Annotated in this window: 96 protein-coding genes and 1 pseudogene (1 of these 97 only partly in view); 46 read left to right on the top strand and 51 right to left on the bottom strand. The window is 59.5% G+C overall.

Features of this window, described 5'->3' with window-relative positions; genetic code table 11:
* Positions 1-29 precede the first annotated feature (29 nt).
* Entirely contained in the window at positions 30-3,278 is a 3,249-nt protein-coding gene (locus tag AB4P97_RS00795; protein WP_042557795.1) for a response regulator, read from the top strand.
* 632 nt (positions 3,279-3,910) lie between these two features.
* Here the strand turns inward: AB4P97_RS00795 and AB4P97_RS00790 are convergent.
* Both AB4P97_RS00790 and purL read right to left on the bottom strand, forming a co-directional pair.
* A complete protein-coding gene (locus AB4P97_RS00790; protein ID WP_042557793.1) occupies positions 3,911-4,222 on the bottom strand; it encodes a YqfO family protein in 312 nt (103 codons plus the stop codon).
* A 5-nt stretch (positions 4,223-4,227) separates the two neighbouring features.
* Positions 4,228-8,124, bottom strand: coding sequence for a phosphoribosylformylglycinamidine synthase (gene purL, locus AB4P97_RS00785; protein ID WP_042557792.1), 3,897 nt, complete (start codon positions 8,122-8,124; stop codon positions 4,228-4,230).
* Between the two features lie 285 nt (positions 8,125-8,409).
* On the opposite strand from purL, the gene mltF reads away from it, so the two are divergent.
* Entirely contained in the window at positions 8,410-9,870 is a 1,461-nt protein-coding gene (mltF, locus tag AB4P97_RS00780) for a membrane-bound lytic murein transglycosylase MltF (protein ID WP_080895990.1), read from the top strand.
* Between the two features lie 128 nt (positions 9,871-9,998).
* On the opposite strand, the gene pdxJ is transcribed toward mltF, so the two are convergent.
* From pdxJ to lptF, 8 genes are all read right to left on the bottom strand, one after another.
* The gene (gene pdxJ / locus AB4P97_RS00775) at positions 9,999-10,742 is read right to left on the bottom strand and encodes a pyridoxine 5'-phosphate synthase (protein WP_042557791.1); all 744 of its coding nucleotides are present in this window, start codon (positions 10,740-10,742) and stop codon (positions 9,999-10,001) included.
* Between the two features lie 47 nt (positions 10,743-10,789).
* Positions 10,790-11,479 carry a DNA repair protein RecO gene (recO, locus tag AB4P97_RS00770; protein WP_042557790.1) on the bottom strand — a complete coding sequence of 230 codons (690 nt, stop codon included), beginning with the start codon at positions 11,477-11,479 and terminating at the stop codon, positions 10,790-10,792.
* A gap of 166 nt (positions 11,480-11,645) precedes the next feature.
* Complete coding sequence (gene era / locus AB4P97_RS00765; protein WP_042557789.1) at positions 11,646-12,548, bottom strand: GTPase Era; 903 nt, start codon at positions 12,546-12,548, stop codon at positions 11,646-11,648.
* Positions 12,541-13,230 carry a ribonuclease III gene (rnc, locus tag AB4P97_RS00760; RefSeq protein WP_042557788.1) on the bottom strand — a complete coding sequence of 230 codons (690 nt, stop codon included), beginning with the start codon at positions 13,228-13,230 and terminating at the stop codon, positions 12,541-12,543. Before rnc ends, era begins: the two co-directional genes overlap by 8 nt.
* A gap of 169 nt (positions 13,231-13,399) precedes the next feature.
* Positions 13,400-14,254 (bottom strand): signal peptidase I, encoded by an 855-nt coding sequence (gene lepB, locus AB4P97_RS00755; protein ID WP_042557787.1) that lies wholly within the window; start codon positions 14,252-14,254, stop codon positions 13,400-13,402.
* 5 nt (positions 14,255-14,259) lie between these two features.
* The gene (lepA, locus tag AB4P97_RS00750; RefSeq protein WP_042557786.1) at positions 14,260-16,059 is read right to left on the bottom strand and encodes a translation elongation factor 4; all 1,800 of its coding nucleotides are present in this window, start codon (positions 16,057-16,059) and stop codon (positions 14,260-14,262) included.
* Positions 16,060-16,231: 172 nt separating this feature from the next.
* The gene (gene lptG / locus AB4P97_RS00745) at positions 16,232-17,293 is read right to left on the bottom strand and encodes an LPS export ABC transporter permease LptG (RefSeq protein WP_042557785.1); all 1,062 of its coding nucleotides are present in this window, start codon (positions 17,291-17,293) and stop codon (positions 16,232-16,234) included.
* Positions 17,286-18,407, bottom strand: coding sequence for an LPS export ABC transporter permease LptF (gene lptF, locus AB4P97_RS00740; protein WP_042557784.1), 1,122 nt, complete (start codon positions 18,405-18,407; stop codon positions 17,286-17,288). Before lptF ends, lptG begins: the two co-directional genes overlap by 8 nt.
* A gap of 474 nt (positions 18,408-18,881) precedes the next feature.
* On the opposite strand from lptF, the gene AB4P97_RS00735 reads away from it, so the two are divergent.
* The 5 genes from AB4P97_RS00735 (at position 18,882) to rlmF (ending at position 25,411) form a co-directional block, all read left to right on the top strand.
* Positions 18,882-20,372 carry a leucyl aminopeptidase gene (locus AB4P97_RS00735; RefSeq protein WP_042557783.1) on the top strand — a complete coding sequence of 497 codons (1,491 nt, stop codon included), beginning with the start codon at positions 18,882-18,884 and terminating at the stop codon, positions 20,370-20,372.
* A 57-nt stretch (positions 20,373-20,429) separates the two neighbouring features.
* On the top strand, positions 20,430-20,858 hold the full coding sequence (locus AB4P97_RS00730) for a DNA polymerase III subunit chi (RefSeq protein ID WP_042557782.1): 429 nt from the start codon (positions 20,430-20,432) through the stop codon (positions 20,856-20,858).
* Positions 20,859-20,866: 8 nt separating this feature from the next.
* A complete protein-coding gene (locus tag AB4P97_RS00725; protein ID WP_047299840.1) occupies positions 20,867-21,262 on the top strand; it encodes a hypothetical protein in 396 nt (131 codons plus the stop codon).
* Between the two features lie 126 nt (positions 21,263-21,388).
* Entirely contained in the window at positions 21,389-24,235 is a 2,847-nt protein-coding gene (locus AB4P97_RS00720) for a valine--tRNA ligase (RefSeq protein ID WP_042557780.1), read from the top strand.
* Positions 24,236-24,391: 156 nt separating this feature from the next.
* Positions 24,392-25,411: a 23S rRNA (adenine(1618)-N(6))-methyltransferase RlmF gene (gene rlmF / locus AB4P97_RS00715; RefSeq protein WP_047299839.1), complete on the top strand. Its 1,020-nt coding sequence runs from the start codon at positions 24,392-24,394 to the stop codon at positions 25,409-25,411.
* A 189-nt stretch (positions 25,412-25,600) separates the two neighbouring features.
* Here rlmF and AB4P97_RS00710 read toward each other — a convergent pair whose 3' ends face one another.
* Entirely contained in the window at positions 25,601-25,882 is a 282-nt protein-coding gene (locus AB4P97_RS00710) for an HU family DNA-binding protein (protein WP_003221909.1), read from the bottom strand.
* 395 nt (positions 25,883-26,277) lie between these two features.
* Between AB4P97_RS00710 and yejK the strand changes: the two genes are divergently transcribed.
* Positions 26,278-27,282, top strand: a complete 1,005-nt coding sequence (gene yejK, locus AB4P97_RS00705) for a nucleoid-associated protein YejK (protein WP_042557778.1) — start codon at positions 26,278-26,280, stop codon at positions 27,280-27,282.
* Positions 27,282-27,632 (top strand): glutaredoxin family protein, encoded by a 351-nt coding sequence (locus AB4P97_RS00700; protein WP_008083649.1) that lies wholly within the window; start codon positions 27,282-27,284, stop codon positions 27,630-27,632. The genes yejK and AB4P97_RS00700 overlap by 1 nt, the downstream gene beginning before the upstream one ends.
* 51 nt (positions 27,633-27,683) lie before the next feature.
* On the opposite strand, the gene AB4P97_RS00695 is transcribed toward AB4P97_RS00700, so the two are convergent.
* The 5 genes from AB4P97_RS00695 to AB4P97_RS00675 form a co-directional block, all read right to left on the bottom strand.
* Positions 27,684-28,619, bottom strand: a complete 936-nt coding sequence (locus AB4P97_RS00695) for a glutathione S-transferase family protein (protein WP_042557777.1) — start codon at positions 28,617-28,619, stop codon at positions 27,684-27,686.
* Positions 28,620-28,703: 84 nt separating this feature from the next.
* Positions 28,704-29,006 carry a GIY-YIG nuclease family protein gene (locus AB4P97_RS00690; protein WP_042557776.1) on the bottom strand — a complete coding sequence of 101 codons (303 nt, stop codon included), beginning with the start codon at positions 29,004-29,006 and terminating at the stop codon, positions 28,704-28,706.
* A gap of 39 nt (positions 29,007-29,045) precedes the next feature.
* Positions 29,046-29,516: a nuclear transport factor 2 family protein gene (locus AB4P97_RS00685; protein WP_042557775.1), complete on the bottom strand. Its 471-nt coding sequence runs from the start codon at positions 29,514-29,516 to the stop codon at positions 29,046-29,048.
* A gap of 156 nt (positions 29,517-29,672) precedes the next feature.
* A complete protein-coding gene (locus tag AB4P97_RS00680; RefSeq protein WP_200610974.1) occupies positions 29,673-30,977 on the bottom strand; it encodes a CynX/NimT family MFS transporter in 1,305 nt (434 codons plus the stop codon).
* Entirely contained in the window at positions 30,967-31,626 is a 660-nt protein-coding gene (locus AB4P97_RS00675; protein ID WP_115146337.1) for a FadR/GntR family transcriptional regulator, read from the bottom strand. Before AB4P97_RS00675 ends, AB4P97_RS00680 begins: the two co-directional genes overlap by 11 nt.
* A 165-nt stretch (positions 31,627-31,791) precedes the next feature.
* On the opposite strand from AB4P97_RS00675, the gene AB4P97_RS00670 reads away from it, so the two are divergent.
* Positions 31,792-32,103, top strand: coding sequence for a type II toxin-antitoxin system MqsR family toxin (locus AB4P97_RS00670; RefSeq protein WP_115146336.1), 312 nt, complete (start codon positions 31,792-31,794; stop codon positions 32,101-32,103).
* Complete coding sequence (locus AB4P97_RS00665; protein ID WP_261737176.1) at positions 32,100-32,591, top strand: type II toxin-antitoxin system MqsA family antitoxin; 492 nt, start codon at positions 32,100-32,102, stop codon at positions 32,589-32,591. The genes AB4P97_RS00670 and AB4P97_RS00665 overlap by 4 nt, the downstream gene beginning before the upstream one ends.
* Before the next feature lie 53 nt (positions 32,592-32,644).
* Here AB4P97_RS00665 and AB4P97_RS00660 read toward each other — a convergent pair whose 3' ends face one another.
* The 4 genes from AB4P97_RS00660 to AB4P97_RS00645 all read right to left on the bottom strand — a co-directional run bounded on the left by AB4P97_RS00660 (position 32,645) and on the right by AB4P97_RS00645 (position 36,807).
* On the bottom strand, positions 32,645-33,409 hold the full coding sequence (locus tag AB4P97_RS00660) for an amino acid ABC transporter ATP-binding protein (RefSeq protein ID WP_007905492.1): 765 nt from the start codon (positions 33,407-33,409) through the stop codon (positions 32,645-32,647).
* A 10-nt stretch (positions 33,410-33,419) separates the two neighbouring features.
* Positions 33,420-34,517 (bottom strand): amino acid ABC transporter permease, encoded by a 1,098-nt coding sequence (locus AB4P97_RS00655; protein WP_047299835.1) that lies wholly within the window; start codon positions 34,515-34,517, stop codon positions 33,420-33,422.
* Between the two features lie 10 nt (positions 34,518-34,527).
* On the bottom strand, positions 34,528-35,709 hold the full coding sequence (locus tag AB4P97_RS00650; protein ID WP_042557769.1) for an amino acid ABC transporter permease: 1,182 nt from the start codon (positions 35,707-35,709) through the stop codon (positions 34,528-34,530).
* A gap of 66 nt (positions 35,710-35,775) precedes the next feature.
* On the bottom strand, positions 35,776-36,807 hold the full coding sequence (locus AB4P97_RS00645; RefSeq protein WP_042557768.1) for an amino acid ABC transporter substrate-binding protein: 1,032 nt from the start codon (positions 36,805-36,807) through the stop codon (positions 35,776-35,778).
* 468 nt (positions 36,808-37,275) lie between these two features.
* Here AB4P97_RS00645 and AB4P97_RS00640 point away from each other — a divergent pair, with 468 nt between their 5' ends.
* The 5 genes from AB4P97_RS00640 (at position 37,276) to AB4P97_RS00620 (ending at position 42,585) form a co-directional block, all read left to right on the top strand.
* A complete protein-coding gene (locus tag AB4P97_RS00640) occupies positions 37,276-37,932 on the top strand; it encodes an alpha/beta hydrolase (RefSeq protein WP_395601951.1) in 657 nt (218 codons plus the stop codon).
* Between the two features lie 96 nt (positions 37,933-38,028).
* Complete coding sequence (gene rhlB / locus AB4P97_RS00635; protein ID WP_395601950.1) at positions 38,029-39,507, top strand: ATP-dependent RNA helicase RhlB; 1,479 nt, start codon at positions 38,029-38,031, stop codon at positions 39,505-39,507.
* Positions 39,508-39,647: 140 nt separating this feature from the next.
* A complete protein-coding gene (locus tag AB4P97_RS00630; protein ID WP_395601949.1) occupies positions 39,648-40,592 on the top strand; it encodes an ornithine cyclodeaminase family protein in 945 nt (314 codons plus the stop codon).
* A 146-nt stretch (positions 40,593-40,738) separates the two neighbouring features.
* Positions 40,739-41,866: an FAD-binding oxidoreductase gene (locus AB4P97_RS00625; RefSeq protein ID WP_047299832.1), complete on the top strand. Its 1,128-nt coding sequence runs from the start codon at positions 40,739-40,741 to the stop codon at positions 41,864-41,866.
* 92 nt (positions 41,867-41,958) lie between these two features.
* Positions 41,959-42,585, top strand: coding sequence for a transcriptional regulator (locus AB4P97_RS00620; RefSeq protein ID WP_150597492.1), 627 nt, complete (start codon positions 41,959-41,961; stop codon positions 42,583-42,585).
* Between the two features lie 122 nt (positions 42,586-42,707).
* Here AB4P97_RS00620 and AB4P97_RS00615 read toward each other — a convergent pair whose 3' ends face one another.
* The 6 genes from AB4P97_RS00615 to AB4P97_RS00590 form a co-directional block, all read right to left on the bottom strand.
* On the bottom strand, positions 42,708-43,484 hold the full coding sequence (locus AB4P97_RS00615; protein WP_047299830.1) for an ABC transporter substrate-binding protein: 777 nt from the start codon (positions 43,482-43,484) through the stop codon (positions 42,708-42,710).
* A gap of 300 nt (positions 43,485-43,784) precedes the next feature.
* Positions 43,785-44,237, bottom strand: coding sequence for a molybdopterin synthase catalytic subunit MoaE (moaE, locus tag AB4P97_RS00610; RefSeq protein ID WP_395601948.1), 453 nt, complete (start codon positions 44,235-44,237; stop codon positions 43,785-43,787).
* 3 nt (positions 44,238-44,240) lie between these two features.
* Positions 44,241-44,483 (bottom strand): molybdopterin converting factor subunit 1, encoded by a 243-nt coding sequence (gene moaD / locus AB4P97_RS00605; RefSeq protein ID WP_042557761.1) that lies wholly within the window; start codon positions 44,481-44,483, stop codon positions 44,241-44,243.
* Complete coding sequence (moaC, locus tag AB4P97_RS00600; protein WP_042557760.1) at positions 44,480-44,953, bottom strand: cyclic pyranopterin monophosphate synthase MoaC; 474 nt, start codon at positions 44,951-44,953, stop codon at positions 44,480-44,482. Before moaC ends, moaD begins: the two co-directional genes overlap by 4 nt.
* 175 nt (positions 44,954-45,128) lie before the next feature.
* Positions 45,129-46,520: a PhoH family protein gene (locus AB4P97_RS00595; RefSeq protein WP_042557759.1), complete on the bottom strand. Its 1,392-nt coding sequence runs from the start codon at positions 46,518-46,520 to the stop codon at positions 45,129-45,131.
* 349 nt (positions 46,521-46,869) lie between these two features.
* Positions 46,870-47,994 (bottom strand): polysaccharide deacetylase family protein, encoded by a 1,125-nt coding sequence (locus AB4P97_RS00590; RefSeq protein WP_115146329.1) that lies wholly within the window; start codon positions 47,992-47,994, stop codon positions 46,870-46,872.
* Between the two features lie 265 nt (positions 47,995-48,259).
* Between AB4P97_RS00590 and yaaA the strand changes: the two genes are divergently transcribed.
* From yaaA to AB4P97_RS00525, 13 genes are all read left to right on the top strand, one after another.
* Complete coding sequence (gene yaaA, locus AB4P97_RS00585; protein ID WP_042557757.1) at positions 48,260-49,039, top strand: peroxide stress protein YaaA; 780 nt, start codon at positions 48,260-48,262, stop codon at positions 49,037-49,039.
* An 809-nt stretch (positions 49,040-49,848) separates the two neighbouring features.
* Positions 49,849-51,165 (top strand): nucleotide sugar dehydrogenase, encoded by a 1,317-nt coding sequence (locus AB4P97_RS00580; RefSeq protein ID WP_042557756.1) that lies wholly within the window; start codon positions 49,849-49,851, stop codon positions 51,163-51,165.
* A 98-nt stretch (positions 51,166-51,263) separates the two neighbouring features.
* Positions 51,264-52,748, top strand: coding sequence for a mannuronan synthase (gene alg8, locus AB4P97_RS00575; protein ID WP_390896409.1), 1,485 nt, complete (start codon positions 51,264-51,266; stop codon positions 52,746-52,748).
* A 35-nt stretch (positions 52,749-52,783) separates the two neighbouring features.
* The gene (locus AB4P97_RS00570; protein WP_042557754.1) at positions 52,784-53,953 is read left to right on the top strand and encodes an alginate biosynthesis protein Alg44; all 1,170 of its coding nucleotides are present in this window, start codon (positions 52,784-52,786) and stop codon (positions 53,951-53,953) included.
* A gap of 15 nt (positions 53,954-53,968) precedes the next feature.
* Complete coding sequence (algK, locus tag AB4P97_RS00565) at positions 53,969-55,471, top strand: alginate biosynthesis TPR repeat lipoprotein AlgK (protein ID WP_395601947.1); 1,503 nt, start codon at positions 53,969-53,971, stop codon at positions 55,469-55,471.
* The gene (locus AB4P97_RS00560) at positions 55,468-56,955 is read left to right on the top strand and encodes an alginate export family protein (RefSeq protein WP_395601946.1); all 1,488 of its coding nucleotides are present in this window, start codon (positions 55,468-55,470) and stop codon (positions 56,953-56,955) included. The genes algK and AB4P97_RS00560 overlap by 4 nt, the downstream gene beginning before the upstream one ends.
* Before the next feature lie 26 nt (positions 56,956-56,981).
* Entirely contained in the window at positions 56,982-58,553 is a 1,572-nt protein-coding gene (gene algG, locus AB4P97_RS00555; protein ID WP_042557752.1) for a mannuronan 5-epimerase AlgG, read from the top strand.
* Positions 58,554-58,563: 10 nt separating this feature from the next.
* On the top strand, positions 58,564-60,024 hold the full coding sequence (locus AB4P97_RS00550) for an alginate O-acetyltransferase (RefSeq protein WP_042557751.1): 1,461 nt from the start codon (positions 58,564-58,566) through the stop codon (positions 60,022-60,024).
* Between the two features lie 8 nt (positions 60,025-60,032).
* Positions 60,033-61,157: a mannuronate-specific alginate lyase gene (locus AB4P97_RS00545; protein ID WP_395601945.1), complete on the top strand. Its 1,125-nt coding sequence runs from the start codon at positions 60,033-60,035 to the stop codon at positions 61,155-61,157.
* Positions 61,158-61,371: 214 nt separating this feature from the next.
* Positions 61,372-62,937 carry an MBOAT family protein gene (locus tag AB4P97_RS00540; RefSeq protein WP_042557749.1) on the top strand — a complete coding sequence of 522 codons (1,566 nt, stop codon included), beginning with the start codon at positions 61,372-61,374 and terminating at the stop codon, positions 62,935-62,937.
* A gap of 10 nt (positions 62,938-62,947) precedes the next feature.
* The gene (locus tag AB4P97_RS00535) at positions 62,948-64,123 is read left to right on the top strand and encodes an alginate O-acetyltransferase (protein ID WP_042557748.1); all 1,176 of its coding nucleotides are present in this window, start codon (positions 62,948-62,950) and stop codon (positions 64,121-64,123) included.
* Positions 64,124-64,137: 14 nt separating this feature from the next.
* On the top strand, positions 64,138-64,794 hold the full coding sequence (locus AB4P97_RS00530) for an alginate O-acetyltransferase AlgF (RefSeq protein WP_042557747.1): 657 nt from the start codon (positions 64,138-64,140) through the stop codon (positions 64,792-64,794).
* A 102-nt stretch (positions 64,795-64,896) separates the two neighbouring features.
* Complete coding sequence (locus AB4P97_RS00525; RefSeq protein ID WP_042557746.1) at positions 64,897-66,348, top strand: mannose-1-phosphate guanylyltransferase/mannose-6-phosphate isomerase; 1,452 nt, start codon at positions 64,897-64,899, stop codon at positions 66,346-66,348.
* A gap of 83 nt (positions 66,349-66,431) precedes the next feature.
* Here the strand turns inward: AB4P97_RS00525 and AB4P97_RS00520 are convergent, their stop codons facing one another.
* Complete coding sequence (locus tag AB4P97_RS00520; RefSeq protein WP_395601944.1) at positions 66,432-69,254, bottom strand: RHS repeat domain-containing protein; 2,823 nt, start codon at positions 69,252-69,254, stop codon at positions 66,432-66,434.
* A 182-nt stretch (positions 69,255-69,436) separates the two neighbouring features.
* On the opposite strand from AB4P97_RS00520, the gene AB4P97_RS00515 reads away from it, so the two are divergent.
* Complete coding sequence (locus AB4P97_RS00515) at positions 69,437-69,901, top strand: hypothetical protein (RefSeq protein WP_047299822.1); 465 nt, start codon at positions 69,437-69,439, stop codon at positions 69,899-69,901.
* Positions 69,902-69,937: 36 nt separating this feature from the next.
* Positions 69,938-70,762: an SDR family oxidoreductase gene (locus AB4P97_RS00510; protein WP_115146322.1), complete on the top strand. Its 825-nt coding sequence runs from the start codon at positions 69,938-69,940 to the stop codon at positions 70,760-70,762.
* 26 nt (positions 70,763-70,788) lie between these two features.
* On the opposite strand, the gene AB4P97_RS00505 is transcribed toward AB4P97_RS00510, so the two are convergent.
* Complete coding sequence (locus AB4P97_RS00505) at positions 70,789-71,670, bottom strand: LysR family transcriptional regulator (protein ID WP_042557743.1); 882 nt, start codon at positions 71,668-71,670, stop codon at positions 70,789-70,791.
* Positions 71,671-71,779: 109 nt separating this feature from the next.
* On the opposite strand from AB4P97_RS00505, the gene AB4P97_RS00500 reads away from it, so the two are divergent.
* Positions 71,780-73,150 (top strand): MFS transporter, encoded by a 1,371-nt coding sequence (locus AB4P97_RS00500; protein WP_395601943.1) that lies wholly within the window; start codon positions 71,780-71,782, stop codon positions 73,148-73,150.
* A complete protein-coding gene (locus AB4P97_RS00495) occupies positions 73,147-73,545 on the top strand; it encodes a nuclear transport factor 2 family protein (RefSeq protein WP_395601942.1) in 399 nt (132 codons plus the stop codon). The genes AB4P97_RS00500 and AB4P97_RS00495 overlap by 4 nt, the downstream gene beginning before the upstream one ends.
* 143 nt (positions 73,546-73,688) lie before the next feature.
* Here AB4P97_RS00495 and AB4P97_RS00490 read toward each other — a convergent pair whose 3' ends face one another.
* The 4 genes from AB4P97_RS00490 to AB4P97_RS00475 form a co-directional block, all read right to left on the bottom strand.
* Positions 73,689-74,555, bottom strand: coding sequence for an efflux RND transporter periplasmic adaptor subunit (locus AB4P97_RS00490; RefSeq protein ID WP_395601941.1), 867 nt, complete (start codon positions 74,553-74,555; stop codon positions 73,689-73,691).
* A 10-nt stretch (positions 74,556-74,565) separates the two neighbouring features.
* Positions 74,566-74,766, bottom strand: coding sequence for a DUF1656 domain-containing protein (locus AB4P97_RS00485; protein ID WP_042557739.1), 201 nt, complete (start codon positions 74,764-74,766; stop codon positions 74,566-74,568).
* Positions 74,756-76,948: an FUSC family protein gene (locus AB4P97_RS00480; protein WP_395601940.1), complete on the bottom strand. Its 2,193-nt coding sequence runs from the start codon at positions 76,946-76,948 to the stop codon at positions 74,756-74,758. Before AB4P97_RS00480 ends, AB4P97_RS00485 begins: the two co-directional genes overlap by 11 nt.
* Before the next feature lie 141 nt (positions 76,949-77,089).
* Complete coding sequence (locus AB4P97_RS00475) at positions 77,090-78,589, bottom strand: efflux transporter outer membrane subunit (protein WP_395601939.1); 1,500 nt, start codon at positions 78,587-78,589, stop codon at positions 77,090-77,092.
* A 292-nt stretch (positions 78,590-78,881) separates the two neighbouring features.
* On the opposite strand from AB4P97_RS00475, the gene AB4P97_RS00470 reads away from it, so the two are divergent.
* The 3 genes from AB4P97_RS00470 to AB4P97_RS00460 all read left to right on the top strand — a co-directional run bounded on the left by AB4P97_RS00470 (position 78,882) and on the right by AB4P97_RS00460 (position 82,740).
* The gene (locus AB4P97_RS00470; protein ID WP_042557736.1) at positions 78,882-79,850 is read left to right on the top strand and encodes a LysR family transcriptional regulator; all 969 of its coding nucleotides are present in this window, start codon (positions 78,882-78,884) and stop codon (positions 79,848-79,850) included.
* 411 nt (positions 79,851-80,261) lie between these two features.
* Positions 80,262-80,636, top strand: coding sequence for a DUF6124 family protein (locus AB4P97_RS00465; RefSeq protein WP_395601938.1), 375 nt, complete (start codon positions 80,262-80,264; stop codon positions 80,634-80,636).
* 1,129 nt (positions 80,637-81,765) lie between these two features.
* Positions 81,766-82,740, top strand: coding sequence for a D-glycerate dehydrogenase (locus tag AB4P97_RS00460; RefSeq protein ID WP_042557734.1), 975 nt, complete (start codon positions 81,766-81,768; stop codon positions 82,738-82,740).
* A 114-nt stretch (positions 82,741-82,854) separates the two neighbouring features.
* Here AB4P97_RS00460 and AB4P97_RS00455 read toward each other — a convergent pair whose 3' ends face one another.
* Complete coding sequence (locus AB4P97_RS00455; RefSeq protein ID WP_042557733.1) at positions 82,855-83,757, bottom strand: DMT family transporter; 903 nt, start codon at positions 83,755-83,757, stop codon at positions 82,855-82,857.
* 139 nt (positions 83,758-83,896) lie between these two features.
* On the opposite strand from AB4P97_RS00455, the gene AB4P97_RS00450 reads away from it, so the two are divergent.
* The gene (locus AB4P97_RS00450) at positions 83,897-84,772 is read left to right on the top strand and encodes a helix-turn-helix domain-containing protein (protein WP_395601937.1); all 876 of its coding nucleotides are present in this window, start codon (positions 83,897-83,899) and stop codon (positions 84,770-84,772) included.
* Between the two features lie 143 nt (positions 84,773-84,915).
* Here the strand turns inward: AB4P97_RS00450 and AB4P97_RS00445 are convergent, their stop codons facing one another.
* From AB4P97_RS00445 to AB4P97_RS00420, 6 genes are all read right to left on the bottom strand, one after another.
* Positions 84,916-87,345: a TonB-dependent siderophore receptor gene (locus AB4P97_RS00445; protein ID WP_395601936.1), complete on the bottom strand. Its 2,430-nt coding sequence runs from the start codon at positions 87,343-87,345 to the stop codon at positions 84,916-84,918.
* Positions 87,346-87,559: 214 nt separating this feature from the next.
* The gene (locus tag AB4P97_RS00440) at positions 87,560-88,549 is read right to left on the bottom strand and encodes a FecR family protein (protein WP_395601935.1); all 990 of its coding nucleotides are present in this window, start codon (positions 88,547-88,549) and stop codon (positions 87,560-87,562) included.
* Positions 88,546-89,112: an RNA polymerase sigma factor gene (locus AB4P97_RS00435; protein WP_395601934.1), complete on the bottom strand. Its 567-nt coding sequence runs from the start codon at positions 89,110-89,112 to the stop codon at positions 88,546-88,548. The genes AB4P97_RS00440 and AB4P97_RS00435 overlap by 4 nt, the downstream gene beginning before the upstream one ends.
* A 1-nt stretch (position 89,113) precedes the next feature.
* Positions 89,114-89,440, bottom strand: coding sequence for a DUF3325 domain-containing protein (locus AB4P97_RS00430; RefSeq protein WP_395601933.1), 327 nt, complete (start codon positions 89,438-89,440; stop codon positions 89,114-89,116).
* Entirely contained in the window at positions 89,440-91,026 is a 1,587-nt protein-coding gene (locus AB4P97_RS00425; RefSeq protein ID WP_395601932.1) for a PepSY-associated TM helix domain-containing protein, read from the bottom strand. Before AB4P97_RS00425 ends, AB4P97_RS00430 begins: the two co-directional genes overlap by 1 nt.
* Complete coding sequence (locus tag AB4P97_RS00420; protein ID WP_042557726.1) at positions 91,023-91,328, bottom strand: DUF3649 domain-containing protein; 306 nt, start codon at positions 91,326-91,328, stop codon at positions 91,023-91,025. The genes AB4P97_RS00425 and AB4P97_RS00420 overlap by 4 nt, the downstream gene beginning before the upstream one ends.
* Positions 91,329-91,519: 191 nt before the next feature.
* Between AB4P97_RS00420 and AB4P97_RS00415 the strand changes: the two genes are divergently transcribed.
* From AB4P97_RS00415 to fecA, 3 genes are all read left to right on the top strand, one after another.
* The gene (locus AB4P97_RS00415) at positions 91,520-92,008 is read left to right on the top strand and encodes a sigma-70 family RNA polymerase sigma factor (protein ID WP_200611074.1); all 489 of its coding nucleotides are present in this window, start codon (positions 91,520-91,522) and stop codon (positions 92,006-92,008) included.
* On the top strand, positions 92,005-92,937 hold the full coding sequence (locus AB4P97_RS00410; protein ID WP_395601931.1) for a DUF4880 domain-containing protein: 933 nt from the start codon (positions 92,005-92,007) through the stop codon (positions 92,935-92,937). The genes AB4P97_RS00415 and AB4P97_RS00410 overlap by 4 nt, the downstream gene beginning before the upstream one ends.
* A gap of 176 nt (positions 92,938-93,113) precedes the next feature.
* A complete protein-coding gene (fecA, locus tag AB4P97_RS00405; RefSeq protein WP_395601930.1) occupies positions 93,114-95,447 on the top strand; it encodes a TonB-dependent Fe(3+) dicitrate receptor FecA in 2,334 nt (777 codons plus the stop codon).
* 288 nt (positions 95,448-95,735) lie between these two features.
* Here fecA and AB4P97_RS00400 read toward each other — a convergent pair whose 3' ends face one another.
* Both AB4P97_RS00400 and AB4P97_RS00395 read right to left on the bottom strand, forming a co-directional pair.
* Entirely contained in the window at positions 95,736-96,140 is a 405-nt protein-coding gene (locus AB4P97_RS00400) for an HPF/RaiA family ribosome-associated protein (RefSeq protein WP_047299805.1), read from the bottom strand.
* Positions 96,141-96,340: 200 nt separating this feature from the next.
* A complete protein-coding gene (locus AB4P97_RS00395; RefSeq protein ID WP_042557721.1) occupies positions 96,341-97,288 on the bottom strand; it encodes a LysR substrate-binding domain-containing protein in 948 nt (315 codons plus the stop codon).
* Positions 97,289-97,423: 135 nt separating this feature from the next.
* Here AB4P97_RS00395 and AB4P97_RS00390 point away from each other — a divergent pair, with 135 nt between their 5' ends.
* The 3 genes from AB4P97_RS00390 to AB4P97_RS00380 are packed head-to-tail and all read left to right on the top strand — an operon-like array spanning position 97,424 to position 99,444.
* Positions 97,424-98,800 (top strand): L-serine ammonia-lyase, encoded by a 1,377-nt coding sequence (locus AB4P97_RS00390; RefSeq protein ID WP_042557720.1) that lies wholly within the window; start codon positions 97,424-97,426, stop codon positions 98,798-98,800.
* Positions 98,801-98,849: 49 nt separating this feature from the next.
* Positions 98,850-99,083 carry a hypothetical protein gene (locus tag AB4P97_RS00385; protein ID WP_395601929.1) on the top strand — a complete coding sequence of 78 codons (234 nt, stop codon included), beginning with the start codon at positions 98,850-98,852 and terminating at the stop codon, positions 99,081-99,083.
* Between the two features lie 43 nt (positions 99,084-99,126).
* Positions 99,127-99,444 (top strand): DUF3509 domain-containing protein, encoded by a 318-nt coding sequence (locus AB4P97_RS00380; protein ID WP_042557719.1) that lies wholly within the window; start codon positions 99,127-99,129, stop codon positions 99,442-99,444.
* On the opposite strand, the gene AB4P97_RS00375 is transcribed toward AB4P97_RS00380, so the two are convergent.
* On the bottom strand, positions 99,441-99,941 hold the full coding sequence (locus tag AB4P97_RS00375) for a phosphate-starvation-inducible protein PsiE (protein ID WP_042557718.1): 501 nt from the start codon (positions 99,939-99,941) through the stop codon (positions 99,441-99,443). The genes AB4P97_RS00380 and AB4P97_RS00375 overlap by 4 nt on opposite strands.
* A 326-nt stretch (positions 99,942-100,267) precedes the next feature.
* Between AB4P97_RS00375 and AB4P97_RS00370 the strand changes: the two are divergent.
* Positions 100,268-100,522, top strand: a pseudogene (locus AB4P97_RS00370) (YebG family protein); the annotation flags it as partial.
* 145 nt (positions 100,523-100,667) lie between these two features.
* Here the strand turns inward: AB4P97_RS00370 and AB4P97_RS00365 are convergent.
* Positions 100,668-101,687, bottom strand: coding sequence for a Leu/Phe/Val dehydrogenase (locus AB4P97_RS00365; protein WP_395601928.1), 1,020 nt, complete (start codon positions 101,685-101,687; stop codon positions 100,668-100,670).
* A gap of 185 nt (positions 101,688-101,872) precedes the next feature.
* Here AB4P97_RS00365 and AB4P97_RS00360 point away from each other — a divergent pair, with 185 nt between their 5' ends.
* Positions 101,873-102,676 (top strand): SirB1 family protein, encoded by an 804-nt coding sequence (locus tag AB4P97_RS00360; protein WP_395601927.1) that lies wholly within the window; start codon positions 101,873-101,875, stop codon positions 102,674-102,676.
* Positions 102,677-102,777: 101 nt separating this feature from the next.
* On the opposite strand, the gene AB4P97_RS00355 is transcribed toward AB4P97_RS00360, so the two are convergent.
* The 4 genes from AB4P97_RS00355 to hmgA all read right to left on the bottom strand — a co-directional run bounded on the left by AB4P97_RS00355 (position 102,778) and on the right by hmgA (position 107,541).
* Complete coding sequence (locus tag AB4P97_RS00355) at positions 102,778-104,133, bottom strand: MFS transporter (RefSeq protein WP_395601926.1); 1,356 nt, start codon at positions 104,131-104,133, stop codon at positions 102,778-102,780.
* A gap of 147 nt (positions 104,134-104,280) precedes the next feature.
* Positions 104,281-104,916 (bottom strand): maleylacetoacetate isomerase, encoded by a 636-nt coding sequence (maiA, locus tag AB4P97_RS00350; protein WP_042557713.1) that lies wholly within the window; start codon positions 104,914-104,916, stop codon positions 104,281-104,283.
* 12 nt (positions 104,917-104,928) lie between these two features.
* Positions 104,929-106,233, bottom strand: coding sequence for a fumarylacetoacetase (fahA, locus tag AB4P97_RS00345; protein ID WP_395601925.1), 1,305 nt, complete (start codon positions 106,231-106,233; stop codon positions 104,929-104,931).
* 3 nt (positions 106,234-106,236) lie between these two features.
* The gene (hmgA, locus tag AB4P97_RS00340) at positions 106,237-107,541 is read right to left on the bottom strand and encodes a homogentisate 1,2-dioxygenase (protein ID WP_395601924.1); all 1,305 of its coding nucleotides are present in this window, start codon (positions 107,539-107,541) and stop codon (positions 106,237-106,239) included.
* A gap of 163 nt (positions 107,542-107,704) precedes the next feature.
* Here hmgA and AB4P97_RS00335 point away from each other — a divergent pair, with 163 nt between their 5' ends.
* Positions 107,705-108,484 (top strand): IclR family transcriptional regulator, encoded by a 780-nt coding sequence (locus AB4P97_RS00335; protein WP_047299800.1) that lies wholly within the window; start codon positions 107,705-107,707, stop codon positions 108,482-108,484.
* 105 nt (positions 108,485-108,589) lie between these two features.
* Here AB4P97_RS00335 and AB4P97_RS00330 read toward each other — a convergent pair whose 3' ends face one another.
* The 4 genes from AB4P97_RS00330 to AB4P97_RS00315 all read right to left on the bottom strand — a co-directional run.
* A complete protein-coding gene (locus AB4P97_RS00330; RefSeq protein WP_395601923.1) occupies positions 108,590-111,145 on the bottom strand; it encodes a LuxR C-terminal-related transcriptional regulator in 2,556 nt (851 codons plus the stop codon).
* A gap of 139 nt (positions 111,146-111,284) precedes the next feature.
* Positions 111,285-112,652, bottom strand: a complete 1,368-nt coding sequence (locus AB4P97_RS00325; RefSeq protein WP_395601922.1) for a DUF1329 domain-containing protein — start codon at positions 112,650-112,652, stop codon at positions 111,285-111,287.
* Between the two features lie 23 nt (positions 112,653-112,675).
* Positions 112,676-114,469: a DUF1302 domain-containing protein gene (locus tag AB4P97_RS00320; protein ID WP_047299797.1), complete on the bottom strand. Its 1,794-nt coding sequence runs from the start codon at positions 114,467-114,469 to the stop codon at positions 112,676-112,678.
* A 525-nt stretch (positions 114,470-114,994) separates the two neighbouring features.
* Positions 114,995-115,343, bottom strand: partial view of an SDR family oxidoreductase gene (locus AB4P97_RS00315; protein WP_008084967.1) — the end only. The gene runs 563 nt beyond the window's last position; only the last 349 of its 912 coding nucleotides appear in the window; the start codon falls outside the window, past its right edge — the gene reads right to left on this strand; the stop codon is at positions 114,995-114,997.

The following is a 115,343-nucleotide window of genomic DNA, read 5'->3' as shown; positions in this document are numbered from 1 at the left end:
GTCTGTAAAGCTCTCGATAGGCACCTTCCATGAAGCAAGCAAAAGTACGCCTCGGTGCATTGGCACTGAGCTCACTCAGACTCAATAAACTGTTGTTCCTGCTGACCGGGCTGGCCCTGTTGCTGGTAAGCATGAGTTTTTGGGCGGTTAACCGGGTGTTGAAAGAAGAGAGTGAGAAAACCGATTTTCACTTTGCGCGGTTGATGGAAAGCATTCAGGAGCATGAAGCTTTTTTGCGCACTGCCGCAGAGAGCTATGGCCAAGGCGGTAAGAACCTGCTGCCGGATAGCAAACCGAGTTCACATATCGAGTTGATGAGCCAAGCCGATGAACGCCTGTTTCAGAACAGCGACACGGCCAAATCACTGCCTTTTACGGTCAGCCAGAGAGACAAGTTCACCTCTGATCAAATGACGGGGGTCTACTCGTTTGGCGTTCAACTGACCGATCTTTTTGCCGCGTACTGGTCCGAATCCTATTACGCAGCGCCGCAAGTGTTTGTGTTTTCACCAACGGCCCAGTTCACCATTGCAGTGCCTGGAATTCAGGGGGCGCGGCAGCTTCCACTGCTGCAGAAAGATAATTTCTTCGATATCACCAAACGCCTGTATGACCAACTGATACCCCAAAGCCGGATGCTTGAGAACCAGCAATTACTATGGATGCGAGCCCCGGCGGGACTCATCCAAAAACGTAAATATATTGTGGGGGCTATCGGTGTTGACCTCTCACATCGCTTCCTGCCTGCGCCTGAGGATGATGACTCAGTCATACTGACCGCCCTATTGGATGTCAGCGATATCAATGATCTTGAGCGGTTATTGATGCGCTCCAGCAACAGTCGCCTGACGTTGATATCGCCTGCTGGTGATGTATTGCTTGGCAACGATCAGGATGTACAGGAGCTGCCTTTTGGGTTGAGCTTTGAGCCCGACGGTTTGCACTTCAAGTTGAGTTCGGGCGGGGCGGCCCCCTGGATCGGCTTATATACCATCAGCTACCAGAAGTTTTTTGGTTACGCCAAGTGGCCGTTGTCAGGCGCTGCAATTCTGGTCTTGCTGTTCGGGATCCTTGGTTGGTATCTGAACCGCTGGTATCGCTTGCGGATTATTGAGCCTGCTCAACGCTCCAGTCAGTCACTGGCTGAAAGTGAAGAGTTCAATCGAGTCATGCTCGACAATGCACCCGTCGGGCTGTGTGTGGTACTGCGCGATACGAGGGCCGTGTTGCTGGAAAATCAGCGTGCACAGCAATGGCAGGGCACACCTGAACTGATTGCCCTCTTGAGGCGCAATTATGCGAACCTCGAACCGGGTGAGGTTCAACTTGAGGTTGCCGGTCGTTATCTCCAGGTCTGTTTTGCCTTCACCCGTTATCAGGGCAGAGACGTCGTTCTGTGCGGTTTTAACGACATCACTCGGCATGTAGACGATGCCAATATGATGGAACAGGCACGGCGTTCTGCCGATGAGGCCAGCAAAGCCAAAACCCTGTTTCTGGCCACCATGAGCCATGAAATTCGCACACCTTTGTACGGCGTGCTCGGCAACCTTGAGTTGCTTGAAAGAACCCCTCTTAGTGACCGTCAGCACGAATACCTGAACACGATCCAGCGTTCATCGGCCGTGTTGTTTCAACTTATCAGCGATGTATTGGATGTATCCAAGATCGAGTCCGGGCAAATGGCGGTCGAACCCAAAACGTTCAGTCCTCTGGATTTGTTTGAAGACGTCGTACGCAGCTATGCCGCAGCGGCAAGCAATAAAGGCCTGAAGATATTTGCCTGTGCGGACGCATCCTTACCGCCTCTGTTGTGCGGCGATGCTGTGCGAATCCGGCAAATCATTAACAACCTGCTGAGTAACGCGATCAAGTTTACTGACTTCGGTCGTGTGGTCCTCAGGCTGAAAGTGACGGACATCGAAGACGACCATGTGTCGCTGCAGTGGCAGGTTTCCGACACCGGAGTCGGGATCAGCGATCAGCAGTTGCCCCTCCTGTTCAAGCCTTTTTCTCAAGTGGGAGGAAGCGAGCGCTCTGGCGGTGCTGGTTTGGGTTTGTCTATCTGCGCTCGACTGAGTGAAATGATGGGCGCTAACTTGCGCGTGGTCAGCGAGCCCGGGTTGGGCAGCAGCTTCTCACTCCATATACGTTTGCCCGTGGTTAAAGGCACGTTGTCCAACTGTGCGGACATTGATCTTCATGGGGTGAGTCTCTATGTGCGAGCGCCGCTCAAGGATCTAGGGCAGAGCCTGATCGAATGGCTCAGCCTTTGGGGCGCAAGGGCTCAGACTTTGCCGGCGGCAGGCTATGAAGACAGCAATGCCGTATTACTGGACGTCGAGCCGGATCCACTGACGGCAGCGCCATGGTCAGGTGTGAGCGTCGTTGCAAAGGGAACTGCGACGAGTCATCCGAAAAAAACGGTGTACGGCTGGGAGGTCAACGCTTATGACATCCGCGCTATTGCCAGAACCCTGATGCAATTGGCGCAAGGCGCCGCCCCTGAGCTGTGTTTCAAGGTCTCTCAGCCTGCTGAAGAACTGGATTTGAATGTGTTGGTTGCAGAAGACAACCCCGTTAACCGCGAGATTCTCAAGGAACAACTTGAGGCACTTGGTGCTCGGGTTACCTTGGCTGAGGATGGCGAACAAGCCTTGCAGCGCTGGCAGGAGTCTGCATTTGATCTTGTTATCACCGACGTCAACATGCCCAAGCTCAATGGTTATCAGCTCACTCAACGCTTGCGCCATCTGGACCCGGACGTGCCGATTATTGGTGTAACCGCCAATGCCCTGCGTGAAGAGGGAGAACATTGTCTCGCGGTCGGGATGAATGCATGGTTGGTCAAACCCTTGAACCTCAAGACACTGCTTCAGACCTTGTCAGATTTTACCCGGCAACCTGCGCCCGTTGCTCCGCAGGCAGTCGAGGAAGATGCACCCGATCTACAAACTGATGATCTTGAGGGCTGGATGACGCTATCGCCAGCCATGCACCGTTTGTTTGTCGCAACCATGCAAGAAGACCTGATGCAGGCCGAACTGGCCATGCAAGCGTCTGACAACTCAAAACTGGTTAGCCATTTGCATCGGATAAACGGATCGTTGGCCACGGTAGGTGCGCAGGATTTAGCGGCGGCGTGCAGTATTTGTGAAGTCACATTGCTGCATGAGCGCTTGAATCCAGAGTCTGCCCGCGCGTTAGAAGGGCTGTTCAAGCGCTTACACAGTGCCGTGCTCAGAATGGTCGAGGGTGAGTTGTATCCAAAAAGCTAATCGCAGTGGGGACTGACCGAGGCGTCTGGATGAACTACGCCGACAGGACATACTCAGCCGCACTCCGATTTTGAAAAGCCCACAAATCGGCCCCCTCTCCCTCGGAAGAGGGCTGGCGTGAGGGGCAGCCCCAACACAGAACAAAAGCCGATCGCATGCTCTTCCACCACTCAACAGGATGAGCGCAAGCTCGGCTGCCGCTCTGATCTTGATCCACCGGCCCCGTCGGCAGGCTTCGTTCCGGGATTGATCCGGGGGTGGGAGCGCAGCGACCGTTTGGTGAAGCCAAACACATCGAGAGGAGGTGCAGCGCAGCAAACCGGAGACGATGCGCCCGGATCAATCCCGGAACGAAGGAACCCCGAGCCCCAGCGAGTGGGCCGAACGTTGGGGCAAGCGTTTTTTGCTTACTTTTTTAGGCGCTTGTAAAAAAGTGAGTCGCCGTAAGGGCGAAACCGCCAGCCGCAGCACCCGAAGAAACGGATATTCACACAACCAGCCAAAGCATGGTCGCCTATAAGGGCGCCATCGCTGGCAAGCTCCCACAGCGAAATGAAGTCGCCCTTCAAATCGCAGGCAACAAAAAACCCGCAGACAATCACTCATCTGCGGGTTTCCTGTTCAAGCGGCTATCAGAAATCTTCCAGCCGCCATACCTCATAAGCCGGTGTCTCGTACGGATGGCTGAGCTTCAACGCCGCCACAACAGCAACGATCAACTCATCCGCCACCACAAGCTCAACCTTCCATTCCTCAACCTGCTCGACCTGCCCCGCCTCACCAATGAACGGCTGACTGCCGTCCAAAGGCCGAAACTGACCAGACCCGAGCACCTGCCAGGCACAGTGGTCATAGTCACCGATCCGCCCACCACCGGCAGCGAACACAGCCCCTTTGACCACCTCGACATGACTGTCAGGAACGAAAAACGCCAGCTTGTACACAGGCCTCAGTTCACCCACACGCGAGCATTACGGAACATACGCATCCAAGGTGCGTCTTCATTCCAGTCTTCCGAACGCCACGAGTTCTGCACTGCGCGGAACACACGTTCCGGGTGCGGCATCATGATCGTCACACGGCCATCACGGCTGGTGAGACCGGTAATCCCGCGCGGCGAACCGTTCGGGTTGGCCGGATACGATTCAGTGACCTTGCCGTGGTTGTCGACGAAACGCATCGCCACGCAACCGGACAGATCGGCTTCCAGCAGTGCTTCTTCGCTGGAGAACTCGGCGTGACCTTCACCGTGAGCGATGGCGATCGGCATACGCGAACCGGCCATGCCTTGCAGGAAGATCGAGTTCGACTCCTGAACCTGCACCATCGCCACACGCGCTTCGAACTGCTCGGAGCGGTTGCGCACGAAGTGCGGCCAGAACTCGCTGCCCGGAATCAGCTCGTGGAGGTTGGACATCATCTGGCAACCGTTGCACACGCCGAGGGTGAAGCTGTCGTTGCGCTCGAAGAAACCCTGGAACGCATCGCGGGCGCGGCTGTTGAACAGTGCCGACTTGGCCCAGCCCTCACCGGCGCCGAGTACGTCGCCGTAGGAGAAACCGCCGCAAGCCACCAGGCCTTTGAACTCGTTCAGGTCGACACGGCCGGCCAGAATGTCGCTCATGTGCACGTCGATCGCGTTGAAACCGGCGCGGTCGAACGCGGCGGCCATTTCCACCTGACCGTTGACGCCCTGCTCACGCAGCACGGCAACCTGTGGGCGGATGCCTTTCTTGATGTAAGGCGCGGCGATGTCCTGATTGACGTCGTAGCTCAGCTTGACGCTCAGGCCCGGGTTGTCTTCTTCCAGCAGCACGTCGAACTCTTGTTCGGCGCAGTCGGCGTTGTCGCGCAGACGCTGGATCTGGTAGCTGGTCTCAGCCCAGGTACGTTGCAGCAAACGACGCTGGCCTTCGAACACGGTGTCACCGTTGAAGGTGATATTGATCTGGCCGTTGTTCATTGGCTGACCGATCACCGACACGCAGTCGCCCAGACCGGCAGCGCTGAACTGCGCGAGGATGTCTGGCGTGGCGTCCTGACGAACCTGGATCACGGCACCCAGTTCTTCGTTGAACAGGATCGCGGCGATGTCAGCCGAGGTTTCAGCCAGACCATCAAGGTTCAGGCTCAGACCGCAGTGACCGGCGAAGGCCATTTCCACGACGCTGGTCAGCAGACCACCGTCGGAACGGTCGTGGTAAGCCAGCAGGTGACCGTCGGCGTTGAGGCCCTGGATCACCGCGAAGAAAGCTTTGAGATCTTCAGCATCATCGACGTCCGGCGCTTGCGAACCGAGTTTGCCGTGCACCTGAGCGAGGATCGAGGCACCCATGCGGTTCTGACCGCGACCGAGGTCGATCAGGATCAGGTCGGTGGTGCCCTTGTCCATGCGCAGTTCCGGGGTCAGGGTCTGACGAATGTCAGCCACTGGCGCGAAACCGGTCACGATCAACGACATTGGCGAGGTCACGGTTTTTTCTTCACCGTTGTCATTCCAGCGCGTGGCCATGGACATCGAGTCCTTGCCCACCGGAATGGTGATGCCCAGCTCAGGGCACAGTTCCATGCCGACCGCTTTCACGGTGTCGTACAGACGTGCGTCTTCACCCGGGTGGCCGGCGGCGGACATCCAGTTCGCCGACAGTTTGATGTCGGAGATCTTGTTGATGCGCGAGGCGGCAATGTTGGTCAGGGTTTCACCGATGGCCATGCGGCCCGACGCCGGAGCGTCCAGCAGAGCCAGCGGAGTGCGCTCGCCCATCGCCATCGCTTCACCGGTGTACACGTCGAAACTGGTGGCGGTAACGGCAACGTCGGCCACCGGAACCTGCCATGGGCCGACCATTTGGTCACGAGCAACGAGGCCGGTGATGGTGCGGTCGCCGATGGTGATCAGGAAGCTCTTGCTCGCAACAGCCGGGTGATGCAGAACGCGCTCGATGCTTTCGGTGATGTCGAGATTCGACGGATCGAAGTCATCACCCAACTCGGCTTCACGAACAACCGAACGGTGCATGCGCGGGGCTTTGCCCAGCAACACTTCCAGTGGCATGTCCACCGGGTTGTTGCCGAAGTGGCTGTCGGTGACGGTCAGTTGCGGTTCGGCGGTGGCTTCACCAACGACGGCAAACGGGCAACGCTCACGTTCGCAAATCGCCTGGAAGCGCGCGAAGTCTTCAGGGCCGACGGCCAGCACGTAGCGTTCCTGGGATTCGTTACTCCAGATTTCGTGCGGGGCCATGCCCGGCTCGTCGTTTGGAATGTTGCGCAGTTCGAAACGGCCACCGCGCTCGCCATCGTTGACCAGTTCCGGGAAGGCGTTGGACAGACCGCCCGCGCCGACGTCGTGGATGAAGCTGATAGGGTTCTTGTCACCCAATTGCCAGCAACGGTCGATCACTTCCTGGCAGCGACGCTCCATCTCAGGGTTTTCACGCTGTACGGAAGCGAAGTCCAGATCCGCCGAGCTTGTGCCGGTGGCCATGGAGGAAGCCGCGCCGCCGCCCAGACCGATCAACATCGCCGGGCCGCCGAGCACGATCAGCTTGGAGCCAACGACGATTTCGCCTTTCTTGACGTGTTCTTCGCGAATGTTACCCATACCGCCGGCCAGCATGATCGGCTTGTGGTAACCGCGAACTTCGTCACCGTGCGGCGTGGTAATCGATTGTTCGAAGGTACGGAAGTAACCCGTCAGGGCCGGACGACCGAATTCGTTGTTGAACGCGGCGCCACCGAGCGGGCCTTCGATCATGATGTCGAGGGCAGTAACGATGCGCTCAGGCTTGCCGTACGGCACTTCCCACGGCTGTTCGAAGCCCGGGATCTGCAGGTTGGATACGGTGAAACCGGTGAGGCCAGCCTTTGGCTTGGCGCCACGACCGGTTGCGCCTTCGTCACGGATCTCGCCGCCAGAACCGGTGGATGCGCCCGGGAACGGGGCAATCGCGGTCGGGTGGTTGTGGGTTTCAACCTTCATCAGGATGTGCACCGGCTCCTGCACCGCGCCGTACTGGCGGGTTTCAGGGTTCGGGAAGAAACGGCCGGCAACGTTGCCGACGATCACCGAGGCGTTGTCCTTATAAGCCGACAGAACGCCTTCGCTGTGCATCACGTAGGTGTTCTTGATCATGCCGAACAGGCTTTTTTCCTGGTTTTCACCATCAATATCCCAACTGGCGTTGAAGATCTTGTGGCGGCAATGCTCGGAGTTGGCTTGGGCGAACATCATCAGTTCGATGTCGTGCGGGTTGCGCTTCAAACCGTTGAAGGCGTTGACCAGATAGTCGATTTCGTCTTCAGCCAGGGCCAGGCCCAGTTCGGTGTTGGCCTTTTCCAGCGCGGCGCGACCGCCGCCGAGGATGTCGATCGCCGTCAGCGGCTTCGGCTCGGCGTGGCTGAACAGACCGGCTGCCTGCTCAAGGTTGCCGAGGACGATTTGCGTCATGCGGTCATGCAATACATCAGCAATCTGCTGCGCTTGGGCGTCGCTGAACTGACCGGCAACGTAGAACGCGATGCCGCGCTCCAGACGCTGGATCTTGCTCAGGCCGCAGTTGCGGGCAATGTCGCTGGCCTTGCTCGACCATGGCGAGATGGTACCGAACCGCGGCAACACCAGGAACAGACGGCCGGTCGGCTCTTGAACCGGAACACTTGGACCGTACTTCAGAAGGCGCGCAAGCACCTGCTGTTCGTCGCCGGTCAGGACGCCGGTAACTTCGGCGAAGTGAGCGAATTCAGCATATAAGCCACTGACAGCCGAAACTTTCTGGCTCAGTTGCTCAAGGAGTTTGCTGTGGCGAAAGGCAGAAAGGGCAGGAGCGCCGCGCAGGATCAACATCTTCGGGACAGCCTCGGGAAGGGGTGTGCTTTGAGGCCGTGCATTCTAGCCTAAACCGCCCTCAACATCACCCGAAACGCTACGCACGGTTGCACTCGGGTGTCGATCTGTGTTTCTGCCTCGAGAGTCAAATTTACGGGGCAAGTGAACAACGTTAATTTTTACTGTAACAAAATGCCCTTCACGCCCGTTTCTGCGGGGTTTCGGCTGGTTTTGTGATCTCTAGCAGAGTCGCCCTGCACTGTCGAGATATGGCGCCCGCAGTCCTTTGCGTATACTGCGCAAATGTTTTTCCCAACGGCTTTGCGTCCGCGGTACGCCAAATGGCTGATCGCAACCGGACTCTTCCTGATGCTCGGCGGCTGTGTTGATAAACCCAACACACTCGAGCGCGTAAAGGAGGATGGCGTGCTGCGGGTGGTTACCCGAAACAGCCCCGCCACCTACTTCCAGGATCGCAGTGGTGAAACCGGCTTCGAATACGAGCTGGTGAAGCGCTTTGCCGACGATTTGGGTGTCGAACTGAAAATCGAGACCGCCGACAATCTTGACGACCTCTTCAACCAGATCGGCAAACCCAACGGGCCGGTACTGGCGGCTGCCGGTCTGGTCAGCAGCGACCAGCGCAAGCAGCAGGTGCGATTCTCCCACTCCTACCTCGAAGTCACTCCGCAGATCATCTATCGCAACGGCCAGTCGCGGCCGACCGACGCCGCGGATCTGGTCGGCAAGAAGATCATGGTGCTCAAGGGCAGCACCCACGCCGAGCAACTGGCCGAGCTGAAACAGAAATTTCCCGGCATCGAATACGAAGAGTCCGACGCTGTCGAGGTGGTCGACCTGTTGCGCATGGTCGATGAAGGCCAGATCGACCTGACGTTGGTCGACTCCAACGAAGTGGCGATGAATCAGGTGTATTTCACCAACATCCGCGTGGCCTTCGACCTTGGCGACGCGCGCAGCCAGAGTTGGGCTGTAGGCCCGGGCGAAGACAACAGCCTGCTCAACGAGATCAACAACTATCTGGACAAGGTGCAAAAGAACGGCACCCTGCAGCGCTTGAAAGACCGCTACTACGGCCACGTTGACGTGCTCGGTTACATGGGCGCCACCACGTTTGCCCAGCACTTGCAGCAGCGCCTGCCGAAATACGAACAACACTTCAAGAACTACGCGAAGAAAGAGAAAGTCGACTGGCGCCTGCTCGCGGCCGTCGGTTATCAGGAATCGCTATGGCAACCGACGGTCACCTCGAAAACCGGCGTGCGCGGCTTGATGATGCTGACCCAGAACACTGCTCAGGCGATGGGTGTATCCAACCGCCTCGATCCGAAGCAGAGCATCATGGGCGGCGCCAAGTACCTGGCTTATATGAAGGATCAGCTTGATGACTCGATCAAGGAGCCGGATCGCACCTGGTTTGCACTGGCGGCGTACAACGTCGGCAGCGGTCATCTGGATGACGCGCGCAAACTGACGGCCAAGGAAGGTCTGAATCCGGACAAGTGGCTGGACGTAAAGAAAATCCTGCCACGTCTGTCCCAGAAGCAGTGGTACAGCAAAACCCGCTACGGCTATGCCCGAGGCGGCGAGCCCGTGCATTTCGTGGCGAACATCCGTCGTTACTACGACATCCTGACCTGGGTGACCCAACCGCAGCTTGAGGGTGATCAAGTGGCCGAGGGCAACCTGCATGTGCCGGCGATCGACAAGTCCAAGCCTGCGCAAGAACCTGCCCCACTTTAAAAAACACCCCAAAAACAAATGTGGGAGCGAGCCTGCTCGCGAAGGCGTCGTGTCAGTCGATATCATCTTTGACTGATACACCGCTTTCGCGAGCAGGCTCGCTCCCACAGGTGGGGTTGCGTTGCCGCTTAGTGTTTGGCAGCCGCCAGAATCAGCGCTTTCATCTCAGCCACTGCAGACTTGAAACCCACGAACAACGCATGCGCCACCAGCGCATGGCCGATGTTCAATTCGTTGATGCCCTTGATTGCCGCCACCGCTTCAACGTTGTGGTAGTGCAGACCGTGACCGGCATTGACGATCAGCCCCTGCGCCAGACCAAACGCCACACCGTCCGCTACACGCTTCAACTCTTCAGCGATTTGCGTTGGGGTTTCAGCGTCGGCATAGCGTCCGGTGTGCAGTTCAATCGCCGGTGCGCCAACACGTTTGGACGCAGCAATCTGACGCTCGTCGGCGTCGATGAACAGCGACACTTCGCTGCCGATTTTCGACAGACGCTCAACCGCTGCCTTGATCCGCGCTTCCTGCCCCGCTACGTCAAGACCGCCTTCAGTGGTCAGTTCCTGACGGGTTTCCGGTACCAGGCAGATGTGCGCCGGGCGAATAAGCTCGGCGAACACCATCATTTCTTCGGTGACGCCCATTTCGAAGTTCATGCGGGTTTGCAGCACATCCTTGAGCAGCAGCACATCGCGTTCTTGAATGTGGCGGCGGTCTTCACGCAGGTGCACGGTGATGCCGTCGGCGCCCGCCTCTTCAGCGTCCAGCGCAGCCTTGACCGGATCCGGATAGCGCGTGCCACGGGCCTGACGCAGGGTGGCGACGTGGTCGATGTTCACGCCAAGAAGAATGCGATTGCTGGTGGTCACGGATGCGCTCCTGAATTGAGAGATTCGGCGCACAGCATACGGTGAGATCAGGGCTTGCGAAACAGTTCGCGACTGACGAGGGGGCGGCCGCCCAAGTGAACGGCCAATGCCTGACGCATCAAACGCTTGGCAGCGGACAATGCACCGGGGGCCGACCAATCGGCTTCAGCCATGGCCAGCAGTTCGGTGCCATTGAACAGCCCCGGTTGCAACAGATAGACGCGCTCAAGCCCTGCATCCACTTGCAGGCGATAAAGTCCGTCCGGCGCGACAGGTTCGCCGTGAACATCAGTGCTCATGGAAAACCCGTAGCCAAGATCATCCAACAATCGCCACTCGAAGGAGCGCAGCAAGGGTTCCAGCGGTCGACCTTCAGCCAAGGCCGACAGCGTGGCGGCGTAGTGATCGAATACTGCCGGATGCGGATCTTCGGCGGGCAGCAAGCGAATCAACAGTTCGTTGAGATAGAGGCCACTGAACAGTGCCTCGCCGACCATCCAGGTCGCGGTTCCGGCACTCTCCATGCGCCCGACGTTCTTCAGTTCACCCTTGCCGCGAAACTCCACTTCCAGCGGCACGAATGGCCGCGCCAGTGTCCCGGCCTTGCCCCGCGCACTGCGCAACACCGCCCGCAGCCGACCTTGCGGCGTGAGGAAGTCCACCAAAGCGCTGGTTTCGCGGTAGGCGCGTGAGTGGAGGACGTAGGCGGGTTGGGCGGGAGGTGGGCTTTGCGACATTGAGTTCTCGATGAAGAAACGCAGTTTTACACACAACCCAAAACCACTGTGGGAGCGAGCCTGCTCGCGAAAGCGGAGTGACAGTCAACATCAATGCTGAATGTTACATCCTCTTCGCGAGCAGGCTCGCTCCCACAGTGAGTATCGGTGTTCTTGAAATCAGTGCTTACAGGTCGCCGTAACCCAGCGAACGCAATGCACGCTCGTCGTCGGACCAGCCGCCCTTCACCTTGACCCACAGGTTGAGCATGATCTTGGAGTCGAACAGCAGCTCCATGTCCTTGCGCGCTTCGGTGCCAATGCGTTTGATGCGCTCGCCCTTGTCGCCGATGATGATCTTCTTCTGGCCATCACGCTCAACGAGGATCAAGGCGTGGATGTGCAGAGTCTTGCCCTGCTGCTTGAATTCTTCGATCTCGACGGTGATCTGGTACGGCAACTCGGCGCCCATCTGACGCATGATTTTCTCGCGCACCAGTTCGGCGGCCAGGAAACGGCTGCTGCGGTCGGTGATCTGGTCTTCGGGGAAGAAGTGATCATTTTCCGGCAGGTGGTTGGCAATCACCTTTTCCAGTGCTTCAAGGTTGTGCCCGTGCTGCGCCGAAATCGGGATGATCTGCGCGTTCGGCAGCTGTTCCTGCAACCAAGACAGGTGCGGCATCAGCTCGGCCTTGTCTTCGATGCGGTCGGTCTTGTTCAGCGCGACGATCAGCGGGCCGGTCACGTACTGCACGCGCTCCAGAACCATCTGGTCTTCGTCGGTCCACTTGGTGCGGTCGACCACAAAGATCACCACGTCGACGTCTTTCAACGCCGCTGAAGCGGTCTTGTTCATGTAGCGGTTCAGCGCCTTTTCGCCACCCTTGTGCATGCCCGGGGTGTCGACGTAGATCGCTTGCACGTCACCCTCGGTCTTGATCCCGAGCATGTTGTGGCGAGTGGTCTGCGGCTTGCGCGAGGTGATCGCGAGCTTCTGGCCCAGGATGTGGTTCAGCAGCGTGGACTTGCCCACGTTGGGACGGCCGACGATGGCAACATAGCCACAGCGAGTTGCGTTTGTATCAGTCATTGCCATTCTCCACGCCCAGGGCAATCAGTGCTGCGGCGGCCGCTACCTGTTCGGCAATACGACGGCTCACACCCTGACCTCGGCTTTTTTCATTCAGTAAGACAACTTCGCATTCAACGAAGAAGGTTCGGCAGTGCGGCTCACCCTGGATATCCACCACTTCGTAACGTGGCAGGTCGCAACCGCGCGATTGCAGATGTTCCTGCAGGCGGGTCTTGGGATCCTTGTTGGTGTCGACCAGCGTCAGGCCTTCGAACTCGCCGGCCAGCCAGGCCAGTACGCGTTCGCGGGCGACGTCCATGCCGGCGTCGAGGTAAATCGCACCGATCAGCGCTTCAAGGGCGTCGGCCAGAATCGATTCGCGACGAAAACCGCCGCTTTTCAGTTCTCCGGAACCCAGACGCAGATAATCGCCGAGGTCGAAACCGCGAGCCAGTACGGCCAGCGTCTCACCTTTCACCAAACGTGCGCGCAAACGCGACAACTGGCCTTCGCGGGCGAGGGGGAAGCGATCAAACAATGCTTCGCCGGCGACGAAATTGAGGATGGCGTCACCGAGGAATTCCAGGCGTTCGTTGTTGCGCCCGGCAAAACTGCGGTGCGTAAGGGCCAGGAGCATCAACTCCTGATCCTTGAAGGTGTAACCGAGCTGACGCTCGAGACGGCTTAATGAGGCGCTCACGGTTTACCCACGCTGTGTTCAAAGCTGGATTCCACCGCCATCGCCGGGATACGGCGCAGGCCTGGGACAATTAACGCTGTGTTCAAAAATTAAATCCTGGCGATTGCGAAGCCGATTGTGTCGACTCCAGAAATGCATTCGGCGCTGTGGTCAACAGCGCCGTGTGTGATTACTTGATCAGGCCAACCCGCGAGAAATTCGGCAGGTGGCTGAGTTTCGGTTCCGGCCAGCTCATCCAGACCGCGAAGGCCTTGCCGACGATATTCTGGTCGGGAACCATGCCCAGCAGATCCTTGGGAATGTTCGGATCATCCCAGTAACGGCTGTCGTTCGAGTTGTCGCGGTTGTCACCCATCATGAAGTAGTGCCCGGCAGGCACTGTCCACGTACGATCCGGCGGGGTGCGGTAGCGGCTCATTTCCTTGCGGATAAGGTGCTCGGCAGCGCCGAGTTTTTCCTTGTAGAGCTCTGCGCTGCCCAGCGTGCCCGGCTCGGAGCCGACCAGTTGCTCGGCAATCGACTCGCCATTGACGAACAGACGCTTGTCAGCGGTGTACCGCACGGTGTCGCCCGGCAGGCCCACTACACGCTTGATGTAGTTGACGGCAGGGTCGCTCGGGTAGCGGAACACCATCACATCGCCACGCTGAGGATCACCGACTTCGATGATTTTCTTGTCGATCACCGGCAGGCGGATCCCGTAAGAAAACTTGTTCACCAGAATGAAGTCGCCGACGTCCAGGGTCGGCTTCATCGAGCCGGATGGGATCTGGAACGGTTCCACCAGGAACGAACGCAGCACCAGCACGATGAACAACACCGGGAAGAACGACTTGCCGTATTCAACCAGCAGCGGTTCCTTGTTCAGTTTCTCGACCACCACCCCGTCAGGCTGGCTGACGCTGCCCTGATAGGAGGCAATGGCAGCACGCCGACGCGGCGCAAGGATCAACAGATCAAGCAACGCCAACAGGCCGCAGACGAACACGGCGATGACCAGCAACAGCGGGAAATTTAGTGACATAGGACCTAACTATCCAACCTGAGCACTGCAAGGAAGGCTTCTTGTGGAATTTCCACGTTGCCGACCTGCTTCATGCGTTTCTTACCGGCCTTTTGCTTCTCCAGCAGTTTCTTCTTACGGCTGACGTCACCACCGTAGCATTTGGCCAATACGTTCTTTCTGAGTGCCTTGACGGTTGTCCGGGCAACGATCTGACCACCAATGGCGGCCTGGATCGCGACGTCGAACATCTGACGCGGAATCAGTTCTTTCATCTTCTCGGTCAACTGGCGACCTTTGTAGTGCGAGTTGTCACGGTGCACGATCAACGCCAGGGCATCGACCTTGTCGCCGTTGATCAGCACATCCAGTTTCACCAGATTAGCCGATTGGTAACGATCGAAATGGTAGTCCAGCGAAGCATAGCCGCGGCTGGTGGATTTGAGACGGTCGAAGAAGTCCAGGACCACTTCGTTCATCGGCAGGTCGTAGGTGACCTGCACCTGATTGCCGAGGAACAGCATGTCGACTTGAACGCCACGCTTCTCGATGCACAGGGTGATGACGTTGCCCAAGTGTTCCTGCGGCACCAGAATATTGGCCCGCACGATCGGCTCGCGCATGTCTTCGATCGAAGACACATCCGGAAGCTTGGATGGGTTGTCGACGTAAATCGTTTCACCGGTTTTGAGCAGCAGCTCGAAAATTACCGTCGGCGCCGTGGTAATCAGGTCCAGGTTGTACTCGCGCTCGAGTCGCTCCTGGATGATTTCCATGTGCAGCATGCCGAGGAAGCCGCAACGGAAGCCGAAGCCCAGTGCGTCGGAGCTTTCCGGGGTGTACTGCAGCGACGAGTCGTTGAGGGTCAGCTTCTGAAGCGCTTCGCGGAAATCTTCGAAGTCGTCGGAGCTGACCGGGAACAGACCGGCGTAAACCTGCGGCTGGATGCGCTTGAAGCCTGGCAGCACTTCAACGTCCGGCGTCGAGCTCAGCGTCAGGGTGTCACCTACCGGCGCACCGTGAATGTCCTTGATGCTGGCGATGATGAAGCCCACTTCGCCGGCCTTCAGATCAGCCGTGGCGGTATGTTTCGGGTTGAACACGCCAACGCTGTCGACCAGATGGATCTTGCCGGTGGACTTGACGAGGATCTTGTCGCCCTTCTTCACGCGACCATGACGGACACGCACCAGGGAAACAACGCCCAGGTAGTTGTCGAACCAGGAATCGATGATCAACGCTTGCAGCGGATCTTCGATATTGCCGGTTGGCGCAGGAATGGTGTGCACCAGACGCTCGAGCACTTCGTCGACACCCAGGCCGGTTTTGGCGCTGCAGGTGACGGCGTCAGTGGCGTCGATGCCGATGATCTTCTCGATCTCGTCCTTGACGCGATCAGGGTCGGCCTGTGGCAGGTCGATCTTGTTCAGTACCGGCATGACCTCAAGGCCCTGCTCGATCGCGGTGTAGCAGTTGGCCACGGACTGGGCTTCAACACCCTGCCCCGCGTCGACGACCAGCAATGCGCCTTCGCATGCAGCCAGGGAACGGCTGACTTCGTAGGTGAAGTCGACGTGGCCCGGGGTGTCAATGAAGTTCAGCTGATATTTGATGCCGTCTTTGGCGGTGTAATAAAGGGTGACGCTGTGGGCCTTGATGGTGATCCCGCGTTCACGCTCCAGATCCATGGAATCCAGTACCTGGGCTTCCATTTCACGCTCGGCCAGGCCGCCGCACATCTGGATGAAGCGATCGGCCAGCGTCGACTTGCCATGGTCAATGTGGGCGATGATGGAGAAATTGCGGATATGACTCAAATCACTCACGGATCAACACTCAAAAAGGCTGCAGGCATAGCCCGCCGAAAAATAGCCGGGAATTGTACCTGATACACGGCGCAAGCGTCACGTTCACCTGTCACCCGGATTGCATGCAAAAACGCCCCGATCTGTCGACCGAGGCGTTTTCAAGGTTAAACAGTGGATGAAAACTTGTTCATCAACCGGCTCGTCTAAGCAGCCAGACACCCGCCAGCGCACAGACCCCGGCCGGTACCAGCACCGCAAACAAGGGCGAGAAACCGAACACCAGGCTCGATGGGCCGAGCAAATCCTGGACGATGCGGAAGGTGAAGCCCACCAACACACCCGTGAACACACGCTGACCCAAGGTCACCGAACGCAACGGGCCGAAGATAAAGGAGATCGCCATCAGTACCAGCGCAGCGGTAACCAGCGGCTGCAACACCTTGACCCAAAATGCCAGCCAGTAACGACCATTGCTCAGGCCCTGTTCAGCGAGATAGTGGATATAACCCCACAAACCGCTGATCGACAGCGATTCCGGCGCCATTACCACGGTGCTGAGCAATTGCGGGCTCAGTGCCACATCCCAACGCTCGGTTGGCATGTTCACGACTTCGGTGCTGCGCTCATTGAACTTGGTGGTCGACACGTCGCTGAGCTGCCAGTGATCGCCGTCGAACTCAGCCTTCTTGGCAAAGCTCGAACTCAGCAGGTGGCGCTCCTTGTCGAAGTGGTAGCGGGTCACGCCATACAACAGGCCGTTGGGTTGCACTGCGTTGATGTGGATGAACTCTTCACCCTGACGGTGCCACATGCCGTGCTTGGCGCTTTGCGCGTCGCCACTGCCCTGAGCCAGCGAGCGGTTGGCCTGGGCCATGCTTTCAGTGGCTGGCGCGACGTATTCGCCGATCAGCACGCCGGCCAGCATCAGCACCAGCATTGGCTTCATGACCGCCCACACGATACGGCCAATGGACACACCCGCGGCGCGCATCACGGTCAGCTCACTGCTGCTGGCCAGACTGCCGAGGCCAATCAGACAGCCGATCAACGCCGCCATCGGCAGCATTTCGTAAAGACGACGCGGTGCGGTCAGCAGCACGAAGCCCAGCACGTCAACCAAGGTATAGGTTTCACTGACGTCGCCCATTTCATCGATGAAGGCAAACAGTGTCGCCAGGCCGAGAATGATCGCCAGCACAGCGATGATCGCCATGAACACGCTGCTGCCGATGTAGCGGTCGAGTTTAACCACGTGCCACCTCCAGCGCAGCGGCACGACGGCTGGCCATCTTCAGGCGCAGCGGCTCCCAGTAGAGCAGGCCGAGGCCGATGAACAGGAAGATCGCATGCACCCACCACAAGCCGAGCGTCGGGTGGATCTTGCCTTTTTCAAGGGCGCCGCGCGCGGCAATCAGGATGGTCAGGTAAGCCATATAAAGAAGAATCGCCGGCAGAAGCTTGAGGAAGCGCCCTTGACGCGGATTGACTCGCGACAGCGGCACCGCCATCAGGGTCACGATAAACACCAGCAACGGCAAGGACAGGCGCCATTGCAGTTCGGTCTTGGAGCGGATGTCGTCACTGCCCAGCAAGGACGACGTCGGCATGGCGTCACGGTCGGTGACTTCTTCGCTGACGTCCGGCTTGGGCAGCAGCACGCCATAGTTCTCGTAATGAATGGCGCGGTAATCAGCCTGGCCCGGGCTGCCGTCGTAGCGATAGCCGTTATCGAGGATCAGGTAGCGATTGCCGTCGGGGCGAATTTCCTGACGACCCGACTCGGCTACCAGCACGGAAATCCCGCGGTCCTTCTGATCGGCGCCGAGGTTCTTCTGCGAGATGAACACGCCGCCCAGATTGACGCGATCATCGCTCAGGGTTTCGGTGTAAGTCACCCGAGTGCCGTCGCGCAGGGCCTGGAAGCGACCAGGCTCCAGGGTGTCGAATTCGGTCAGCGCGTCCTGCTTGTTCAGCAGCAACTGGAACTGGTTGGCACCTTGCGGCGCCAGGCCCAGGCTCAGCCATGCCACGACCAGCGCAACCAGCGTCGCCGGAAACAGGGTCATGCGCAGCAGCTTCTGCTGGCTCATGCCGGTGGCCGAGAGCACGGTCATTTCGCTTTCGAGGTACAGGCGACCGTAGGCCAGCAGGATCCCGAGGAACAGGCCCAGCGGCAGAATCAGTTGCAGGAAGCCCGGAAGGCGAAAGCCCATGATCAGGAACAGCGAGCCCGGATCGAGCTGACCGGCAGCGGCCTGCGCGAGGTATTTGATAAAGCGACCGCTCATGATAATGACCAGCAGCACCGCACTCACGGCACTGAGGGTCAACAGAACTTCGCGGGACAGATAACGGAAGACGATCAAACCAGACACTCCAGGGTTGTCAGGCTAAGGCGGCCAAACAAGCAAACACACCGACCGGCCCGCAACGCAGAGCCGTCGGAAAAAGATGCGGCATTATCCTGTGATTGAGGGCGCCTGTCACTGCGCACACTCATCCTCGCACGCAATACGTTGAAGATCGTGCAACCTAGGGGGCGCTCTCAATTAGTTTTCACACCGCGCCGAGTTGCGCCTTAAAGCCGGCCAATCTGCGTTGCAGGCCTTGGAAAGGGAACCACCATTCCCAGCGGCCTGCGCCTTGCATGGCCTGCGTTAAGGCGACAACGCGGTGTAGAAACTAATTGAGAACGCCCCCTAGGGTTGTCAGGCGCGGGGAGCGAGGTTCAAACTGCGGCCCTTGTCGCAGGCTTTGGCCTGCGCTCTTCTATTTATAAGCAGGCGAATGCGAACACCGTCGAACGCCTGCGTGTTGACCATTCATTCAGGGATCCGGACATGGAACTGGTTGTAAAAAGCGTTAGCCCAGAAACGTTGAAAACCGCCACCCTGGTGGTTGCCGTCGGCGAAGGCCGCAAACTCGGCGCTGCTGCCAAACAGGTCGACGAACTGAGCGGTGGCGCCATCAGCGCCGTCCTCAAGCGTGGCGATCTGGCCGGCAAGGTCGGTCAGAGCCTGCTGCTGCACAGCCTGCCGAACCTCAAAGCCGAGCGCGTGTTGTTGGTCGGCGTCGGCAAAGATGAAGAACTGGGCGATCGCCCGTTCCGCAAAATCGTGGCCGGCATCCTCAACACCCTGAAAGGCCTGAATGGCACCGATGCCGTGCTGGCGCTGGACGAAGTCATCGTCAAGGGTCGCGACAGCTACGGTAAAACCCGTCTGCTGGCCGAAACCCTGGTCGACGGCAAATACTGCTTCGATCAGTTCAAAAGCGTGAAAGCCGAACCGCGCGCCCTGAAAAAAATCACCCTGTTGACCATCAAGGCTGCACAAGCCGAAGTACAGCGCGCCGTGACCCACGCCACTGCAATCGCCAACGGCATGGCCTTCACCCGCGACCTGGGCAACCTGCCGCCGAACATCTGCCACCCGACGTTCCTTGGCGAGCAAGCCAAGAATCTGGGCAAAGAGTTCAAGGATCTGAAAGTCGAAGTCCTCGACGAGAAGAAGATCAAATCCCTGGGCATGGGCTCGTTCTACGCCGTCGGCCAGGGCAGCGAACAGCCGCCGCGCCTGATCGTCATGCAATACAACGGCGGCAAGAAATCCGAAAAGCCCTACGCGCTGGTCGGTAAAGGCATCACGTTCGACACCGGCGGCATCAGCCTGAAACCGGGCGCCGGCATGGACGAAATGAAGTACGACATGGGCGGTGCTGCCAGCGTGTTCGGCACCCTGCGCGCCGTACTCGAGCTGAAACTGCCGATCAACCTGGTGTGCATCCTCGCCTGCGCCGAAAACATGCCAAGCGGCAATGCGACCCGTCCGGGCGACATCGTCACCACCATGAGCGGCCAGACCGTGGAAATCCTCAACACCGACGCCGAAGGCCGTCTGGTGCTGTGCGATGCCCTGACCTACTCCGAGCGCTTCAAGCCGCAAGCGGTGATCGACATCGCCACCCTGACCGGCGCTTGCGTGGTTGCTCTGGGTGCCCATACTTCGGGCCTGCTGGGCAACAACGACGAACTGATCGGTCAACTGCTCAGCGCCGGCCAGACTGCCGACGACCGCGCCTGGCAACTGCCGTTGTTCGACGAGTATCAGGAACAGCTGGACAGCCCGTTCGCCGACATCGCCAACATTGGCGGGCCGAAAGCCGGCACCATCACGGCTGCGTGCTTCCTGTCGCGTTTCACCAAGAACCTCAACTGGGCGCACCTGGACATCGCGGGCACCGCGTGGACCAGCGGCGGCAAGGACAAGGGCGCCACTGGCCGTCCGGTGCCTCTGCTGACCCAATACCTGCTGGACCGCGCCAAAGCCTGAAACCGCTGACAAGCGGCGTCACTTTCGGGTGACGCCGCTTGCCGCTCTGGAATCGCAATGACCAAAGTCGACTTCTATATCCTGCCCAGCGCCGATCCTTCCGCGCGCCTGGACTTTGCCTGCAAGCTCACCGAAAAAGCCTGGCGCATGGGCCACCGCATCTACCTGCATTGCAGCGATGCCGCTCAGCGTGACGATCTCGATGCACGCCTGTGGGCGTTCAAGGGCGAGAGCTTCGTGCCGCATGGCCCGGCCGACAGCGAACCGGACGGTTTGATTTTCCTGGGGCTGGGCGATGACTGTGGTCAGCATCAAGACCTGCTGGTCAATCTCGACCTGAAGGTCCCGGCTTTCGCCAGCAAATTCGCCCGCGTGGCGGAAGTGGTGGTAGAAGATCCGACCATTCGCGCCGCTGCGCGGGAGAGTTTTCGCTTCTACCGCGAACAGGGCTATCCTCTGCAAGATCACCGTTTACAGCGACTCTGAGCATTCCAATGGACACTCCGAAACCGCAGCAAAAGTCCGCGCACTTGCTGGATGATCTCGAATCAATCCGCCAGTTGCTCGGCGATGACAACCTGCAACCGCCACTGCTGACCGACACGGTCGATGACGGTGAGCAGGAACAGATTCCGATGCTATTCGACTCGGTCGGCAACGTACCCCCAGCCACCGAACCGCCACCGGCACCGGTTGCGCAACCTGCAGCCTCTGTCGATAAAGGCCCGGATGCCCTCCTACACCTGGACAGCGAATTGCGCGCCGCTGCGCAATTGATCATGCAAGACGTGATCGACGACTTCGCCCCGCACATCGAAACCGAAATCAAACGCCGCCTCGATGCGCGGATGGAACGGCTACTCGCCGCAGCTACGAGCGGCAAGCTTTAAGCTGCAAGCCAAAGCCAAAGCAACCGCCACTCTCTCCTTGCAGCTTGTGGCTGGTAGCTTGCAGCTGCCCCCACGGCTATACTTCCCGGCTTTTCCTGAATAAATGCCAATAGGGTCCCGCCGCGCATGGATAAGACCTACCAGCCGCACGCCATTGAAACTTCCTGGTACAACACCTGGGAGTCCGAGAACTACTTCGCCCCGCAAGGCGCGGGCGATTCCTACACCATCATGATCCCGCCGCCGAACGTCACCGGCAGCCTGCACATGGGTCACGGTTTCAACAACGCGATCATGGATGCTCTGATCCGTTTCCGCCGCATGCAGGGTCGTAACACCCTGTGGCAGCCGGGCACCGACCACGCCGGTATCGCCACGCAGATGCTGGTGGAACGTCAACTCGAAGCCAAGGGCCAGAGCCGTCACGACCTCGGCCGCGAGAAATTCCTCGAGAAAATCTGGGAATGGAAAGATGAATCCGGTGGCAACATCAGCCGTCAGATCCGTCGCCTCGGCTCGTCCGTTGACTGGAGCCGCGAGCGCTTCACCATGGACGACGGTCTCTCCGAAGCGGTTAAAGAAGCGTTCGTGCGCCTGCACGAAGACGGTCTGATCTATCGCGGCAAGCGTCTGGTCAACTGGGACACCAAGCTGCACACGGCCATTTCCGACCTCGAAGTGGAAAACCACGACGAGAAAGGTTTCCTGTGGAACCTCAAGTACCCGCTGGCTGACGGCGCGAAAACCGCTGAAGGCAACGATTTTCTGATCGTCGCGACCACCCGTCCGGAAACCATGCTCGGCGACTCCGCCGTCGCGGTAAACCCGAACGACGAGCGCTACAAAGCCCTGATCGGCAAGTTTGTCGAGCTGCCACTGGTTGGCCGTCGCATCCCGATCATCGCCGACGATTACTGCGATCCTGAATTCGGCACCGGCTGCGTGAAAATCACCCCGGCCCACGATTTCAACGACTACGAAGTCGGTAAGCGCCACAACCTGCCGCTGCTGAACATCTTCGACAAGAATGCCCACGTACTGCCCGCCTGTCAGGTGTTCAACCTCGACGGCACGCTGAACGAGAGCATCGACGGCAAGATCCCGGCTGAATACGCCGGCCTTGATCGTTTCGAAGCGCGCAAGCAGATCGTTGCCGCGTTCGACGCCGCCGGCCTGCTGGTCAGCGTCGACGACCACGGCCTGAAAGTGCCGAAAGGCGACCGCTCCGGCACCATCATCGAGCCGTGGCTGACCGACCAGTGGTACGTGTCGACCAAGCCTTTGGCAGAGCCTGCGATTGCCGCTGTCGAAGACGGCCGCATCCAGTTCGTGCCGAAACAATACGAAAACATGTACTTCTCGTGGATGCGCGACATTCAGGATTGGTGCATCAGCCGTCAGTTGTGGTGGGGCCATCGGATTCCGGCCTGGTACGACGAGTCGGGCAAGGTCTACGTCGGTCGCGATGAAGCCGAAGTGCGTGCCAAGAACAACCTTGGCCCGGACGTTGCGCTGCAACAGGACAACGACGTTCTCGACACCTGGTTCAGTTCGGGTCTGTGGACGTTCTCCACCCTCGGCTGGCCGGAGAAAACCGAGTTCCTGAAGAAATTCCACTCCACCGACGTGCTGGTCACCGGTTTCGACATCATTTTCTTCTGGGTCGCCCGGATGATCATGATGACCATGCACCTGGTGAAGAACGAAGACGGCACGCCGCAAGTGCCGTTCAAGACCGTCTACGTGCATGGTCTGGTGCGCGACGGCCAAGGCCAAAAGATGTCCAAGTCCAAGGGCAACGTCCTTGACCCGCTGGACATCATCGACGGCATCGACCTGGAAACGCTGGTGCAGAAACGCACCTCGGGTCTGATGCAGCCGAAACTGGCGAAGAAGATCGAGAAGCAGACCCGCGACGAGTTCGCCGACGGCATCGCCAGCTATGGCACCGACGCCCTGCGCTTCACCTTCTGCTCGCTGGCGTCCACCGGTCGCGACATCAAGTTCGACATGGGCCGCGTCGAAGGCTATCGCAACTTCTGCAACAAGATCTGGAACGCCGCGCGTTATGTTCTGGATAAGGGCGAAGACTGCGGCCAGAACGGCGAAGCCTACGAACTGTCGCTGGCAGATCGCTGGATCATCTCGCAACTGCAGCGCACCGAAGCCGAAGTCACCCGTCAACTGGATCAGTTCCGTTTCGACCTCGCGGCGCAAGCGCTGTACGAGTTCATCTGGAACCAATACTGCGACTGGTATCTGGAATTGTCCAAGCCTGTGCTGTGGGACGAAAACGCTCCGGTCGAGCGCCAGCGCGGCACTCGTCGCACGCTGGTTCGCGTACTGGAAGTGGCGCTGCGTCTGGCGCACCCGTTCATGCCGTTCATCACTGAAGAAATCTGGCAGCGCATTGCACCGCTGGCCGGTATTCAGGGCAAGACGATCATGCTGCAACCTTGGCCAGTGGCCAATGAAGAGCGCATCGATCCGGCTGCCGAGAGCGACATCGAGTGGCTCAAGGAGCTGATGCTCGGCACGCGTAACATCCGTGGCGAGATGAACATCGGCCCGGGCAAACCACTGCCGATCTACCTGAAAAACGTCAGCGCCGAAGACCAGCGCCGTTTGACCGAGAACGAAGCGCTGCTGAAGAAGCTGGCGCGTCTGGAATCGATCACCGTCCTGGCCGCTGGCGAAGAAGCACCGCTGTCCGCCACCGCACTGGTCGGCGAAATGGAAGTGCTGGTGCCGATGGCCGGCCTGATCGACAAGGCTGCTGAACTGGCGCGCCTGGACAAGGAAATCCTGCGTCTGCAGGGCGAAGTCCAGCGGGTTGGCGGCAAGCTGTCCAACGCCGGTTTCGTCGACAAGGCCCCGGCCGAAGTCATCGAGAAGGAACGCGCCAAACTGGCCGAGGCTGAACAGGCCCTGGGCAAACTGGCCGAGCAGCACGCGCGGATTGCCAGCCTGTAACGGTAAATCGCAATGAAAAAGGGAGGCCCGTAATGGCCTCCCTTTTTTATGCCCGCCACACATGCCCTGCGGCATCTCCGACATGGGTTCGGCGTATAAGTCGTCAATGTGGGACAATACCCACCACTTTCAGCCATACCCGAATCGACCACGCCCATGAACGCCCCCCGTACACCTCGCCCGCCGCGCAAGAAGCCTGATTCCGCCACCTCGGCCAAAGCCGTGGAACCGCGGGAAAAGGCCAGCCTGCACCCGCGCAATCGCCATCAGGGTCGTTACGACTTCCCGGCACTGATCAAAACCACGCCGGAACTGGCGAAGTTCGTGATCACCAACCCGTACGGCAAGGAAAGCATCGACTTCGCCAGCCCCGACGCGGTGCGCGTGTTCAACCGTGCGCTGCTCAAGTCGTTCTATGGCATTCAGCATTGGGACATTCCGGCAGACTACCTCTGCCCTCCGGTTCCGGGCCGTGCCGATTACGTGCACTTTCTTGCGGACCTGCTGGCGAGCATCAACGACGGCAAGGTGCCGCGCGGCGCGATCGTCAATGTGCTGGACATCGGCATGGGTGCCAACTGCGTGTATCCGCTGATCGGCAACAGTGAATACCGCTGGCACTTCCTCGGCTCGGAAATCGACCCGACGGCCGTTGCAGCGGCCAAGGCGATTGTCCAGTCGAACGACCTGAGCAAGGTCATCCAGCTGCGCCAGCAGGAGAATCGCAAGCACATCCTGATCGGCTTGCTGGAGCCAGGCGAGCGTTTCGACCTGACCATGTGCAACCCGCCGTTCCATGCCTCGATGGACGAAGCGACCAAGGGCAGCGAGCGCAAATGGCGCGCACTGGGTAAAGCTGATCCGAAACGCAAGTTGCCGGTGCTGAACTTCGGCGGCCAGTCGGCAGAGCTGTGGTGCGAGGGGGGTGAAGCGCGTTTCGTGACGCAACTGATCGCCGAAAGCGCCAATTTCCAGCACAAGGTGCTGTGGTTCAGCACATTGGTGTCGAAAGCCTCCAACCTGCCGGCCATCGAAACCGCGCTGAAAAAGGCTGGCGTACTGGAAAGCCAGGTGGTGGAAATGTCTCAAGGGCAGAAACAGAGCCGTTTCGTGGCCTGGACCTTCCAGACCAAGTCCGAACAGCAGATCTGGCGTCGCGAGCGCTGGACGCGCTAAACATTGCATTGACCGACGCAGGTCAATTCTGCTCGCGAAGGCGGCGGGTCAGTCAACTTTAATATCGACTGACCTACCGCTTTCGCGAGCAGGCTCGCTCCCACATGGGATCGCGCGGCATTGCCAAATCGCAGACACAAAAAAACCGTGCCCGGATCGCTCCGGTGCACGGTTTTTTATTGCTGCGTCTTACTTGTTCACAGCGTCGGTCAGGCCTTTGGCCACAACCAGCTTGATCACTTTCTTCGCAGGGATTTCGATGGCAGCGCCAGTCGAAGGGTTACGGCCAGTGCGGGCAGGACGCTCGGTCACTTTCAGCTTGCCGATACCTGGCAGAGTGATTTCGCCGCCGTTTTCCAGCTGATCGGCAACGATTTGGCCCAGTTGGTCCAGAGCGTTACGCGCGGTGGTTTTCGGCGCGTCGATAGCTTCAGCGATGTCGGCGATCAGTTGGTCTTTAGTAAGAGCCATGTAGTGTTCCTTCCCTATCAAATTCATATGGATTGCAGAGTGCAGTGTCAGCCATCGAGCCCGATCTTCTGGATCTGGCACCCTCGGCGATAACCGCGACGAGTCGGGTTATAGATACCGAAATCAGGGTTTGGTTCGACCTGACAAATGCTGATTGCACGCTTAACGCAGTGACTTCGCGTAAGACCGGGCAAAACTAGCACAGAGACAAGGAAATATCCGCCTCTAGCTACCCATTTGGTCAGCTTTATTGCTCTAAACCGGTAAAAAACTGCATAAGGGCCGCACAGCGCCCAGGATTTGCCCTTCACCCGGCGCCAAAACCAGTGATTGCGGTACACTGGGCGCTTTTTCGGGGGAGCCTGCCCTCCTCCCATCCAACAGCCGAGAAGCCCATGCCGATCCGTCATTGCATCGTCCACCTGATCGACAAAAAACCCGACGGCACGCCCGCAGTTCTGCACGCCCGTGATTCTGAACTGGCGGAGTCAGCGGCCATCGAGAACATGCTCGCCGACCTCAACGAGAGCTACAACGCCAAACAGGGCAAAGCCTGGGGTCTGTTCCATCCGGAATCTGGCGCGTTCCCGTTCAGTGGCTGGCTGAAGGAGTACATGGAAGGTGGCAGGGACTTCACCGCATTCAGCAAAGTGGCGGTCGAGCATCTGCAGAAGCTGATGGAAGAGTCGAACCTGTCGGTCGGTGGCCACGTGCTGTTCGCCCACTACCAGCAAGGCATGACCGATTATCTGGCCATCGCTCTGCTGCACCACAGCGAAGGCGTGGCCGTCACCGACTCGCTGGACGTGACCCCGTCACGCCACCTCGACCTCGGCCAGCTTCACCTGGCCGCGCGGATCAACGTTTCCGAGTGGCAGAACAACAAGCAGTCCAAGCAGTACATCTCGTTCATCAAAGGCAAAAACGGCAAGAAGGTTTCGGAATACTTCCGCGACTTCATCGGCTGCCAGGAAGGCGTCGACGGCCCGGGCGAGACCCGCACCCTGCTCAAGGCTTTCAGTGACTTCGTCGAGAGCGAAGACCTGCCGGAAGAGTCCGCTCGCGAGAAAACCAAGACGCTGGTCGATTACGCCAGCAGCCAGGCGAAACTTGGCGAGCCAATGGGCCTGGAAGAGCTCTCGGAGCTGATCGACGAAGAACGCCCGAAAGCCTTCTACGATCACATCCGCAACAAGGATTACGGCCTGTCGCCAGAGATACCGGCGGACAAACGCACCTTGAATCAATTCCGTCGCTTCACCGGTCGCGCCGAGGGTCTGTCGATCAGCTTTGAGGCGCACCTGCTGGGCTCCAAGATCGAGTACGACGAAGAGAACGGCACCCTGATGATCAAGGGTCTGCCAACCTCGCTGACCGATCAGCTGAAGCGCCGCAACTGATGCTCGGCAATGTGCTGAAGAAGGTCGCGCTGGTTCTGCTGGTGGTCGTGGTTTATCAGAACTGGGGCAAGATCGAGCGGGTGTTCAACCCGTCGCAGATGGTTGCTGAGCAGACGCGGGCGCAGGCTAATGTCGTGCTCTATGCCACAGACTGGTGCGGCTACTGCAAGCAGACCAAACGCTTTCTCGACAGCAAGGGGATTGCGTTCAAGGAATTCGACATCGAGAAGGATGCCGAGGCGCGCAAGGCGTACGAGGCACTGGGTGGACGCGGGATTCCGCTGATCGATGTGAATGGCACGTTGATTCGCGGATTTGATCCGGACGAGATCCTCGCTGCCCTGAAATAACTGTGGGAGCGAGCAGGCTCGCCCCCACAGGTTTGCATCTGACTTGAAAAATCAGCGTGCTTCGATACGGAAACCGAAACGCGGGAAGTGCACATGCACCACGCCGCCACGCTCGTCTCCTCGACGCACGATCAGTTCCTCACGACCGGCAAACAGCAACTCACCCACCACCGGATCAACCCCGTAATCCGTCGCGGCAATTGCCACCTGCTGGCCTGCCTTGAACCCGTTCGGGTCAACAAACTGTTCATCCGGCAATGCCGCTGGCGTCGCATTGCGTGCAACCTCCAGCGCCTCCTCGGACGTCATTTCGCTCGCAGCGCCATGCCCGAAGCCCAACACACGTCCCAGCCACGCGACGACGGCTGGATACTCATCCACCATAGGCGCTGTCACATGGGTCGCCTTGAGAAACCACATCGGGTGCGCCAAAGCAAAGTCGGCAATCGATGGACCGCCAAACAGGAAGTCACCTTGCTCGCGCTGCAACTGCTGCTCCAGACGCGCCATGATCGTCGGCCATTGATGCTTGGCCTGCTCGGTAGACAAACGCGTGGCGCTGCCGCCACTGAACAGGCCGGCACGGTCGGCCATAAACGCCTTGATCGCTTCCGGCGGTAATTTGCCGAAACGCACGGCAACCGATTCCGGCTGGAACACCAGACTGACGGCATGCTGGAACACCACCGAGTCGGCCCACGTCGCGAAGCTGGCGGTGGTCATCTCCTGACCTTCGGGGAAAAACGACGGCTGCGCCTTCTCTTGCTCCAGGCGGCGGGCGATCAACGAAGTGTCGCAATAGATGTCAGCGCCGATCTGCAGCACTGGGGTTTTGCGATAACCACCGGTCAGGGCGGTCAGATCCGGTTTCGGCATTACCGGCGAGATATTCACCGAGCGCCAGGACAGACCTTTGAAGCCCAGCAGCAGACGGGCCTTCTCGGCAAATGGAGAGGTCGGGTAATGATGCAGAATCAACTCGGACATGCTCGGCTCCGCCGCTCAGAAAGTGAGTCGGCAGCTTAGCGCGCATTTACTTAGCAGCCTACAGATCTGGCTGATGGGAACCGATCAGTCAGATTGATAAGACGCGACCAGACACTCCTTCGCGCTCTTGCGCAGTTTTTTGATCAACCGCTCCTGCCGCAAAGCGTCGCTCTTGTCGCGACAAAGCTCGGTGTAAACCAATGCCGTGGCCGGGCTGGACAGGAAGAAGCGCGCGCCTTTGCCGCTCTGGTGCTTGGCAAAACGGCGCGCGGGATCGTTGCTGATCCCGCAATACAACGAACCGTTGGCCGCGCGCACGAGGTAGACGAACCAGGACTTGCTCACTGGCTCGACAACATCGACAGATTTTTCGCTAAGGCTGGTCACTTCGGGATCAAGACGCGTAGGAAACAGGCCGCGATCTTATCAGCGACCGGCCTGAAATGCCTTCAATCCCTTCAGCGCCTGGGCACGCACTGCGTTGCGCACCAGAGGCGTCCAGCCCAGCAGCAGACCTTTGAAACCCAAGGCCTGACGCGACCAGCGCCACAGATCGAAATGATCGTGGTGCTCGCAAATCTTGCCGTCTCGGAACACGAAGCGTGCCTGGATATCGTTGACCACGACGTTGCCGGTCTGGCTGAACAAATACGTCGCCACCCAATGCGCACCGCCGCTGCGCTCATCGGCGCGAACGTTGTCGAAAGTCAGCGAGAAGTCTTTGGCGCGGGTGGTGAGCATTCGCCACATGTCGCCAGCATCGCGCCCACGCAGCTCACCAAAGGCCGGGTCGCTGAACACCACATCGTCGGTGTAACACGCAGCCATAGCCTCGGCGTCGAGTCGCTGGAAAGCCTGATAGAAGCGGGTGATCAACGCAGCGTGGGCGTCACTCATGGGCAAACTCCAAGGAATGGACAGATTGCCAGCACGATAATCTGCAAAGCGCGGAAACACTATCGGCATTCGCCCACCGAATACCCTTCTTGGCCTTCAGGCGACGATAAAACCTGTGGGAGCGAGCAAGCTCACTCCCACGGGGAACTGCGCTATTCAGATCTTTTCGCTTGTGACCTGCACGTACAGCGTCCGCCCGGCACCGAGGCCCGCGATGATCGCCCCCGTGCCAATGATGCCGAAGATCCAGCCCACCGCATTCCAGCCGCCCGTCCAGTCATGCACAACGCCGACTGCAAACGGCCCCATCGAGGCCAGCGTGTAGCCGAAACCCTGGGCCATGCTCGACAGGTTGGCTGCGACATGGGAGTCACGCGAACGCAGTACGATCAACGTCAGCGCCAGACTGAATGCACCGCCCTGCCCCAGACCGAGCAGAATCGCCCAGCCCCACAGGCCTTCGATCGGCGCATACAGACAACCGAACAGACCGCCGAGGGTCAGCGACATCACCACCACGATCGCCAGACGCTGATCCTTGCCACGAGTCGCCAGCCACGGCGCCGCGAGTGAACTGGCGAGCTGGACGATCACCGAACCGGACAGCACCAGGCCGGCCTGGGTCGGCGTCAGACCGCGACCAATCAGGATCGACGGCAACCAGCCGAACACGATGTAGGCCAGCGACGATTGCAGGCCCATGTACAAGGTCACCTGCCACGCCAGCGGATCACGCAACAGTCCGCGCACGCGATAAGCGACATTGTGCGCACCGTGTTTCTGCCCTACTTGTGGTAGCCAGAACACCGCAGCGACCAGCGCCGGAATCACCCAGAAACCCAGACCCACTGCCCAACTGCTGCCGAAGTGCTCACTCAACGGTACGCTCGATCCCGCCGCCATCGCGGCACCGAGACACAGCGCCATGGTGTAAACGCCCGTCATGGTACCGGCGTGTTTGGCGAAGTCACGTTTGACGATGCCCGGCAGCAGCACGCCAATGATGCCGATACTGGCGCCGCCCAATACGCTGCCGGCAAACAGACCGATCTCACCGAAATTGCTGCGCAGGATAATCCCGCCTGCGAGGGTCAGGAGAATTCCCAACACCACTCGCTCGGCACCAAAACGCCGCGCCAGAATCGGCGCCAGCGGTGCAAACAGACCCAGGCACAGCACCGGCAACGTGGTCAGCAGACCCGCCTGAGCGGCAGACAGCCCGAGACTTTTCGATACGTCGCTAAGCAGCGGCGCCAGGCTCGACAGCGCCGGACGCAGGTTCAGCGCCACCAGAATCAAGCCCAGCAGCAACAGCCATGGCCGGCGCACCAGCGGATGGCTTTGCTGTACTTGTTCGTCATCAGCCTCGGCATCGATCAGCAGCTCTTCGAGCTCTGCCGTGCGTTTCGGGGCTGTGGATATCTCGTTGCGGGGCATGGATTTCTCGGTTTCAAGGTTCATTGATCAACTGCCTGGATAAGGCTTTGGCCCGTTCCGGGTCGCGTTGTTCGACGGCATCGAGCAACTCGATGTGCAGGTCGAACACTTCCTGACGGCGCGGAACGATGTTCAGCGTCTGACGCAATTGCGCGCCGACGATGCTGGAAAAATAGCGATACAGCTCGCTGAGTGTCGGGTTATGCGCGGCGTCGACCAAACGGCGGTGGAACACCAGATCGCAGGCGATGTAGGTGTCGAGATCGCCGTGGTAATGGCTGCCGCTTGTGCCGAGCGCTTCACGCAAGGCGACGAGGTCTTCATCGGTGCGGCGCAACGCCGCGAGGCCGATGGCCTCGACCTCAAGGATATGCCGGGTTTCCCGCGCCTGTTCCAGCGAACAACGCGAGAGCGCCTTGAGGGTGTCCAGCGGATCAATCACCGCACGCAGATAACTACCGTCGCCCTGGCGAATTTCAATCAACCCGGAAAACGCCAGCACGCGCATGGCCTCACGCACGGTGTTACGGCTGATGCCCAGCTCGGCGCACAGCTCGGGCTCGGTAGGCAATCGCTCGCCGACCTGCCAGGTGCCGCTGTTGATGCGCTGACGCAATTGATCCAAGGCCTGATCGACCAAGGACCGTTTAACAAGAGGAGAAATGTCTGACATAGGATTCGCCCTTTCATCCAATCATAGGATGAATTTTCTGACATGTTAGTCAGACCCGTGTAGGACGGCAACCACCTAGGGTCAATTGGAGGGAAATGAAGCGGGATTTTCGATTAGTCAAAATTACCCTTAGAGGGTAATTTCAGGGACAGGGTTTGGTTTCTTATGGAGAAGAACACGCCCCATTACGACTTGGCGGTGATTAAGGCTGAGGTCCGGCGGCTTGGCAGACAAGCCTTCACCAAGACCGCGGAAAAAACCGGTCTGGATCTAGGTTTTGGTTTCAAAGAGATGCAAGAGATCGTTTTCGAATTGCAGAACAGGATGTTGTACAAATCGATGACCAGCTACGACGATCATCGAGTCTGGCAAGACGTGTATCACATCAACTCAAAAGACCTGGAGATTTACATCAAGGTGACCTACCGCCCCGGCGGCGGCCCCCCGGTGATCTCCTTCAAGGAGAAAAACCCATGAAAACCCGGCAATGTGTCAGCTGCGGTGCACGTGAGGGAATGAGACATTTCGAGGGGCGCGGCGAGACCCTGAGTGTCAAAGGCATGGAACGCCGCGTGGATCATCTATCTGGTTGGGAATGCCAGCAGTGCGGGGAAGTCGAGTGGGATGACGATACCGATAGTGCTGAACGCTACACGAAAGCAGGTGACGAGCTGGTTATCGCTGCAAGGCAAATGATCGGGGCCGAGATGAAGCGTATCCGGCGCAAACTGCATCTCACGCAAAAAGAGACGGTGCAACTGCTCTCCGGTGGAGGGCATAACGCGTTCTCTCGCTACGAGCGCGGCGAAACATTACCACCCAAGGCGCTGATGTTGCTGATGCGACTGTTGGATCGATACCCCTACTTGCTGACCGACGTCAAAACCCTGGGCGAAGGGGCAGACTTGCGCGGAGCGTTCAAATACACCGAGCACAAAGAACACGAAACCCTCACCGTATCCTGACCCCCAAAAAAACAAACCCGGCACAAGGCCGGGTTCGTTTTACACATCAGCCATCAATGCAGAATCTGGCTCAGGAACAGCTTCGTCCGCTCATTTTGCGGATTATCGAAGAAGTCGTTCGGTGCCGCCTGCTCAACGATCTCGCCCTTGTCCATGAAGATCACGCGATTGGCCACGGTGCGGGCAAAGCCCATTTCGTGGGTTACGCAGAGCATGGTCATGCCGTCTTCGGCCAGACCGATCATGGTGTCGAGCACTTCTTTCACCATCTCAGGATCGAGCGCCGAAGTCGGTTCGTCGAACAGCATGATTTTCGGTTTCATGCACAGCGCGCGGGCGATCGCCACACGTTGTTGCTGACCGCCGGACAGTTGCCCCGGATACTTGTGCGCCTGCTCCGGAATGCGTACGCGCTCCAGGTAATGCATGGCGATTTCCTCGGCCTTGCGCTTGGGCATCTTGCGTACCCACATCGGCGCCAGGGTGCAGTTCTGCAAAATGGTCAGGTGCGGAAACAGATTGAAATGCTGGAACACCATGCCGACTTCACGGCGGATCGCTTCGATCTGCTTGAGGTCGTTGGTCAGTTCCACGCCATCGACGACGATGCGGCCCTGCTGGTGTTCTTCCAGACGATTGAGGCAACGAATGGTGGTCGATTTGCCGGAACCCGACGGGCCGCACAGGACGATACGCTCGCCCTGTTTGACGTTGAGGTTGATGTCTTTCAGCACGTGGAACTGGCCATACCACTTGTTGACGCCCTGCATCTGAATAATGCCTTCAGGGCTCACAGGCTTTTTGATTGCTTCACTCATTACAGAACTCCTAACGCTTGTGGCCAGTGTCGAGCTTGCGTTCCAGATGCATGGAATAGCGCGACATACCAAAACAGAAAATCCAGAACACCAGGGCGGCAAACACGTAGCCTTCGGTGGCCATGCCCAGCCATTTCGGATCGGCAGCGGCTTGTTTGACGCTGTTGAGCAGGTCAAAGAGGCCGATGATGATCACCAGACTGGTGTCCTTGAACAGCGCGATGAAGGTGTTGACGATGCCGGGAATCACCATTTTCAGGGCTTGCGGCAGAATCACCAGGCCCATCGAACGCCAGTAGCCCAGGCCCATTGCAGCCGCCGCTTCGTACTGACCTTTAGGGATCGCTTGCAGACCGCCGCGCACCACTTCAGCCACGTAGGCCGACTGGAACAGGATCACGCCGATCAGCGCCCGCAGCAACTTGTCGAAGTTCATGCCTTCGGGCAGGAACAGCGGCAGCATTACCGAAGACATGAACAACACAGTGATCAACGGCACGCCGCGCCAGAACTCGATGAAGGTCACGCAGACCACTCGAATCGCCGGCATGTTCGAACGCCGACCCAGCGCCAGCACGATGCCAAGCGGCAAGGCGCCAGCGATACCGACGGTGGCAATCACCAGAGTCAGCATCAAGCCGCCCCATTGGCTGGTCGCGACGGTTTGCAGGCCGAATACGCCGCCGTGCAGCAGGCACCAGGCGACAATCGGATAGATCACCAGAAAGCTCAGCCCGTACACAGCTTTACGCGGGAAGCGCGAGATGAACAGTGGCGCCACGCCGATCACTGCCAGCCATACGGTCAGGTCCACGCGCCAGCGCAGGCCGGTCGGGTAGTAGCCATACATGAACTGACCGAAGCGTTGCTGGATGAACACCCAGCAGGCGCCCTCCTTGGTGCAATCGGCCTGGGTGGTGCCGACCCAGTTTGCGTCGAGGATCGCCCACCCCAGAATCGGCGGAACGATCAGGTAGATCAGGTAGAACGCGAACAGCGTCAGCAAGGTGTTGAGCCAGCTGGAGAACATGTTCGCGCGCATCCATGCCACTACGCCGATGCTACTGCTCGGTGGGGGCATGTCGGGTTTGAAAGTATGAGTACTCATGCGCTTTTCCTTACCGCTCGATCAGCGCAATGCGCTTGTTGTACCAGTTCATCAGCAGGGAAATGCTGATACTGATCGCCAGGTACACGCTCATGGTGATCGCAATCACTTCGATCGCCTGACCGGTCTGGTTCAGCACGGTGCCGGCGAACAGCGAAACCATTTCCGGATAACCGATACCGGCGGCCAGCGAGGAGTTCTTCGCCAGGTTCAGGTATTGGCTGGTCAGCGGCGGGATGATCACCCGCAGAGCCTGGGGAATGATTACCTTGCGCAGGGTCGGGCCTTCACGCAAACCGAGTGAACGGGCCGCTTCGGTCTGGCCGTGGCTGACCGACTTGATCCCCGAACGCACGATTTCGGCGATGAACGCCGCGGTGTAAACGGTCAGGGCCAGGGTCAAGGCCAGCAGTTCCGGGATAAGCACCCAGCCGCCAACGAAGTTGAAGCCCTTGAGCTCGGGCATTTCCCAGTGCAGCGGAGCGCCGAAGATCAGCGCGCACAAACTCGGGATCACCAGCAGAATCGCCAGACCCACCCAGAACTTGTGGAACGGCTCACCGGTCGCTTCGAAGCGCTTATTGGCCCAGCGGCACATCAGCACGATGCCGACGATGGCCACCACAACACTGATCACGAATGCCCAGAAACCATCAGCTGCCAGCGCGGCCGGCATGTTCAGGCCACGGCTGCTGACAAAGAAAGTGTCGCCGAAGTTGTGGCTGTTGCGCGGTCCCGGCATGGTCAGGAACACCGCGAAGTACCAGAACAGGATTTGCAGCAGGGGCGGAATGTTGCGGAAGACTTCCACATACACGGTCGCCAGCTTGCTGATGATCCAGTTTGGCGAAAGACGCGCGACACCAATGATGAAGCCCAGCAGAGTCGCCAGGATCACGCCGATGATGGTCACCAGCAATGTATTGAGCAGACCGATCACAAACACGCGGGCATAGCTGTCCGCTTCGGTGTAGTCGATCAGGGTTTGAGCGATGCCGAACCCGGCACTGCGCTCCAGAAAGCTGAAGCCGGAGGTGATGCCCCGGTGTTCAAGGTTGGTTTGTGTGTTATCGAACAGGAACCAGCCCAGGGAGACGACGGCCACGATAGTGACGATCTGAAATACCCAGGCGCGCACTCGCGGATCGCTGAGGCTGAGCCTCTGCTTTGGTGCGCCGATTGATTTTTGCATGAAGTGCCCCGGAAAAAATGGAACAAGAACATCACCCGGCGGTTGGCCCGCCGGGTGATAGAACCATTAGCGCACTGGTGGTGCGTACTGAATGCCGCCGTTGTTCCACAGGGCGTTCAGGCCACGGTCGATTTCCAGCGGAGTGTTCTTGCCGAGGTTTTTCTCGAACACTTCACCGTAGTTGCCGACCTGCTTGACGATCTGCACGACCCAGTCCTTCGGCAGTTTCAGGTCTTTGCCGTACTCACCGTCAGCGCCGAGCATACGAGCGACGTCCGGATTCTTGGTGGACTTGGCTTCAGCTTCGACATTCTTCGAAGTGATGCCGGCCTCTTCAGCGTTGAGCATGGCGTAGCCAGTCCAGCGCACCACGGCCAGCCACTCGTCGTCGCCGTTACGCACGACTGGACCCAGTGGTTCCTTGGAAATGGTTTCCGGCAGAACCACGTAGTCTTTCGGCGAAGCCAGTTTGCTGCGCTGGGCGAACAGCTGGGATTTGTCGGAAGTCAGCACGTCGCAACGACCGGATTCCAGCGACTTGGCGCTTTCATCGGAGGTGTCGAAGGTGATTGGGGTGTATTTCAGACCGTTGCCGCGGAAGTAGTCGGAAACGTTGAGCTCGGTGGTAGTACCGGCCTGGATGCAGATGGTTGCGCCGTCCAGCTCTTTGGCACTCTTCACGCCCAGCTTGTTGTTTACCAGGAAGCCGATGCCGTCATAGTAGGTAATGAAGCCCGGGAATTTCAGGCCCATGCCCGCATCACGGGAGCTGGTCATTGTGGTGTTGCGCGACAGGATGTCGATCTCGCCGGACTGCAGCGCGGTGAAACGCTCCTTGGCGTTCAACTGACTGAATTTGACCTTGGTTGCGTCGCCGAATACGGCAGCAGCTACTGCGCGGCAGAAGTCAGCGTCGATGCCGAGGATCTTGCCGGTAGCGTCCGGTACCGAGAAGCCCGGCAGACCGTCGCTCACGCCACATTGCACGAAACCTTTCTTCTGCACGGCATCCAGGGTTGCACCCGCCTGAGCGAACCCGCTGACGCCGAGTACTGCTGCTGCAGTCACGATCGCCAGAGTGGATTTCAACATCTTCATTCAAACCTCCAGTTTTGCTCTTGTTGTGTCGGAGCTTGAGTCCAGTCGCACCCTTTTGAGGCGGTGTTGACCCTAGTTGGCTTTTTATTGGGTCAACCGACGTAAAGACCTTCGCTATGAGTGTTTCAGGAGAAAATCCACATCATGGACAACTCACTTCTCACCAATTGGCCGAACGGGCTGTAGCCCTTTCATATTCGCTAAGCCCATGGCGGCCATTGGCGAACATCCATTACCGGATTCTTTGCATCCCATCGTCAGGCGTTCACTGATAGTGTTACCGCCAGACGCGAGATCGGTTGCACGCTTCAAGCCATAGCAAAGCCCGTACCACACCGGCCGCTGAAGCACATAAGCGACAGGTCAATAGCAAAACTTGTACCCTTGCGACATCTTCTTAACGGATCAACCGGGCGCGCACTTCAATCACGCACTCAATGAGAGCGCCCGCACATATTTGGAGCAGACATGACCGAGCCCTTGATTCTTCAGCCTGTTAAGCCCGCAGACGCCTGCGTGATCTGGCTGCACGGCCTCGGCGCCGACCGCTTTGACTTTCTGCCGGTCGCCGAGGCGTTGCAGGAAAGCCTGCTGAGCACACGCTTCGTACTGCCGCAGGCGCCGACCCGTCCAGTGACGATAAATGGCGGATATGCCATGCCGAGCTGGTACGACATCAAAGCCATGAGCCCGGCGCGCGCGATCGATCGTGATGAACTGGAAGCGTCGGCCAATCACGTCATTGAATTGATCGAAAACGAGCGCGCCAGCGGAATAGACGCCTCGCGGATTTTTCTCGCGGGTTTCTCCCAGGGTGGCGCCGTGGTCTATCACACCGCTTTTCTGAAATGGCAGGGACCGTTGGGTGGCGTGATGGCGTTGTCGACGTATGCGCCAACGTTCAGTGAGGAACTGCAGTTATCTGCCAGTCAGCAACGAATTCCGGTGCTGTCATTGCACGGTCAGTTCGACAACGTGGTGCAAAACTCGATGGGCCGCACAGCTTATGAGTATCTGAAAGCCCATGGTGTCACCGTGACATGGCAGGAATACCCAATGGAGCACGAAGTGTTACCCGAGGAAATTCGCGATATCGGTACCTGGCTGAGCGAGCGCCTGCGCTGATTATCCGCACAACGTCCGCCCTTTGATCATCACACTACGCCGCGCCCGTTTCTTGCATTACACTGGCCGGCGTACATTCCTTAACCAATTGATGAGATGACCGTGCTCGAAGCACTCAAGAAAATGTTCGGTAAAAGCGAGGCTGAGCAGCTCGCGCCAGTTACCCGTGCGCCGTCGCACGCCCCCGGTCATCGCAACGATGCCCCGCAGGCCGACCGCCCCGCTCCCGCAGCGACACCGAAGCAAGAACCGCAACCTGCACCGGCCGCGCCAATCGCCGCCGAGCCTGCCCGCAGCGAAGCGCCAAAACCGCTCAAGCCGCGTCGCGAACCCAAGCCCAAGGCTCCAGTCATCCCGTGGAAACTTGAAGACTTCGTCGTCGAACCTCAGGAAGGCAAAACCCGCTTTCACGATTTCAAGCTTTCTCCAGAACTGATGCACGCCATTCAGGATCTGGGCTTTCCTTATTGCACGCCGATTCAGGCACAGGTGCTGGGTTTCACCCTCGCCGGCAAAGACGCCATCGGCCGCGCCCAGACCGGTACCGGTAAAACCGCCGCGTTCCTGATCTCGATCATCACTCAGTTGTTGCAGACCCCGCCGCCGAAAGAACGCTACATGGGCGAACCCCGTGCGCTGATCATCGCGCCGACCCGTGAGCTGGTGGTGCAGATTGCAAAAGACGCCGCCGACCTGACCAAGTACACCGGCCTCAACGTGATGACGTTTGTCGGCGGCATGGATTTCGACAAGCAGCTCAAGCACCTTGAAGCGCGCCACTGCGACATCCTCGTTGCGACCCCGGGCCGCCTGCTCGACTTCAACCAGCGCGGCGACGTCCATCTGGACATGGTCGAAGTAATGGTGCTGGACGAAGCCGACCGCATGCTCGACATGGGTTTCATCCCGCAGGTTCGGCAGATCATTCGCCAGACCCCGCCGAAAAGCGAACGTCAGACGCTGCTGTTCTCCGCGACTTTCACCGAAGACGTGATGAACCTCGCCAAGCAATGGACCACCGACCCGTCGATCGTCGAGATCGAATCGCAGAACGTGGCCAACGAAAATGTCGAGCAGCACATCTTTGCCGTGGCCGCTGCCGACAAATACAAACTGCTCTTCAACCTGGTCAACGATAACGGCTGGGAGCGGGTGATCGTGTTTGCCAACCGCAAAGACGAAGTGCGCCGAATCGAAGAACGCCTGGTGCGTGATGGCATCAACGCCGCGCAACTGTCTGGCGACGTGCCGCAGCACAAGCGCATCAAGACGCTCGAAGGTTTCCGTGAAGGCAAGATTCGCGTACTGGTCGCCACCGACGTTGCCGGTCGCGGCATCCACATCGACGGCATCAGCCACGTCATCAACTTCACTCTGCCGGAAGTCCCGGACGATTACGTGCACCGCATCGGCCGTACCGGTCGTGCCGGCGCCGATGGCGTGTCGATCAGCTTTGCCGGTGAAGACGACTCCTATCAGTTGCCGTCCATCGAAGAGAAGCTCGGCCGCAAGATCAGCTGTGAAACACCTCCCACGCATCTGTTGCGTGCAGTTGAGCGCAAGCGTCCAGAGTAAGTGACACGATAGAAGAGAAGCGCAGCCGGCAACGGACTGCGCTTTTTTTGTGCCCGGCTTTTTTTCCGGAGGATCTTGCCCGGCAAAACTAAAAGTCCATAATAGACAAATAAGTTTAGATTTCGCTTCCGGAGCCTGACATGTCCAGTACGCCCTACGTGATCGACCAAACCCAGGCCCGTGAGCTGCTGGCCCGCATTGATGTGCCGCAGACATTGCGCAAACTGTTCCGCGATCTCGCCGCCGGTAACGCGGTTCAACCGGCGCAGCAACTGGTGGAGTTCCCGCAGGGCGCTGGTGACTTCATCAATTACCTGGGTGTGTTGGCCGAAGACGGTATGTACGGCGTGAAGACCTCGCCGTACATCGTCCGCGAGCAAGGCCCGTTGGTGACCGCGTGGACCTTGTTGATGTCGATGCAGACCGGCCAACCCTTGCTGCTGTGCGATGCCGGCGAACTCACCACAGCGCGTACGGCTGCGACCACCGCAGTGGCCGTCGATGCCCTCGCTCCGCTGGATGCGCGGCGACTGGCGATCATCGGCAGCGGCAAAGTCGCACAGGCGCATCTGCATTACGTGAAGTCTTTACGCGACTGGCAAAGCATCAGTGTGTATTCGCCGAGCCTGCAAGAGGATCCTGAAACCCAGGCGCTGCTCACAGCCGCTACTCCCGGACTGACGATTGCAACCCGTCTTGAAGCCGCCCTCGCCGATGCCGATGTGATCATGCTCTGCACTTCGTCCGCGGGGCCGGTGATCGACCCGGCGGCACTGAGCAAACCTGCGTTGATCACGTCGATCAGCACCAACGCCCCCCGCGCCCATGAGGTGCCGCCACAAAGCCTCAACGACATGCAGGTGTTCTGCGACTATCGTCTGACCACGCCGGGCTCGGCGGGCGAGATGCTGATTGCTGTTGAGCAACATGGCTGGAGCACGGACTCGATCATGGGTGACCTCGCCGATCTGCTCAGTGAAAAAGTGCAACGCCCCAATTACCACCGTCACGTGTTTTTCCGCTCGATCGGTCTAGGGCTGGAAGACATCGCCCTGGCGAATGCGATTTATCACCTGAAGCACTGACACCTCGATCCCTGTGGGAGCGGGCTTGGCCGCGATGCAGACGCCTCGGTTCGTCAGAAAAACCGTAGTGATGCCATCGCGGGGCAGCCTGGCTGCCACAGGATTTGCGACAACTTCAACTTTGCAGTTCAACGTGGAGTTTTTTCATGAGCCAGGCAGATTTCATCATCATCGGCGGCGGGATTGCCGGCGCTTCCACCGGTTTCTGGCTGTCGACCCACGCCAAAGTGATTGTGCTGGAGCGTGAGTCTCACCCGGCCTATCACTCCACCGGGCGGTCCGCCGCCCTGTTCACCGCGGCTTATGGCACACCGCAGGTACGCGCGCTGACTCAGGCCAGCCGTGAGTTTTTCGACCAGCCGCCGGCCGGTTTCTGCGAGCACCCGCTGCTGACCCCGCGCGGCGAGATGACCGTGGATTTCACCGGTGACGCCGCCGAACTCAACAACCAGTACCTGAGCGCCAAAGCCACGGTGCCGGAAATGCAACGGCTCAGCGCCGATGAAGCCTGCGCGCGCCTGCCAATCCTGCGCCGGGAAAAAGTCCACGGGGCGATTTACGACCCGACAGCCTGTGACATCGATACCGACGCCCTGCATCAAGGCTACCTGCGCGGGATCCGCCGCAACCACGGCGAGGTGCACACCGACTGCCAGGTGCTGGGGCTTGAGCGCGATGCCAACAATGTCTGGCAGGTGCAGACCAATGGCCAGACCTTCAGCGCGCCAGTGATCATCAACGCCGCCGGCGCCTGGGCTGACAAGATCGGCGCAATGGCCGGTGCACAATCGCTGGGCCTGCAACCGAAACGCCGCGCCGCCTTCATCTTCGCCGGGCCAGAAGGTGTCGATATTCATCAGTGGCCGATGCTGGTCAGCCTCGACGAATCGTTCTACATGAAACCTGATGCCGGCATGTTCTTAGGCTCGCCAGCCAACGCGGACCCGGTCGAACCCCACGACGTGCAGCCTGAAGAACTGGACATCGCCATGGGCATCTATCAGATCGAAGAAGCCACGACGCTGACCATCCGCCGCCCGACTCGAACATGGGCCGGCTTGCGCAGTTTCGTTGCCGACGGTGATTTGCTCAGCGGATTCGATGCGCAGGTGCCGGGCCTGTTCTGGGTCGCAGCCCAGGGTGGGTACGGCATCCAGACGTCACCGGCGATGGGCCAGGCCAGCGCCGCACTGGTGCGCGGTTTGCCGTTGCCCGAGCAACTGCGCCAGTTCGGCCTGAGCAGCAACATGCTCTCCCCTGCCCGGCTCGGTTAATCCGCGCTGCGGATGACGCGCCCAACCGATTGCGGCAAACTCGCAGCGCCCCTGTTCATGTGGGCGCTGACGCTGCCTGGAGCTCCACTGTCATGACCGCCCCCGAACTCGACCCGGCACTGGATAACTTCCGGGCCATCGCCGACGCCATCGCCACACTGTTTTTTCCCCACGCCGAAGTGGTGCTGCACGATTTGCGCACGCAAAAAGTCGATTACATCGCCAACAATCTGTCCAAACGCGAGATCGGTGACGAATCGTCACTTGAAGACATGCTCAGCGAGGATGTCAGCGAGCGGAACATCGGCCCGTACGAAAAACTCAACTGGGATGGTCAGAAGATTCGCAGCCTGAGCAGCGTATTGCGCGACAGCGAAGGCCTGCCGCTGGCGGTGCTGTGCATCAATCTGAATATTTCGCTGTTCGAGAATGCCAAGGCTGCGCTGGACCTGTTCCTGTCGCCGAGCAAACTGATACCGCAACCGGACTCACTGTTTCGCGATGACTGGCAGGAGCGCATCAACACGTTCCTGCACGCCTGGCTGCGCGAGCGCCAACTGAGCCTGAATCTGCTGACCCGCGATCACAAACGTGAACTGGTGCTGGCGCTGCATGCCGAGGGCGCGTTCAAGGGCAAGAGTGCCTCGAACTACGTGGCCAATGTGCTGAACATGGGCCGGGCGACGGTGTACAAACACCTGAAGGAATTAAAGGGCTGAAGATTCGCGGTGATTGATCTGACTCCATCGCTGGCAAGCCAGCTCCCACAGGGATTTTGATGTACACAAAATGTGTACGACTCGATCACTGTGAGAGCTGGCTTGCCAGCGATAGCGGACGATCAGTCGCCGTAAATGTCCGACTTGAAATACTTGTCGGAAATCTTCTGATATTCGCCACTGGCGCGAATCCCGTCGATGGCGCTATTCAACTGGCTTACCAGCTCAGTATTACCCTTGCGCACCGCAATCCCCGCCCCCTCGCCGACATACTTCGGATCCTTCAGCTCCGGCCCGACAAACGCATAACCCTTGCCGCGTGGCATCGACAGAAAGTCATTCAGCGGAATGGTGTCGGCAAAAATCGCATCAAGGCGACCGGCTGCCAGGTCCATGTAGATCTCTTCGTTGTTGCTGTAGCGCTTGACGTTGACGCCCTTGGGCTCGAACACCTCGGTGGCATAGCGGTCGGTGGTGGTTGCGCGCTGCACGCCGACGTTCTTGCCTTTGAGGCTGGCGTATTGATCATCGACCGTGGCGCCGTCCTTCATCACCAGCCGCGACGAAGTGAAGTAGTACTTGTGGGTGAAATCCACCGACTTCTTGCGGTCTTCGTTGATGGTCATGGACGACAGCGCCATGTCGATTTTCTTCACTTTGAGCGAAGGAATCAGACCGTCGAACTCACCCTCGACCCACACGCACTTGGCCTTCATCTGCGCGCACAGGGCGTTGCCAATGTCGTAGTCGAAACCGACGATTTCGCCTTTGTCGGTTTTCGAGGCGAATGGCGGGTAAGCCGCTTCAATGCCGATGCGCAGGGTTTTCTCGGCGGCGAACACGCTGCTGCACGCCAGTAGGCTAAGGGCCAGACCGGTGATGAGGGGAAGTTTCTTCATGTTCATTCTCTCGCGGGTTGTTGTTGGTTTGGCAAGATGAAGAAGAGCAGCTGGGAGCGGAGAGCTACGAGCGGCAAGACGAAGCTGTTTTTTGTACTTGTAAATCCATATTGGACTTATAGGTACAAGTCGTCAATTAGGAAGCAGAGAGTGTTTGCGAGGTTTTTGGTGTTGCGGATGGTCTCATCGCTGGCAAGCCAGCTCCCACAGTGTTTCGCGTCGTGCACATATTTTTCGCGCACCACTGAAACCTGTGGGAGCTGGCTTGCCAGCGATGGCTTACTGAAGAAAGCTAAAGAACTACTTGTTCCAGCGATCTGCCGCCGCATGATCACTGTCGCGCCCTTCCACCCAGCGCGGGCCGTCACTGGTGTTTTCCTTCTTCCAGAACGGTGCGCGGGTTTTCAGGTAATCCATGACGAAGGCGCAGGCGTCGAACGCAGCCTGGCGATGGGCGCTGGCAGCGCCGACAAACACGATCGGCTCGCCCGGTTCCAGCGCGCCGATGCGGTGCAGCACTTCCAGTTTCAGCAACGGCCAGCGCTGCTCGGCCTCGATGGCGATCTTGCCGAGGGCTTTTTCAGTCATGCCCGGATAGTGTTCGAGGAACATCCCCGCCACATCCAGGCCATCGTTGAAGTCGCGCACGTAACCGACGAAGCTCACCACCGCGCCGACGCCGACATTGGCCGCGTGCATCGCATTGACTTCCGCACCCGGATCTAACGGCGTGGCCTGCACACGAATCGCCATGGATCAGCCTCCGGTCACAGTGGGGAAAAACGCCACTTCGTCACCCTCGACCACCGGCTCGTCGAGCTGGCACAAGTCTTCGTTGCGTGCGCACATCAGGTTCTGCTCGCTCAATACCTCGGCGCCTTCACGCTGTGCCAACAGCGCGCGCACGTCATCGACGGTGGTGAAATCACCGTCGACCGTTACCGAGTCAACGCCCAGCGCTTCACGGTAACGGGCAAAAAACCTAACTGTCAGCTTCATGCTTGATCCGCCTGAAAGTGCCCGCTCTTGCCGCCGACCTTTTCCAGCAGACGCACGCTTTCGATGGTCATGCCGCGATCCACCGCTTTGCACATGTCATAGATAGTCAGCGCGGCGACGCTGGCAGCGGTCAGCGCTTCCATCTCGACGCCGGTCTGCCCGGACAATTTGCAACGGGCGACGATGCGCACGGTGTCTTCGCCTTCAGCGCTGAGCTCGACTTTGACGCCAGTGAGCATCAGCGGATGGCACAGGGGAATCAGATCGCTGGTTTTCTTCGCCGCCTGAATGCCTGCAATGCGCGCGACGGCAAATACGTCGCCTTTGGGATGGCCGCCACTGACGATCATCTGCAACGTTTCGGGGAGCATGCGCACCAGCGCTTGAGCCGTCGCTTCACGGAACGTCACGGCTTTTTCGGTGACGTCGACCATGTTGGCGCGACCTTGGGAATCGAGATGAGTCAGCACGGGGGCCTCCTTGAGGCAGCTACAAGCGGCAAGCTACAAGCGGCAAGTTAAAGCGCGGTAGGCAGGCGTCAGGAAAGCTCGCATTTAAACAGCCGAAAGCCGCAAGCTTCAAGCGGCAAGTGAATTTCACTCGGGCCACTTGTAGCTTACGGCTTGAAGCTTGTAGCTGCTCCTCTTAGAGGTGAGACTCTGCGTATTCAGCCAGGATCGAGCGAGGCACCCCTTGCAGGGTGATGTGCACACCGTTGGGGAAATCCTTGAAGCGTTCGGTCAGGTAGGTCAGCCCGGAGCTGGTCGCGGACAGGTAAGGGGTGTCGATCTGTGCGAGGTTACCCAGGCACACCACTTTGGAACCAGCGCCGGCACGGGTGATGATGGTTTTCATCTGGTGCGGCGTGAGGTTCTGGCATTCGTCGATCAGGATCAGGCTCTGCTGGAAGCTGCGACCGCGAATGTAGTTGAGCGATTTGAACTGCAACGGCACTTTGCTGAGGATGTAATCGACGCTGCCATGGGTATTTTCGTCATCCATGTGCAAGGCTTCGAGGTTGTCGGTGATGGCGCCCAGCCAAGGCTCCATTTTTTCCGCTTCGGTGCCGGGCAGGAAACCGATTTCCTGGTCCAGGCCCTGCACGCTGCGGGTGGCGATGATGCGCCGATAACGCTTGCTGACCATGGTCTGCTCGATCGCAGCGGCCAACGCCAGAATGGTTTTACCGGAACCGGCCGCCCCCGACAGGTTGACCAGATGGATGTCCGGATCGAGCAGCGCGTACAGCGCCAGGCTCTGGTAGATGTCACGCGGCTTGAGGCCCCAGGCTTCCTGGTGCAAGAGGGGTTCCTGATGCAGATCGAGAATCAGCAGGCGGTCTTCGTCAATCTCCTTGATCCAGCCAACGAAGCCCTGCTCGTCGATGATGAACTCATTGATATGCACCGCCGGCAAGTTGTCGATCAACTTCACTTCGTGCCATGTGCGACCGTGGTCCTGACGGGTTTCAACCTTGCTCACCAGATCCCAGAAAGAGCCGGTCATGTTGTGATAACCGTTGGGCAGCAGGGACACGTCATCGACCAGTTGGTCGGTGCTGTAGTCCTCGGCCGCGATCCCGCAGGCGCGCGCCTTGAGGCGCATGTTGATGTCTTTGGTCACCAGAACCACAGGTTTCTGCGGATCACGGGTGTGCATATCGATGAGTTGGTTGATGATTTTGTTGTCGTTCAGATGCTCGGGCAGAATCAGGTTCGATTCGGCCTGTTTGCTCATCAGAATTGACAGCAAGCCCTTCGGACCGCCCTTGCCGCGCTGAATCGGCACGCCCAGTTCGACGTCCTCGGGGGAGGCATCGCCCAGGGTCTTGTCGATCAGCCGGATAGCCTGGCGGCATTCGGCGGCAACGCTGTGATGGCCGCTCTTGAGCTTGTCCAGCTCTTCCAGCACGGTCATCGGGATGGCGACGTGGTGTTCTTCGAAATTAAGCAGGGCGTTTGGATCGTGAATCAATACGTTGGTATCGAGTACATAAAGGATTGGCTGGTTGGAAGGGCTACGTCCGTGATCATCCATACTCGGTCACCTTTGTCAGAGCCATTCGACGCAATACCTCTACAGTGCTGCGCCTCGAAGTGACTGCCGATTCATCTGCCGGGCTTTTATTGAAAGAGGCAGGTGACTTGCACACAAAGTGGGTCTTGGAAGACGCCACCTGTGTTGCAGGTTTCGGCGGTCTGTCTTCGTAATACTCCAAAACCCATGACAGGAAAAAGCACTTTGACGGTTTTTTGAAGTTTATTTTGCAGAGTGACGAAAAGCCCTTGGCGGACCGTCCAGACCTCGCTAAAGTCGGAAGTCCGCCTGCATCGAATTCTGCAAAAAAATTGCCCCAAGCCCAATGTTTCCGGGCTTTCTTCGTTTCTCAGCGAAACCCGTCCAGACAGTCTTCCCAACCGATGCCGCTTTGCGCGGTTTGCGTTATCAGCCACGGCATGGCGGTCTTCACGGCATCCTGTTTCATGTTGAAATTGATCACCCCGTGACGCCACAACAGCATCAGGGTCAGCACTCGCTGTGCACTCTGCGGGCCTTTGAGTTTGCCGGCGCCGTCCTGGGCATCGATGTCCCACAGCGCCACTTGCAGGCCCTGCGTGTTAAAGAAGCCTTGTGCATCGCTACGCCGCTGGCCATCCGGCGGACGGAACAGCGGTACATAATTTTCCGGCAGTTTGTTCTTCACCAGATCGGCACTGCGGCGCACCGAATCCTGCCAGTCCTGCCAATGGCTGTGGGAGCGGAACTCCCAACCCTGCACGCCGACGCATTGCTGCGAGAACGTCGCTTGCAGGCCGCTCACGGAACGGTCACCCAGTCGCGCCTGAATATCCTTGCCCAACATGAAGAACGTGCCGCTCATGTTGGCCTTGCGCAGGTACTCGGTGAGCCAGTCGGTGTTGTCCGGTTGCGCGTTGGCGGCGCTGTCGAAAGTCAGCAGAAACAGTCGATCATGCATCTCCTCGCCGTTGCGCTCATAGTCGCCGAAACGATCGATTTCGCTGCTGGTCTGCGGAAACAACGCAGCCTTGCGCAGCAATTCGTCCAGATACTGCAGATGGAAGATCCGGCTTGGCTCGGCCCACCTGGTGTAATAGCTGTCATCGCTGACGACGAATTTGGCGGCCTGCTCACGCAGCGTTGGCAAGTCTTCGACGAGGAAGCAGAACGAGGCGTCCTGATCGCAACTTTGTTGGGCGTAGTTGTAGTTGGCAAGCAGGCGCTGCCACAGGCGCTCGCGCAGGCTGTTGACTGCATCGATATTGACCGTGCGCAGGCCCAGGCGCTGGGACAGGGCAGCTTCGTCAATAGACTCGGTACCGAGCAGAACACGGGCGAACATGAGGATTTCCGCCCGGGACGCAACGTCGAACAGGGTCGGGCTGGTCAATTGCTCCGGCCAGGTGCTGCGATCCAGCGTCGCCACATCGCCCGGCGCCGCGATGGCACCGAAGCTCAACAGCCACGCGGTGAATAAAAGAACAATGCGCAATGGGATGTCTCCGTAACAAAACCCGGGCGGCACTATAGCTGATCCCACACAGTTCCCTCAGCAACACAGATTCCCATGCGGGAGCGAGCCTGCTCGCGAATACGGATTCAGATCCGCCTTAGAAGTCGACTGATGCACTGCTTTCGCGAGCAGGCTCGTTCCCACAGGGGATTGGGGCCAGCCGTCGATCACCTATGAGCCTGATAGCTGGAGTCAACCGCCCCAACCCCCTAGAATCGCCTCCACGATTAAAGGAGACGACTTCATGCTGATGGTGATTTCCCCCGCCAAGACCCTCGATTACGAAACGCCGCCGGCGACCCAGCGCTTCACCCAGCCGCAATATCTGGACCACTCCCAAGAACTGATCCAGCAATTGCGCGAGCTATCGCCGGCACAGATCAGCGAGCTGATGCACGTCTCCGACAAGATCGGCGGGCTCAATGCCGCGCGTTTCGGCAGCTGGACGCCAGCGTTCACCCCGGAAAACGCCAAGCAGGCGCTGCTCGCGTTCAAGGGTGACGTCTACACCGGTCTCGACGCGCAGTCCTTTAGCGAGGCGAATTTCGATTACGCGCAAAAACACCTGCGCATGCTCTCCGGCCTTTATGGCCTGCTGCGCCCACTGGACTTGATGCAACCGTATCGTCTGGAGATGGGCACCAAACTGGCCAACGCGCGCGGCAAGGATTTGTACGCGTTCTGGGGCACCCGCATCAGTGAATGGCTGAATGAAGCATTGGCCGAGCAAGGCGATGATTTGCTGCTCAACCTGGCGTCCAACGAGTACTTTTCAGCTGTCAAACGCACCGCGTTGAATGCGCGAATCATCAATGCTGATTTCAAGGATCTGAAAAACGGTCAGTACAAGATCATCAGCTTCTACGCAAAAAAGGCCCGTGGCCTGATGAGCCGTTTCGTGATCCAGGAAGGCATCAACGATCCTGCCCAGCTCAAGCAGTTCGATGTTCAGGGTTATCGCTACAGCGCTGAACAGTCGAAACCGGACAATCTGGTGTTTCTGCGCGATCACGCCCCCGAATAAAGCATGCCTATTGCACGACTCTTTCTACCAAGAGTCGTGCAGCTCGCACGATGTCGAAAATCCCCCGCCACATATCGCCATTTTTATGGCGCCATAAAACCAACACCCTCTTTTCTAATATTAGTTTCACTCGACACTGATCATTTTTTTCAGTAGTGGCACCTAAATTTTTTCACGGTAGTGGCACAAAACTATCTAACGTGATTATTCGCCTGTTATTAAAGGTCGAAAACGAAAGTGCCATCAAATTGAGATTGGTGCCATCTACGACAATATTTCAAGAAATTTCAGATTTCGCGATGAGTGGACAGGAACTTCGTCCAAATGCATAGCTCATACCACCGGTAACGATTCTCGCCGAGTTTGTACGAGATAACTTACGCAGGGCAGATAGTCATGTAACCAAGTTGTCACAGCAACTTGCCTAGATGACTAACTAGTCTGAAAACAAACCGAAGCACAGGAGATACGCTCCATTAATATCCCCTGCAAGGCCATGGCCACGCCCCTATAAACGTGCTCGCCTGAGTACACAACCGCTTGATTTGTATGGCTATTCGCCTGACACCAAGCGCGCAAACCGATTGCACCAAGGTCTCCAACAATGGAGATCGGCTGCATAACAGGGCAGGTCATAACAACAAGGCCTAGTTGCGCACATCTTGAGTGCACTTATTTAGACACTCGAAAATTAGTTTGCCTGCACACGGCATTGTGACGCCTGCGCGCCGCACTTTCGAGTGCACTTTTAACGCTGAACACCATTAACTCCGGCCTTCTTTGGCCTGATATATACAGAGGTAATTGCGATGCGCATCAGCATATTTGGTTTGGGTTACGTTGGCGCAGTTTGTGCCGGTTGCCTGTCTGCACGGGGCCATGACGTCGTGGGCGTCGATGTTGCCAAAGACAAGATCGATATGATCAACGCTGGCAAATCTCCGATTGTTGAACCCGGTCTGGGCGAGCTGTTGCAGCAAGGTATTCAGAACGGTCGTCTGCGCGGTACGACTAACTTCGCCGAAGCGATTCGTGACACCGATCTGTCGATGATCTGCGTCGGTACGCCGAGCAAGAAGAATGGCGACCTGGAACTCAACTACATCGAGGCCGTGTGCCGCGAGATCGGTTTCGTTCTGCGTGACAAGACCACCCGCCACACCATCGTGGTGCGCAGCACCGTACTGCCGGGCACTGTCGCAAACGTTGTCATCCCGATCCTCGAAGATTGCTCCGGGAAAAAGGCTGGCGTCGATTTCGGCGTTGCGGTCAACCCTGAGTTCCTGCGTGAATCCACCGCGATTGCCGACTACGACCTGCCACCGATGACCGTCATCGGCGAGTTCGACAAGGCCTCGGGCGACGTTCTGCAATCGCTGTACGAAGAACTCGACGCACCGATCATCCGCAAGGACATCGCCGTTGCCGAGATGATCAAGTACACCTGCAACGTCTGGCACGCCACCAAGGTGACCTTCGCCAACGAGATCGGCAACATCGCCAAAGCCGTCGGCGTCGATGGCCGTGAAGTGATGGACGTGGTCTGCCAGGACAAGACCCTCAACCTGTCCCAGTACTACATGCGCCCAGGCTTCGCTTTCGGCGGTTCTTGCCTGCCCAAAGACGTCCGCGCCCTGACCTACCGCGCCGGTTCGCTGGACGTCGAAGCGCCACTGCTCAACTCGCTGATGCGCAGCAACGAATCGCAAGTGCAGAACGCCTTCGACATCGTTGAAAGCCACGACAAACGCAAAGTCGCCCTGCTCGGCTTGAGCTTCAAGGCCGGCACCGACGACCTGCGCGAAAGCCCGCTGGTGGAACTGGCCGAAATGCTGATCGGCAAGGGTTACGACCTGAGCATCTACGACAGCAACGTCGAGTACGCCCGTGTTCACGGCGCGAACAAGGAATACATCGAGTCGAAGATCCCGCACGTGTCGTCCCTGCTCAACGCAGACTTCGAATCGGTGATCGACAACTCCGACGTGATCATCCTCGGCAACCGCGACGAGAAGTTCCGTGCGCTGGCTCAGCAAGCACCGCACGGCAAACAGGTTATCGACCTGGTCGGCTTCATGGCCAAAGCCACTGACGCCGGCACCCGTACCGAAGGTATCTGCTGGTAAAGCAGCCCTAAGCGACAAGCTTCGAGCTGCAAGCCAAAGCGTTTCGCTTGCAGCTCGAAGCTTGCGGCTTGAAGCCTTCTCACCTTCGGATGACGGTTATGTCGAACAAGCTCAAACATTTTTTTCTGCAATCCGCCGGCTGGCTTTTTTATCTCAGTCTGCTGATGGGCCTGGCCTTGATGCTGCCCACGTCCACGTTCGACTCCGAGTCGAAGGACTTCATTTTCCTGATTGGCGCCGTGGGTATCTGGCGCTACTCGATGGGTGCAACGCACTTTGTGCGCGGCATGATTTTTCTCTACATCGTCTACCCGCACCTGCGCCGTAAAGTGCGCAAGCTGGGCAAGGCGGCAGATCCGTCGCACGTGTACCTGATGGTCACCAGTTTCCGTATCGACGCGCTGACCACAGCGCAGGTCTACAGCTCGGTGATCCGCGAAGCGATCGACTGCGGACTGCCGGCCACCATGGTCTGCTCCATCGTCGAAATGTCCGATGAGCTGCTGGTCAAAGCGCTGTGGGCGCGAATGAATCCGCCGGATCGAGTGAAACTCGACTTCGTGCGCATTCCCGGCACCGGCAAACGCGATGGCCTGGCCTACGGTTTCCGCGCCATCTCCCGTCACCTGCCGGACGACCGCGCCGTCGTCGCCGTGATCGATGGCGACACCGTGCTCGCCGAGGGTGTGGTACGCAAAACCGTGCCGTGGTTCCAGATGTTCGGCAACGTCGGCGGCCTGACCACCAACGAATTCTGCGAAGTGCGCGGCGGCTACATCATGAGCGAATGGCACAAGCTGCGGTTCGCCCAACGCCACATCAACATGTGCTCGATGGCCCTGTCCAAACGCGTCCTGACCATGACCGGCCGGATGTCGGTATTCCGCGCCTCCGTGGTGACCAATCCGGATTTCATCGCCGACGTGGAAAGCGACTCCCTGCAGCACTGGCGCCTGGGCCGCTTCAAGTTTTTGACCGGCGACGACAAGTCGAGCTGGTTCAGCCTGATGCGACTTGGCTACGACACATTCTATGTGCCGGACGCGGCGATCCACACCGTGGAACACCCGCCGGAAAAGAGCTTCATCAAGGCCAGCCGCAAACTGATGTTCCGCTGGTACGGCAACAACCTGCGCCAGAACTCGCGAGCACTGGGCCTGGGCATGAAACGCCTCGGTGCCTTCACCTCGTTGGTGCTGTTCGACCAGCGCGTGTCGATGTGGACATCGCTGCTCGGCCTGACTGTGGCAATCATCGCCAGCTTCAAGTACGGCACCGCGTTCATCCTGGTGTACCTGCTGTGGATCGGCATCACCCGCCTGATTCTGACGCTGCTGCTGTCCTGCTCCGGTCACCGGATCGGCCCGGCCTACCCGGCGATTCTCTATTACAACCAGATCGTCGGTGCGCTGGTGAAGATCTACGTGTTCTTCCGCCTCGACCAACAATCCTGGACTCGCCAGCCCACTTCCCTGACCCGTGATCTCGCCAGCTTTCAACGTTGGTTCAACACTTGGTCGTCTCGGACCATGACCTTCTCCGCCGGCAGCATTTTCGTCGCCGTGCTGCTGATGATGGTCTGACCCGCCCCTATTGAATTAACAAGGAAATCGCCCCTATGAATACCGCCGTCAACGCCAACGTAGTGCATGAATCCGAAGCCCAGCGCCAACACGCCCGAGTGAAAATCCCGGCCAAGCTGCGTTTCTTCGGCCCTGACCGGACGCCGCTGGAAACCCGCGTGCTGGATCTGTCCGCCGGCGGCCTGGCGTTCAACGCCGGGCAGATGCCGCTGACCATCGGCCAGGTGCACAAGGCTCGCCTGCAGTTTGTGATCGACAACCTCGGTCTGGCCATGGACGTCGAGCTGCAGGTGCGCTCCTTCGACCGCCAGACCGGCCGCGTCGGTTGCCAGTTCCAGAACCTTGAGCCGCAGGATATTTCCACCCTGCGCCACCTGATCACTTCGCACCTTGCCGGCGACATCGTCAGCATGGGTGAAGTACTGGCGACCCTGCAGCGCGACAACTTCACCAAGGCGCGCAAGGTCAAGGACGGCGGCCACGGCATGACCCCGTTCGGGCGTCTGAAAGCCGTGACGTTCAGCGCCGGGATCTTCGCGGTCGGCCTGGTCGCGGCGGGCTTCATTGCCAAATCGGTGTACGGCATGTACTTCGTCAGCCACGCACAGGCCGGTCTGGTCAGCGTACCGGGCATGAACATCACCATGCCGCGTGACGGCACTGTGCAGAGCCTGATCAAGTCCGACGGCGTTGCGGCCAAAGGCGCGCCACTGGCGACCTTCAGCACCAGCATGCTCGACGTGCTCAAGGGCCACATGCAAGAAGATCAACTGTCGCCCGCCAAGGTTGAAGAACTGTTCGGCAAGCAAATGACCGGCACCCTGACTTCGCCGTGCGATTGCACCGTGGCCCAGCAACTGGTGGCTGACGGTCAGTACGCGAGCAAGGGCGATGTGATCTTCCAACTGGTGCCGCGCAACACCGAGGCCAATGTGGAAGCACGCTTCTCCTATCGCCAGTTCGGCGACGTGCGTCCGGGCACCCCGGTGAGCTTCCAGATCGCCGGCGAAGACAAGATCCGCACCGGCAAGATCGTCAGCAGCACCAGCCTGAAAAGCGCCGACCTGTCTTCCGATATCCGCGTACAGATCAAGCCTGACGAGTCGCTCGACAGCAGCCTCGCCGGCCGCCCGGTGGAAGTGAACAGCGACCGTGGCCCGAACCTGAACTGGCTGATCGACAAAGCCATGGCTGCCGGTCTTTAAGTCGAGGACATGCCTGTGACTACTCATATCTTCAACACACCGCCGAACCTGTGGGAGCGAGCCTGCTCGCGAAAAGGTCAGCGCGGTTTGTCTGATGTTCCGGGTCGACCGATTCGCGAGCAGGCTCGCTCCCACAGGGGACTGATGGTGTGCTCGCTGGCACTAGCAGTGTCTCTGGCCGGTTGCGCCGGCCTGCCCGATCAGCGCCTGGCCAACGAAGCGCTCAAGCTTGGCGACACCGCCACCGCTGCGCAGAATTATCAGCAACTGGCCGATCTGGGCTACAGCGAAGCGCAAGTGGGCCTCGCTGATATCCAGGTCGACAGCCGCGACCCAGCGCAAATGAAACAGGCCGAAGCGACTTATCGCGCAGCGGCCAGTGTTTCGCCGCGCGCTCAGGCACGTCTGGGGCGCCTGCTGGTGGCCAAGCCCGGTTCGACCGAGGCCGAGCACCACGAAGCCGAAACCCTGCTGAAAAAAGCCGCCGCCAATGGCGAAGGCAACACGTTGATCCCGCTCGCGATGCTCTACCTGCAATACCCGCGCAGCTTCCCGAACATCAACGCTCAGCAGCAGATCGATCAGTGGCGCAAATCCGGCTACCCGGAAGCAGGTCTGGCGCAGGTACTGCTGTACCGCACCCAGGGCACTTACGACCAGCATCTGGATGACGTGGAAAAAATCTGCAAAGCCGCGCTCAACACCACTGACATCTGCTACGTCGAACTGGCCACGGTCTATCAGAAACGTGCCCAGCCAGAACAACAGGCCGAGCTGATCAAGCAAATGCAGGCCGGTTACAGCCGCGGCACCGTCACCGCTCAGCGTGTTGATTCGGTTGCCCGTGTGCTGGCCGACTCGACCCTGGGCAAGACTGACGAAAAAACCGCGCAGTCGCTGCTTGAGCCGATCGCGCCGGGCTACCCGGCGTCGTGGGTCACCCTCGCGCAATTGCTCTACGACTTCCCGGAACTGGGCGACGTCGACCAGATGATGAAGTACCTGGACAACGGCCGCGCCGCCGACCAGCCGCGCGCCGAGCTGTTGCTGGGCAAGCTCTACTACGAAGGCAAAGTGGTCCCGGCCGACGCCAAGGTCGCCGAAGAACATTTCCAGAAAGCTGTCGGTCGTGAAGTGGCCGCCGACTATTACCTCGGCCAGATCTATCGCCGTGGTTACCTGGGCAAGGTCTATCCGCAAAAGGCCCTTGACCATCTGCTGACCGCTGCGCGCAACGGCCAGAACAGCGCCGATTTCGCCATTGCCCAACTGTTTTCCCAAGGCAAGGGCACCAAGCCCGACCCGCTCAACGCTTATGTGTTCAGCCAATTGGCCAAAGCTCAAAACACCCCGCAGGCCGATGAGCTGGCGACCACTGTCGCCGCCCAACTGCCGCCAGAGCGTCTGGCCGAAGCCCAGCGTCTGCTGCAACAGGAGCAGGCCAGCCGTGGCGCCCTGAACCCGAACACGCTGCAACTGCACGCCCTGCAAGAAGAAGACGGCGAGGAAAAACTATGAAGCTCAATCCATTCGTGAAGGCCGGTATTGGCCTCACCTTCGCGCTGATCTGGTCTTGCCCGACACTGGCCGCGATGACTGAAAGCAAAAACTTCGGCCTGGAAGTGAAAGTCACCGGCCAGTCCGAAGACGACCGTGACCTCGGTACCGCCAGTGGCGGCGACGTCAGCGGCGTCGGCCTCGACCTGCGTCCGTGGGTCTACGGCGAGAGCGGCGCGTGGAGCGCCTACGCGATGGGTCAGGCGGTGACCTCGACTGACATCATCGAGACCGACACCCTGCAGCAGTCCGCCAGCGACGGCACCCAGACCACCGACAACGGTGATCGCAAGACCAAGAAAAACTACCTGGCGATGCGCGAATTCTGGGTCGGCTACAGCGGCCTCACGCCTTACCCCGGCGAGATGCTCAAACTCGGTCGCCAACGCCTGCGCAATGACGACGGCCAATGGCGCGACACCAACATCGAAGCGCTGAACTGGACCTTCGACACCACCCTGTTGCGTGCGAACGCCGGTGTTGCCGAACGCTTCAGCGAATACCGTACTGACCTCAAAGAGCTGGCGCCCAAAGACAAGGATCGCCTGCACGCCTACGCCGATGCCGCTTACCAGTGGACACCGGGCAACTGGGTCGGGATTCGCGGTCACCATACTCACGATGACGGCAAACTCGACTATCCAGAACCCGGCGTTGCCGGCGATTCGCTGGACAAGAAAGAGAATGGCGACATCAGCTGGATCGGCCTCACCGCCGACAGCGATGCCTACAACTGGCGCAACACCAACACCGTCAACTACTGGGGCAGCATCACCGGCATGAGCGGCGACCGCGACACGGTCAACGCGCTGAACGCCGATGGCAGCCGCCCGACGCAAGCCAAACGCAGCGATGACGTCAACGGCTGGGCCACTGACATCGGTGTGCGTCTGCGCCTCGATCCGCAGTGGCAAGTCGGTGCCGCCTATGCCCGCGCCAGCGCCGATTACGAACAGACCGGTCTGGAAAGCAACCGCTCGAACTACACCGGTACACGTTCACGCGTTCACCGTTTCGGCGAAGCGTTCCGTGGCGAAATGAACAACATGCAGACCGCTACGTTGTTCGGTTCGTGGATGCTCAATGACGAGTACGACGCCAGCCTGATCTACCACAAATTCTGGCGCGTCGACGGCAACAAGCCAGTCGGCAGCAACGGTATCAACGCCGTCGAGAACAACACTGACGACGTCACCGGCGCCATCTTGTCCAGCACCTCGTTGCCGCTTGAAGACGGCAACAAGGACATGGGTCAGGAGATGGATCTTGTCGTCACCAAGTACTTCAAGCAAGGCCTGTTGCCGGCGGCATTGAGCCAGTCGATCGATGAGCCTTCGGCCTTGGTGCGCTTCCGTGGCGGCGTGTTCAAGCCGGGCGATGCCTACGGCAAAGAAGTCGACTCGTACATGCACCGCGCGTTCATCGACGTGATCTGGCGCTTCTGATGCCAACCGCCAAGGGAGTGCCCGACATGAACAGTGCCCGCAAAGGCTCACTCAGCCTGCTGGCCGGCGCGATGCTGCTGGCCTCGGCAGGTGCCTTCGCCAGCGTGGAGCCGGCCAAGCCAGCGACCACGGCGAAAGAGCTGCAACAAGCCAAGACGTATACCGTCAGCAGCGCACCGACCGAGGCGCTGAACCTGGCCGCGCCGACACTGCCGGACATCTCCGGCTACACCGCCGAAGCCGCCGCCGCGAAGATCGTTCGCAGCAAAGCGGGCAAGGTCAGCGTGCGCCGGATGATGCAGGAAGACGCCCTGAAGGACTTTATCGGCGGCGACAACAAGATGGCCGAGTGGGTGGTGCGTCAGCACGGCATTCCGCAGGCGATCTTCGTCGACGACGGCTACATGAACCTCAAGGATCTGGCGAAGAAACTGCCCAAGCAGTACTTCAGCGAAACCTCGCCGGGCGTGTACCTGGCGAAGTTGCCGATCGTGGTTGGCCGCAAGGGCATCCTCGAAATCGACGGCCAGACTCAGGAATTGCGCCTGTCCCAAGAGGCCGGGTCGTTCCTGGTCAACGACGGTCAGCTGTTCGTGCGTGATACCAAAATCACTGGCTGGCGCGAGAAGGAAAACGGCCCGGCAACCTTCCGTTCGCCGAAAGAATTCCGCCCGTTCCTGCTCGCCTGGGGTGGCACCGAGACTTACATCGTCAACAGCAAGATGGCCAGCTTCGGCTACGCCAACAGTAAGTCGTACGGTGTGAGTATTTCCCAGTACACGCCGAACATGGCCAAGGTCCTCAAGCGCGCCGAGCCGACTGGCTGGATCGTCGGTTCCGAGTTCTCGGACATGTGGTACGGCTTCTACTGCTATGAAACCCGCGACTTCGTGGTCAAGGGCAACACCTACAAAGACAACATCGTCTACGGCATCGACCCGCACGACCGTTCACACGGCCTGATCATTGCCGAGAACACCGTTTACGGGACGAAGAAGAAGCACGGGATCATCATTTCCCGCGAAGTGAACGACAGCTTCATCTTCAACAACAAAAGCTACGACAACAATCTCTCGGGCCTGGTGATCGACCGGAACAGCGTCAACAACATCATCGCCTACAACGAGATCTACAAGAACCACACCGACGGCATCACCCTCTACGAGTCTGCCGACAATCTGCTGTGGGGCAACAAGGTCATCAGCAACAAGCGCCACGGCATCCGCATTCGTAACAGCGTGAACATTCGCCTCTACGAAAACATCGCCATGGCCAACGGTCTGACCGGCGTCTACGGCCACATCAAAGACCTGACCGACACCGACCGCGACATCAAGCTCGACCCGTTCGATGCGCAGGTGTCGCTGATCGTGGTTGGCGGTGAGCTGGCGGCCAATGGCAGCGGCCCGCTGTCGATCGACTCGCCGTTGAGTGTTGAGCTGTATCGCGTATCGATGCTGGCGCCGACCAAATCCAGCGGCATCAGCTTCAACGGCATCCTGGGCGAGCGCCAGGATGAAATTCTTGACCTGCTGGTGCGCCAGCAGAAAGCCGTGCTGATCGACCCTGTCGAACGCCAGACCGAAATGCAGGACTGAGGATAATTTTATGCACCCACACTTGATCAAATTACTCAGCCTGTCGGCCCTGACCATGGGCATTCTGGCGGCCAGCAATGGTGCCCGCGCAGATCAAGCCAGCGCCGTCACCCCGCCCAAATTCACCGCTGATCCGTGCTGCAACCTGTGCCCGGAAGCCCACGACGCGAAGAACTACACCACGCGCTATCAGCAGAACTTCACCACGCTGGTACAGGCGCAAGGCGACTGGCTGTTCCGTACGCAAGAAGACCTGCGCACCGAATTCAACACCACCCCGGCCGGCTACAAACGCATGCAACAGCTGCACGATGCGTTCAAGAGCAAAGGGGTCGAGCTGGTGATCGTTTATCAGCCGACCCGTGGCCTGGTGAATCGCAACAAGCTCAACCCGCAGGAAAAAGCCGCGTTCGATTACGAAAAAGCGTTGGGCAACTACAAGACCATGCTCGGCCGTTTCGCCAAGATGGGTTACGTGGTGCCGGACTTGTCGCCGCTGACCAATGAATCGCTGCCAGACACCCTGCCCGCCCACGACTTCTACTTCCGTGGCGACCAGCACTGGACGCCATACGGCGCACAGCGCACGGCAAAAATCGTCGCCGAGAAGGTCAAGCAGATCCCGGCCTTCGCCGACATTCCCAAGCGTGAGTTCGAGACCAAGAAGTCCGGGCGCATGGGCAAGACCGGCACCCTGCATAACATGGCCGGGCAACTGTGCGGCACCAGTTACGCGATCCAGTACATGGACCAGTTCACCACCGAGCCGAAAGGCGAAGCGGGCGACGGCGACCTGTTCGGTGATTCCGGCAACCCGCAAATCACCCTGGTCGGCACCTCGCACAGCGGCAAGAACTACAACTTCGCCGGTTTCCTCGAAGAGTCGATTGGCGCCGACATCCTCAACGTCGCGTTCCCGGGCGGTGGTCTGGAAGGTTCGATGTTGCAGTACCTGGGCAGCGACGAATTCCAGAAAACCCCGCCGAAAATTCTCATCTGGGAATTCTCGCCGCTGTATCGCCTCGACCAGGAAACCATCTACCGCCAGATGATGGCGCTGCTGGACAACGGCTGCGAAGGCAAAGATGCACAGATGACCGGCAGCGCCACACTGAAGCCGGGCAGCAAACAAGAACTGCTGGTCAACAGCAAGAACCTGAACCTGCAGAACAGCAGTCATCAGGTCGACATTCGCTTCGCCGACACCTCGGTGAAAACCCTGCAAGCCACCCTCTGGTACATGAACGGTCGCCACGAGGACATCAAGATCGAGAAGCCGGAAACCTCCGACACCGACGGTCGTTTCGCCTTTGAGTTGCGCACGGACGAAGACTGGGCCTCGCAAAACCTGCTGGCAGTCGAAGTCCAGGGCCCGGAAGCGGGCGCCGCGCCACAGAAAGTCGAAGCGAAAATCTGCAAACGCAACGTATTCCCGGGCGCTGGGCAACAAACCGCTCAGGTCGGGCAATGAGGTCTGCTATGCGAAATCCGAAATTGAAAACTCTTTTAGCGCCGACGCTGCTCGGGCTGGCGATCTTCGCCGGCACCGCGCAGGCCGCCGCGCCATTGCGTCCACCTCAGGGCTATTTCGCCCCGGTGGATAAATTCAAGACTGGCGACAAAAGCGAAGGCTGCGATGCAATGCCGACGCCGTACACCGGCGCGCTGCAGTTTCGCAGTAAATACGAAGGCTCGGACAAGGCCCGTTCGACCCTGAACGTGCAGTCGGAAAAAGCCTTCCGCGACACCACCAAAGACATCACCACACTGGAACGCGGCACCGCCAAACGCGTGATGCAGTTCATGCGCGACGGTCGCCCGGAGCAGCTCGAATGCACGCTCAACTGGCTGACCGCTTGGGCCAAGGCTGACGCCTTGATGTCGAAAGACTTCAACCACACCGGCAAATCGATGCGCAAATGGGCGCTGGGCAGCATGGCCTCGTCGTACATTCGCCTGAAATTCTCCGACTCGCATCCGCTGGCGCAGCATCAGCAGCAAGCGCAGTTGATCGAAGCCTGGTTCAGCAAAATGGCCGACCAGGTCGTCAGCGATTGGGACAACCTGCCGCTGGAAAAAACCAACAACCACTCGTACTGGGCTGCCTGGTCGGTAATGGCGACGTCCATCGCCACCAACCGCCGCGACCTGTTTGACTGGGCGGTGAAGGAATACAAGGTCGGCGTGAATCAGGTTGATGCCGACGGTTTCCTGCCGAACGAACTCAAGCGCCAGCAACGCGCCCTCGCCTACCACAACTACGCCCTGCCGCCGCTGGCGATGATCGCCAGTTTTGCCCAGGTCAACGGTGTCGATCTGCGTCAGGAAAACAACGCCGCGCTGAAGCGTCTGGGTGATCGGGTGCTGTCGGGTGTTAAAGACCCGGATGAATTCGAGAAGAAGAATGGCAAAGAGCAAGACATGGACGACCTCAAGGTCGACTCCAAATTCGCCTGGCTCGAACCGTTCTGCACCCTCTACACCTGCCCGGCCGATGTGATCGAGAAGAAGCGCGATATGCAACCGTTCAAGACCTTCCGCCTTGGCGGGGATCTGACCAAGGTCTACGACCCGTCCCATGAAAAGGGCAACAAAGGTTCGTAAGACCAGACCCAAAACCTGTGGGAGCGAGCCTGCTCGCGAATACGGTCTGACATTCAAAAGTGATGTCGACTGACACGACGCTTTCGCGAGCAGGCTCGCTCCCACAGGGGCCAGTGTCAGGTTTAGAGATTTGTGAGTTGGCCCTCCGGTTTTTCGGTGGGGGGTTTGGGGGGGCTTTGGCCCTTGACTGTTGGTTAAAACTGGAGAGATCGGGATGGTATTTTCATCCAACGTGTTCCTGTTTCTGTTCTTGCCGATCTTTCTCGGCATGTACTACCTGAGCGGAATTCGTTATCGCAATCTGCTGCTGCTACTCGCCAGCTACGTGTTCTATGCGTGGTGGCGGGTGGACTTCCTGGCGCTGTTCGCTGCCGTCACGTTGTGGAACTACTGGATCGGCCTGAAAGTCGGTGCTGCCGGCGTGCGGACCAAACCGGCGCAACGCTGGCTGTTGCTCGGCGTGGCAGTGGATCTGTGCATCCTCGGCTACTTCAAGTACGCCAACTTTGGTGTCGACAGCATCAACGCGATGATGACCTCGGTCGGTCTGTCGCCGTTCATCCTGACCCACGTGCTATTGCCGATCGGGATCTCGTTCTACATCTTCGAGTCGATCAGCTACATCATCGACGTGTATCGCGGTGACACCCCGGCGACGCGCAACCTGATCGACTTCGCGGCCTTCGTGGCGATCTTCCCGCACCTGATTGCCGGCCCGGTTCTGCGTTTCCGCGACCTCGCCGACCAGTTCAACAATCGCACGCACACCCTCGACAAGTTCTCCGAGGGCTGTACGCGGTTCATGCAGGGTTTCATCAAGAAGGTCTTCATCGCCGACACTCTGGCGGTAGTTGCCGACCACTGCTTCGCCCTGCAAAACCCGACCACGGGCGATGCGTGGCTGGGTGCGCTGGCGTACACCGCGCAACTGTATTTCGACTTCTCCGGTTACAGCGACATGGCGATCGGTCTGGGTCTGATGATGGGTTTCCGCTTCATGGAAAACTTCAAGCAGCCGTACATCAGTCAGTCGATCACCGAGTTCTGGCGTCGCTGGCACATCAGCCTGTCCACCTGGCTTCGTGACTACCTGTACATCACCCTCGGCGGTAACCGTAAAGGTACGTTGATGACCTATCGCAACCTGTTCCTGACCATGCTTCTGGGTGGTCTGTGGCACGGCGCGAACATCACCTACATCGTCTGGGGCGCCTGGCACGGCATGTGGCTGGCCATCGAGAAAGCGCTGGGCCTGAACACCTCGCCACGCAGCCTCAACCCGATTCGCTGGGCCCTGACGTTCCTGCTGGTGGTGATGGGCTGGGTGATCTTCCGCGCAGAGAACCTGCACGTTGCCGGTCGCATGTACGGCGCGATGTTCAGCTTCGGCGAATGGTCGCTGTCGGAACTCAATCAGGCCAGCCTCACCGGTCTGCAAGTGGCAACTCTGGTGGTGGCATACGTCACGCTGGCGTTCTTCGGCCTGCGTGATCTGTACACCAATCAGCCACCGGTCAAGGCCAAACCTGAAGTCAACGTCGAGGCCGACGGCCCTGGCACTGCGACCCCGGGAATGATCAAAGCGGTGCCCGGCGACAACCCGGCAAGCATCCACGAGCCAGGCTACACCGTCGGCGTCGAAGCCCAGGTGCAACCGGCCTACTGGACCGCTGACTGGTCGCGCTACGCAATGCGCGCCGTGATTCTGCTGCTGTTCATTGCCTCGATTCTCAAACTCTCGGCGCAAAGCTTCTCGCCGTTCCTTTACTTCCAGTTCTGAGGGATCTGACATGACCCGCTCATTACGCATCTTCTACATAGCCCTGTTCCTGGTGACCCTGCTGGTCCTGGGTCTATGGTCGGTTCGCAGCTTCTTCGGCTTCAGCACCAACGCCGAAGCGACGGTGCTCAACGGTCGCTGGACCAAGGCTGTGGAGACTCATTACGACGAAGAGTTTCCGATCAAGCGCCTGGGTACCAACCTCTGGGCCGCGCTGGATTTCAAACTGTTCAACGAAGGTCGTCCGGGCGTCGTGCTCGGTCGCGATCAGTGGTTGTACAGCGATGAGGAATTCAACCCGATCGTCAACGAAGAGCTGAACCTGCAAGGCAATTACGCGCTGGTCGAAGGCGTGCGCCAAACCCTGAAAGACAAAGGCGTGAAACTGGTGATGGCGATCGTGCCGGCCAAGGTTCGTCTGTACCCGGAGCACCTGGGTGAAGTGAAACCGGCAAGCATTCACGCCAACCTTTACGAGGACTTCCACGCCCGGGTTGCGGCGGACAAGATCCTTGCGCCCGATCTGCTCAAGCCGTTGCAACAGGCCAAGCAGAACGGTCAGCAAGTGTTCCTGCGCACCGACACTCACTGGACGCCTGAGGGTGCCGAAGTTGCCGCCAACACCCTGGCCAAGACCATCGCCGACAAGTTCCCGCTCAGCGGCGAGCCGCAGCGTTTCGTCACCACGCCGGCGGAAAAGGTCACGCACAAGGGCGATCTGCGTCTGTTCCTGCCGCTTGATCCGCTGTTCGAAAACCTGATGCCGGCGCAAGAGCCGCTGCAAAAGCGCAACACCGTAGCCGCTGGCGAGCAACCTGGCGGTGATGACGCTCTGTTCGCCAACAGCGAAGTGCCGGTCGCGCTGATCGGCACCAGCTACAGCGCCAACCCGAACTGGAACTTCGTCGGTGCGCTGAAACAAGCGCTGCACAGCGACGTCGTGAGCTACGCCGAAGACGGCCACGGTCCGATCCTGCCGATGCTCAGCTACCTCAAAAGCGATGACTTCAAGAACAGCCCGCCACAGGTGCTGATCTGGGAGTTTCCTGAACGTTATCTGCCTGTGAACAACGAAATCGGTGACGCCGACCCGCAGTGGGTCGCAGAGCTTAAACAAGCCGGCGCACGCCAACAAAACGTAGCTGCAAACACTAAATCCGAGACGCCCGACCGGGCGCAAAACTGAAAGAGAGGTACACCATGACTTTCACTACAACTCCTCGCCGTCTCGCTAAAAGCTTCGCTCTGGTTGCTGGCCTCAGCGTGCTTTCCGTACCCGCCTTCGCGGGTGGCGATGCTGCCCTCTACGGCCCTACGGCGCCAAAAGGCTCGAGCTTCGTGCGCATCTATAACGCCAGCAACGCTGAAGTCAGCGCCACCGTTGGCAGCACCAACCTGAGCGATGTTGCGCCACTGGCCAGCAGCGATTTCAGCTTCATGCCGGGCGGCGACTACAGCGCCAAGGTCGGCAGTCAGACCCTGCCGGTGAAACTCGCCGGTGATCACTACTACACCCTGGTCAACAACGCTTCCGGCGCGCCGCAACTGATCGAAGAGCCGCCGTTCAAGAACAAGCAGAAATCCCTGGTGCGCGTGCAGAACCTCAGCGACAAGCCGCTGACCCTGAAGACTGCCGACGGCAAGACTGAAGTGGTCAAAACCGTGGCGGCCAAGGGCCGTGGCGAACGTGAAATCAACCCGGTGAAAGTCAGCCTGGCGCTGTACGAAGGCGACAAGAAAGTCGGCGACGTGAAGCCAGTCGCCCTGGAGCGCGGTGAAGCAGCGGTGCTGTACGTCACCGGTTCCGGCAGCAGCCTGTCGCCAGTCTGGGTGAAACGCCCGGTGTCGACGCGCTAATCGCGCGAGCTATCAGCTACAAGCCTCAAGCTGCAAGTGAAGTGCTTCTAACTCACCGCTTGCAGCTTGCAGCTCTCAACTGCATTTTATGGAGTAAACAATATGATTCCGGTGATCTTGTCAGGTGGTAGCGGCTCACGTCTTTGGCCGCTTTCGCGCAAGCAGTTCCCTAAGCAATTCCTCGCCCTGACCGGCGAGCACACACTGTTCCAGCAAACCCTGGAACGCCTGGTGTTCGAAGGCATGGACACCCCGATCGTGGTCTGCAACAAAGATCACCGCTTCATCGTCAACGAGCAGTTGGCCAACCGCAAACTCGAATGCCAGCGCATCCTGATGGAACCGTTTGGCCGCAACACTGCGCCAGCCGTGGCGCTGACCGCGATGATGCTGGTCAATGAAGGTCGTGACGAACTGATGCTGGTGCTGCCGGCCGACCACGTGCTGGAAGACCAGAAAGCCCTGCAACGTGCATTGGCCCTGGCCACCGTCGCTGCCGAAAACGGTGAAATGGTGCTGTTCGGCGTACCGGCGACCAAACCGGAAACCGGCTACGGCTACATCAAGTCCACCGCTGATTCGCTGCTGCCCGAAGGCGTCAGCCGCGTCTCGCACTTCGTCGAAAAACCTGACGTCAAACGCGCCACCGAGTACGTGCAGTCCGGCGGTTACTTCTGGAACAGCGGCATGTTCCTGTTCCGCGCCAGCCGCTTCCTTGAAGAGCTGAAAAAGCACGACCCGGACATCTACGACACCTGCCTGCTGACCCTTGAGCGCAGCGAGCATGACGCCGACACCGTCACACTGGACGAAGCCACTTTCTCCTGCTGCCCGGACAACTCCATCGACTACTCCGTCATGGAAAAAACCCAGCGCGCCTGCGTAGTGCCACTGAGCGCAGGCTGGAGCGATGTCGGCTGCTGGTCGTCGCTGTGGGAAGTCAACGAGAAAGACGCCAATGGCAACGTCACCAAAGGTGATGTGGTGATTCAGGACAGCAAGAACTGCATGATCCACGGCAACGGCAAACTGGTGTCGGTGATCGGTCTGGAAAACATCGTTGTGGTCGAAACCAAGGACGCGATGATGATTGCCCACAAGGACAAGGTCCAGGGCGTCAAGCAGATGGTCAACACCCTCAACGAGCAGGGCCGCAGCGAAACGCAGAACCACTGCGAAGTCTATCGTCCGTGGGGTTCATACGACTCGGTGGACATGGGCGGGCGTTTCCAGGTCAAGCACATCTCGGTCAAACCGGGCGCGTGCCTGTCGCTGCAAATGCACCACCACCGCGCCGAACACTGGATCGTGGTCAGCGGCACTGCCGAAGTGACTTGCGATGACAACGTGTTCCTGCTCTGCGAAAACCAGTCGACCTACATCCCTATCGCCTCGGTGCATCGCCTGCGCAACCCGGGCAAGATCCCGCTGGAAATCATCGAAGTGCAGTCCGGTTCGTACCTGGGTGAAGACGATATCGAGCGTTTCGAAGATATCTACGGCCGCTCCACCCCGATCGAGCGCGGCGTGTCGGTGAAAACCATCGCGCAGTAAACGATCCGCAAAACAAGAAGCCCTCGCCCTGCCTGTTGCGTTCCCTATCCGCAGCGGGTTGGGCGGGGGCTTTTTTCCGGCAATCACTTGCCTTTATTTCGGAACGCCATCAACAACCCTGGGTACGAATCGGCGTTATGCAAAATCACATTTCTTCGAGCCGCCAGATTTGACTTGAACAACGTCAGTCGTTGCGCAGCTGATGTCACTGCCCCCCCTCCAGATGCCGCTTGGAATCCATCTATGATTCTTTTGTAATCGGCGCGTCCATTGCCGGGCATTTTTGCTTCATCTGGCCCATCCTCAATTCTTTCGGCGGACGTTAGCAACGCGGTCAACGCAAAGTTTTCGATATCTTGTTCGGATGCTTGCTCCGATAACTTACCGATCCTCAAATACCAAATGTCATCAACCCTTTGGGGGCTACTGTAGGTGTACATCGCATGGGCGGATTCATGGACAAGCGTGCGCGCCAAGCTAAAAACATGTGCACTCTCTACATGATCGCGACTCAACCAGATCTGTTTCTTTTGCGTGTTGTTAGAGACGGTTCGTCCTACAGCATGATTGGAGAGCTTTTGCACAAGGCTCAGGCGCCAACTGTCTGCACCTTTTAGCTGCTGCATGTAGCTACCCAAGCGTTGCAGTGACCCCAGCAGGGCCGTGCGCAATTCTTCTGATTCGTTTCGATTGGCTGCGTACTCGGCTCCGAAAACCAAGTTGAGATACTTCTGTGATGACGCGCTCAAGTCTTTCGAAGACAGCGCAGATTGCGCGTTCTGAATCCAGCTCAGGCCCTCATCCAACCCCGCCACAACCTTCTCATGCAAAGGTTGGGGAAAATAATCCAGCCCTCGAGCATCGAAGTGCATGCCTTGATTCAGTGCATTCGTTTCCGACTCGTTCAAGACGTCAAACCTTGGCGATTCGGTGACTGAGCTACCCTGCGTGCCCTGCTCGTCCCGATAGACAAGGGGGGAATTATTGACCATCTGGTACAGGTTCAATCCGTCCACTCCACCCAAAGGGTCCGGATTCAACCAGCGTTGTAACCACGGCATGTAATAGCGATAGCCGTAGTAATACAACCCGGTCGCATCGCGCTCTTTGCCCGAATAACCAACCGTTTGGTAACTGACCTCCGTCTTGGCACTCCAAGCCGTCTCGCCAAATGGATAAAAGGTTTCCTGACTGATAAGCCGGGTATCCTCGGCCAGCTCCAGACAGGTCGACCCGAGGTGATCGGTAAAGTTGAAGCGATAACGGTCATTGCTGCCATCGGGTGGAGTACTTTCCCAGTGAAGAACATTGACGCTGTTAAGCCCCGACTGTGCCGTGATGACCTGCAACACCTCACCTGCGCTATCTATGCGCAACTCCAGCCCTGGCAGGTATCGCACCTGAGCAACCACCACGCGTGCATTCGTGTGCAATTCACGCGTCTTGCGCACACGCTGTCCGCCACCGTCGTAAACGTATTGCTCGATGTCATTGAGCCCACTGGCCCGTTCCACCGGCGTGACCGACTGCAACTCATTACGCAGATCCCACGTCAACGAGCGCCCTGCTTCCAGCGCCCGCAGATTTCCACGGGGATCGAACGCTGCAGCGATTTGCTCTTCCGTGGGCGGTACGTCGTTGCGATAAGGCAGGCAGCGATTGCTGCAGCGCGCGGCTTTGAGCTTTCGTCCGCTGCGCATACCCACATGCTTGAGCTCCAGCAGGTTGCCGGATTCATCGTAGCGATAGCTCTGGCGGTAATTGCTCGACGCCGCCGGATCATTGCGATGCAGAGACTCAGGCCCCTGACTCGCGGCCCCCGCCTCCCACCCGGTTGCCTCGCTCAGTTGGTACAGACTGTCGTACGTAAACCGGCTGACGGGGTCGATACGCTGATTGGCGAAATAACGAATCGGCAGTGCCTTGTCCTCAATGCTCAGCACATTGCCCACCCGGTCATATTCGTAGCGAAGGAGCTGCAACGCCGCGCCGTTGGCCTTTACAGCGCTGCGCTCAAGCAGGCGACCATCTTCGGGCCGATAGGTCAGTGCTGTCAGCACCCCGTTGCCCGCCAACTCCTGCGTGACTTGTCCGTCAGCGTTGTGGGCTATATCAGAGACCAGCGTTTGCGGCCCGGTTTGATGTTTCAGTTGCAGATGACTGGCGCGTAGACGGCCATCGAGGGTGAACTCGCTGAAATGCCGATTGCCCCGAGCATCGATCTGTTCGATCACCTGGCCCTGTGGCCCGAAACGCCATCGGGTCGTAGCGCCCTCGCCGGGCTCCAGCAAGCGTGCCCGTTCATCAATCGGTTCGGGCCAGTCCGGGAGAACGGGATCCAGGGTGAAATGTCGATTGTTTTCGCTGCATTGGCCGCTGATGGAAAAGCTTTCGAACAGCAGACTGCCCGCCGGATCATCATGGCGAAGCAACTGGCCGAGCTGGTTGCGGGTCGGGTCAGCCGTATCGGGCTGGCCATACATGAAACGCTCGACGCATAGCCGAGGTTGCGATTCGCCTTCCTCAAACACCGCCAACGGACGCAGCATCAGATCGTGTTGCGTTTCGCGACGAGTGCCACGACTGTCCCAATCGAACAGCACGTGCGCGCCCACACCGTGCAAGGCGATCTGCATGCCGGCATCAACGCTGTCCGAGCGCAGCACCTGGCCATTCAGCAAATACACCGAGGTCAGATTGGCCGGAGTCTGCGGATCGCTCATGTGCAGCGACCATAAACGTGGATCCCACTGGGCGACAGCGCGCCCGGCTACGTCATGCAGCGTGCGGTTGATGCGGGTTTGCGCAGGTTCAACCGCCTCGGTGCGCCAATAGTCGACCGTACGAACCGGCAACCCACGCGGGTCGTGCGCCGAAAGCGTCGGTGTTCTGCTGTGCACGTTCATGTGGTTGCTCCGCACGGTCGCGACGTCCCTTTCGTCTGTCGGCATCAAAGCAGTCGGACGGCATGAATGCCTACTGTCAGAAATTACAGTTCCGACCAACGGTGCATTCGCTTGCGCAACGAATGTCTATTGGGGCGTCCCTTAGGTAGGATGGTGTGCAAGAGTTCAAGGAGCGTTCAAACATGTTCATCGGCGTCCTGCTGGTCATCACCTGGCTGGTCCTGTTGCTGCGCTATCCCGCCAAGGCTTTACCGGTTTCGGTAGCAGCGGCCGTCGGTCTCGCGCTGGTGGCGATGTGGGTGGTGTGGCTGGACAACCGCGAGGTCAAGCAACTGGCACGTCTGGAACTGCGCATCAGCTATGCGCCCGAACAATGCCCGGCAGATCGACCGCTGCAACTGAAGATGAACAACGGCAACGACGTCCCGCTGACCGAACTGCGCTGGCGCATCGCGGCCTACGCACCGGGCGATACCGTCAATCTGGCCGATAACCAATACACCGCGCCACGCTATCGCGGCCCCGGCGAATTGCAGGCTGGCGGCAGTTGGGAAGATTGCCTGCCGATGCCGCCCCTGCGGCCCGGTTATCGCCCACAAACCCTGGAGTTTCGCGCCGAGCGATTGCAGGGCAGCTTCTCCGACTGATCCCCTTCCCCCACCGTTTTGCACAAGGAACGCGCCATGCCTGTTGCGTTGATCACCGGTTGTTCCAGCGGCATCGGCCGCGCCCTGGCGGATGTTTTCACAAGCGCCGGTTACGAAGTCTGGGCCACCGCGCGCAAGTCTGAAGATGTCGCCGCGCTGACATCAGCCGGGTTTATCGCGGTGCAGCTAGACGTCAATGACGGCGCGGCACTGGAGCAACTCGGCGAGCGAATCAATCAGCAACACGGCGGCCTCGATGTGCTGATCAACAATGCCGGTTACGGCGCCATGGGCCCGCTGCTCGACGGCGGCGTGCCCGCCATGCAGCGTCAATTCGAAACCAACGTGTTCTCGATTGTCGGCGTCACCCGCGCACTGTTTCCGGTGCTGCGCCGGGGCAAAGGGCTTGTCGTGAATATTGGCAGTGTGTCCGGTGTTCTGGTCACGCCATTCGCGGGTGCCTACTGCGCCTCGAAAGCCGCCGTACATGCCTTGAGCGACGCGTTGCGTATGGAGCTGGCACCGTTCGGCATCCGCGTGATGGAAGTCCAGCCTGGGGCGATTCAGTCGAGTTTCGCAAAGAATGCCGGGCATGAGGCCGAGCAGTTGATCAACGAGCAGTCACCGTGGTTTCCCCTGCGTGAAGGCATTCGCGCAAGGGCCAAGGCGTCGCAGGACAAACCGACGCCGGCCAGCGAATTTGCGGCGCAATTGCTGAAGGCTGTGCAACAAAGCAAACCGCCGCGGTTGATCCGCATCGGCAATGGCAGCCGGGCATTGCCGATGCTGGCGGCTTTACTGCCAAAAGGTTTGCTGGAATCGACGTTGATGAAGCGGTTCGGCTTGCGTGGGCAACTCTGAGACCGGGTTGAGCCCATCGCGAAATCTCAACCCCAGCCCTTCATGAAATCAATGAACGCCCGCACTTTAAGCGGCAAATGCCGGGTGTCCGGGTACAGCGCGTACACGCCTTGCTGAGCAAAACGGTAGTCCGCCAACAAGCGCTGTAACCGTCCGGCGTCGAGATCTTCCTGGATCAGCCACTGCGGCAGAATGGCCACGCCCTGCCCGGTCAATGCAAATGCTCGCAGCGTTGCCGAGTTGTCCGCGACGATCGCGGTCGTCCCCGGTTTTGGCTGATAGAAATGCTCGCTGCCAGCCGGGTCGGTGACCGTCATTTCCGGTACGCGTCCATGCCCCAGTGTCGGCATCGACTCCAGCACTGCCAGGGTGCTGACGGGAGCGAACTGCTCGACCAACGCCGGCGCCGCCACTGCAAACACCTCGAACGTCGACAACTGCACCGCGCGCAGATTGGAATCGTGCATGCGCCCGAGGCGAATCGCCAGATCAAAACGTTCAGAGATCAGATCGGCGTGGGTCGAGGAAGTGGACAGGTGAATATTCAATTGCGGCTGCTGCTGACGGAACACTTCCAGCGCCGGCACCACCTGCGCCAGAGCAAATTCCACGGTGGTGGTGATGCGCAACGTGCCCTTTAGCTGTGAGTGCTCGGAACGGGCCTCCTCGATCGCCAGTCGCGCTTCATCCAGTGTGCGCAAACAGCGCCGATAGAAGCGCTCGCCGGCATCGGTCAGCGCCAGTTGCCGGGTGTTGCGGGTGAGCAACGTGACGCCCAGTTCCTCTTCCAGCCGTTTGAGGTTGAAGCTCACCACCGCTCGCGTCTGCCCAAGCGTATCGGCGGCAGCGGTCAGCGACCCGGCCTCGACCACGGCTTTAAAGGTGTCAAAACGGTCCAGGCTGACCATGTACACGGCACTCCTTGTCAAAATTATTTTGACAAACTAGCAGCCAAACCAGCGTTTTCCTATCGCCAGAAGCGCCCTACCCTGCACGCCTCATCACAGGGAAGTCGCCATGGCCTATCGCTCAAAAGTCGCGCTGGTGTATCTGCTGGGGTTCGCCCTCGATCTGCTCAACATGTTCGCCGCCAGCATTGCCTACCCGGACATCGCCCGGCAGTTGCACGCCTCGGTGACGCAACTGGCGTGGATCACCAACGCCTACATGCTCGGGCTGACGCTGATCATTCCGATGAGCGTGTGGCTGGCGGCACGCGTCGGCGAGCGACGGCTGATCCTTGGCTCGTTGCTGGTGTTCGCCATCGCGTCCGGACTGGTAGCTCAGGCCGGGTCGATTGAGAGCCTGATCGGCTGGCGGTTGCTGCAAGGGCTGGGGGGCGGATTGCTGCTGCCGGTCGGTCAGGCCTTGGCCTATCGAGAGTTTCCTGCGACGCAGCGCGCGCACTTCACCGGTGTGGTGCTGCTGGTGGCGCTGATGGTGCCGGCCTTGTCGCCGGCGGCCGGTGGACTGATTGTTCAAGCGCTGTCGTGGCGCTGGATTTTTTACCTGAACATGCCGATGGCGCTGCTGGCGTTCGGACTCGGCCTGCTTTGGTTGAAGCCCGACCAACCCACCCGCGAACGACCGACACTGGACGCACGCGGCCTGCTGTTGGCCGTGTCGGCCCTGAGCCTGTTGCTGATTGCCGTAAGCCTGGCAAGCGCAACCGCAACCCGCCACCTGGCTGGCGCCGTGCTGCTGCTCAGCGTCTTAACCTTGTGCGTGTACATACGCGATGGCTGGCGAAAACCTGGTGCGGTTCTTGACCTGCAACTGATCAAGAACCCGTCATTGCGTCTGGCCATGCTGATCTACCTGTTTGTGCCGGGCATCTTTACCGGCACCAACATGCTTGCCGTGCTGTACCTGCACGACCTCGGTTTCGGTGCGGCGCAAACCGGTGCACTGATGCTGTCCTGGGCGGCGGCTTCGGGACTGGCGATCATGCTTGGCAAACGCAGCTTCAACCGAGTCGGTCCCAAGCCGCTGCTGATCGCGGGAATGCTTTTGCAAAGCCTGGGCATTGTCACGCTGATGCAGATCGAACAGCCCGCAGCTGGCCCGTTGATCCTCGCCTATGCCCTGATGGGCCTGGGCGGCAGCCTGTGCAGCGTCACCGCGCAGACCCTGGCGTTTGTCGGCATGAGCGCGGAAAAAATGGGTCACTCCAGCGCCCTCTGGAACATCAATCGCCAGCTCGGTTTCTGCCTCGGCGCGGCGCTGCTCAGTTCATTGCTGGGCGCCTTGGGCGCCAACGGTTTCAAATATTGTTTTCTCGCCGCCGCGCTGCTCACGCTCTTGCCGATGGCCGCCGTGCTGCGTTTCGATGCGAGCAAAGTGCTCGCGCTGCTGAACTCACCTGCCCTTCAGGAAAAATCCACATGACTGACCACACCGACTACTTTGCCGAAGTTATCGAAGCGCACGAGGCCATCGAACGATGGTTTGCAGTGGCAGAGGACGAGACCGCTCTGGAGCGATTACTGACACGCTTTTCACCCCGGTTTTCAATGATTACGCCGCTGGGTCGAGTGCTTGATTTCGAAGCCTTGCGGGGATTGTTTCAAAAGGCCGGAGGCAAGAAGAACGGGTTCAGGATTGAGCTCAGCGAACTGCGCGCGATTGCGTTGCACGACCGTGGCGCGACGGTGTGTTACCGAGAACAGCAGACGGATGCGAGCGGTTTGCACACGGACCGGCGCTCGACGGTCGTGTTTGAAAAACTCGATTCCGGGCGGCTGGTCTGGCTGCATTTGCAGGAGACGTTTTGCGGCGTTTAGACGTTCGGCATTTTCTTGCAGGACCGAGGCGTCCGCATCGCGGGCAAGCCCGCTCCCACAGGTTTTGCGGCGCTCTCAAAATCTAGTACACGACAGACTCTGTGGGAGCGGGCTTGTCCGCGATGGCCGCGACTCGGTCTGCCCTAGTTGCCCACACTGTCCTGCTTGACCACAACCGTACAAGTAATCCCCGCCGCCAACAGCACACCCTCCGGCACTTCATCGATGTGAATGCGCACCGGCACCCGCTGCGCTAACCGGACCCAATTGAACGTCGGATTCACATCGGCAATCAGCTCGCGGCTTTCAGGGTTGTCACGGTCGTAGATGCCGCGGGAAATACTTTCCACATGGCCCTTCAACACTTCGCCGCTCATCAGTTGCATGTCGGCCTTGTCGCCGACGCGCACATGCGGCAGTTTGGTTTCTTCGAAGAAGCCGTAAACCCAGAACGAGTTCATGTCGACCACGGCCATTTTTGCCTCGCCGATGCGCGCGTAGTCGCCGCGATGCACATTGAGGTTGGTCACGTAGCCGTCCACCGCCGCGCGCACTTCGGTGCGTTTGAGGTTGAGTTCGGCGGCTTCCAGTTGCGCCTGCGCGTGTTGATAATCGGCCAGTGCGGCGTCTGCGATGTTGCTGGCGTCGTCGCGGTTTTCCCTGGAGATCACCAGCGCATCCATGTCGGCGCGACGATGCGCGTTGACCTTGCGCATCTCCCATGTCGACTTGCGTGAAGCGACCAGCGACTGCGCCTGTTTCACCGCGATGCGGTAATGCTCCGGGTCGATCTGCATCAGCAAATCGCCCTTCTTCACCAATTGGTTGTCGCGCACCGGCACGTTCACCACTTCACCGGTGACGTCGGCGGCGACGTTGATGATATCCGCCCGCACCCGGCCGTCGCGGGTCCACGGCGTGTCCATGTAATGCACCCACAAGGTCCGACCAATCCACAGCGCAAGGGCCAGCACCAGCAGGGTCGCAAGCAGGCTGAAAAACTTTTTCATCAGGACGTTCTCAACGGTAGACAGTCAGCGACATCGCGCCGAACAGACAGGTAAACAGACTCAGGCGCAGCAGCGCCGGGTGCCAGAAGAAGCGGTACAGATCGAACCCCGACAAAAACCGGTCCACCGCCCAGGCCAAGGCCGCGGCGATGAAAAACATCAGGGTCATGGTTGGCATGTACACGCCGTGGAAGGCGATTTCACGAGGCATGGGCAAGTCCTTCGGGCTTGGCGGGCGCGAGCATGGCAAGCGGTGATTGCGGGTCGAGCAAGGACGTGCGGATAAAGTGCAGATAGCTCTTCACCCGACGCAACGCCGAGGTATCGAAGTGCGGCGCGAACGGTTCATCGGTGGCCGCGACACGACTGATCGCGTGGTCGACCGCGACCAGTGCGCGCTCCAGATTGCTGGCGTTGGGGTACAGAAACAGACGCACCAGTGCACGCCCCATAACGCGGATTGCCTGACGCCACGGCTGCGACTCGGCGTACGCCGGATGCACCGGCAGAATCGCCTGTTCCTTGCGCAACTCGATGATCGCGTGGCCGACTTCAAGCACCACGAACATCCAGCGCAGCAGACTCTTTTGTACCTTCGGCTCACCGGCCGCCAGACCGTAGGCCTGATGCAGCAGATCGCGGGTCCGGCTCTCGAAACTCGAGGCCAGCCCTTTGAGTTTGCCGCTGATGGCATAGACCACTTGCCCGCGCAGATCCTGCTCCAGCCGTTGCCACAACCAGCGGCTGTTCGGCGGCAGAATAATCGCCCCGGCAGCCGCGCAGACCAGCATGCCGATGACCATGGCGATGTAGTCATTGATGAAGGTGTACGGGTTGTAGACCGTGAGGTTGTCCGGCACGGAACCGGTGCTGAAGAAGATCAGCAAACCGAGACCGACACCGGCGTATTGCGGCCGCGACGTAAGAAACGAGCCGAGCACGATCACCGGCGCGAGCATCACGCACAGCAATGGAAAACCGTCGATCCACGGAAAGATGAAAAACATCTCGAAGAAGCCGATCAGCGCGCCGAGGAACGTCCCGCACGCCATCTGGAATGCCATGCGTTTCGGGTTTGGCGTAGCGGCGGACAGGCCCACCGTTGCGGCGGCAATCAGGGTCATGGTCGCGCCGCTCGGCCAAGCGGTGGCCACCCAATAACTGCCCAGCACGATCAGGATGAACGAGGCGCGAATCCCCGACGCCGCCGCTGCCCACCAGTTGGTTTGCGGGGTGAACGGCTCGTCCCAACGCTCGCGCTCGTGACGGTGATCGGCCAAGGACGCGTGGGTCTGTGCATAACTGTGCAGGTCATCGACGAAGCGATAGAGCAACTCGTAAGCGGTGTGGAAATCCAGTTGCTCGGCGTCGCTCGGCTCACTCTCCTGAAACGTCGCGCGCAGGCTACGCACCCGCGCTGGCAGTCCTTCTTTATAGGTCGCAAGCGCGGTCGCCAGGCGTGCGGCATCGGGACTGGTCAGGGCACGACCGCTGAAGCTGTCGAGCACTTCGGCCAGGTCCTGCAGACCCGGCCTGATTGCCGCCACGACGTGTTCCTCGCCATTGCCGCGCAGACGCTCAAGCAATTGGTGCAGGGCATTGAAGCGCGTGGTGATGCCCATGAACTCACTGTTCAAACGGCTGAGGCGACCATTGCGCCGGCGCATGTGCGGGTCTTCGAACACGGTCACGCTGCGCAGCCCTTCCAGCCCCACCGCTTCGGCAATGAAGCGTACGTTGGTCGCCTCAAAGGATTCGGTTTTGCTACGCCCGCGCAAGCCATCGGTGACGAACAGCGCGAATACACCGAAACGCTGATACAGAGCGTTGCGCATCGCCGCGCTGGCGGTTTGCGGCAGGATCGCGGCGCTGACTACGGTGGCGCAGAGAATCCCCAGTGAGATCTCCAGAACCCGCCACACAGCGGCCATAAACGCGCCGTCGGGGTGCGCCAGCGCCGGCAACCCGACCATTGCGGCGGTGTAACCCGCCAGCACGAATCCATAGGCGCGGAAGTTACGGCAACGCGCGGCACCCGCCGAGCAGATGCCGACCCAGATCGCCAGCGAGCCGAGGAACAGTTCGGTGTTCTGCGCAAACAGCGCGATCAACGTGACCATCATCGCCGAGCCGGCCAGCGTGCCCAGAAAGCGATAGAAACTCTTGGCGAAAACCTGTCCGCTTTGCGGCTGCATGACGATGAACACGGTGATCATCGCCGTGCGCGGTTGCGGCAATTCCAGACGCATGGCCAGCCACAGGGTCAGGAACGCTGCAAGCAACACCTTGAAGATATAAACCCAGGTCACGCCATCGCTGCGCGCCCAGTCAAAAAAACCGCGGCGCCATTCCAGGGAGTAGAGCCAGCGCAGAGGTGCGGGCAAGGAAGTCATTCAAATGTGCTCAATGAGATTCGGTCTGGTCGCAGAACCTGTGGGAGCGAGCCTGCTCGCGAATGCGTTTTCATATTCAACGTTGATGTCGACTGATAAACCGCTTTCGCGAGCTGGCTCGCTCCACATTGGGTCGTGTGTTCAATGCAGGAGAGCCGGGGGTTTCGGGGCTCGGGTTTTTTCGGCACTCGGCACGTCATTCCCCGCACCCAGCCCACCACCCAGCGCCGTCACCAATTGCGCATGCGCACTCAAGCGTGCCGCCTGCACCTGCTGTTGCACTTGCTGCTGTTTGAACAGCAACGTTTGTGCGTTGAGCACGTTGAGGTAATCGGTGAGGCCGCGCTGATAAGCGATCATCGCGATGTCGTAAGTCTTCTGCGCGGTGGCCACGGATTCGGCGGCGAACCCTTGCTGCTTGTCCATCGACTCACGGCGAATCAACTGGTCGGAAATATTCTTGAGCGCATTCACCAGTGTCTGGTTGTAATGCGCCACAGCGATGTCATAACCGGCCGACGCTTCACCCAGTTCGGCACGCAGTCGCCCGCCATCGAAAATCGGTAACGAGATTGCCGGGCCCACGTTGTAATTGAGTTTCTTGCCGGTCAAAAACTCCAGCGCCCCACCGCCAGTGGCCATGAAACCGAGGCTGCCGACCAGGTCGACGTTGGGATAAAAACCGGCGTGCGCCACATCGATGCCACGCGCCTGCGCCGCCACTTGCCAGCGGCTGGCGACCACATCCGGACGCTGACCGAGCAATTGCGCGGGCAGTGCCGAAGGCAGCTTCAGCGCCGCACCAAGGGACAGCGTCGGCCGCTGCAATTGCGCGCCCGCCCCCGGCCCTTTGCCTGCCAGTGCGGCGAGCTGATTGCGACTGAGGGCGATCTCTTCGTCCAGCGCATCGAGTTGCCGATGGGTCTCCGGCAACGGCGTTTGCGCCTGGCTGACTTCAAAGTGCGTGCCGATCCCGCCGTCCAGACGCTTTTGCGCCAGATCGAGAATCTGCTGTTGCTGCGCAAGCGTGGCCGCGACGATGTCGCGCTGGGCGTAATGCAGCGACAGCGCGATGTAGGCGCGCACGATGTTGTTCTGCAACTCCAACTGCGCCAACCGCGCCTCGGCAACGCTCATGTGCGCCAGATCCACCGCTCGTTCGCTGGTGTTGCTTTCGCGGCCCCAAAGGTCGAGGGCGTAGCTGAAACCCAGCGCGGCGTTGTTGTCCCAAGTGGTGGTATTGGCCAGCTCGCCCGGGCCGTAGAACTGATCAGTCGGCCAGTTGTGGCGCTTAAGGGTCGACTCGCCATTGATCTGCAATGACTCGGCTGCTTCAGCGACACCGGCCATGGCTTTGGCCTGACGCACCCGCGCGGCGGCCATGGCCATGCTCGGGCTGCCTTGTATGGCGAGGTCGATCCAGCGGTTCAGTTGCGGGTCGCCGTAGGCTTGCCACCATTGTGCGGCGGGCCAATTGGCGTCACGGGCGGCGTGGGCGATGGCGTCGTCGGTGACCAGTGCATTGGCTTGCAGTGCCTTGCCCTGCGGGGAAATACCTTCGGTTGATAAGCAGCCGCTGAGACCCAGGGCGAAAGCCAGAACACTGAGCGGCAAAAGCGCTCTGTTGATGCGACGCGGCACAGCTGCGAATTCCTGAGAAGGGGATATGGCGGGACATGTTTTATGTAGGAGCTGCCGAAGGCTCGGGCCGCGATCGGACGATCTTTTGATCTTGATCCCTTAAAACAAAATCAAAAAATCGCAGCCTGCGGCAGCTCCTACAGGGAACGGCGCAATTCTAGGTGGGCGCCTTGGCCGCGATAAGCTGGGAATCCTGTGAATCTTTGTTACCGTTAACGAGATAATCCCTTGGTCGGGGGTTTCGACCCCGAAACTTCGTGTCACAATTTGCCATCTCCCTTGAGAGCACCCCATGGACACTTTGCAAAACATGCGCGCCTTCAGTTGCGTGGCCGAAGCCGGCAGCTTCACCGCCGCCGCCGTGCAACTCGACACCACCACCGCCAACGTTTCGCGCGCGGTCTCCAACCTGGAAGCCCACCTGCAAACCCGACTGCTCAACCGCACGACCCGGCGCATCGCCCTGACCGAGGCCGGCAAGCGTTATCTGCTGCGCTGCGAACAGATCCTCGCCTACGTCGAAGAAGCCGAGGCAGAAGCCAGCCAAGCCCACGCCCGCCCGGCCGGACAGCTGAAAGTGCACACCATGACCGGCATCGGCCAGCACTTCGTCATCGACGCCATCGCCCGCTATCGCAAGACACACCCCGACGTGACCTTCGACCTGACCATGGCCAACCGCGTGCCAGACCTGCTCGATGAAGGCTACGACGTCTCCATCGTCCTGGCGCGCGAACTGCCGGACTCGGGCTTCGTCTCGCAGCGTCTGGGCATCACCTACAGCATCGTTTGCGCCTCACCGGCCTACGTGAAAGCCAACGGCTGCGCGCAAAAGCCCAGCGACCTGCTCAACCACGCCTGCCTGCGCCTGGTCAGCCCGGTGATCCCGCTGGAGAAATGGGCGTTCGACGGCCCGGAAGGTCAGGAAATGGTCACCATCAACAGCTCACCATTCCTGGTGAACTCCGCCGACGCGATGAAAACCGCAATCATCAGCGGCATGGGCGTCGGCGTCCTGCCGGTGTACGCCGCCATCGAAGGCCTGCGCAACGGCACGCTGGTGCGGGTGATGCCGAACTACCGCTCGCAGGAACTGAACCTGTACGCGATCTACCCGTCGCGCCAATACCTGGATGCGAAGATCAAAACGTGGGTCGAGTATCTGCGCGGCTCGCTGCCGGAAATTCTCGCGGCACATCAGGCGGAATTGTCGGCCTATGAGCTCAGCGGCAGCCTCGCCGGAGCGCGCGTCGCCAATTGATTTTCAACACACCGTGAAACCTTTAGGAGCTGCCGCAGACTGCGATCTTTTGACCTTGATGTTTAAAAATCAAAAGATCGCAGCCTACGGCAGCTCCTACATTTCTGGGTTTTCGCGGAAGTTTCCGACGTGTTTTGAAGGTTGTCCGTCGGAAGTGCGGTGGATAGGCTTTGGGTGTCGCTGACGAATCAGCGACCGGGTCTGGAAAACCCGATTTCAACTACCAAAGCTCATGGCATACTGCGGCGCTTTTTCTGCTCACGATGTTATGGCGGCTGTGCGCGGGAGGCCCTTGGGCCTGCCGGTTTTGGTGAGTTGGCCGGTTTTTCCAGTCCGCGCACGGCTGCCACCCTTACGTCTGGAAAACGAAAAGTGGCGGCTTCAACTCAACTTGCCATGAGTATGTTCCCCATGAAAAAGCCAACACCAAATCCGCCCGAAACGGATAACACCTCCCCCTACGAATCCCCCGATTCGAAGAAATTCCACGAAGCCGCCGAGCGCGCCCTCGACCACTACCTCAAACCCAATGCCCTGGCGCTGCGCTTCCACAAACCCAGCACCATGTTCCAGGTCGCGCCCGATCAAGACAACGAAAGCCTGCTGGTCCACGCCTGCGAATCACTGGCACAAGCCAGCCTCATGACCAGCGACATCGCCGCCTACATCGACCTCCCGCAACGCCGCACAATACTGGCGATTCAGCAGATCATCATGCTGGCGGAACTGGCCGTGAATCGCGTCCTGGATAACGTCGACATCCCCCAACCCGCGCCACACAGCTGACCCCTTGCAGGAGTGAGCCTGCTCGCGATTGCAGGCTCACTCCTACAATGTGAATCGCATACAACCTGCTAAAAATCGATCGGCTGTCAGGCCGCCATCGCTGGCAAGCCAGCTCCCACATTTGAAAGGAGTACATCCGCCAAAGACCGGTCGGCTGTCAGGCCGCCATCGCTGGCAAGCCAGCTCCCACATTTGAAATGAGTACACCCGCCAAAGACCGGTCGGCTGTCAGGCCGCCATCGCTGGCAGGCCAACTCCCACATTTGAAATGAGCACACCCGCCAAAGACCGGTCGGCTGTCAGGCCGCCATCGCTGGCAAGCCAGCTCCCACATTTGAAAGGAGTACATCCGCCAAAGACCGGTCGGCTGTCAGGCCGCCATCGCTGGCAAGCCAGCTCCCACATTTGAAAGGAGTACACCCGCCAAAGACCGGTCGGCTGTCAGGCCGCCATCGCTGGCAAGCCAGCTCCCACATTTGAAAGGAGTACATCCGCCAAAGACCGGTCGGCTATCAGGCCGCCATCGCTGGCAGGCCAGCTCCCACATTTGAAACGAGTACATTCGCCAAAGACCGGTCGGCTATCAGGCCGCCATCGCTGGCAGACCAACTCCACACAAAAGCAACAGCAAGATCAAAAGATCGCAGCCTTCGGCAGCTCCTACAAAGGAGGCAAGGACAACCCGCACGCGGCGAATGCCGCCCCACTCAACAGGATGAGCGTTAGCTCGGCTGCAGCTCTTGATCTTGATCCACGGGCGACGTCGGAAGGCTGAGCGGAGGGATTGATCCGGGGGTGGGAGCGCAGCGACCGTTTGGCGAAGCCAAACACATCGAAAGGAGGTGCAGCGAAGCAAACCGGAAGCGATGCCCCCGGATCGATCCCGGAGCGAAGGAACCCCGAGCCCCAGCGAGCGGGCCGCACGTAGGAGCAAGCGTTTTTTTGCTTACTTTTTTTAGGCGTTTGTAAAAAAAGTGAGTCGCCGTAAGGGCGAAACCTCAAGCCGCCATAACAAACAAAACGGATATGCCCCCCCACCAAACCCTGGTCGGCCCAAAGGCCGCCAAGACACCCCAAAACAAAAAATGTTAGCTTGCTTGGCATCAAGCCCGAACAAGAGCCAAAAACGATGAAAAAAACAGTCCTGGCCTTCAGCCGCATCACCCCAGCCATGATCGAACGCCTGCAACAAGAGTTCGACGTCATCGTCCCCAACCCGAAGGCCGGTGACATCAACGCCCAATTCAACGAAGCCCTGCCCCACGCCCATGGCCTCATCGGCGTCGGCCGCAAACTCGGCAAGGCCCAACTCGAAACCGCCGCCAAACTCGAAGTGGTCTCAAGCGTGTCGGTCGGCTACGACAACTACGACCTCGACTACTTCAACGAACGCGGGATCATGCTCACCAACACCCCGGACGTGCTCACTGAAAGCACCGCCGACCTCGCCTTCACCCTGATCATGAGCAGTGCTCGCCGCGTCGCCGAACTCGACGCCTGGACCAAGGCCGGCCAATGGCAAGCCAGCGTCGGCGCCCCGCTGTTCGGCTGTGACGTCCACGGCAAAACCCTCGGCATCGTCGGCATGGGCAACATCGGCGCCGCCGTCGCCCGCCGGGGTCGGTTCGGTTTCAACATGCCGATCATCTACAGCGGCAACAGCCGCAAGACCGAACTTGAGCAAGAACTCGGCGCACAATTTCGCAGCCTCGACCAACTCCTGGCCGAAGCCGACTTCGTCTGCCTGGTGGTGCCACTCAGTGACAAGACCCGCCACCTGATCAGCCATCGTGAACTGGCCCTGATGAAGCCGAGCGCGATTCTGGTCAACATTTCCCGTGGCCCGGTGGTCGATGAACCGGCACTGATCGAGGCGCTGCAAAACAACCGCATCCGCGGTGCCGGCCTCGACGTCTACGAAAAAGAACCGCTGGCCGAGTCGCCATTGTTCCAGCTGAAAAACGCCGTGACCTTGCCGCACATCGGCTCGGCCACCCATGAAACCCGCGAAGCCATGGCCAATCGCGCCCTCGCCAACCTGCGCAGCGCGCTGCTCGGCGAACGCCCGCAGGATCTGGTCAACCCACAGGTCTGGCGCGGATAAAAAACAGGCCGAGTGCTCTGCAGCACTTGCCCGTTCATTTTCCCGAAACATCTGACTTGCAACCTGATCGCCACGCCTAAAAGTTGAGCGCTGAACGCGCAGCGCTCACGGGTTTCAGGCCAGTTTGCCCTGGCTCGGCAATACGGATGTGCGTGGTTTGCGAAACACCAGCACATTGCCCAGCATCACCAATACCAGGCCCGCCAGCGCCGGCGCCGTCCATTGATAACCTTCGGCAAATGCCGAAACGTTCAACGCCACCACCGGGAACAGCACTGTGCAATACGCTGCACGTTCGGGCCCCATTCGCCCGACCAGCGTCAGGTAGGCGGTGAAGCCAATCACCGAGCCGGGAATCACCAGGTACAACAACGCACCGACATATCGCGGGCTCCAGTCCATTTCGAACGGGATACCTTTGACCAGACACCACACCGACAGCATCGCGGCACCGTAAGCCATGCCCCAGGCGTTGGTGGTCAGCGGTTTGAGCCCGGCCTTCTGTTGCAGGCTCGAGAGCATGTTACCCGCCGAGAAACACAACGTACCGCACAGTGCCAGGCCAAGACCGAGCAAGGTTTGCGGCGTAGCCTGATGGCCGGCCAGTTCCGGCCAGAACAACAGGCCCAGGCCGAACAACCCCAATCCCCCACCCATCAGCACATTGCGGGCAATGCGCTGACCGAAGAACACCCGTGCATTGAGCGCATTCCATAAGGTAGCGGTGGAAAACACCACCGCCACCAGACCGCTGGGAATCCACTGGCTGGCGGTCAAAAAGCACATGAAGTTGACGCAGAACAGACACACGCCCTGCGCCACGCAGATCAGGTGCCCGCGCCGGTTCATCGGTTGCAACCGTCGGCTGAGCAGCAACAGCGCAAACAGCACCAGCGCGGCCAGGCCAAAGCGATAGACGATCGACACGGGAATCTCCACCACGCCCAATTGCCATTTCAAGGCAATCCAGGTGGTGCCCCAGATCAGCACGGTCAACAGATACAACGACAGGTTCATGATGGACACTCCTCAATTGATTTCCAGTGTCCGCTGCGGCCTGGAGGCCGCGCTTGCATAAACTTGCGCTTTTGTCGGCCGACTGGCTGGCAGCGCGAAGGCGACGGAGTAGGATGCAAGTCGTTGAAGAGAACCGATCATGGCCACCATCGAAAACCTGCAAGTCTTCCAGGCACTTAACCGCTCGCCGAACGCATGCCTTGTGCACAGCGCCGAGCTCGGTGACGGCTTGTCTGCGGCCCTGTGGACCAATCACCACGACGCCCAGGAATACGAAGCGCCGAGCCATCACACCCTTTCGTGCTATATCGCCGGTGGCACTGGCACGTTTCGTCGCGGTCAGCCGGGCCACAAGGGCGGGCCGGATAAGCTGTGCATCCTGCCGGCGGATCACGAATCAGGCTGGGTGATCAATGGCGATATCCGCCTGGCGCACCTGTATTTCAGCGCCGAACAATTTGCCCTCGGTTGTGTGACGTTGCTCGATCGCGAGCCACGCGAGATGCAACTGCGCGAGCAGACCTTCCTCGAAGACCCGCAGCAAGCGCAGCGCTTTCGGCAATTGCTGAACCTGAACTGGGACGAACCCGCCGAGCGTTTGCTTACCAGCAGCATCGCCCATGAATTGATCAGCCACACCTTGCTCAGTCAGGTCGGTGCCCGGCAGAGTTTACGTTTGAAAGGCGGGCTGGCACCGCACCAACGCCGGCAACTGGTGGACTTCATCGACAGTCAGCTGGCCGAGCCGATCAGCCTGGGGCAACTGGCCGGGTTGTGCGCGTTGTCGGAGTATCACTTTGCGCGAATGTTTCGCATGAGCTTCGGGCTGCCGCCGCATCAATACGTGCTGGCCCGGCGCTTGAGTCGGGCGCGGGAGTTGTTGCGGGGGACGGCGTTGCCATTGGGTGAAATTGCCTTGGCGTGCGGGTTTGCCAGTGCGAGTCATTTCACCAATCGTTTCAGGCAGGTGTTGGGTGGGACGCCCGGCGAATATCGGCAGGCGTTTTTGCGTTAGATCAGTGATTTTCGCTGTCTGTCAGGGCCTCATCGCTGGCAAGCCAGCTCCCACAAAGTCTTCAGTCGCTCAAGAAATATGTGCTCGACCCAGATCCTTGTGGGAGCTGGCTTGCCAGCGATGAACGATGACGCGGTTGCGGATCAGAACTCCAGGGTGCTGGACAACGAAACCTGCCGCGAATCCCCCATCGACACAAAGAACCGGCTCGCCGACGAGGTGTAATAAGTACGGTCGAACAGGTTCTTCACGTTGAGCTGAAACTTGACCTTCTGCCCTTCGATTTTGGTGTCGTAAGTGGCGAAAGCGTCGGCCACGGTGTAGCTCGGCAGATCGAAATCATTCACCGCGTTACCCGCCCGCTCACCGACGTAGCGCGCCCCGGCGCCAACGCGCAACTGATCGCCGCCGATCACGCTGCCGAAGTCATACACCGCCGACAATGAGCCGCTGTTCTTCGCCACGTTTTGCAAACGCTTGCCCTTGTATTCCGGGTCTTCGGTGACTTCGGCATCGGTGTAGGCGTAGCTGCCGATCATGCTCCAGCGGTCGCTCAACTGACCGGTCATGTCCACTTCCAGACCCCGGGAGCGCACTTCACCGGCCGCGCTGTAAATTGTCGTCGGGCCTTCGGAATTCGCCACCAGCACGTTGCGTTTCTTGATGTCGAACAGCGCGATATTGCCAGTGATGCGCCCCGGCATGTCCAGCCGCGCACCCAGCTCCCACGACTTCGCTTCTTCCGGCGCGATGCTGCCGTCGAGCACGGTGCTGCTGCCGCTCAGCGGAGCGATGGTCGAGTTGGGCTTGAACGATTCGGTGTAGCTGCCGTAGAACGACAACTCGTCGGTATAGCGATACACCAGACCGGCGCGTGGCACCCACTTTTGCCCGTTGCTGTCGGTGTTGGCCTTGAACGGCACGCCTTTGCCGGCGTACTGGTCGTATTCCTGAAAACGCCCGCCGGCGACCAGAATCCACTGGTCGTTGAGGTGGATGGAGTCCTGCAAAAAGACCGAGTCGCTGCGCAGTTCATCGGTCTGAGCGCTGTCGGCGGCGCTGACCGTGGAGCCCTCGACTTCACGCCCATACACCGGGTTGGTGTAGCTGAAGGTGCTCAGGCTTTTCTGGCGGATCAGGTCGGCGCGGTAGATCTTGCGGTACTCGTCATCGACGCCGAACACCAGGTCATGCTGCATGCCCAGCACGTTGACTTTGCCTTCAAAGCTGGCGGTGGTGAAACGGTCGGTGCTGATCGCGCCGTGGGTGCCGTCCATGTTGCGGGTCAGCGTGCCGTTTTGGGTGTTTATGGCGGTCACGCGGACCTGGCTGGCGTCGTAGGTTTCGCGGTTCCAGCTGTAGCCGAAGTGGGCTTTCCAGTCGTCGTTGAGTTCGTGATCGGCTTCGAAGTGATACAGATCCGAACGCCCTTCCATGTCGTTGAACGGCTCGTCGAGACGCTGCTTGCGCGAGATGTCCAGCGGGTGATTGGTGCGCGGATCGATCAGCGTGCCACGGTCGAACGGGGTGAGAAATTCGCGATGTTCATAAGCGAATAACAGCTGAGTACGTTCGCCATACCAGGCCAGCGAAGGGGCGATCAACGTTTCCCGATGAGTGCCGAAATTGCGCCAATAATCTTCGTCGACATGATCCACCACCATGCGATAGGCCAGCCCGGAATCGCCCAGTGCGCCCGTGCTGTCGAAGGTGCCGCCGCTGCCGTTCTTGCCGTCGCCGTAGGTCGAACCGGTGTAGGTCAAGGCGTTGTATTGCGTCAGTTCAGGTTTCTTGCTGACCAGATTGACCACGCCGCCCGGGTCCTGAATGCCATACAACAAGGAAGCCGGACCTTTGAGCACTTCGACGCGATCGACCGTGGCGTTCATGCCACGCCCCTGCACGATCGGCATGCCGTCGCGCATGATCGAGCCGTTGCGGTTATCACCGAAGCCGCGGGTCATCACCGAATCCTGGGTGCTGCCCAGCGTGTTGCCTTGGGTGATGCCGCTGACGTTGGCCAGCGCGTCGTCGAGATTGCGCGGCGCCTGATCGCGAATGACCTGCGCCGGGATGACATTGACGGTCTGCGGGATTTCCTGAAGCGAGGCCGAGGAACGCATCACCGAACTGGTTGGCGGCGGCTGGTAACTCGTCGACTCATCGCGCATCGAGGTGATGGTGGTGGCGCCCAGATTCAGCGCGCCTTCGGTGGGCTGCGGCTCAAGTGCCAGGGTGTGACTGTCGGTGCGGCGAAAGCTCAGGCCGGAACCGGCAAGCAGACGTTGCAGCGCTTGTTCTGCATTCATCTGTCCATTGACGGCTGGCGCGGTGAGGCCGTACGGCGCTTCATCGGTGTAGACCACGCTTTGCCCGGTGACACGGCTGAAGTCGCTCAGGGCTTGCGGCAACGGTTTGGCAGCCAATGCGAAATTGAATTGCTTTTGCGCCTGGCTGCTGACGGTTTCAGCGCCGAACGCGACGCTCATCGGCAACAGCGCCAATGCCGATAAACTTAACGCCGAAACGCCCAACCATTGTTTGACCGAACCCGATTTTGCCCTGGACTTCATTGCTCAATGACCTGTGTAGAACCGCAACGGATGCGAATGACTCGCAGTTTCAGTCACTACACGGATGGGGCTCGGGTTTACCTCACTATATTTCTGAAATTATTTTTCGAGAGATGTGTTGTCTGGTCTGACGCCTTCGCGAGCAGGCTCGCTCCCACAGGAGATCGCATTTCAAAATGTGGGAGCGAGCCTGCTCGCGAAGAGGCCGGCAACGTCAGCGCAGAATTATCAGTTGCCCCAAAACCCGATGCTGCTCAAACCCCAAGACTCCTTGCAGGGAATTGAGCACTGCCTGCGGATCCTTGCTCGGGAAACTGCCGCTGACCCTGCGCGCCGCCAGCTCATCGTTGAGCAAGACAATCCGCCCCGGGTAATAGCGGCGAAGATCCTGCACCACATCCGCCAGCGTCGATTTGTAGTAAGTCAGCCAGCCCTGGCGCCAGGCCAGTTGCGCCTCGCTGTCCACGGCATGCAGTTTTTCCGCAGTCCCATCACCGTAAGCCACTTGCTGGCCGGCGGTGAGAATCTGCTGCTCGCCCCCTTGATCGGCCGTCACGCCGACGCGCCCGGACAACACCGTCACCTGCGCCCCCTGGGGTTGCAGACGCACTTCGAATTGCGTCCCAAGCACCCGCGCCTGGCCCTTCTCGGCCTCGACCACAAATGGATCGCCCGTGTGCGTGACGCTGAAAAACCCGGCGCCGCGACGCAACCGCACATGGCGCTTGCCCTGGCTGAAATCCACGGCAATGGCACTGTCGGCGTCCAGCGTCACTTGCGATTGATCGGCGAGGGTTACGGTGCGGACTTCGCCCGGTGCAGAAACATAGTCGGCATTGAGATCATCCAGCCAACGCTGCGGTTGCCAGCCCGTTCCGAAGCTGATCATCAACAACAGACACGCGGCCATTGCCAACCCGCCGGACCAGCGCAAGAGCGGCGGACGACGCGTGCGATCCATAACGTTGAGATAGCCTTGCAGCGCGAAAGCCTCTTCATCGGCCAACGTTTTCGCCGGGCTTTCACTCAATTCCCAGATTACCTGCGCCTGGGCGTAAGCCTCGGCATGGGCGGGGTCGGCGCGCAGCCATTGGCTGAACGTGAGTTGATCCCCTGCGCTGGGCCGATCATGCAACAGGCTCAGCCAGGCAAAAGCGGCCTGTTCCTGGGCGGGCGTCGGAGTGACGCAGTCGGTGTGCTTCACGGTGCTTTCCCTGGCGTGCGTGGCGCGGGTTCGCGCAGGCTGGCCTTGCAGGCCTCGAGGGCGCGCATCATATGTTTTTCCACGGCGCTTTGGGACAGGCCCATGGCTTTGGCGATGTCCGCGTACTTGCGACCGTGTATTCGATTGAGCAAAAAGATCTGCCGGGTGCGTTCGGGCAAGGCGCGCAACGCCGCTTCGACATGGCGCAGATCATTACCGGCTTCGAGCGCTGCTTGTGGTTCGCTGCCGTGGCTGTCCGGCTCGTCGGGTTGCCAACCTTCGTTGACGCGCACCCGCGTGCCTTCACTGCGCAAATGGTCGATGGCGATGTTGCCGGCGCAGCGCAACAGGTAGGTGCTGAGTTCCTCGACCTGTACCAGCGGCCGGCGCCAGAAACGCAAAAACAGATCCTGCACCAGATCCGCCGCCGTCGCCCGGCAGCCAACGCGGCGGCTCACCAGCGCTTCCATCTGTGAACGCTGGGAGAGGAACACCTGAAGAAAATGCGCACGCGCGCCAAGCGGCTGGTCGTCGCGCGATTCCGGGGGATGACCGATCAGCACGTCAGCACTGCGCCCAGGCTGCGACCGGACTGGCCAACAGACTCAAACCGGCCAGCGCCAAAGCCAGACGCGGGCGATACGGCAGCAACAGCACCAACGCCAACGCACTGAGCATCAGCACCGCGAACCAATCGACCAGGCCCAGACTCCAGCCGTTGGCTTTGACGGCCGCCCAAAGCGACAAACCCAGCAGCAGCCACCCCGTCAGCTTCAGAGCCTGACCCCGTCGCGTCGACGGTTTATGGCCGAGCAATTCATCGTGGTGCCGAGGCATGGACAGACACAATGCCGTGAACCCGCCGTAGCACAGCAATAGCGCCAGCAGCATCAGTTTGTCCCTTGCTCGAGCGTGACGCCCCGAGGCATTTCGCGGCGAGTTTTTTTCACGCTGACGGTGTTGCCGACGCGCTGCATTTTCCACGCGGCCCACGCCAGAAAAACGCCTGTCCCCAGACAGGTCAGGTCGAAACCGGCGAGCACCCAATCACCCTGCACAAGCGTTACGCCAAGGTTCCACGGCGTGGTCAGCGCATTGATCAAAGGCAGCGCAATAAACAGCAAGGCGCCCAACCCTAGCTGTTCAACCCAGGCTTTGCGCCCCGGGCGCAACAACGCATGCACGACGCTCAACCCCCAGGCGATAAAGAATGCATTCACTTCCCAATCGGCACGCCCGGCCAGACTCACGGGCAACAGCCGATTGGCCAGGAAGAACACCGCCACCGCCGTCACCAACCCCGCCATGCTGGCAATGTTCAGCACTTCCACCAGGCGCAATTCGAACGGCATGACGCCGCTCTTGGCGTGCTTGAGCTGACGTTTGCCGAGCCAGATCACCAGCCCGGTACCGATCATCGCCGTACCGGCCAGACCACAGATGAAATACAGCCAGCGCAATACGGGCCCGGCGAAATGGCCCATGTGCAAACCGTAGAACGCGCCACTCACGGCCATCGCCACAGGTTGCTCCGGCGAGCTGCCGAGCATCTGCCCAGTGACACCGTTGAAGGTCACCGCGCGACCGAAATCGTGCACCACACGATCGCCCGCGCGGGACAACACCACCGTGGCATTTGCATCGCCCGGATTGCTCACGGACAGTCGGGCGGTGGTGCCACCCGACCATTGCTCGCTGGCCTTGGCCAGCAGCGGCGCCATCGGTGCCAGTGCGGCAGGAATGTTGGCCCGTTCCGGGTTTTTCGACGCAGGAAAAACCTCATCGTAGAACTTGCGAACGTCGCCACCATAAGAGGCCACGATGCTCGCCGGCATGACCATCGACATGAAAATCACCAGACTGCTGTAGGTGATCATCAAGTGAAACGGCAGCACCAGAACGCCCACGGCGTTATGCCCGTCGAGCCAGGAACGCTGGCCTTTGCGCGGGCGGAACGTGAAGAAGTCCTTGAAGATTTTTTTGTGGGTGATGATCCCGGTGATCAGCGCGACGAACATCACCATCGCGGCCATTGTGGCCAGCCAGCGGCCCCACGGATAAGGCATTTGCAGCTGAAAATGGAAGCGGTAGAAGAACTCGCCGCCCATGCTTTCGCGCCCCTGCACCTGGGCACCGGTTTGCGCGTCGAGGGTTTTCGATTCGAACCGGCCACGCTCGCCGGGTTTGGCTGGCGTCTGTTGCCAACGTACGGTCAGACCGGGATCACGGGCATTGGGCAAATCGATCAGCCAACGCGTGGCGCCGGCCGCGTGTTGCTGCAGATAATCCTGCGCCAGCGTCAGGCTCGCCTCGGCATTGATCGGCCGTGCGGGAATTTCCGGCTGCATCCAGTGACTGGTTTCGTCGTTGAAGTAAGCCAGGGTTCCGGTCAGGAAAATCGCAAACAGCAACCAGCCGAACACCAGCCCGGTCCAGGTGTGCAGCCATGCCATGGCCTGGCGGAAACCCTCTTTCATGCGAAACCCAACCCCCGCGCCGCGCCGGAAATGGTCGCCAGAATCACACTCGGCACCAGCAAACCGACCCATGCCGACCACGCCGTGCGACAGGCAAAACACCAAAGCACCGCGACCAGATAGACCAGAAAGGAAACGGTCATGCCCGTCACTACGGCTTCGGCTCGGCTCAATGGCAGCCACATCGTCAGGGTGACACTGGCCAGCGCGGCGACCAGATAGCCGCCAAACACCGCCGCCAGCACCCGCGAGGTAACGGCCAGACGGTAGGACAGCGGGAGTGCGGCGAGTTTGGCTTTCATGTTTCGACCCTGAAACGAAAAACGTCCGGCCGACAAGCCGAACCAACAGGCGATCGAGTTTAATGATAAATATTCTCATATGCAAAAGCATCTGATTGCCGGCAAGCCACCTGCGCCCCTACAATGCGAACCATTCTTGTTCTCTAACGCATGCTTTCTGCCGCAGAGCGAAAGCGCCCGGAGCACTACCGTTGCCATCCGCCCATCCCGTCGAATCGCTTTATCAGGCTCACCACAGTTGGCTTACCGGCTGGCTGCGGCGCAAGCTCGGCTGCCCGGACAGCGCGGCGGATCTGGCGCAGGACACCTTTATCAAAGTGCTCACCGCGCGCGAGCCAGCGGTGATCATCGAACCACGCGCCTTCCTCACCACCCTCGCCAAACGGGTTTTGTTCAATCACTACCGCCGCCAGGATCTGGAGCGCGCCTATCTGGAAACATTGGCGCAGATGCCGGACGTGGTGGCGCCGTCGGAAGAAGACAAAGCGATCATCCTGCAAACCCTGATCGATCTGGATCAGTTGCTCGATGGTCTGCCACGTCAGGTCAAGCGCGCATTTCTATTGGCGCAGGTCGATGGCCTGACCTACCCGCAGATCGCCGCCGAACTGGATATTTCCGTGGCCACGGTCAAACGTCATCTGAACAAAGCGGCGCTGCGCTGCTATTTCGCGCTATGAACCAAGCGCCGGATTTTTCCTCGCAAGTGGCTGAACAAGCGGTGCACTGGCTGATGGAAGTGCAGCAAGGCGCGCTCACCACGCGCCAGCAACTGGCGTTGCAGCAGTGGCTGGATGCCCACAGTGAGCACCGCCGCGCGTGGGAACACATTCAACGAGTCAACCAGCGTTTACGCGGTGTTTCTTCACCGCTGGCGCATGCGGCATTGAACAGGCCGAAGTCCGGCAGCCGACGTCAGGCACTGAAACTGCTGCTGATTCTCGGCGCCGGTTCTGCCGCCACCTGGGGCCTGCGCGAGCACAATCCGCTGCCGTCGCTGCTCGCCGATTACCGCAGCCCGATTGGCCAGCGTCGCAAGATCGGGCTGGGGGCGGACGATCAGTTGCAACTGAACACGGGCAGTGCGGCAGACGTGCGCGTCGATCAACGTTTGATCCGCTTGCTGGAAGGCGAAATTCTCCTGACGGCCGCGCAATCGTTCGAAATACACACCGCGCAGGGCATTCTGAAAACCCGGGGCGCACGGCTCAATGTGCGGCAATTTGCCGATCGCACACAGGTTGCGCTGTTTGCAGGTCAAGTCGAACTGGCCACCAGCGAACGCGCGCCGATGCTGCTGCCCGTCGCTCGCCAACTGAGTTTCACCACGACTGCCGCCAGCGACGCCAAACCACTGGACGCCAACAGCGGCGCCTGGGCGGACGGCATGTTGGTGACCGCGCATATGCGCCTCGGCGACTTCCTCGAAGAACTTGGCCGCTACCGGCGCGGGCAGCTCAATTGCGATGCCAAGGTTGCCGGGTTGCTGATCTCCGGAACGTATCCGCTGGACGACAGTGAGCGGATTCTGGATCTGCTGGAAATCAGCTTGCCGGTGAAGGTGAAGCGCTTTACCCGCTACTGGGTCCATGTTGAGGCGCGGGTTTAACGGCAAGATCAAATGATCGCAGCCTGCGGCAGCTCCTACATGGGATTTGTGTTCACCCTGTAGGAGCTGCCGCAGGCTGCGATCTTTTGATCTTGAAAATAAATGAGCCGTTTTTCAGATCTGGCGTGACAGAGAAGGAAAGCCCCCTTGATTCAACCTTCTCAGGATCATCCACCATGCACCCCACCCGCCTCACGCCACTGGCCCGCAGCCTGCGCAATCTCATCCTCGGCGCCAGCCTGAGCTTCAGCGCCCTGCCCGCTGCAATGGCCAGCGATGCCAAGGCGTATCACATCGCAGCGTCTTCGCTGGAAAACGCCCTTAATCAGTTCGGCCGTGAAGCCGGGGTGCTGATTTCGTTCGGTTCGCAAGTCACCAGCGGCGTGCAAAGCCGTGGTCTGGAAGGTAATTACACGACCGAGCAAGGTCTGGATGCATTGCTCGAAGGCACCGGTTTGCAAGCCCGCGCCGAGGGCAACAACGCTTTCAGCCTGCAACCGGTCAATGATGCAGCACTGGAGCTGGACACCTCGAAAGTCGTCGGCGACTGGCTCGGCGACGCGGCGCAGATCAACGTGTTTGAACATCCCGGCGCCCGCGACGTGATCCGCCGCGAAGAGTTCGAACGCCAGGGCGCAACTCAGGCACGCGATGTGCTCAACCGTATTCCCGGCGTCAACGCTCCGGAAAACAACGGCACCGGCAGCCATGACATGGCGCTGAATTTCGGCATCCGTGGTTTGAACCCGCGCCTGGCTGCACGCTCGACCGTGTTGATGGACGGCATCCCGGTGCCGTTCGCCCCTTACGGTCAGCCGCAGTTGTCATTCGCGCCCATCAGCATGGGCAACATGGACGCCGTGGACGTGGTGCGCGGCGGCGGTGCAGTACGTTACGGCCCGCAGAACGTCGGCGGCGTCGTCAACTTCGTTACCCGCGCGATTCCTGACGAGCCGACGGTCAAGGGGGGCTTTCAGACCGAGACCAGCCCTTCGTCGAGCCACGACGGCTTCAAGACCAGCGCCAATCTGCTGGCCGGCGGCACCAACGCCAACGGTCTGGGCGGCGCCCTTCTGTACTCCGGCACCCGCGGTGGCGACTGGCGCGAACACAGCGACACCGAAATCGACGACCTGATCCTCAAGGGCAAATATCAGCTCGACGATGCCAACAGCTTCAACGCCATGGCCCAGTATTACGAAGGTAAAGCGGACATGCCCGGCGGTTTGAACGTCGCTGATTACGATGCCGATCCGTACCAATCGACGCGCCCGAAAGACCAGTTCTGGGGCCGTCGCACGATGTTCAACTTCGGTTATCGCTATCAGGAAGATCGCCGCGAATTCACCGCCAACACGTTCTTCACCAAAACCCTGCGCAGCGGTTATCTGGACCAGGGCACGTTCCTGTCGCTGTCACCACGCGAGTATTGGGTGCGCGGTTTCGAAACCCGTTTCGCCCAAGGCTTCGACCTCGGCCCGACCAGCCATGAAGTCGGCGTCGGCTACCGCTACATCAACGAGGCCGGCCACGAATTGCGCTATCGCACGCCGATCGCCAGCAACGAATACCCGACCACCAACAGCCGTAACGACCGCGACACTCGGGGCGGCACCGAAGCCAATGCGTTCTTCGTCGACGACCGTATCGACATCGGCAAATGGACGATCACCCCGGGCGTGCGCTACGAGATGATCGAATCCCAGCAGACCAACAACCTGACCAACGTCAAGTACAAGGGCGACTACAACACCGCACTGCCGGCGTTGAACGTGCTTTATCACCTGACGGATAGCTGGAATCTGTACGCCAACACCGAAGGCTCGTTCGGCAGCGTGCAGTACAGCCAGATGCCCAACCGTGTGACCAGTGGTGAGGTCAAACCGGAGAAGGCCCGCACCTGGGAACTGGGCACTCGCTATGACAACGGCGCATTGCGCGCGGAAATCGGTGCGTTCCTGATCAACTTCGACAACCAGTACGAAAGCAACCAGACCAATGATTCGGTGATCGCCCGTGGCGAAACTCGCCATCAAGGCATCGAGACCAGCATCAACTACGCGCTCGATGACTTGAGCCCGGCACTGGCCGGCTTCGACGTCTATGCCTCCTACGCCTATGTTGACGCGTCCATCCGCGAAGATGGACCGAACAAGGGTAATCGCGTGCCGTTCTCTTCCAAACACAAAGGCACGGTTGGCGTCGGTTATACCGAAGGGCCGTGGAAGTTGAATCTGGACAGCAGCTTCCAGAGCGACCAGTTCGCCGACAACGCCAACACCTCAAAAGAAAGCGCTGACGGCAGCACCGGCAAGATCCCGGGCTACATGCTGTTCAGCAGCCGTGCAGGTTACGACTTTGGGCCGCAACTGTCGGATTTGAATGTGGCGGTGGGCGTGAAGAACATCTTCAACACGCAGTACTTCACGCGGTCGTTCGATGACAACAACAAGGGGAAGTATGTGGGTGAGCCGCGCACTGTGTACGTGCAGACTTCTGTGGCGTTCTGACGTTTTGAAGAGCCCCTCACCCTAACCCTCTCCCAGAGGGAGAGGGGACTGATTGGGGATGCTGCAGAGATACGCCGACCTGATCCTGCTTCACCGAATCCGTAATCGGCGCGGTATTTCAGGTCGATGGAAACGCCAGACACCTCGATCGGCCCCCTCTCCCTCCGGGAGAGGGCTGGGGTGAGGGTTTGGGGCCTGAGCCGTGCACAACACTTGGCAACACCACAAACAAAAACGGGCCTGCATCAGCAGGCCCGTTCTCATTGGGTGACTTTAATAATCAGCGCATCAACTGTTGATCGCTGCCTGTTCGTTCTCTAGAAATTCTTCTTCCAGCAGCGCGTCGTTCGTTTTGCTGAACGGCACCACAGCGGCGCGTGGTTTACCTCGCAGTTTGCCAAAAAGGTGTTCCAGCGCGTGCTCGAGTTTTTCGGCAGCGCCATCGATCGCCAGTTCCAGCGAATCGGCTTTATGGGTAACGGAAACCGGTTGATGGCCTTTTGGCCGCGCTTCCAGTTGGCAGCGCAAGTCATGGGGACCTGGTTTGTCACCGTTCTCGTCGCTCAGATGGACTTCGACACGGGTCAGGTCTTCTTCATAACGTTCGAGCGTGCTCTCAATGGTGGTGCGTACCCACTCCTCCAGTCGTTGACTACTTTGAATATGGTTATCGCTGTTGACTTGGATTTGCATAGTTCATCCCTTATTTCAGCTAGCTCGCGAGAGGCCTCGAATTGAATTTCCTGACCCCTTGGTTACAACAATCGGCCCGACCGTCGAACATTTCAACCCCTGAAAAAAGATAAATATTCATTCGCAAAAAAAGCCGGACAACCGGACAAAGCGCTGGTAAGGTCGGGAGTTGGGTCGACATGCCTTCCTGCAAAATTTGCTCACAATTGCCCATCGTTTAACGGGTGCAAGCCGCGAAAAATCCCTGCCTCCTCTACCAGCCAGTCGTGCACTGCACGCACGCCCGGATGACTCAACGCGCCCGGCGCATACAGCAACACGTAACGTTTGTGATTGGGCACCGACAGCCCGAACGGCACGATCAACGCGCCCCGCTCCAGCTCATCATTGAGCAATGTGCGCCGCGCAATCGCGACGCCCATGCCGGCGATTGCCGCTTCGATGGTCAGGTGATTGCGATTGAAGGTATGCCCACGCCGCACGTCGGCGCCTTCGAAGCCGATCGCATTCAAATAAAATTCCCATTCCGCATATTCATAACTGCCGCGCCAGGCGGTGATGTCGTGCAGCAAGGGGAAATGCACCAGGTCCACCGGCCCGTGCAGCGGCGGGCGCCCGCGCAAGAGGCTTGGCGCGCACACCGGGAAAATCTGCTCATCGAGCAACGCTGTGGATAACAATCCCGGATAACTGCCGTCGTTCAGGTCGATGGCCAAATCGAAATCGCCCTCATGCAACGGCACGCTGCTGTCCTCGGCCACCAGTCGCAACTGAATGTCCGGGTAGCGCTGCTGCAAGCGCGGCAAACGCGGCGTCAGCCATTTGCTGAGGAACGATGGAATGGAACGCACCCGCAGGATCCCGCTGATCATCCCGGCATCCAGTCGACGCAATTCAGCGTCGATGCTGCCGTACGCCTCATTCACCGTGATCGCCAGCCGCTGGCCTTCCGCACTCAACTCCACGCCCCGCGCACGCCGGTGAAACAGCCGAAAGCCGAGGCGCTCTTCCAGTTGGCGGATTTGCTGGCTGACCGCGCCCGGCGTGATGTGCAGCTCTTCAGCACAACGGGTGAAGGAAAGGTGCCGCGCGGCACAGGAAAACACCTGCAGCCAGACGTAGGTCTGCGCATGCAATTGACGACTCATCGTTTAGTCCTGCTAAAGGCTGTCTTAGGAAGTTTCGTTGGTCACGTCCGACCGAGCGAGGCAGTATCGCCGACATTGCGCTTGTCCGACAAAAAATGGCAGCGATTCCTCCTCCATTGCTTGTAAGGGTTTAGCATGGCTATCAGTGTTTTCGATCTATTCAAAGTGGGCATCGGCCCGTCCAGTTCCCACACGGTCGGCCCGATGCGCGCCGCAGCGACCTTTGCTCAAGCATTGAGCGATCAACGTCTGCTCAATGATGTGTGCCGCGTTGAAATCCGTTTGTACGGGTCGCTGTCGGCTACCGGCGTGGGTCACGCCACCGACCGCGCCACGATCATGGGCCTGATGGGCGAATGGCCGGACAGCATCGACCCGACGACCATCGATGCGCGCATCGAGCAACTGCGCCACACCGGGCAACTGCCCCTCGCCGACGGACGGTCGATTGCCTTCGACTGGCAACGCGATCTCCTGCTGCTGGACGAGAGCCTGCCCTACCACCCCAATGCCATGTCGCTGACAGCCTTTGGCGAATCTGCCGAGCTGTTTACGCAGACGTACTACTCGGTCGGCGGCGGCTTCATCATCGAAGCGGCGGAAGCTGAGTCAGGTGTCGCGCCGTCGGGTGACGTAGTGTTGCCTTACGATTTTTCCAGCGCCGCCGAGTTGTTGTCGCTGTGCAAGCAGCACAACCTGCGGGTGTCCGAGCTGATGATGGCCAATGAGCGTGCCTGGCGCAGCGATGCGGACATCCGTCAGGGTTTGCTGCATATCTGGTCGGTGATGCGCGAGTGCGTCGAGCAGGGCCTGCGCCACGAAGGCATCCTCCCCGGCGGTCTGAAGGTACCGCGCCGTGCAGCAAAACTGCATCGCAGCCTGCTGGAAATCGGCAAACCGAATGTGATCAGCTCGACGCTGTCGGCGATGGAATGGGTCAACCTGTTCGCCCTCGCCGTCAACGAAGAAAACGCTGCCGGCGGGCGCATGGTCACCGCGCCGACCAACGGCGCAGCGGGGATCATTCCGGCGGTTTTGCACTACTACATGAAGTTCAACCCGGAGGCGTCTGACGATGACGTCGTCGCTTTCTTCCTGTCCGCGGCCGCCGTCGGCATTCTGTGCAAGAAAAATGCGTCGATCTCTGGCGCCGAAGTCGGTTGTCAGGGCGAAGTCGGCTCGGCCTGCGCCATGGCTGCCGCCGGTCTGGCCGAAATACTCGGCGCCACTCCCGAGCAACTGGAAAACGCAGCCGAAATTGGCCTGGAACACAACCTTGGCCTGACCTGCGACCCGGTCGGCGGCCTCGTGCAAGTGCCGTGCATCGAACGCAATGCGATCGCTGCGGTGAAGGCCATCAACGCAACACAAATGGCCCTGCGTGGCGACGGCAACCACTTCATCTCACTCGACCGGGTGATCCGCACCATGCGTGATACCGGCGCCGACATGCATGACAAATACAAAGAGACTTCACGAGGCGGTCTGGCGGTGAACTGGGTGGAGTGCTGATCCGCCTGACTGCACTGTCTGCGCTCACCTGCCCGAAAATAGACCAGAAATGAACAAGGCGAGCCCAGTGCTCGCCTTGTTGTTGCCGGATTCATTGTTCGACAATTTTCCCGGCATGCACCTTGCTACCTATGTAGGAGCTGCCGAAGGCTGCGATCTTTTGATCTTTCTTCAGAAGATCAAGATCAAAAGATCGCAGCCTTCGGCAGCTCCTACACAGAGGCGATTTGGCGAAATGGCCACGGAATGGCCGATGGTCTGGTTGGGCGAACCAACCCGATGACGGCCGGTCAACAACTGCACGTTCAATCAGGCGGTGACGCATCATGGACAATCCTTTTCAGATCATTACCGATGCCTTCGCGCCGGACTATCAGATCAACCTGAGCATTCAAGGCCTGGACGGCAGCATCATGCTGACCCTGTCCAACAGCGGCCGGATCGTGGCCAAGCGGATGATCAGCGCCGAACAGCGCAATGACCCTAAACGCCTCAAGCTGCTGGTACAAAGCATTCAGTTCGGTATCGCCATCGAACAGGGCCACAGCGCCATGGCGATTCTCGAAGCCATGACCAGCGGCGACGGGCTGACCCCGCCACCGCCACAGATCAAAGGCCAGCCACGGCCAGCGGCCGGTCTTTAAAGTTCACCCTTTTCAACATCGGGATGCTCACTCGAACCCGTACCGACTTTGCGTTGCGGGTATTCGATTTTCACCGAGGGAAATTGCGACGACGCGTAACGCACCACCAGAATCGAAAATGCCAGCAGCAGAATGCCGCCGCACAGGTAGATGATGCCCATGTCCGGCGGATTGTGGTGCGAGACATTGGAGATCAGCAGTCGCGTCAGCGCAGTGATCGCCACGTAGATCAGGAAGCGCACCGGCATGTGGTTGGTCTTGAAATAAATCCCGACCATCGCCCCCAGTTCCAGATAGATGAACAGCAGCAGAATGTCATCGATCTTGATGTGCCCGACTTCGAGCATCCCGAGAAACTCCATCACCGCTGCATACGCGGTCACCGCACCAATGGCGAACAGCGCCAGGTAGTGAAAAGTCTCGACGAACAGGTTGCCCAGGGACTCGGCCAGTTGATGCACTTGTTGCCGCAGTTTCTCGGCCCAGTTGATTTTCACGATGATGTTCCTTAGCCCGATTCGAGCGGATGATGCGTGTTGGACGTGACGGTTTTCTGCACGCGCCTGATTTCATGCAGAAACAGGGCCACGCATCATGGCGATGTGCCGCAAAACCCGCGCTGTGGCGTTTGGTCGCACATGCCCTGCTCAGGTGGGGTGAGCCTGCTTGCGAATCGCAGCCACACGGCTCGACTGACAAACCCTGAATTCGGTCTACATTGAAATGCCACTACCCAAAGCGCAGGGATTCGCTTATCCTTTTCGCTGTATATAGATACAGTAGTCGCAAAGACAACTAAATGTGAAGGCATGTGAGGTGGTGAATGGCCGTCGAAGTGGTATACCGCAGCAGCCGAGATCTGGAGCGCTTGTTCATGGATAAAGCCGAAGCTGACCGTCATGACAAAATGCTCGAACTGGCCGAATATCTGGCCGATGTGTTGCAAAAAGCCGTTCCGTCCCTGACTGAACAGCAAGTGGAAGAAGCCGGGATCTACATGGCGAAGAACCGCGATGTATTCGCCCGGGCATTCAAGAGCCAGCCTGATGCACTGTCGGAGCTGATCAATGCTCCGGCCGAGCCGGTCGAAAAAGCCGAGTCAGAAGAATCTGCCGAAGCGCCGGTCAAGCCAGCCAAAGCGGCGAAAGCTGCAAAGTAGTTGATGCCCGAATTGAATAGGCCCTGAGTCAAATGGCTCAGGGCCTTTTTCATGCCTGCGAAACTCAGCGATACAAAACTCTTTCCGCCAACTCATCCGCCACCCGTGCCGGTGAACGTTTCTCCGCCTGCGCATGGGCAAAAACTTCAGTCAGCCGCGAGCTGATTTTCGACAGGTGCGCGGTAATGGTGGTCAATTCCTCACCGCGATGTTTCAGCGAGACGTAAATCAGCCCACCCGCATTGATCACATAATCCGGCGCATAAAGAATGCCGCGCCGTTCCAGTTGATCGGCCACATCCAGATGCGTTAGCTGATTGTTCGCCGAACCGGCCACCGCCGCGCAGCGCAGTTGCGCCACCGAATGGCTATTGAGCACACCACCCAGACCACACGGCGCAAGGATGTCGCACGGCGTGCTGAGCAACGCATCGTTGGCGATAGGGTGAGCATTAAGCTGTTCCATCGCCAGTTGCACCTTGCCGTGGTCGATGTCGCTGACCAGCAACTCGGCGCCGGCGGCGTGCAGTTGCTCGGCCAATGCATAACCGACATTGCCCAGGCCCTGAATCGCCACGCGCAAGCCTTCGAGGTTGTCACTGCCCAAGCGCGCCATCGCCGTGGCACGAATGCCGGCGAACACACCCATCGCCGCGTGCGGCGCCGGATCGCCGGCCGAGGTGGTGCTGGTGACGTGTTGGGTCTGTTGGGCGATGCAATCCATGTCCGCCACCGAAGTGCCGCTGTCGATGGCGGTGATGTAGCGACCGTCGAGCTGGTCGATGCAACGACCGAAGGCTTCGAACAGCGCTGCACGATTTTCAACATGAATCGGGCGCACGATGACCGCAACCCCACCGCCCTGCGGCAAACCCGCCAACGCGGCCTTGTAGCTCATGCCCTGAGCTAGGCGAATGGCGTCTTCGACGGCGGAGTCGTCGTTGGGGTAGGCAAGATAACGACACCCGCCCAGGGCTGGGCCCAGGCGGCTGTTATGGATGGCAATGACCGCCTTCAACCCGCAAGCCGGGTCGACGCTAAGGTGCAGCGATTCCAGGCGAGTGCTTTGCATGAGCGCAAACATCGTTGGGCTCCCGAATCACTTCTTGTAGAACGCCAGTATAGGCTTGCGCCTGAAAATTGCTGGAGCGCACCGGAATAAGCAGGCGTGCAGACGACGGCTTTACGGCATATCTCTCGACCTGTTCACCGAGCCACTGGACGAATGCCACGGACGGGGCTAAAACGAGGCATTCCACGGAGATTTCGATGAGTCCGCGCCAACGCTTTTTCGAGTGCCTGCACCGTTCACCGCCCGCGCTGTTCGAAGCCGCGCTGTGGATGGCCGCCGAGCACGAAAAAGCGGTCGATCCCGAGGCGCTGCTTGTGGAGCTCAAGGATCTGCAACAGCGTGTCAGCTACGGTTTGCCGATGTTGCCAGTCAGCGAGTTGGCGCAGCCGTTATTGCGGCGCATGAATGATTTGGGCTTTGCCATGGATGACTTCACCCCGCTCCGTCCGCAGGCCGCTTTAATACATAAAGTCTTGCAAACCCGTCGCGGGCAGCCGCTGGCGCTGGCATTGATTGCACTGGAACTGGCGCGTGGTCTGGAGATTCCCCTGGTCGGGGTCAACTTCCCCGGGCACTTCCTGTTGCGCGTGCCCGGTGCCGATCATCTGCTCGATCCGTGCGGCGGTCGCCGCTTGTACCCCAACGACTGTCGTGAACTATTGCAGCGCCAGTACGGGCCCAACATGAAACTCAATGCCGAGCATTTGTTGACTGCCACGCCGGTGCAGATGCTGCAGCGCCTGTCGCGCAATTTGCGCCAGCTTCACCTGACTCAGGATGACTTTATCGCGGCGCTAATTGACGCCGAACGCGTGCTCGAACTGGGCGATGCCGGCGCCGCCGATTATCTGGCTCGGGCCAGCCTGTATCAGCGGCTCGACTGCCCGAACGCCGAGCGGTTTGATCTGGAACATGCGCTGTTGCTCAGCGATGACCCGATCCAACGGCTGCGCCTGACCGAACGACTCGGGCATCTGCCGCCGAATTCAGTCGTCCACTAACAGCAAAAGATCGTCCGATCGCGGCCCGAGCCTTCGGCAGCTCCTACAGGGTGTACACCTTCCCAATGTAGGAGCTGCCGCAGGCTGCGATCTTTTGATCTTCAGCTTTTCAGTGCTTGCTCCACCACCGGCTGCCCGACGGTTTCCGAGGGCGAACGAACCTGGATGATCAGCAGTGCGGCGATGACGGCCGGAATCGCGCAGAAGAAGAAAATCTGCTGCACCGGAATGTGCATCGCCAGCAACAGGCTGCCGAACAATGGCCCGAGAATCGAACCAAATCGCCCCACACCCAATGCCCAACCGGTGCCGGTGGCGCGCACATGCGCCGGGTAGAAGTTACTGGCGAAAGCGTTCAGCGTCAGTTGCCCGCCAATGATGCAGAACCCGGCGGCAAACACGCAGGCCACCAGATAACGCGGATTGTCGTGGTTAAGCCCCAGCACAATCGTGCACAGCGCAGCGCCTGCAAGCACGCCGGACAACAGTCGCACCTTTCGTTTCAAACGGTCGGCGAACCAGGCCATGCAAATCGCACCCAGGGTGCCGGCGAACAGGAACATCGACGTCACCAGATTGGCTTCGTTAAGTTTCAGGCCACTTTCCAGCAGCAGCGACGGCAACCAACTGATCATGAAGTACAACAAGATCAGGCTGACGAAGAACGTCGCCCAAATCAGTAAGGTTGGCCGCGCATAACCATTGCGGAACAGTTCGACCACGGTCAGTTTACTGCCCTGCTCGCGTTCATTCTGTTCGACCGAGGCCAGCGGAGGTTGCCAGTCCGGCAACATTCGCCCGGTAACTCTGCGCAGGCGCGCATAAGGTGGCTGATCACGCAGCAGGCGCGGCAAGGATTCGGGCAGCACCCACCAGAGAAACGGAAACAGCAGCAGCGGCGTCACACCGCCCGCGAGGAACACGGCCTGCCAACCGAACTGATCGATGAAACCGGCGGCAACAAAACCGCCTGCCGCACCACCAAACGAGAAGCCACAAGCCGCCAGTGTGACCATCAAGGTGCGCAAACGTGGTGGCGAATAATCCGACATCAGCGCCATCGCGCTAGGCATTGCACCGCCCATGCCGATGCCGCAGATAAAGCGCGCGACCATCAGGGAATTGAGGGAGTCGGCGAACACCATCAGCAGGGTCAAACTGGCGTAGATCAGCACGCAAGCAAGCAGAATTCGCCGCACACCAAAACGGTCGGCCAGCGGTGTCACTGCGAGGGAGCCAATGGTGAGGCCTAGCAGGTTGGCACTGAATACAGGTCCGAAGGCGGATTTTTCCAGACCCCAATCCTGCGCCAGCGCCGGCACCACGTAGCCCAGCACCTGGGCGTCATAACCATCGGTGACCAGCAACAAGGCGAGCAGGATCAAGAGAAACCACTGATATCGGGACACAGGACGGGCGTCGAGTGCCGCCCGAAAGCTGGCAATCTGGTTGTGCATCGCGAGGTACCTTTTTGTTTTTATGGTTTTTGGTGTTTCACCGCCGAACCTTGTGGGAGCGAGCCTGCTCGCGAATGCGGCGTGTCAGCTATATGAATGGAGACTGACACTCAGCCTTCGCGAGCAGGCTCGCTCCCACACGGGGGCTTACGGTGTATCTGGCTGGTTGGACGGGTGAGCCTGGATGAACGCTGGATGTTCGGCCGCCAATGCCCAAACACGGCAAATCCGCGGATAAGCCTCAAGCGAAACATTGAAGCGCTCGGCCGCGTACAACTGCGGAATCAGGTACACGTCCGCCACGCACGGCCACTCACCGAAACAGAATCCGCTATCGCCAATCAACTGTTCCACCGTCGTCAGCCCCTGGCTGATCCAATGACTGATCCACTCCATGACCTGCGGTTCGTCATGCCCCGACTGCCGCAGTCGATTGAGCACGCTGACGTTGTGCAGCGGATGCACATCGCAACCGATCACCGCCGCCACGCCGCGTACATGCGCGCGGGCAGCGAGGTCTTCGGGGAGTAGCGGCACCTGTGGATAACGTTCCTCCAGGTACTCGATGATCGCCGGTGACTGGATCAGCAGCTCGCCGTCATCGGTGCGCAAGGCCGGCACGCGGCCCTGTGGATTGATCGCCAGATACGCCGGCTGCCGATGTTCGCCACCGGGCGCCGCGATCAAGTTGACCGGCAGCGCCTGATAGTCGAGACCTTTTAGCGCCAGTGCGATCCGCACCCGATACGACGAGGTCGAGCGGTAATAGGTGTAGAGATCCATGAGCCGCTCCTGTCAGCGCGCCGCCAGCACTTTGCCGCGGCATTCGCCAAAGCCGATCGAGGCGAAACCGTCACGGGCACAACGCGCGCGCAGAATGATTTCGTCGCCATCTTCAAGGAATTTGCGCACTTCGCCGGACGCCAGTTCGATCGGCTTTTTACCACCCTCGGTGATTTCCAGCAGGCTGCCGAACTGACCGTTTTCAGGACCGGACAGCGTGCCCGAACCGAACAGGTCACCGGCCTGCAACTGGCAACCGTTGACGCTGTGATGAGCGACCATTTGCGCGACGGTCCAGTACATGTGGCGGGTGTTGCTCAGGGTCAGGCGATGAGCCGGCAGATTCTGCTCGCGCATGGTTTCGGTGAGCAGCAGCACTTCCAGTTCGATGTCGAATGCACCGCCGTCCTGATCGCGCTTGTCGAACAGGTACGGCAGTGGCTGCGGATCGCCTTGCGGACGTGCCGGTTGTGCGGTGCGGAACGGCTCCAGCGCTTCGGCAGTGACGACCCACGGCGAGACGCTGGTGATGAAACTCTTGGACAGAAACGGCCCCAGCGGCTGGTATTCCCAGGCCTGGATGTCGCGAGCCGACCAGTCGTTGAGCAGGCAGAAACCGGCGATGTGTTCGGCCGCATCACCGATGGCGATCGAGTCGCCCATCTCGTTGCCCTGACCGATCCAGATGCCCAGTTCCAGCTCATAGTCCAGACGCGCGCATGGGCCAAAAGTCGGCTCGGTAGCACCGGCCGGCAGGGTCTGGCCTTTAGGACGACGGACGTCGGTGCCGGACGCACGCACGGTGGACGCACGACCGTGATAGCCGATCGGCACGTGCTTGTAGTTCGGCAGCAGCGGGTTGTCCGGACGGAACAGTTTGCCGACGTTCTGCGCGTGCTCGATACCGACGTAGAAGTCGGTGTAATCGCTGATGCGCGCCGGCAGATGCATCTGGCAATCGGCGGCCAATGGCAGCAGCTTCGCACCTTGAGCTTCGATGTCGCAGCGCTGGGTGCTGGTTTCGCTGAACAGTTCCAGCAGACGTTCACGCAGGGCAACCCGCGCCTCACGACCGAGGTCGAAGAAGGCATTCAACTGGCCGCCACGGGTGGCTTCCACAGCGCTGCGAGCGGCGCCATCGAACAGGCCCGCTTCAAGGGCAACTTGCAGATCGAAGATGTGGTCACCAATGGCCACACCGCTGCGCGGTTCTGAACCGTTGATGCTGAACACACCCAGTGGCAGGTTCTGCAGCGGGAAATCGGCGTGGCCGTTGGCCGACGCAACCCAGCTGCGGGTGATGGAATTTTGAGTCATGGGTTATCTCCGGGTCGGGTCGAACGTGGCGGGCAACGTGGCCCAGCAAGCGTCGTAATGGGGTTGCAGTTGTGGGCAGTCGAGGGCGAAGCGGCTTGGGCGCAGCACTTGGCTGGTCTCGAACATGAAGGCCATGGTGTTGTCGATTTTCGCGGGTGCAAGCTCGGCGTTGATCGCTTTGGTGCAGGTCTCGCCGTCCGGGCCGTGAGCACTCATACAGCTGTGCAGCGAGGCGCCGCCGGGCACAAAGCCTTCGGCCTTGGCGTCGTATTCGCCCTGGATCAGGCCCATGAATTCGTTCATCAGATTGCGGTGGAACCACGGTGGACGGAAGGTGTTCTCGGCCACCATCCAGCGTGGCGGGAAAATCACGAAGTCGAGGTTGGCCAGGCCATGCACGCTGGTCGGCGAGGTCAACACGGTGAAGATCGACGGGTCGGGGTGATCAAAACTGACCGTACCGATGGTGTTGAATCGGCGCAGATCATATTTATACGGCACGTTATTACCGTGCCAGGCCACTACGTTCAGCGGCGAATGATTGAGCTCGGTGGCCCACAACTGGCCGAGGAATTTCTGCACCAGCGTGGTGGGTTGTTGCAGGTTTTCGTAAGCGGCGACCGGGGTGAGGAAGTCACGCGGATTGGCCAGACCGTTGCTGCCGATCGGCCCCAGGTCCGGCAGGCGCAGCGGCGCGCCATGGTTCTCGGCAAGATAGCCGCGCGCTTGCGGGTCGAGCAATTCGATGCGGAATTTCAGGCCCCGTGGCAGCACGGCAATTTCCAGCGGCGAGACTTCCAGCACGCCCAACTCGGTGGCAATGCGCAGACGCCCCAGTTGCGGCACCAGCAGCAGTTCGCCGTCAGCATTGAAAAACACCCGCTCCATCGAGCGGTTGGCCGCGTAGTTGTAAATGCTGATACCCGAAGGTTTCTCGGCGCCGGAATTGGCCGCCATGCTCACCAGTCCATCGATGAAATCGGTCGGTTCGGCCGGCATGTCCAGCGGATTCCAGCGCAGGCGATTGGGGGTTACTTCACCCAGAGGCCCACCGGCCAGTTGCCGCTCCAGTTTGACGAACGCCGGGTGATTGGCCGACGGCTGAATCCGGTACATCCAGGTGCGCCGCGCTTCGCTGCGGGTCATGGTGAACGCAGTGCCGGAAAACAATTCGGTGTACAGGCCATAGGGAGCTTTTTGCGGGGAGTTCTGGCCGACGGGCAGCGCGCCGGGCAACGCTTCAGTGCTGAATTCGTTGCCGAAACCGGACTGATAAGCCAGCGTCGACGCGGTTGAATCGAGGTTCATGGAGCCTCCTGAACAGGGAGTCGGCAGTGGCCCATCGCTCTGGCTCAGAGGTTTCGGCACGCCGGGGTTGTTATTATCGTAATTCGATTACGCATAACGTAATTTGCTCGCTATCCAGCGTCAAGCTATAAAGACGCCCATTCGTATTGGAACCGGCCGCACCATGGAAAAAACCAGCGACAGTAACGGCAAACAGAAAGTCCGCTCCGCCGAGGTCGGCACCGACATCCTCAAGGCTTTGGCCGAGTTGTCGCCGTCCACCTCGCTGTCGCGCCTGGCCGAACACGTGCAGATGCCGGCGAGCAAGGTTCACCGCTACTTGCAGGCGTTGATTGCCAGCGGCTTCGCCGAACAAAACCCGGCGACCAACCACTACGGTCTGGGCCGCGAAGCCCTGCGCGTGGGCCTGGCGGCACTCAACAGTATGGACGTGCTGAAAGTCGCCGCCCTGCCCCTGTCGGAACTGCGCGACGAACTCAACGAAACCTGTTTCCTCGCCGTGTGGGGCAATCAGGGAGCAACCGTGGTGCACATCGAACCGGCGGTGCGAGCAGTGACGGTGGTCACGCAATTGGGTTCGGTGCTGCCGCTGCTCAGTTCCTCGACAGGACTGGTGTTCAGCGCCTACCTGCCGCATCGGGAAACCGACGAATTGCGCGAGCGGGAAATCGCCGTCGCCGAGCATCCGCTGAAAGACGAAACCGCCTACGCGACGTTGTGCGAACAGATCCGCGCGCGCGGCCTGCATCATGTCCACGGCTTGCTGATGCCGGGTGTGGATGCCTTGTCGGCACCGGTGTTCAATGCCGTCGGACAAGTTGCGGCGGTGCTGACCATCGTCGGCCCGACTTCGTTGTTCCATGCCGACGAAAACGGCCCGGCGGCGCAGCGATTGTTGGCTGCGACGCGGGCCGTGAGTTGGCGGATGGGGTTTGACGCGTAGGCGCCTGCGTCGATCCGCCGGTCAGCGACTTTGTGAAGGGTTACAGCAACCCGGTTTTGCTGTCGCCCGCCGCGTCCTCTTGCAGAGCTTCTTTGATAATCCTTGCTACAGCTCAAGCCCCAGCAGCTTGGCACTGGCTACAGCCTGGGTTCTTCGCTCGACGCCCAGTTTTCCGTGTATCCGCCTGGCGTGAGTCTTTACCGTGTGCAGGGAAATAAAGAGCTCATCTGCAATCTGTTGATTGGAATGGCCCCTGGCAATCAAGCGCAAAACCTCCAGCTCACGCTGACTGAGCAAACCACTGCCGCTCGCCACTTCAACAGTGACCGGCTCGGAAACCGTGTTTGCCAGTACTTGCGACAGCCCCGGGTGGCGCAGTTGCAGCTCACGCAACGCCTGATGCAGCCCATATTGACGGCCCAGCGCCAGACCCTGCTGTAAGCAGGCGCACGCCGAAGTCTGATCACCCTGGGAAAAGGCAACTTCGGCCATCGCCAGATGCAAGTCGGTTTCCAGAATGAGCATCCTGCAGTGCTGCGCCGTTTCGAGCAGACGCTGTAACCGGCCCATCGGATTGCGAGCCGATCCTGAACCTACCTCGGCAAGGATCAACAAGTACTCGACGCGGGGTATCAACTCGAGTGTCGCCGGCGGCGCCTGCAAGGCGTCCGCTCCTTGATAGTGCCGTAACAGGCGTGTCATCGCCTCGCACGCCAGCTCATAACGGCCCTGCTGCAGCCAGAAAAGACTGCTGACTTGCAACACCACGCCGCGATAAACCGTGTCCGGAATCTGCCGTTGCTGCATCATTCGCTCCGCATCACGCAGCCAGACGAACGCTTTCTCGTAATCCGCCTGATTGGCAGCCAGTTGCGCCAGCCCCAGATAGCCGTAGAGGGCACGCTTGTCATGATTGCGCCCGCAACCGTCCAGACCGGATTGGAAAAAATCCGCCGCCAAGACATCCTGGCCCTGACTCAGCGCAAGACGCCCGCGACGCAACGCAATCCTTCCCAACAGCGGGGTCAGGCGGTTCGGTTGCCGGACGAGTAAATCATGCACGCCTGCCAAAAGACTTTCAGCCCGAGGCGCCGCGCCGCGCTGTTCGAGCAGTTGCCCGTGATCAAGCTCCAGCAGAGCTTCGAAAACCAGCGAGCCTTGCGCCCGAGCCAGACACAGTGCCTGACGATTACGGGCGTGGGCGACGTCCAGTTCGCCACGCAACAAAGCCTGCTGGGTCAACCCTGACAAACACATCACCCGAGCGATCCAGTTATCGAAATCGAGTGCCTCCAACGCTTGCGAAAAGTATTCGTGAGCGCTCTCCATCCGCCCTTCCAAATGCAGTAACCAGCCTTTCAACGTTTGCCAACGCGCAATCAATTGCCGCTCATGAGCTGGCGAAGGCTGCGGCATGAACCGCCCTAAATGCTCGATGCATTGCGCCGCCTGTTCAAAACGACCGGCGAAGAGCAATGCAGCTGTAATCAGACCGACCAGCTGCGGCGTGCTCAGGGTCAACTCTTCACCCTGATGCTCATGCAATTGCAGTAACAGGACCACGGTTTGCTCTTCAAACAAATGCTCGAAACTGAAGTGCTGCAACAGGCTGACGGCGATTTCATGTTCTTCGGCGAGCAAGGCTTGCTCGAAGGCCGAACGCCAATCCTGCCGCCAGGAAAACCACTGACACGCCCGCCGATGCCAGGAACGACCTGCGGGCCATTGTTCGTCGCGCATCACCCGCGACAACGGTGGAAAAACCTGCAGCCAGTCAGCCGAGTCGTGCCATGGTTCGATAAAGCAGCCCAGTGTTTGCAACGTGCGCAGGCACTGTGCGCCCTCCCCGGCACCGAACAGATGCTCACACAGCTCGGCATTGAAGCGCGGCAAATGCGCGAGTACCCGCCAGTTCTCGGCCAGCTCCGGCGTGAGGCTATTGAAGAGTTCGTGTTGCAGATAATCCAGCAGCGTATCTACGCGCTGTTGCGGCTGATTACTTTGTGACCAGTCACACTTTTGCAGCAACGCCATGCGCACCCCGGCGCACCAACCGCCGGTACGCTGGACGATACGTGCAGCAACACTGTCAGCCTGCTCGGGCAACAGATGTCGCAGCGCCTGGGCGATTTCGTCCGGGGTCAGGGCCAGTGTCGGGGATTCGCATTCGTACAGTTCGTCGTCGAGCAACAGCCGCGGCCAGTTGCATTGCGGCCGTCGACGGGTGCCGATCCACCAGGTGAGCGCCGGACTACTGACCGTCAGCAAGCGGTCGAGAAACGCATCCAGCGCTGGATCCGGCAGCCGACAGTAGTCATCGATAAACAGCCAGGTCGGCAACGACCAGCGACTCAGCGCAGCCACCAGGCCGGACTCCGTTGTTTCTGCCAGTCCCAACGCCCGTGCCAATCGCAGACAAAACTCGTCGACCCTCATTGCGGCACCCGCCAGCGGTAGCCAGCACACTTCGCAGTGTGGCGGCGCCTGAAGCAGGCACTCGGCGAGCAACGCGCTCTTGCCGCTGCCGGCGGGCGCACAGATGAGCCTGACCCGTGCCACCGATTCCAGCAATGGCTCGCTCAATCGCGTGCGTTTTTGGTGATGGGAGGACAGTCTGGGGAGAAAACCGGGGCGATCCAGACAAGCTGTCATGGCGGTCATCGGATGAGCCTTTTTATAGTTGTGAGCTCACCCTAGCCCTCTCCCGACAGCTTGTTGACAAGTATTCAGCACGCTGATTGGCGGCCATAAAAAAGGCGACCATGCGGTCGCCTGTTGTTCAGCCGATGTATCAGAACCGTTACCGCACACCCTCTGCACGCAGGGCCGATGGCGTGTAGTCGGCAGCCTTGGCTGCGAAGCCGAATTCATAGCTGTGCTTCTCTTCGTTCTTCATCCCCAGCGCGATGTAGCGGCCGGCAATAATGTCGTAGAGCGCTTCGAGGGTGTAGGCCTGAGTCTGGTGATCGTAGTAGTACTCAGCGTGACCTTCGGCGACGCGCCACAGCTGCCCGCGACCGTCGTAGTGATCGGCGAGCGCCACTTGCCAGCTGTCCTCGTCGATGTACATGTGGCGCTTGGCGTAGATGTGCCGCTCGTTCGCCTTGACCGTGCCGATCACTTCCCAGACGCGGTGCAGCTCATAACGCGTCAGGTCCTGATTGATGTGCCCGGCCTTGACGATGTCGTCGTACTTGAGCTTCGGCGAGTCGAGTTTGTAGCTGTTGTACGGAATGTACATTTCCTTTTTGCCGACCAGTTTCCAGTCGTAACGATCCGGCGCACCGGAGAACATGTCGAAGTTGTCCGAAGTGCGCAGGCCATCGGCGGCGGTCCCCGGGCCGTCGTAGGCCACTTGCGGCGCGCGACGTACGCGACGCTGACCGGCGTTGTAAATCCACGCCAGGCGCGGTTCCTTCACCTGATCGAGGGTTTCGTGCACCAGCAGCACGTTACCGGCCAGCCTTGCCGGAGCCGTCACCGACTGCTTGAAGAAGGTCAGCACGTTGGCGGCTTTTTCCGGATCGATATCCTTCATCAGTTGCGGCACGGCGATCTCTTCTTCGAAGCGGATCGGCGTGTAGCTGCCGTTGGTTTGCGGCGTCACCTGGGTGATGATCCGCTTCACGTTGCCGCCGTGATAACGGGTGATGTGGTTCCACAAGACTTCCACGCCATTCTTCGGAATCGGGAAGGCGTAGTAGCGATTGCCGGTGAAGTTGGCCAGGCCGTTACCGTCGTTGATGGTGGTGACGTTAAGGGCGCTGCGCTTGGCCGATTCGTAGATTTCCGGTGGTGCGGCGACGGTACGATGGGTCGGATAGACCGGGATCTTGTAGGTCTGCGGATAGCGTTTGAACATCGCCACCTGCCCTTCAGACAGTTTGCTTTTGTACTGATCGACGTTGGCGGCGGTGATGGTGAACAGCGGTTTTTCATTGGCGAACGGGTCGGCAAGAAAGCCTTTACTGTCCACCGCTCCGGCGTTTTTCGCGAGGCCGCCTGTCCATGCCGGGATCGAGCCGTCGGCGTTGCCGGCCTTCTCGGCGCCGAGCGGGGTCAGGCTGGTGCCGAGTTTGTTCGCCTCATCCGGCGACACCGCCGCCATCACGTTGGCCGCCAACAGACTCAGGGCCAGCACACCGCATTGCAGAATCATTTTGCGCATTGCTTTCATCCTTCTCGGGCAGATCAGAAGTTCACGCCGAAGCTCAGAGCGACGAAGTCACGGTCTTCGAGGACGTTGTAGTCGCCACCGAAAAAGTCGGTGTAGCTGAGGCTCGCAGTGTAGGTGTTGCGGTAGTCAGCATCGACGCCGACGCTGATCGCTTTGGCGCCTTCGTTGAACAGGCCGTTGGGGCCGTAACCGGCAACGTCGTGGGACCACGACAGGTTGGGTTTGAGGTTGATCCCGCCGATCACGTTGGCGTAATCGAGGATGGCGCGGCCGCGATAGCCCCACGAAGTCGAGGTGACGAAGCCGCCCGTGTCGCCACCAAACCCGTACTGGCCGTACACCGAATCGCGGCCATAACGCAGCTTGCTGCGCGACTCCAGACCACCGACCCGCACCACCGCCGCTTCACCGACCAGAGTCAGGCGTTGGGCGCCCAGCACTTGGTCGAAGAAGTGCGTCAGGGTGCTCTGGATCTGCGTCACTTCCTTGCGACGGTATCCCGTGTTGTCCGAACCCGGCGAGGTGGCGATCGGCGAAGCTGCTCCGCCGGCGATCGGGTTGAGCAAAGCCAGCGTCAGGTCATTGGTGCTGACTTGCACCGGAGCGTTCGGCCGGTAGCTGATCTCGCCGGTCCATGCGGTGCCGGTGGGCAGCGTGGTAGAGAAACTCGCGCCGTACAGGCGAATGTCTTCCGGGTATTCGAGGTAGTAGCCACCGCGCCCGAGCATCACACTTTGCGCCAGGCCCGAACCGCTGCCGGGTGCCAACTGGTTGGCGATGCCGACCATGCCCGGCAATGCCGCCAGAGTCGAAAGCCCTGCCGTGGTGGTGCCGACTGTTGGCGTGCGGCTGTGGTAGTTCATGAAATAGAGGCCGTACTCGGTGTCGTCGCCGAGCCAGCGCAGTGCCGTGCCCCACTGCCCGGAATCCCGCGCATCGCGGTCGCCGCCACGCGGGATGACCACGCCTTCGCGGGTGACCTGAATGCCCTGGCCAAACGCGGTGGTCAACGGCACCAACGGCGCAATCGCCGGGTTACCGACGGTGTAGCCGCTGGTGCAGCCGTCCGCCACCACGTCGACGCCGAAGAACGTGCCGCAGTTGTCGACAACGGTCTGGTCCCACTCCAGTTGATAGAAGCCTTCGATGCTCAACTGGTCAGTCAAGCCCTGGGAGCCGAACAACATGTTCACCGGAATCAAGCCTTCCTTGATCTCCGCACCGGGGCGACGGAATGCCGACACGTCAATCGGGTTGATGCTGTTGATTGAGTTGCCGATGAAAGTACTTTCGCCCCAACTGACCACTTGTTTACCGGCGCGCACCGTGCCCGGCAGATCGCCGATGGAATAGTTGTGATAGACGAATGCATCGAGAATCTGCGCGCCAGATGATTTGGCGCCTTCCTTGCGGCCACTGTCGCTGATCTGCTTGAACTCGCGGTCTTCGTCCTTGAGTTCGAAGTCGTACCAATATTTGCCACGCACGAACACACCGGTATCGCCGTACTTGAGTTCGAGATCGTGAATGCCTTTGACGATTTTCGAGAAGGTCTCGCCCTTCTTGAAGTTCAAACGCCCGTCATCACCGGTCGAGGATTGCCCGGTCCCACCGTTGACAGTACCGACCAGCGACTTGTCGGCATCGCGCATGCCCCAACTCGCACCGACCGACAACGACGAATCGAACGTGCCTTCGATTTCTCCGATATTAAAAGCGACCGCGTGCGCCTGGGCACAGCAACCCAGAGCCACCGCGGCTGCCAGCGCCTGCGGTGTGAAGATGGCGCGCATTGTTTTTGTTGTCATGCGTCTTCCCCGGTGAGTGACAGAAGGCCTCACCCTACTGCCGCGCGACGGGGCAGATAAGCGCACCAAGGAGGTATTCGCGCTGTCGCTCGAAAGGATGAATGTCCATGCAGCACGCGGCTTTGCATCGATCATGGATCGGCTGGATAGAGGATCATCAGTGCCGCGCATGGTGCACATCAGCCTTTGCAGACTGTTGCATGCCCCGTAACAGTGCATGTCTGGAATCCGTATTTTTCCTACAGGGCTGAAACCGTATTCTGAGCGGGCTTTCACGGCATGCGCCGAAAGCCCCCAGCCTTGGCTACTGAGCAATTCAGGCCACTGTTGACAGATTTCAGATGAATCGATGATTCGGTTTATCGCCCCGGTGTTCACTGACGTTGATTTGTAGCTCCTTGATCCAACGTCTTACCTTGGCCGCTGCGTTTGCAGCGGCCTTTTTTATGGGTGATCGATTTTCAGGCAGAGGAGGCAGTACGGGGCGACAGGACTTGAGCAGGCCCTGTCGAAGAGCAATCGCGATCAGAGTGAATACTTCTGCAAATTCGCCATCATCTCCTTCAGTGCCTCAATATTGTCCTTCGGATGCGCCGCCCCTTCGAAATCACAAATCTGCTGCCAGTGCGCCGCTACATCTTCCGGCGAGAAGCCTTCGCGCGGATCGAACCCGGCACCGAGGCTGCGTTCCCAGCGCACCTTGCCCATCCAGCCACCGCCGACTTCGAACAACCCGGAAGTCTCCTGGCACTGCTCACTGGCCAGATACACCACCAACGGGCTGACCAGTTCCGGTTTCAGTTGCTCGAACACTTGCGGCGGGATCAGTCCTTCGGTCATGCGCGTGCCGCCGGTTGGCGCGATGGCGTTCACG

It is taken from the genome of Pseudomonas sp. A1230, assembly GCF_044218825.1.
GTDB lineage: Bacteria > Pseudomonadota > Gammaproteobacteria > Pseudomonadales > Pseudomonadaceae > Aquipseudomonas > Aquipseudomonas iridis.
The sequence above is the reverse complement of the archived record's forward strand: the minus strand, read 5'-3'. Positions and strand labels throughout refer to the sequence as shown.

What these genes read in the sequence shown, in the direction of transcription:
- AB4P97_RS00795 (WP_042557795.1), top strand. Translation starts at nt 30, where the DNA reads ATGAAGCAAGCAAAAGTACGCCTCGGTGCATTGGCACTGAGCTCACTC.
- purL (WP_042557792.1), bottom strand. Translation starts at nt 8,124, where the DNA reads ATGTTGATCCTGCGCGGCGCTCCTGCCCTTTCTGCCTTTCGCCACAGC.
- mltF (WP_080895990.1), top strand. Translation starts at nt 8,410, where the DNA reads ATGTTTTTCCCAACGGCTTTGCGTCCGCGGTACGCCAAATGGCTGATC.
- recO (WP_042557790.1), bottom strand. Translation starts at nt 11,479, where the DNA reads ATGTCGCAAAGCCCACCTCCCGCCCAACCCGCCTACGTCCTCCACTCA.
- era (WP_042557789.1), bottom strand. Translation starts at nt 12,548, where the DNA reads ATGACTGATACAAACGCAACTCGCTGTGGCTATGTTGCCATCGTCGGC.
- lepB (WP_042557787.1), bottom strand. Translation starts at nt 14,254, where the DNA reads ATGTCACTAAATTTCCCGCTGTTGCTGGTCATCGCCGTGTTCGTCTGC.
- AB4P97_RS00735 (WP_042557783.1), top strand. Translation starts at nt 18,882, where the DNA reads ATGGAACTGGTTGTAAAAAGCGTTAGCCCAGAAACGTTGAAAACCGCC.
- AB4P97_RS00730 (WP_042557782.1), top strand. Translation starts at nt 20,430, where the DNA reads ATGACCAAAGTCGACTTCTATATCCTGCCCAGCGCCGATCCTTCCGCG.
- AB4P97_RS00725 (WP_047299840.1), top strand. Translation starts at nt 20,867, where the DNA reads ATGGACACTCCGAAACCGCAGCAAAAGTCCGCGCACTTGCTGGATGAT.
- AB4P97_RS00720 (WP_042557780.1), top strand. Translation starts at nt 21,389, where the DNA reads ATGGATAAGACCTACCAGCCGCACGCCATTGAAACTTCCTGGTACAAC.
- rlmF (WP_047299839.1), top strand. Translation starts at nt 24,392, where the DNA reads ATGAACGCCCCCCGTACACCTCGCCCGCCGCGCAAGAAGCCTGATTCC.
- AB4P97_RS00710 (WP_003221909.1), bottom strand. Translation starts at nt 25,882, where the DNA reads ATGGCTCTTACTAAAGACCAACTGATCGCCGACATCGCTGAAGCTATC.
- yejK (WP_042557778.1), top strand. Translation starts at nt 26,278, where the DNA reads ATGCCGATCCGTCATTGCATCGTCCACCTGATCGACAAAAAACCCGAC.
- AB4P97_RS00700 (WP_008083649.1), top strand. Translation starts at nt 27,282, where the DNA reads ATGCTCGGCAATGTGCTGAAGAAGGTCGCGCTGGTTCTGCTGGTGGTC.
- AB4P97_RS00695 (WP_042557777.1), bottom strand. Translation starts at nt 28,619, where the DNA reads ATGTCCGAGTTGATTCTGCATCATTACCCGACCTCTCCATTTGCCGAG.
- AB4P97_RS00685 (WP_042557775.1), bottom strand. Translation starts at nt 29,516, where the DNA reads ATGAGTGACGCCCACGCTGCGTTGATCACCCGCTTCTATCAGGCTTTC.
- AB4P97_RS00680 (WP_200610974.1), bottom strand. Translation starts at nt 30,977, where the DNA reads ATGAACCTTGAAACCGAGAAATCCATGCCCCGCAACGAGATATCCACA.
- AB4P97_RS00675 (WP_115146337.1), bottom strand. Translation starts at nt 31,626, where the DNA reads ATGTCAGACATTTCTCCTCTTGTTAAACGGTCCTTGGTCGATCAGGCC.
- AB4P97_RS00670 (WP_115146336.1), top strand. Translation starts at nt 31,792, where the DNA reads ATGGAGAAGAACACGCCCCATTACGACTTGGCGGTGATTAAGGCTGAG.
- AB4P97_RS00665 (WP_261737176.1), top strand. Translation starts at nt 32,100, where the DNA reads ATGAAAACCCGGCAATGTGTCAGCTGCGGTGCACGTGAGGGAATGAGA.
- AB4P97_RS00660 (WP_007905492.1), bottom strand. Translation starts at nt 33,409, where the DNA reads ATGAGTGAAGCAATCAAAAAGCCTGTGAGCCCTGAAGGCATTATTCAG.
- AB4P97_RS00655 (WP_047299835.1), bottom strand. Translation starts at nt 34,517, where the DNA reads ATGAGTACTCATACTTTCAAACCCGACATGCCCCCACCGAGCAGTAGC.
- AB4P97_RS00650 (WP_042557769.1), bottom strand. Translation starts at nt 35,709, where the DNA reads ATGCAAAAATCAATCGGCGCACCAAAGCAGAGGCTCAGCCTCAGCGAT.
- AB4P97_RS00645 (WP_042557768.1), bottom strand. Translation starts at nt 36,807, where the DNA reads ATGAAGATGTTGAAATCCACTCTGGCGATCGTGACTGCAGCAGCAGTA.
- AB4P97_RS00640 (WP_395601951.1), top strand. Translation starts at nt 37,276, where the DNA reads ATGACCGAGCCCTTGATTCTTCAGCCTGTTAAGCCCGCAGACGCCTGC.
- rhlB (WP_395601950.1), top strand. Translation starts at nt 38,029, where the DNA reads ATGACCGTGCTCGAAGCACTCAAGAAAATGTTCGGTAAAAGCGAGGCT.
- AB4P97_RS00630 (WP_395601949.1), top strand. Translation starts at nt 39,648, where the DNA reads ATGTCCAGTACGCCCTACGTGATCGACCAAACCCAGGCCCGTGAGCTG.
- AB4P97_RS00625 (WP_047299832.1), top strand. Translation starts at nt 40,739, where the DNA reads ATGAGCCAGGCAGATTTCATCATCATCGGCGGCGGGATTGCCGGCGCT.
- AB4P97_RS00620 (WP_150597492.1), top strand. Translation starts at nt 41,959, where the DNA reads ATGACCGCCCCCGAACTCGACCCGGCACTGGATAACTTCCGGGCCATC.
- AB4P97_RS00615 (WP_047299830.1), bottom strand. Translation starts at nt 43,484, where the DNA reads ATGAAGAAACTTCCCCTCATCACCGGTCTGGCCCTTAGCCTACTGGCG.
- moaE (WP_395601948.1), bottom strand. Translation starts at nt 44,237, where the DNA reads ATGGCGATTCGTGTGCAGGCCACGCCGTTAGATCCGGGTGCGGAAGTC.
- moaD (WP_042557761.1), bottom strand. Translation starts at nt 44,483, where the DNA reads ATGAAGCTGACAGTTAGGTTTTTTGCCCGTTACCGTGAAGCGCTGGGC.
- AB4P97_RS00595 (WP_042557759.1), bottom strand. Translation starts at nt 46,520, where the DNA reads ATGGATGATCACGGACGTAGCCCTTCCAACCAGCCAATCCTTTATGTA.
- yaaA (WP_042557757.1), top strand. Translation starts at nt 48,260, where the DNA reads ATGCTGATGGTGATTTCCCCCGCCAAGACCCTCGATTACGAAACGCCG.
- AB4P97_RS00580 (WP_042557756.1), top strand. Translation starts at nt 49,849, where the DNA reads ATGCGCATCAGCATATTTGGTTTGGGTTACGTTGGCGCAGTTTGTGCC.
- alg8 (WP_390896409.1), top strand. Translation starts at nt 51,264, where the DNA reads ATGTCGAACAAGCTCAAACATTTTTTTCTGCAATCCGCCGGCTGGCTT.
- AB4P97_RS00570 (WP_042557754.1), top strand. Translation starts at nt 52,784, where the DNA reads ATGAATACCGCCGTCAACGCCAACGTAGTGCATGAATCCGAAGCCCAG.
- AB4P97_RS00560 (WP_395601946.1), top strand. Translation starts at nt 55,468, where the DNA reads ATGAAGCTCAATCCATTCGTGAAGGCCGGTATTGGCCTCACCTTCGCG.
- algG (WP_042557752.1), top strand. Translation starts at nt 56,982, where the DNA reads ATGAACAGTGCCCGCAAAGGCTCACTCAGCCTGCTGGCCGGCGCGATG.
- AB4P97_RS00550 (WP_042557751.1), top strand. Translation starts at nt 58,564, where the DNA reads ATGCACCCACACTTGATCAAATTACTCAGCCTGTCGGCCCTGACCATG.
- AB4P97_RS00545 (WP_395601945.1), top strand. Translation starts at nt 60,033, where the DNA reads ATGCGAAATCCGAAATTGAAAACTCTTTTAGCGCCGACGCTGCTCGGG.
- AB4P97_RS00540 (WP_042557749.1), top strand. Translation starts at nt 61,372, where the DNA reads ATGGTATTTTCATCCAACGTGTTCCTGTTTCTGTTCTTGCCGATCTTT.
- AB4P97_RS00535 (WP_042557748.1), top strand. Translation starts at nt 62,948, where the DNA reads ATGACCCGCTCATTACGCATCTTCTACATAGCCCTGTTCCTGGTGACC.
- AB4P97_RS00530 (WP_042557747.1), top strand. Translation starts at nt 64,138, where the DNA reads ATGACTTTCACTACAACTCCTCGCCGTCTCGCTAAAAGCTTCGCTCTG.
- AB4P97_RS00525 (WP_042557746.1), top strand. Translation starts at nt 64,897, where the DNA reads ATGATTCCGGTGATCTTGTCAGGTGGTAGCGGCTCACGTCTTTGGCCG.
- AB4P97_RS00520 (WP_395601944.1), bottom strand. Translation starts at nt 69,254, where the DNA reads ATGAACGTGCACAGCAGAACACCGACGCTTTCGGCGCACGACCCGCGT.
- AB4P97_RS00515 (WP_047299822.1), top strand. Translation starts at nt 69,437, where the DNA reads ATGTTCATCGGCGTCCTGCTGGTCATCACCTGGCTGGTCCTGTTGCTG.
- AB4P97_RS00510 (WP_115146322.1), top strand. Translation starts at nt 69,938, where the DNA reads ATGCCTGTTGCGTTGATCACCGGTTGTTCCAGCGGCATCGGCCGCGCC.
- AB4P97_RS00505 (WP_042557743.1), bottom strand. Translation starts at nt 71,670, where the DNA reads ATGGTCAGCCTGGACCGTTTTGACACCTTTAAAGCCGTGGTCGAGGCC.
- AB4P97_RS00500 (WP_395601943.1), top strand. Translation starts at nt 71,780, where the DNA reads ATGGCCTATCGCTCAAAAGTCGCGCTGGTGTATCTGCTGGGGTTCGCC.
- AB4P97_RS00495 (WP_395601942.1), top strand. Translation starts at nt 73,147, where the DNA reads ATGACTGACCACACCGACTACTTTGCCGAAGTTATCGAAGCGCACGAG.
- AB4P97_RS00490 (WP_395601941.1), bottom strand. Translation starts at nt 74,555, where the DNA reads ATGAAAAAGTTTTTCAGCCTGCTTGCGACCCTGCTGGTGCTGGCCCTT.
- AB4P97_RS00485 (WP_042557739.1), bottom strand. Translation starts at nt 74,766, where the DNA reads ATGCCTCGTGAAATCGCCTTCCACGGCGTGTACATGCCAACCATGACC.
- AB4P97_RS00480 (WP_395601940.1), bottom strand. Translation starts at nt 76,948, where the DNA reads ATGACTTCCTTGCCCGCACCTCTGCGCTGGCTCTACTCCCTGGAATGG.
- AB4P97_RS00470 (WP_042557736.1), top strand. Translation starts at nt 78,882, where the DNA reads ATGGACACTTTGCAAAACATGCGCGCCTTCAGTTGCGTGGCCGAAGCC.
- AB4P97_RS00465 (WP_395601938.1), top strand. Translation starts at nt 80,262, where the DNA reads ATGAAAAAGCCAACACCAAATCCGCCCGAAACGGATAACACCTCCCCC.
- AB4P97_RS00460 (WP_042557734.1), top strand. Translation starts at nt 81,766, where the DNA reads ATGAAAAAAACAGTCCTGGCCTTCAGCCGCATCACCCCAGCCATGATC.
- AB4P97_RS00455 (WP_042557733.1), bottom strand. Translation starts at nt 83,757, where the DNA reads ATGAACCTGTCGTTGTATCTGTTGACCGTGCTGATCTGGGGCACCACC.
- AB4P97_RS00450 (WP_395601937.1), top strand. Translation starts at nt 83,897, where the DNA reads ATGGCCACCATCGAAAACCTGCAAGTCTTCCAGGCACTTAACCGCTCG.
- AB4P97_RS00445 (WP_395601936.1), bottom strand. Translation starts at nt 87,345, where the DNA reads ATGAAGTCCAGGGCAAAATCGGGTTCGGTCAAACAATGGTTGGGCGTT.
- AB4P97_RS00430 (WP_395601933.1), bottom strand. Translation starts at nt 89,440, where the DNA reads ATGCTGCTGGCGCTATTGCTGTGCTACGGCGGGTTCACGGCATTGTGT.
- AB4P97_RS00425 (WP_395601932.1), bottom strand. Translation starts at nt 91,026, where the DNA reads ATGAAAGAGGGTTTCCGCCAGGCCATGGCATGGCTGCACACCTGGACC.
- AB4P97_RS00420 (WP_042557726.1), bottom strand. Translation starts at nt 91,328, where the DNA reads ATGAAAGCCAAACTCGCCGCACTCCCGCTGTCCTACCGTCTGGCCGTT.
- AB4P97_RS00410 (WP_395601931.1), top strand. Translation starts at nt 92,005, where the DNA reads ATGAACCAAGCGCCGGATTTTTCCTCGCAAGTGGCTGAACAAGCGGTG.
- fecA (WP_395601930.1), top strand. Translation starts at nt 93,114, where the DNA reads ATGCACCCCACCCGCCTCACGCCACTGGCCCGCAGCCTGCGCAATCTC.
- AB4P97_RS00400 (WP_047299805.1), bottom strand. Translation starts at nt 96,140, where the DNA reads ATGCAAATCCAAGTCAACAGCGATAACCATATTCAAAGTAGTCAACGA.
- AB4P97_RS00395 (WP_042557721.1), bottom strand. Translation starts at nt 97,288, where the DNA reads ATGAGTCGTCAATTGCATGCGCAGACCTACGTCTGGCTGCAGGTGTTT.
- AB4P97_RS00390 (WP_042557720.1), top strand. Translation starts at nt 97,424, where the DNA reads ATGGCTATCAGTGTTTTCGATCTATTCAAAGTGGGCATCGGCCCGTCC.
- AB4P97_RS00385 (WP_395601929.1), top strand. Translation starts at nt 98,850, where the DNA reads ATGAACAAGGCGAGCCCAGTGCTCGCCTTGTTGTTGCCGGATTCATTG.
- AB4P97_RS00380 (WP_042557719.1), top strand. Translation starts at nt 99,127, where the DNA reads ATGGACAATCCTTTTCAGATCATTACCGATGCCTTCGCGCCGGACTAT.
- AB4P97_RS00365 (WP_395601928.1), bottom strand. Translation starts at nt 101,687, where the DNA reads ATGTTTGCGCTCATGCAAAGCACTCGCCTGGAATCGCTGCACCTTAGC.
- AB4P97_RS00360 (WP_395601927.1), top strand. Translation starts at nt 101,873, where the DNA reads ATGAGTCCGCGCCAACGCTTTTTCGAGTGCCTGCACCGTTCACCGCCC.
- AB4P97_RS00355 (WP_395601926.1), bottom strand. Translation starts at nt 104,133, where the DNA reads ATGCACAACCAGATTGCCAGCTTTCGGGCGGCACTCGACGCCCGTCCT.
- maiA (WP_042557713.1), bottom strand. Translation starts at nt 104,916, where the DNA reads ATGGATCTCTACACCTATTACCGCTCGACCTCGTCGTATCGGGTGCGG.
- fahA (WP_395601925.1), bottom strand. Translation starts at nt 106,233, where the DNA reads ATGACTCAAAATTCCATCACCCGCAGCTGGGTTGCGTCGGCCAACGGC.
- hmgA (WP_395601924.1), bottom strand. Translation starts at nt 107,541, where the DNA reads ATGAACCTCGATTCAACCGCGTCGACGCTGGCTTATCAGTCCGGTTTC.
- AB4P97_RS00335 (WP_047299800.1), top strand. Translation starts at nt 107,705, where the DNA reads ATGGAAAAAACCAGCGACAGTAACGGCAAACAGAAAGTCCGCTCCGCC.
- AB4P97_RS00330 (WP_395601923.1), bottom strand. Translation starts at nt 111,145, where the DNA reads ATGACCGCCATGACAGCTTGTCTGGATCGCCCCGGTTTTCTCCCCAGA.
- AB4P97_RS00325 (WP_395601922.1), bottom strand. Translation starts at nt 112,652, where the DNA reads ATGCGCAAAATGATTCTGCAATGCGGTGTGCTGGCCCTGAGTCTGTTG.
- AB4P97_RS00320 (WP_047299797.1), bottom strand. Translation starts at nt 114,469, where the DNA reads ATGACAACAAAAACAATGCGCGCCATCTTCACACCGCAGGCGCTGGCA.